This window comes from Nocardia sp. NPDC004573 (assembly GCF_053602135.1).
This window is the reverse complement of record NZ_JBSGDA010000001.1, coordinates 1-114,164: the sequence shown is the minus strand read 5'-3', so window position 1 is coordinate 114,164 and position 114,164 is coordinate 1. Positions and strand designations below refer to the sequence as shown.

Below are 114,164 nucleotides of genomic sequence, written 5' to 3'. Positions count from 1 at the left end.
CGCCCGCTGCGTGGGGCTATCTGTGGCTCGGTCTGATCGGCGGTCTGCTCGCCTACGTCGTCTGGTTCCGCGGCATCGGCGCCTTGCCCGTCACCTCGGTCGCGGTTCTCGTGCTGCTGTCGCCGCTGGTAGCCGCCGTTCTCGGCGCCGTCCTGCTGGGCCAGACCCTCGGCCAGGTGCAGTTGGCGGGCTTCGCGCTCGCGCTCGCCGCCATCGTCGCGGGGCAGCTTCCCGCCCCCACCCGCTCGTGCACCGTCGTATCGACTCCCGAAGGGATACTGAAGTGAAGATCGCCGTCGTCGGAGCCAACGGCATGGTCGGCTCGCGCGTCGTCGACGAAGCCGTGAGCCGCGGCCATGAGATCGTCGCCGTGTTCCGGAGCCGGCCGCCGACCTCCTTGCCGCCCGGGGTCTCCGCTGTCGAGGGCGACGCGAACGACGCCGACCGGATGAGCGCAGTGTTCGACGGCGTCGACGCGATCGTGGTGGCGACCCGCCCGGCCCCCGGGCAAGAACACACCGTCACGGCGACGACGAGGGCCCTGCTGGACGCGGCCCGGACCACTCGCTCACGTGTCCTCGTCGTCGGCGGCGCCGCGCCTCTGCGGGCTTCGGAGCACTCCGATCGACTCGTCCTCGACAGTCCGGAATACGTCCCGGCGGCGATTCGCCCCATCGCCGCCGCAAGCGTCGCGCAGTGGGAGACCTGCCGGACACATCCGGCCGACTCGGTCTATCTCAGCCCGCCCGCCCTGCTCGAGCCCGGCCGGCGGACCGGGAAATATCGGCGCGGCGCCACCACACTGATCGTCAGCGCCGACGGCTCGTCCCGGATCTCGGCCGAGGATCTCGCTGTCGCCGTCCTCGACGAACTCGAAAGCCCGGGCAGGAGCAGGCATTTCACTGTCGGTTATTGAGCGCGGGCATCGGCCGCTTCAGGCTTCCGCGCGCGTCGACAGGCATCGGACAGTTCCGCCGGTGGGGCCGGCGATCGTGACGGCAAAGGAAACGACCCAATGAAGCGAGTCCTCGTGCTCTCGGCCGCGCTCGCCTGTCTCGGCGCTGCGGCCCTGGTGACCATGGAGCGGACCACAGCACACCGTCCGGACCCGCGCACCACGATCGAGCTGCCCGCCGGATTCCAGCCGGAGGGCATCGCGATCGGACCGGGACCGGTGGCCTATTTCGGCTCACGGGCCGACGGCTCCATCTACCGCGCCGACCTGATGACCGGACGAGGCGGCATCCTCGGCCCCGGGCCGGGTACGCCGGCGCTCGGCCTCCGGATCGACCACCGCGCCAGGCTGTTCGTCGCCGGTGGCACCGGAGGCGACGCCCGCGTCGTGGACGCGGACACGGGCACGGTGCTGGTGCGCTACCAGCTCGGTACGCCGCCGGACACTTTCGTCAACGATGTGGTACTCACCCCGACGGGGGCGTGGTTCACCGACTCGCGAGCGCCGGTGCTCTACCACCTGCCCATCGGCGACGACGGGGTGCTGCCGCCACCTCCCGCGGTGGTGCGGCGACCACTGACCGGCGACATCCGCCACGAACCCGGAGCGATCAACGCCAACGGGATCGTGCGCACACCCGACGGCACCGGGTTGATCGTCATGCAGTCGGTGACCGGCCGGTTGTTCCGTGTCGATCCGGCGACGGGCGTGACACGACAGGTCGATCTGGGCGGCGAGACGCTGCCCAACGGCGACGGGCTGCTCTTGCGCGGCCGCACACTGTTCGTCGTCCAGAACCGGTCCAACGCGATCGCCGTGGTCTCGCTCGATCCCGCGGGCACGGCGGGCACCGTCGAACAGCGCGTCACCGACCCGCGCTTCGACGTGCCGACGACCGTCGCGATGTTCGGCGACCGTCTCTATCTCCCGAACGCCCGCTACACCACGCCGCCGGCCCCGGACACGTCCTACGACTCGGTCGCGATCGACCGTCCTCGGTAACGGCTCAGCTGCACGCGGCGAGGACGAGTTCCCGGACACGGGCCGCGTCGGCCTGGCCGCGGGTCGCCTTCATGACGTCACCGACGATCTTGCCCGCCGCCTGCACCTTGCCGGAACGGATCTTGTCGGCGATGTCGGGGTTGGCGGCCAGCGCCTTCTCCACCTCCGCCTGCAGGGCGCTGTCGTCGCTGACCATGCCGAGCCCCTTGGCCTCGACGATCTGCGCCGGATCGCCCGCACCTTCCAGCACGTGATCGACGACCTGCTTGGCCACCTTGTTGTTGATCGTCTTCGCGTCGACCAGCTTGATCACCTCGGCGACCTGGGCCGGGGTGATCGGCAGCTCGTCCAGCGCGACCTCGCGCTCCTTGGCCTTCTCGGTGAGGTAGGCGACCCACCAGGAGCGCGCCTCGTTGGCCGGGGCGCCCGCGTCGACGGTGGCGATGATCAGGTCCAGCGCACCCGCGTTGACCAGGTCGCGCATCACCTCGTCGGACAGGCCCCACTCGGACTGGATGCGCGCGCGGCGCAGCCACGGGTACTCGGGGATGGTGTCGCGCAGTTGCTCCACCCAATCCGCGTCGGGCGCGACGGGCTCGAGGTCCGGCTCGGGGAAGTAGCGGTAGTCCTCGGCGGTCTCCTTGCGGCGGCCGGGCGAGGTGGTGCCGTCGGTCTCGTGGAAGTGCCTGGTCTCCTGCACGATCGTGCCGCCGCCCGCGAGCACCGCGGCCTGCCTGCGCATCTCGAAGCGCACCGCGACCTCGACGCTGCGCAGCGAGTTGACGTTCTTGGTCTCCGTGCGGGTGCCGAACTGCGTTGCGCCGATGGGCATCAGCGAGACGTTCGCGTCACAACGCAGCGAGCCCTGCTCCATCTTCACGTCCGAGACCCCGAGCGACTTCAGCAGATCCCGCAGCGCCGTCACGTACGCCCGCGCCACCTCCGGCGCCCGCTCCCCCGCGCCGGTGATCGGCTTGGTGACGATCTCGATCAGTGGCACACCCGCCCGGTTGTAGTCCAGCAGCGAGTGGCTGGCGCCGTGGATGCGGCCGGTCGCGCCGCCGACGTGCACCGACTTGCCGGTGTCCTCTTCCATGTGCGCGCGCTCGATGTCGACGCGGAAGGTGCTGCCGTCGTCGAGCACCACGTCCAGGTGCCCGTTCGTGGCGATCGGCTCGTCGTACTGGCTGATCTGGTAGTTCTTCGGCTGATCGGGGTAGAAGTAGTTCTTGCGCGCGAACCGGCCCCACGGGGTGATCGAGCAGTTCAGCGCCAAGCCGATCCGGATCGCGGACTCGACGGCCTTCTGATTGACCACCGGGAGCGAACCGGGCAGACCGAGGCACACCGGGCAGACCTGGGTGTTCGGCTCGGCGCCGAACTCGGTCGGGCAACCGCAGAACATCTTGGTCGCGGTGTTCAGCTCGACGTGGACCTCCATGCCGAGCACCGGCTCGAACCGGGCGATGACATCCGAGTAATCCATCAGGTCGACCGTGGGTGCGCTCATGGCCATCAGTTTAGGTAAACGCTCCCGTCGCAGCGCAGCGGCTCTCGCGTCGCGCGGCGCGGCGCTACTTCGCCGGGACCCGCTGCCGCAGCCACCCGGTGACGTAGTCGAGGACCTCGGGCGCGATGGTCGTCTCGATGGTGCTGTACTCGCTGGGACGGCCGGTCTCGGTGGGTTGCATCAGATGGTTGAGACCGGGGAAGACGTGGACGGTCGCGTCGGGGTCGGCGGCGAGCTGGTCGCGCATCGGCTGCTCGCTCTGCGCCGGGGGCACCTGGAGATCTTTGCCGCCGAAGAACGCCAGCACCGGAACGCGCAGCGCCGAGAGGGCGGGCCCTGGATCGTAGGCGACCAGGGCCGCCAGATACGGCGTGATCTGCGCGGCCGCTTGGTCGTCCGGCACGCGCTGGTCGGCGGGCCGGGACTGGTTCTGCCGGACGGCCAGCTGTTTCGCGCCTTGCAGGTCACCCGCCTTGAGCAGGGCGGCCAGTTCGGTGGTGTCGCGTACCTGCGCCTCGATCCGGTCGGGGGGTGCGCCGTTGGCGGCGGCGAGCAGGCGGGTCTGTTCGACGAGCACGTCCGAGCCGGGGACGCCGGGTCCGGCCATCAGGACCGCGAACGCGACGCCGCTGTCCGGGCGCGCGGCGACCAGTGGCGCGAGGTAGCCGCCCTCGCTGTGCCCGAAGAGTCCGACCCGGGCCGGGTCGATGTCGGCGCGGGCGCGCAGGAACCGGACGCCCGCGGCGGCGTCCTCGGCCAGGTCCGTGTAGTTCGCGTCGTCCAGCTTGCCGCCGGTGCCGCCGACGCCACGATCATCGGTGCGCAGCACGGCGTAGCCCGCGCGGGTGAAGGTGTCGGCCAGCAGCAGGAACGGCTTGTGCCCCATGAGGTCCTCGTCGCGGTCCTGGGGTCCGCTTCCGGTGATCATGAGGATGGCGGGGAACGGACCCGAGCCCTGCGGCTCGGTCAGCGTGCCGGCGATGGTGACGTCACCGTTGCGGTAGGTGACGTCCTCGGTCTTGTACGGGAACGGCAGCTCGGGTTCCTGCGGACGGGCGGGGCGTTCGACCTCGCCTCGGCTCAGCGTCAGCCGGAAGTTCTGGCCCGACTGGGTGAAATCGCCGGTGATGCGGTCGCTGCCGGACTCGTATTCACCACGGAACACCGGGTCGCCCGGGATGTCGGGGATCGCGAACGACACGCCGTTGCGGTCGGAGCGGACATCCTTCAGTTGCGTGTCCGTCACGCCCTGCGCGGGGATGTCGATGGTGGCCGTGCCGTCGTCGCGGAACGTCACGCCCACCTGCACCGGTTGACCGGGGACCTCGATGGCGCCGTGCCAATCGCCGATGGTCGGATCGGGCGGATTCGACTCCGAACATCCGGCCACCAACGCCGCGATCACGAACAGAGCCAACGCGATCAGTCGCCCACTGCGCATGCGACTCACAGTACCGACCGCGCGCACCGGCCCCCCGCTATTCCCCGCGCGCGTACCGCACCGCAGCGGCGATGTCCGCCATGTCGAGTTGCAGGCCGGGATTCTGTTCCCGCACCTCTCGGAACTCCAGCAGGGCGTCTTCGACGGTGGTCTGCCGAGCGGTTCGGTTCAGCTCGCGGCGCACATACTGCCCCAGCGGAAGCCCCGCGGAACGAGCGCGGCGGCCGAGGACGCCGAGCGCATCGATGGGCAGGCTGTAGCTCTGCACGAGCGCCACGGCGTCGTCATCGATATCCGGTGCCAGGTCGCGTCCTTCGGATTCCAGGAATTCTACGACCGTGTCGTCCGGTGTACGGCGCCGCGCCAGCGCGATCAGCTCACGCCCGATGTAGTCCGGCAACGACAGCCCCGCCGCGCGCGCCCGTCGGTGCAATACATCGACGGTGGCTTTCGGCAGATCGTTCACGTGGATCTCGGCCATACCGGCCAGGGTAGCCGCCGCGCCGGTACGGACGAACCGAAGCGGTTTCGGTCGCCGGTGCGCCTCCGTTCACGTGTCATCGATCCGGTCTGCGCCGAAGAGCGCGTCGACCTGTGCGCGTTCCTCGGCGGCGGTGCCGATACCTGCCCAGCGAGCGAGCCGTCGCTTCAGCTCGGCAGTCCTCATCGGCTGCTCCGGCGACAACGAGCGCGGTCCGGCCACCGACCGACCCTCGCCAGTGACGGCTGACGGTCTCGACCACGACGCGATGAAGGCATCCGATGCGTCGCGCTCGTCCCGATTCGGGCGCTCCGGCACCGAACTCACCCGAAGAACGCCTCCGCCTCGCGGTAGCGCTCCGTCGGCACGCGCTTGAGCTGTTTGGTGGCCTCCGACAGCGGAACCAGGTCGATGGATGTGCCGTGCAGGGCGACCATCTGGCCGAACTTGCCCGCGTGCACCGCCTCGGCCGCGTGCAGGCCGAAGCGAGTGGCCAGCACCCGGTCGTAGGGGGTGGGGCTGCCGCCGCGCTGCACGTGGCCGAGCACCGTGGTGCGGACCTCTTTGCCGATGCGCCGCTCGATCTCCACGCCGAGCTGCTGCGCGACGCCGGTGAACCGCTCGTGGCCGAACTCGTCGATACCGCCTTCGCGCAAGGTGAACCCGGAGTCCGGCGCCGGGTGCGAGCCCTCGGCGACGACGCAGATGAAGTGCTTGTCACCGCGCTGGAAGCGCCGCTTGATCATGGCGCACACCTCGTCCACCTCGAACGGGACCTCCGGCACCAGGGTCAGGTGCGCGCCCGCCGCCATGCCGGCGCTGATCGCGATCCAGCCCGCATGGCGGCCCATCACCTCGATCAGCATGACGCGCTGGTGCGACTCGGCGGTGGTGTGCAGCCGGTCGATCGCCTCGGTGGCGATGCTCAGCGCCGTGTCGTGGCCGAAAGTGACGTCGGTGCAATCGATGTCGTTGTCGATGGTCTTCGGAACGCCGACTACCGGCACGCCCTCGTCGGAGAGCCAGCTCGCGGCGGTGAGGGTGCCCTCGCCCCCGATCGGGATCAGCGCTTCGATGCCGTTGTCGTCCAGGGTCTGCTTGATCCGGCCCAGCCCTGCGCGCAGCACGTCCGGGTTGGTACGGGCGGTGCCGAGGATGGTGCCGCCCTTGGTGAGGATGCGGTCGGTGCGGTCGTCGTTGCGGATCTGGATCTTTCGGTCCTCCAATAGGCCGCGCCAGCCGTCCTCGAAGCCGACGATCGCGTCTCCATAACGGCCGTTCGCGGTGCGAACGACGGCGCGGATGACCGCGTTCAGTCCTGGGCAGTCTCCGCCTCCGGTCAGAACTCCGATGCGCATGGCCGCTATCTTGCCCTTCATGTCCGATCTCGGCAGCCCCGCCCCCGTGAACGGCGTGTAACACCGACCTGGACAAATGACCTCATGCGGCCGGGCAGCGCCCCCCGGACAGTTCGTCGAGATGCTCGGAGACGACCGTGGCGAGTTTGTCCAGGACACCCATGCCGTCGCTGAACGATCCCGACTCCGGCTGCACGGCGATCGCGATCGCGATCTGTCCCGAGGGGACGTTGATGACCCCGAACTGCCGGACCAGGTAGTTGCCCGAGACGTCGGGCCCCCAGCCGCCCTTGAATTCGGCGCCGCCGAACTCGCCGAGACCCCAGCGCTGGCTGGCGATGACCTGTTCCATCAACGAGGTCACGCGATCGGTCTGCGGCAGGCAGGGCAACCGCGAGGCGAACCGCACCTGATCGACCAGCGACCACTCCGCCTGCCCGAACGCCGAGTGCTCGGAACGGGTGCGGGCGGCGGGCACGACGGTCTTGGTGTCCCCGCCTTCGCGCAGGACCGCCTGGACGGCCTGCGCTGCCTCCTGCGGCGTGCCCAGCGACTGCCAGAGCACGTCGGCGGCGGCGTTGTCGGACTGGGTGATCGCCGCCGACGCGGCGTAGCTCGAGCTGCCCGGACTGCGCCGCAGCGCGGCGATGGTGAGCGGCACCTTCATCGTCGACCAGGCCGGGCCGCTGGTCCATTCACCGAAGGTGACCGCCTGCTCGCCGCCGATCGGCATGATGGCCATGCCGAGCTTCCCCCGCACGCCCGCTGCGAGCTCGGCGTAGCTCGCGGCCAGGGTGCCCGGCACGATGAGGGACAGGCCCTTCTGGTCGGTGCGCGCCGCGGCCTCGGTGATGCTCGGTTCGCTCGATGCCGAGTCCTCGCTGCGGTCGGTTGCGCACCCGGCCACCAGCGATACGGCGAGCGCCGCACAGCCCAGGACGTTTCGAATTCTGCGGAATCGCCGACCGCCCGCCGCGGCGACTGGGGCGCGGCCTCGGGTCGGCTGACTCTTGTCTCCCCGCCAAGTGACGACGGCGCGGTCAACAAGCATGGACACCTCCACCTACCCGCCCGATGTCGCCGAGCGGCCGGGATCGGAACCGGCGCTGGTGGCCGGCCTCACCCGAGAACTGCTTCTCGTTATCCCGGAGAACGTACTAGATGTTTCGATTACGCCCCAGTTCACCGAAAACACCTGACCGCCACAGCCGGTGCCGGACAGCGCGCCGGACATCGGTAACGCTCAATAGCATTGAAGTATCACAGCAGGACTGGTCCGGTTCTCCGAAGCCCGCCGGCACGGTCCGGCCTCCGGTGCACACGTCTGGCGGGCTTCACGGCGCTTTCCCTCCGCTTCGACCGCGACCGCTTCGGGACGCACGGAATAAGTCGCTTCGACCGGAGGACGGGGACGACCGGCGCCAGACGGCCCCGGCCGGATCGAGTCCGCCGCGGCATCCACCCCCACGGCCGGACGCCGACTCGGCGTGACAGCTGCGCCGCGCAGTGGCCCCCGGCGCGGCGTTCTCAGACCGGGATCGGCCGGACCACGGGGCGCTCCCGCACCGATCCGATCACCGCGCGCCGGTTTCGCAATCCCTCGGCAATCCCCGAGCCCGCTCGACCTGGCCGCGAGTTTCTTACCTATCGGTACATATCCGGTTGCGTCCCGTCGCGAGCGGAGCTTTAGTTTACTACCAAACGGTACAGAACTAGGAGTCTTCCATGACCGCTCGCAGCACCACCCCGCTCGGCGTCGGCATCGTCGGCGCGAATCCCGCAGGCAGCTGGGCCGCCGCGACCCATCTGCCCGCACTGGCCGAACTGCCGGAGTTCCGCGTGACAGCGGTGGCGACGACCAACCGCGCATCGGCCGCCGCCGCGGCCGAAGCCACCGGCGCCCGGCACGCGTTCACCGACGCGGCGGAACTGGCGGCGCATCCGGAGGTGGACCTGGTCGCGGTCGCGGTCAAGTCATCGGGGCACGCGGCGGTGGTGCGCGCGGCACTCGCGGCGGGCAAGCACGTCGTCTGCGAGTGGCCGATGGGCGCGAGCGTGGCCGAGAGCGCCGAACTCACCGCCGCGGCGGTGGCCGCAGACGTGGTGCACGCGGTGGTCCTGCAGGGCCACCACTCGCCGTCGGTGAACTTCGTCAAGGACCTGCTCGCGGCGGGCCGGGTCGGCGCGGTATCCGCGATCACCCTGGTCGCGGCCGGAGATCCGTTCGGCGGCAGCATGATTCGCCCCGAACTCGCCTGGAGCGTCGATCCCGGCAAAGGCACCGGCTTGCTGACCATCATGGCCGGGCACGCGCTCGCGACGCTCGAGCACTTGGCAGGCGAACTCACCGAAGTGTCCGCCGTCTTCGCCACACTGCACCATGAGCTGACCGTACTCGGGACCGGTCGCACGGTCCCGAATTCACAGCCCGGGCAACTGGCCGTGGCAGGCCGCCTGGCAGACGGCGGCATCGTCGCCGTGACCGTGCACGGAGGACATGCGGACGCGCCGCACGGATTCACGCTCTACATTCGCGGCGCGGAAGGAATGCTGACCATCACTCCGGTCCAGTCCGGGATGTATCCACACTGGGCCGATTGGCGCATCGAACTGCGCGACAACAAGGGAGCCGTCAGCGAACTCCGGGTTCCAGACCACTATCGCCTGCTCCCGTCCGCACTGCCCGCAGGCCCCGTCGCCCACGTCGCGGGCGTCTACCGCGAGACCGCCACCGCTATCGCCGAGGGCCGGACGGCCCACCCCGACTTCACCGTCGGCCTGCGCCAGCGCCGCTTGCTCGACGCGGTCGCCGCGGCGGCGGAAACCGGCGTGCGCCGCGAGGTCACCGCGCTGTGAGGCCGGAGCGCGCAGCCGGTTCGAGCCGCCCGGCGGACGCGACACCCGCGACGACCGCATTACGTACCGACCGGTAGCAAACTTCCGACCAGATACCCCGCGGCCGGTAAAGTACCGACAGGTCAGAGACGCGGGAGGTGCGCATGCCGGGAGGCAGACCCCGAAGCTTCGACATCGACAGCGCTCTGGATCGAGCGCTGGAGGTGTTCTGGCGCTACGGCTACGAAGGCGCAGCGCTGTCCGATCTCACCGCGGCGATGGGCATCAACCGTCCCAGCTTGTACGCCGCCTTCGGCAGTAAAGCCGAATTGTTCCATCGCGCGTTGGAACGCTATGCCGACGGACCCGGCCACTATGTCACCGAGGCCATGGCACTCCCCACCGCCCGAGCGGTAGCCGTCGCCTTCCTCAACGGCGCGATCGAGCTCACCACCGGGCACGACAGCCCCGGCTGCCTGTCGGTGCGCAGCGTGCAGGCCTGCGGACCCGAGGCCGAACACAGCCGCGAGAGCGCGCTCGCGCTCCGCCTCGCGGCCGAGACCGCGCTGCGACGACGCTTGGAGCTGGCCCGCGCGGACGGCGACCTGCCACCGGACAGCAAACCGGCGGACCTCGCCCGCTACCTCCTGACGATCTCCGACGGGATCGCGGTCCAGGCGGCCGCGGGGGCGAAACCGTCGCACCTGCGCCGCACCGTGGACCTCGCACTGCGATCGTGGCCCTGAGTGCTTTTATATTCCATGTGAGCTATATTGCCGATATGGCATCTACGTTCGAGGCGCTGGCCGAGCCACGCCGCCGGGAGATCCTGGACCTGCTGCGCGAGCGGGAGCGGCTGGTCGGCGACCTGGTCGCGCAGCTGCGGCTGGCCCAGCCGACGGTGTCCAAGCACCTGAAAGTCCTGCGCGGCGCGGGTCTGGTCGACGTGCGCCAGGACGCGCAGCGGCGCTGGTACCGGTTGCGACCGGAACCACTGGCCGAGATCGAGGCCTGGCTCGCGCCGTACCGGCGGATGTGGGACACGAGCCTCGACGCCCTGGAACGTCACCTCGATGCCATGCCCGACGAGAAAGGACAACCATGAGCGAGCCCCGAGCACAACTGCGCACCATCGACGGCGCCCCAACCCTGCGGTTCGAACGCAGGCTGGCGCATTCCCCGGAGAAGGTGTGGCGCGCGATCAGCGACCCGGCAGAGATGGCCGCCTGGTTCCCGGCCGCGGTGACGACCGAACCGCGGCCCGGCGCGGCGATGCGCTTCACCTTCGCCGACGCACCCGAGACGACCGAAAGCATCTCTTGCGGCGAGGTACTCGAATTCGACCCGCCCAAGGTCTACATGTTCCGGTGGAACGAGGACGTGCTGCGATTCGAGCTCGTGCCCGACGGGGACGGGACGTTGTTGGTCTTCACCCACGTCCTCGGCGGCGGACCGCTCGGACGGCTCGGCGCCGCTAGGTCGGCGGTCGGGTGGGACCGCTGCCTGACGGCGCTCACGGACCTGCTCGGCGACAGCCACACCGAGCCCGACACGACATGGCTCGCCGATATCGAGCGCTATATCGAGGAGTTCGGGCTCGATACGGGCGACTGCGAGCAGGTCGGCGGTGGCTACGTGGTGCGGTTCGCGCGAGACCTGGTGTGGCAGCCCGTTGATTCGGTGTGGTCTCTGCTCGTCGAGGACGAGACTCCGTCCGTGGGCGCCCGGCCACCTGTCCGGTCGACCAATCAGCATGTCGAGGCGGGTGAACTCGTCGAGGTCGAGCCGCCCCGAACGTTGGCGTACGAGTGGCGGCACGACGGCGCCGTCGCGGGCACGGTCCGCTGGACCTTCGAGGCGGATCCCGACCTCGGCGTCCGAGTGGAACTCACCCAGACCCTGCCGGAGGAACTGGCTCGGCTACGTCCGGAGCTGCTGGCCGCCTGGCACGTCCAGCTGGAACTCTTCTTCGCCGCTACCCGCGGCGACATCCGCTGCCCCTGGCCCGCCGATCGCGTGGCCGCGCTGGCCGAACGGTACGGGGCGGCACTCGGGTGAATCGCTCTGTGCCACTGCGGCTCAAACGCACCCGCCACCGGGTTCCGACTGCTTACGATCCCGTAGCACATCGCGAAACATGCACCTGACCGGCGCGTACCCGATCCACTTGCCCGCACGCGTCGGCGAAGAGCCTTCCTTCTGGAGTCATGCCCTTTGTCCACGCCACAGTCCTCGCAAACCACTTCCGAAAGCCAGAAAGGCTGCCCGGTCCACCATGGTTCACCGCTCGACGCCGACGGACCGCGGGTGGCGTTGTACACCGAGGAATTCGCCGCCGACCCGCATCGCGCCTACCGGGAGATGCGCCGCCGGTACGGTTCGCTCGTCCCGATCGACCTGGCGCCGAATGTCCCCGCCACCTTGGTGATCGGCTATTACACGGCGTTGCGCATCCTCAACGATCCCGTGCATTTCCCCGCCGACCCGCGGACCTGGCAGCAGGGCATCCCCGCCGGCTGCCCGATCCTGCCGATGATGGAGTGGCGGCCGAACGCCCTGCGCAGCACCGGTTTCGAGCACGAGCGCTATCGCAAGGTGAACGTCGCGAGCATCGGCGAGGTCGACCTGCACGCGTTGCACACGACGACCGAGCAGGTGGCGGGCCCGCTGATCAACGCCTTCTGCCAGGACGGCGCGGCGGATCTGATCAGCCAGTACGCGTTCCCGCTCACGTTCGCGGTGCTCAACGAGATGCTCGGCTGCCCGCCGGAGATCGGGCAGCAGGTGGCGATGGGCATGGCCGCCATCTTCGAGGGCGTCAACGCCGACAAGGGCAACGCGATGCTCGCCGACGCGTTGTTCGACCTGGTGCAGCGGAAGCGACGGAATCCGGGTGACGACATCACGTCGCGACTGCTGCGGCACCCCGCCGCCCTCGACGACCAAGAGATGATCCACCAGCTGGTCACCCTGTACGGGGCGGGAATCGAACCGCAGCAGAACCTGATCGCCAACACCTTGCGCTTGATGCTCACCGACCGCCGGTACGCGGGCGGGATCTTCGGCGGCAGCCTGTCCACCCGCGACGCGCTCGACGAGGTGCTGTTCGACGACCCGCCCGGAGCCAACTACTGCTTCAGTTACCCCAAGCAACCCATCCTGATCGACGACGTGTGGCTGCCCGCGCACCAGCCGGTCGTCATCAGCATGGCCGGGTGCAATCACGACCCGGCGATCAACACCGGCGAGCACACCGACAACCGCGCGCACCTCGCGTGGGGAGCCGGACCGCACGCCTGCCCCGCCAGATCGATGGCTTACCTGATCGCGCAGGACGCCATCGACCAGCTGCTCGACGCGCTACCCGAGATACAGCTCGCGGTTGCGGTGGAAGAGCTGCTGTGGCGACCGGGTCCGTTCCACCGCGCCCTGGTGTCGTTGCCCGTCGTCTTCCCGGAGACGCCACCCTTGCCCGCGTTCGGGTAGGGCGAGTCCGCTGGACGGCGAACGATCGAATTTTGTTCGCGCTGATCGAGATCAGTGGCAATCGGCTCCCGATGGAGGAGGATCCACGCGGCGCAGCCGCGAGCGCTCATCCGACCGACCGTCAGGAGCACATGTGACCACTTCCCTTCCGGTGAACCTCAAGCACGCGAGCGATATCCATCCCGACATCGATGTGCCGCTGGTTCGAGACGCCATCCATCCGGAGCGGGCGCTGTGGTCGGCTTCGCAACTACACCGGCTGACCAGCCTGGTGGCCGCCGAGTTGGCGACGCCGCTGCTGGACATCGTGCGCTTCGACGCCGAGCAGCGCTGGTGGAAGCGCTTGGCTCTGACCATGGGCGTCGAGCTGTGGCTGCTGTCCTGGGCGCCGGGGCAGGGCACCGAACCGCACGACCACGGCGGCGCGTCCGGCGCGTTCACGATGACCGTGGGCGAACTCAGCGAGGAATACCTGCACCCCGGAGGGACGGTGCGGAAGGCGGAACGACGGGCAGGCGACACGGTCGGATTCGGCCCGGATCGCGCGCACCAGCTGCGCAACGACAAGCCGTGGCCCGCCGCGTCCGTGCACGCCTACTCCCCCCCGCTGCGGCCGGTCCGGGAATACCGTACGCTGACGGACTTCGCAGGGACATCGGCGAGCGGAGTGAGTGCACGATGAGTACAGGCGCCGAGGACATGGTCGCGCAGGCGAGGGCGCAGCTGGATCGGGTGGCGCCGGAACAGGCGGCCGCGATGCAGTCCGAGGGAGGACTGATCGTAGACATCCGGCCGCACGCGAACCGGAGCGCCGAAGGCGAGATACCGGGTGCGATCGTGGTCGAACGGATCGTCCTGGAGTGGCGACTGGATCCGAACGGCGAACACCGGCTGCCGGGCATCACGCCCGACACGCCCGTGGTGATCGTCTGCAACGAGGGCTACGCCTCCAGTCTCGCGGCCGCCGACGGGCTGCGGCTCGGGCTGCGCCGGGTGACCGATCTCGCCGGCGGGTTCCGGGCGTGGAAGGCGGCGGGCTTGCCGGTGGCGCCGGGCGGAACCCCGGCCGTGCCCTGACCGGCGCCCCGGCGACGAAGCCGCGTCGCCGAACCCGTCAGTAGACGTACACGACCGCGTTCTCGCCGCCGATGCAGGTGACGAGCGGCCCTTCGGGCCGGCAATTCATGGTGTAGGTGCGGCCGGTGACCGGGCTCGTCGCGACGACCGTGCGCGGTGCGTCGCGGGTGGCGTTCTGCGCCGAACCGAGTGCGGCATAGGCCTGGCGCACCTCTTCGGCGAACGCGCAGCTCGTCACGGCGGTGCCGGTCGCCGACTGGGTGAACGTCCCGGAGGAGGCCTGGCCTTGGCCGCACGGCTTCGCGCCGGGGGGCAAGGTGACGGGAGTCTGCTTCGCCGAGGTGGACGTGGTCGGCGAAGCAGTGGTGCGGCTCGGCGATTGGCTGCTGGGCCGCGCGGCGGGCGCCTCGCCGTGGTCGGCGGAGGAGGATGTCGACTCGACGCCGCCGGAGCCGAACGATTGCCACGCGATCGCGCCACCGACGGTCAGCGCGACGATCGCGAAAACGGCCACCATGATGGGCAGCGCGATCGAGCGACCCGGACGCGACGCGTCGTACCCGCCCTCGTCGTATCCGCCGTAATCGTCGTAGCCGTACTCCGGCTCCTCGCGGCCCAGTGGATGACCGGTGCGCGCGGGGTAGTCGCCGTGCGGCGGATAGTCCGTGCGTGCGGCGTGATCGCCCGGACCGGCCGGCGTCAGGAACTGCGTGGGAGCCGAGTCCGGCGCGGGGAGGTAATCGGACGTGCCTTGCGGTGGAACCGAGCCGGATAGCCGTCCATCCGGAGAGTGCGGAACCTCCGTGTGGTTCTCGACTCCCGGATGCGGCTCGGCATAGCCCGGCGCTTCCGAGTAAGCCTGCGGCATATCGGAATACGCCTGGACCGTGGTCGGTTCCGCGTACTTCTGCGTGGCGGCGGGATCCGTCTGCCCGAAGGCAGCTGGTTGTCCCGCGTACCCCTGTGCGGAATCGAAGGGGTCGGGTGCGGCGTAACCCTGCGGGTACGCCTGCGTCGGCGGGGCCGGGTACTGCGGTGCCTGCGAGTATCCCGCGGTCTCCAGGTACGCCTGGGTTTCCGGGTACAAGTGCGCGTCCGGGAAGGGGCGCATCGGAGGTAGATCCACCTCCGGCGAGTGCGGCGCACGCGGCCCCGCGTCCGCCGACGGGAGCGGCGTGAACTGGAACTCCGTCGGCCGGACCACCGTCGGCGCGCTCGGATGGATCACTGCGGGCAACTCCCCCGTCGACTCCGGCGCGACCGCCGCACCGGCGGGTTCACCGGAGCGCGGGGACCGGTCGGGCGCGCGCACCACGAGCGTCGGCCCGGTGGCCGGCGCCGCGGCGAGGGCGGCACGAGCGGCCCTGGCCAGCGCGGTCGCGGTCGGGAAGCGGTCGGCCGGATCCTTGGCCATACCGCGGTTCACCACTTCGTCCAACGCGGCCGGGATGCCGGCGGCCTGCGTGCTCGGCCGCGGCGGCGGATCGGACATGTGCGACTTGATCAGCACGTTCATGCTGGCCGAGGGAAACGGCGTGGCCCCGGTCAGGCATTCGTGCAGCACGCAGGCCAGCGAATAGACATCGGCACGGCCGGTCACCGGCCCGACGTCGAACCGCTCCGGCGCCATGTAGATATAGGAACCGACGGCCATGCCGACCAAGGTCACCGCGCTGTCGCCCTCGGTGTGCGCGATGCCGAAATCGACGAGATACGCGAAATCCGCGTCGGTGACGAGGATGTTCGCCGGCTTCACGTCGCGGTGCACCAGATTGCTCGCGTGCGCGGCGTCCAACGCCGAGGCGATCTGCTCGATGACGCCGACGGCGCGGGCGGGACTCAGCGGTCCCTGAGCGCGCAACAGAGTGCGCAGGTCGGCGCCCCGTACCAGTCGCATGTCGATGAACAGCACCCCGTCGATCACGCCCCAGTCGTGGATCGGGATCACGTGCGGTTCGGCCAGCCGCGCCGCGGCCTGCGATTCGCGCCGGAATCGCAGCTGGTACATCGGGTCTTTGGCGAGTTCTTCGGAGAGCAGCTTGACCGCGACCACCCGGTCCTTGACCGTGTCGTAGGCCTCGTAGACCTCCCCCATTCCCCCCTTGCCCAGCAACGATCGCAGTTCGTACGGCCCGAACCGCGTGCCGGTTCTCGGCCCAGGTTCCTGCACCCGTCATCCCTCCGCATCCCAGGCAGGGATCGCACACCGAGATCACGCGGTCCGCGACCGGAGCCTGCCCGTCACAGAGTGGATTCTCCGGGTGTCACCACCCCGTGGTCAAACGCGAACACAATGGCCGCGGCCCGATCCCGCAGCTCGAGCTTTCCGAAGATATGTCCCACATGACTTTTCACGGTCACCTCCGAGATGCCGAGTTCGCGTGCGATCTCCGCGTTCACCCGGCCGCGACCGATCAGTACGAGCACCTCGTACTCGCGCGCGGTCAATTCGGACAGGCGTGCGTCGGTGGGGGTGCGCACCGCACGCACCGTGCGGTAGGCCGACAACACGCGGCCGGTCACCGCCGGGTCGAGCCAGGCTCCGCCGCCCGCGACGGTCCGCACCGCGCGGATGAGATCCTCGGCGGGCGAGTCCTTGAGGATGAATCCGGCCGCGCCCGCGCGCAGCGCCCCGGACAGCAACTGGTCGTCGTCGAAGGTGGTGAGCACGAGGACCGGTGGAGCGCCGTCGCGCCCCCGCAACGTCCTGGTCGCATCGATACCGCCGACCCGTTTCATCCGCAGGTCCATCAGCACCACGTCGGGGCGCGCCTGCGCGACGGCGGCGGGGACTTCGTCGCCGTCGGCGCACTCGGTCACCACGAATCCGTCTCGGCGGCGCAGGATGCGCCGCAGACCGCCGCGCACGAGTTCCTGATCGTCCACCACCAACACGGACACGGCGTCTGCGCCGCTCGCGGCCGAGGTCACGCTCACTCAGGAACCCTCCCGTCCGGTGGTGGCGCCCGGCAGTACCGAGCAGGAGAATCCGCCCCGCCCCGGTGCGAGCGGAATGCCCGCCCGCACCGACCAGCCGTGGCCGGACGGCCCAGCGGTCATCCGTCCACCGAGCAGTTCGGCGCGCTGGCGCATGCCGGACAACCCCATGCCCGCGCCGCGCCGGCTCGGCAGCCCGGAGGGCACGGTGTTATCCACCGTCAGCGTGACCACCGTCGCGTCCACCGCGAGCCGAACCCTGGCCGACGCGCCGTGCGCGTGCTTGACGACGTTCGCCAGCGACTCCTGGCCGATCCGGTAGAGCGCGAGCCCGACCGCAGGTGACACCGCGCCGAGATCGCCCTCGCGGTCGTAGCGCACATCCAGACCGGCTCGCACGAAATCGCCGACCAAGTCCTCGATGTCCTCCACGCCCGGTTCCGGGACCTGCTTCCAAGGTCGCGCGTCCAGCAGGCCGACCGTCCGGCGGATATCGGCCATCGCCTGCCTGCCCAGCCGCTCGGCGTCGGTCAGCGCTTCCACGGCCTCGTCCACGTCGCGGTCGGTCTCCAGCGCATGCCGGGCGGCGGTGAGATGCAACAGCGTGACACTCAGCGAATGCGCGATCACGTCGTGCACTTCCCTCGCGATCCGGTGGCGCTCCTCGTCGGCGGCCTGCGCCGCGCGAATGTCCTGGTATCCGCGTTCCTGGTAGAGGAAGCGGCGCTGATATTGCAGCATCAGCCCGGCCATCCAGCCGAACGCGATGCCGACCAGATAGGTGGGCAGCCCCTCGGGCACATGGCCGATCGCGTCGAAGGCGACCAGCTGCAGCATCATCGCGACCGTCACCGGGATGCTCACCCGTTTCGGCGCGATCGCCGCGATCTCCCCCGCGGCGGCCACCAGTACGAACGGCGCGAAATCGGCGGCGACCGGCTGGGCGAGGAACAGCGCCTCGGCCGCCATGGCGAGCACGCCGAGCAGCAGCGGGCGCGGCAGTACGCCGAGCAGGGCGTGCAGCGGCCCGAAGGCGCAGGTCAGCAGGACCGCGATCACCGGAAGCAGGGTCGGGAAGTAGCTGTGCCGCTGCACCGCGGCCGCGACCGCCACGGCGAAGACCGCGACATCGACGCTGATGATGACCGACGGCGGATAGTCGTAGGGCAGCTCCTCGACGCTGCGCCGGAAGGCCGCGACCGGATCGCGCGCGAACTCGGCGCACCGCTCGCGGACGCGCCGCATCGAGGCCCGCACGCGGCCGTCGCGCGGCGTACCGGGCGGTGCTTCGGATACGCCGGTCGAACCCATTCTGTAAGGCTAGCCGCCGTATCCGGGCCGGTACATCGTCCCGGGAGCGGGCCGCCGCTCCTACCGTGGGCGGAGACGCATTCGGGTCCCTGGCACGACGACAACAAGACGGTCACGTCCGTAGCGTTGGCGGTAGTTCACAGAGGAAGGCGAGGGCCATGTCCTGGACCGATCAGCACGCTCGAACCGACATCGTGCACGCCGTGCTCACCCGCGCGGCGCTCGACCCGGCCGATCCCGACCTGTTCGAGGGATTCCCCGAGCTGGATCGGCTGTTCGGCGGCGCGGACGGACTCCTGCTCACGCTGCGCTACCGGTGGGACCTGCATTTCGCGGCGAAACTCGACCAGGGGCTGACCGCGATGGAGGCCTATCTCGAGCTGGCGGCCGAGCAGCCGGCGCTGCGCGCGGTGCTCGACGCACAGTATCGTCGCCGCAAACTCGCGTCGGAGGCCATGGCGCGGTAACGCGCGACGAGGAACGAAGAGATTTGATCGACCGTACGGAGCGGGGGACGACGATGCCGGAACCGGCGATGCTGGAACTATCGGGCGTGACGAAGGAATATCGGGTCGGCGGACAGGCGGTCCGCGCGCTCGACGACGTCGGATTGCGTATCGAGACGGGGGAATTCACCTCGATCATCGGGCCGTCCGGGTCCGGCAAGAGCACCCTGCTGCATCTGCTCGGCGCGCTCGACAGTCCCGACGCGGGCTCGATCCGGTTCCGGGGCGAGGAGATCGGCGCGCTGGAGGAGGAACAGCAGTCGGAGTTCCGGCGGCACCAGGTGGGTTTCGTGTTCCAGTTCTTCAACCTGCTGCCCACGCTGTCGGCGTGGGAGAACGTGGCGATACCGAAACTGCTGGACGGCACCGGTTTACGCAGGGCCAGACCGCGCGCCCTGGAGTTGCTCGACCGGGTGGGCCTGGCCGAGCGGGCCGAACACCGTCCGGCCGAATTGTCCGGCGGGCAGATGCAGCGGGTGGCGGTGGCGCGGGCGCTGATCATGAACCCGCCGCTGATCCTGGCCGACGAGCCCACCGGCAACCTCGACTCCAAGACCGGCGCGGCGATCCTCGAGCTACTCGGTGAGATCGCCGGATCGGGCAGTTCGGTGGTGATGGTGACCCACGACATGGGCGCGGTGACCTACTGCGACCGCGTGATCACGCTGCGCGACGGGCGGATCGGATCCAACGACAAAGTCGAGCGGACGGTCAACGCGTGAGCAGCGTGAGCGGTCAGGCCTGGAGGCGGCAGCGAAGCGTGACCACGCAAGGCCCCGCTCACGCGAAAGAAGAACACAGCGTGAGCGGTCAGGCCTGGAGGCGGCAGCGAAGCGTGGGCCGGATCGGCGCCGCGTGGGATCGCCTGCGACTGTTCAATATCGGCGAGTTGCTCGCCCATCGCGGACGCACCGCGATGTCGCTGGTCGTGATGGGGGTCTCGGCGTCGCTGCTGGTCGCGGTGCTGAGCATCTCCGGCTCGGTCACCGGCTCGGTGGACAAGCTGACCCGCGGCCTCGGCGGCAAGGCGCAGCTGGAGGTCAGCGGGATCACCGATGCCGGTTTCGACCAGCAATTGCTGCGCCGGATCGCGGCCACACCCGGGGTCGAAGTGGCGGTCCCGATGCTGCGGGTGCAGGTCGGCACCGGCGCCGACCGCGCGCTGCTGATCGGAGCCGATTCGACCATCAGCGCGCTGGGCAGCGAATTGACCAAGCCGATGAGCGCTTTCACCGGGAAGCTGCTCTCGGTGCCCAACGGGGTGGTGGTCGGCACGGGGCTCGGCCGCGGCGAGGGGGAACAGTTCCAGCTGGGCGGCACGACGGTGACGGTCGCCGGCGTGCTCGACGAGGAGACATCCCGCAAGCTCAACGGCGGCCACCTCATCGCCGCTCCGCTCGGGCTCGCGCAGAAGGTCACCGATCGCACGGGACGACTGGACTCGGTGCAGATCGTTCCCGCCGAGGGCGCCGATCTCGCGCAGGTGCGTGCCGCGCTCACCGAAGCGGTGGACGGGCGCGCGGTGGTGGCCGAGCCGAGTCTGCGCACCGCGCAGGCGGGCGGGGCGATCCAGATGGTCCGCTACTCCACCACCATGGCGTCGGCGGCGGCGCTGATCGTGTCGGCGTTCCTCATCTATAACGCGATGAGCATGGCGATCGCCCAGCGCAGGCCGATGCTCTCGCTGTTGCGCGCGATCGGCGGCAAACGCGGCCCGATGGTGCGCGACCTGCTGGCCGAAGCGGCGTTGCTCGGCGTGCTCGGCGGCGCGGTCGGCGCGGCGCTGGGGGTGTTCATGGGTAGTGTCGCGATCGGCACGCTGCCCACCGCGATCGTGCAGTCGGTGGAGGCGCGCACCGAATACGCGGTGCCCTGGTATGTGATTCCGTTCGCGGTCGTGGCGTGCGTGTTCACCAGCGTGCTCGCGGCGGCGCTCGCCGCGCGCCAGGTGTACAAGGTCCAGCCCATCGAGGCACTCGCTCCGGTCGGGGCCGCCCGGACCGACACGGCGAGCCCCGCGCTGCGCTGGTCGGCCGTGGCGGCGGGCGCCGGGCTGACCGTGACCGCGGTGTACATCGCGAGCAGCGATCTCGGCCGCTACTCGCTCACCGCCATCTCGATGTCGTTCATCGCCGCGATCCTGCTCTGTTTCGCCGCCACCGGCCCGATCGTGCGGGTCGCGGCAGGGGTCGCGCGCTGGTTCCGCGCTCCCGGCGCACTGGGCGCGACCACCCTGGAACGTTCGCCGCGGCGAGTGTGGGCGACGGCGATGACGGTCATGATCGGCGTCGGGGCCACCGTGGGCATGAGCGGCGCGTCGAGCAACATGATCGACTCGGCCACGGTCACTTTCACCGACTTGGCCCGCAACGACGTCTACGTCAGCCCCGCGTCGATGGCGCAGTTCCCCACCGGGCCGCTGCTGCCCGCGGATCTGGCCGGCAAGCTCGCGGCGGTCCCGGGCGTCACGCATCTGAGCCCGGCGCAGATGGCCTTCGCCACGCTCGGCGACAGTCGCGTGATGCTGCAAGGGTTTCCGCCGGATGCCAGACAGACGCGGATGCGCATGCTCACCGACGAGTCGGTCGCCCGGTTGTCGGCCGGGGAAGGCGTGGCGATCTCCCGTGACGTGGCGCGCTCATTGGGCGTCGGCGCGGGCGCGGACCTGACCCTGCCCACGCCGACCGGCCCCCGCACGGTGCGGGTGCTGCAGGTGATTCCGTACTTCTCCGCCATCGCCGGCGTGGTGATGATGGACCTGGATCTGATGCGCAGCTGGTACGAGCGTCCCGGCGAGACGGTCATCGCCGTCGACATCGCCCCGGACGCCGATCACGCGGCGGTGTTCGCGGCAATCCGGCAGGTGGTGCCGCCGGAGCTGAACGTGGACACCGGCGCGGACACGGTGACGGCCGCGTCGTCCAGCATTCAGCAGGGCATGGCGATGAGCAACGCCATTCTGTGGATCGTGGTGCTGGTCGCCACGGTGGCGTTGCTCAACACGTTGATGCTGTCGGTGCTGGAGCGCCGCAGGGAACTCGGCGTGCTGCGCGCCATGGGCACCGGGCGCAAATTCTTGATGCGGTCGGTGCTGGCCGAAGCCGCCGGGATCGGAGTCGTCGGCGCGTTGCTGGGCCTGGCGCTCGGCGCGGCGGTGCAGTTCCTGGGCACCGTCGCCATCGGGCACGCCCTGACCATCGACGTCGACTACCGGCCGAGCCCGATGCTGCTGGTCTACGCAACCGTCGCGCTGGCGCTGGCGCTGCTCGGGTCGATCCCGCCCGCGTTGCGCGCGGCCCGGCTGCCGATCGTGGAGGCGCTGGCGGTCGACTGAGCCTTCACAGCGGCAGCTCGGCGAACCAGGTCTTGAATTTCGCCGAGGTGATGCCGAATCCGGAGCTCGGATTGCTGTCGGTGAGCGTCACCGTGGCGAACAGCAGGTAGCTCGACCGGGCCGGGTCGTCGGCGAAATCCACCACGAGGTAGCCGTCCGGCGACCCACTGCCCTTCTCCTGCCAGCGGTAGGTGGAATACGTCTTGCCACCGTTGCGTTCGGTGGCCGGCGTGTTGGAGGGGAGGTCCCGCACCGCGGCCTGGGCGTCCTGTGGCGAGGTGAAGCCGATGAGGACGTAGTCGGGGTCGGCGATCGGCGTGCCCCAGCAATTCCAGGCCTTCGACCAGTTCGGGAAGTCGGGGACGCCGTTGGAGCTGGACACCTTGCCGCCCGGCTTGGCGGTGCCGAGGAAGCAGGTCTTACCGCGATACCCCGGGCCGGAGCCGATGTCGTATTTCGTGTCGACGCCTTGCGGTAGCAGCTCGGGGAAAGCTTTGGCGAGCTTGTCCGCATCCGACGGCCCCGCGGGCGTCCTGGGGCCGGTGTCCAAGGGCGACGCGGAATCGGAGAAACCGATCTTCGCGACGACGATGCCTGCTCCGACCAGCAGTGCCACGACCACCAGCACGATCGTCACGATGAGGCCGGTGTTGGAGCGGGCTTGCGCCGGATAGCCGGGCGGCTGGTGGGACGGATACCCGATCGGCGGCGGAGTGGGAGCGGACAGCGGCGGCGCGGGATAACTCGGCTGGGGCGTCACCGCCGCATAACCGTTGGACGCCGGGAACTGCTGCGCACCGGTCGGATTCGGGCTGTACTGCGGCGCGGAGTAGCCGGGCGCGGACGCCGCGGGCACGTAGGTCGGCGGACTCGCCTCCGGCGCCGGGTACGCCGGTTGCGCGAGGACGGTGGGCGCGGGCTGCGGCTGGTATTGCGCGGCCAACACCGTCGGAGCGGGCTCGGTGAGCGCTCGCCGTGCGGCAGTGGCGAATTCGACGCAGGAGGAGAATCGGTCTTCGGGCCGCTTGGCCATGGCCTTCGCGATCACCGCGTCCATTGCGGGCGACAGGCCCGGGCGCCGGGCGGCGACGGAGGGCGGCGGCAACTGGAGATGCCCGCGGATGATGTCGGCGGGGGCGGGGGCGTCGAACGGGGCGACGCCGGTCAGCAGCCAGTACAGCGCGCAGGCCAGCGAGTACTGATCGGAGCGGTGGTCCAGGTGCGCGCCGGTCATCTGTTCGGGCGAGGCGTAGGCGAGCGTCGCGGTGAACATGCCGGTCTGGGTGAGGTGCGTGGAGTCCTCGCGCAGCCGCGCGATGCCGAAATCGGTGAGGAACACCCGTTCGCCGTGGCCGCCCCCCGCACGCGCCAGCATGATGTTCGCGGGCTTGACGTCGCGGTGCAGCACGCCCATGCCGTGCGCGTAATCCAGTGCGGACGCAACGCCCTCGATGATCTGCACGGCCCGTTCCGGCGGCAGGGTCTGCGGGTTCACCGTCGCCGCGTCGACGCCGTCGACGTACTGCATGGAGATCCACAGCTGCTCGTCCTCGGTGCCGCGGTCGTACACCGCGACGATGTTGGGATGGTCCAGCTGCGCCGCCAGGTCGGCTTCCCGCTCGAATCGGGCCCGGACCTCCGCGTCGGTGAACAGATCCCGGTTGAGCAATTTGAGCGCCGTCTGCCGGGGCAATCTGGGGTGACGGGCGAGATACACCGATCCCATGCCGCCCTGGCCGAGCAGCTTCTCTATGGTGAACCCGGCGAACACCGCACCACTGTTGAGCAACACGCCCCCTTCAGGCGACCGCGGCGGCCGGACGTGACGTCCGGGCGCCATACCGATCCTGGAGCCTACCGGGTGACCCCGTGGCCACCGGGTTTCGAATTCTCCGGGAAGATCGGCAAAACTATGTTCGAGACATCGTTCCGTCGACGCCGCCGCGCGCCGCGGCGATGTCTCTCGTCCGGTCACCGGCCGGACGAGCCCGATGAGCTATTTTGCACCGCCGAGAAGTAGTGACCGCGTCACCGGTGGTGGGGAGGACTCGGTGGTGAGGTCGACGGGATCCGCTGCGACGTGTCGGTCGGCGCTACGCGCCGGTGCGATGGTGGTGCTGCTCACGCTGACCTCGTGCACGCTGTTTCCCGCCGACAAGCCCGCCGCCGACACCCCGGCCGTGGTCGTCGACACCGCGGGAGCCTGGCGGCCCAACCTCGCGGTGACCATGCCGGACTCGCTGGCGGCCGACTTCACCCAGTTGCAGCCGCAGCTGGCCGGCCAGGTCGGCATGGCGATCATGCCCGTGGGCGGCGGCCGGATGACCGTCTTCGGCGACTGGGTCAGCGGCATCGCCTGGTCCACCATCAAGGTGCCGCTGGCGATCGCGGCTCTGCGGCACGACTCCCAAGAAGAGATCCTGCACGAGGTGGAGGCGGCCATCACGTGGTCGGACAACGGCGCCGCCGAGGCGCTGTGGCAGTCGCTCGGCGACGGGCTGGAAGCGGCCAAGGCGGTCCAGGACGTGATCGACGAGGCGGGCGATGCCACGACCGGTGTGGCGGGCCCGCGCACCACTTTGGACTACACCTCCTTCGGCGGGACCGAATGGACGCTGGCCAATCAGGCGCGCTTCGCCTCCCGGTTGCCTTGTCTGCCCGAGTCGTTCCACGTCACCGAGCTGATGACGGAGATCACGCCCGAGCAGGCCTGGGGTCTCGGCGTGTTGGAGGGCACGGCGTTCAAGGGCGGCTGGGGGCCCGACGACGTGACCGGCGTCTACACCGTCCGCCAGTTCGGCCTGGTCCCGGTGCGGTCCGGCATGATCGCCGTGGCCATGGCGGCGACGGCCGATTCCGGCAGCTTCGAGGACTCCACCACCATCCTCAGCCGGATGGCGCGGATGCTGGGCCGTCATCTCGGCGAACTGCGCGGCGGCTCCTGCCCGCCGCTGTGACTCCGGCTCAGCCCGGGGTGACCAGGCCGCTCTCGTAGGCCAGCACCACCGCTTGCGCCCGATCGCGCAGGTTGAGCTTGGCGAAGACCTTGGAGACATGGGTCTTCACGGTCTGTTCGGCTACGTACAGGGTTTCGGCGATCTCGGCGTTCGACATGCCTTTCGCGATGAGTTCGAGCACTTCCCGCTCGCGGGGAGTCAGCGCGTTCAGCTGCGGCCCCGGCTTGGCGCGGGCCGCGCTGCGGCGGCGGGTGACGTCGGCGATGAGCCTGCGGGTGACCGTCGGCGCGAGCAACGCTTGGCCGTCGGCGACCACGCGCACCGCGCGCACCAGTTCCTCGGCGGGCGCGTCCTTGAGCAGGAACCCGCTGGCGCCGAGGCTGAGCGCCTCGTAGACGTAGTCGTCGATGTCGAAGGTGGTGAGCATCAGCACGCGCACCGGCGGGTCGAACCCGGCCGCCAGGATGGCGCGGGCCGCGTCCAGTCCGTTCATCTCCGGCATGCGCACATCCATCAGCACGACATCCGGGCGCAGCCGCTTCGCCTCGGCCACCGCGGCTTTCCCGTCCGCCGCGTCACCCACCACGCTGATATCCGGCTGCGCCGCGAGCAGCGCGCCGAACCCCTGCCGGACCATTGCCTGGTCGTCGGCGATCAACACCGTAATTGCCACCCGCTCACCCTAATTGCCCCCGCCGACTGCGCGGCGGGCCGATGCTCAGCGACCCGGCTCGGCGTGCCCGGCACCGACGACGGCAGCAGCGGCTTCGGGCGCGACGAGCGGGAAGCGCGCGTGGACTCGGAAACCGCCGTCCGCCCGCGGTTCCGCCGTCACTTCGCCGCCGACGGCCAACGCTCGCGCCTGCATGCCCGCGATGCCGTGGCCGCCGTTGCCGACCGGCCGGGCGGGCGTCGCGCCCGGACCGTTGCCGACGTCGAGCAGCAGCTCCGCGCCACACGCGATGCGCACCTCGACCGGGGCGCCGGGTGCGTGCCGGGAAGCGTTGGACAGCGATTCCTGGGCGACGCGATAGAGCGCGAGACCGGTCGTCTCCGGGATCGTGTCCAGTGCTCCGTCGACGGTCCACTCGATGCGGACACCCGCGCGTCGCGCACCCTCGAACAGGGCGATCACATCCGCGGCCTTCGGCTGAGGCGCGTGTTCGGGCAGCTGGCCGTCGCTGCGCAGCACGCCGAGCATGCCGCGGATCTCGTTCAGCGCTTCGCGCGCTGTGGCGCCGATGGACTCGAATTCGGCGCGAGCGGCCGGGGTGACGCCCTGGACCCGGTACGGCGCGGTCTGCGCCTGCACCACCACCAGGGACATGTGGTGGGCCACGACATCGTGCAGGTCGCGGGCGATGCGCGCCTTCTCCTCCAGGATGGCGCGGCGGGCGCGCTCGAGTTCGTTCTCCTCCTCCTGGCGCACCAGCTGCCGCCGCGACAGCACCAGCCAGCGGATCAGCAGGCCGAACAGCACCAGCGCGGCCAGCGCGATCGGCCAGCCCCACGCGGCGTTGGCGAACGCCTCCCCTTCGCCGGGCATGGTGGTCGCCAACAGCAGCGCCGTCGCCGCCCAGGCCACCGCCACGATCTGCCCCGGGGCGCGCACCGCCACCGCGAACAGCGACACCAGCAGGCACAGCAGGTGGACGACCTGGAACGGCAGCTCGTTGTGCGGTTGATGCGGGATCGCCAGCGCGATCACCAGCGCGGAGCCCGCCGAGATGGCCCAGCCCAACGCCGGGTTGACCCGCACCAGCAGCACCGGGAACGCGGCCAGCGCCGCGATGAACGGCTGCGCCGCGGCGGGCACCGCGTGGGTCAGGTGCAGGGTCGGCCAGGCGACCGTGTACCAGATCAGAGCGACCAGCACCGTGCCGAGGTCGAACCAGGTCCGCGCGTCCAGCCGTCGCGTCCAGGCGCGAATTTCTCGGTTCATGCCTACGACCCTAGGAACTCGCGGTTCACCGCGGCTCATACCCACGGGTGATTTCCCGCCCGATACCCCGGTGGGAGACGGGCACGGCGGCTCACCCGGCGGCGCGGCACGGGAAACGTCCCCGGGCGTGAGGCGGCCGCCGGAAGCGACTCCCTAACGTCGTCGCCATGAGCACACCGACCAGCGCCGGGCGCGAGACCCGGTACGCCTCGGCCGCAGGAGCCCGAACCCGTTCCGCAGCAACCACTTCCGCCACCGCGCCGACGCGGCGCTATGCGGCGCTCACCGCGGCCGCGCTGACCACCATGGCGGCGACGGCGTTCCTGGCCCCCGCCCAGCAGGCCGCCGCGGCGGCCGCGCCGGTCGAGAGCGCGCAGGCGAGCGCCGCGATCGCCGAACTGGCCGCGGGCGCGCCCGACGCGCTCACCGCGATCCCGGCGGACTTCGTCGCGTCGTTCGGCTACCGGCCGAGCACGGTGGACGGGGTGCTGGTCAATCCGCGCGGGGATTGCTCGTCCCCCGTGACGCTGCCCGTCGAGTTCGATACCGCCTGTAAGGCCCACGACCTCGGCTACGACCTGCTGCGCTACGCCGACCAGCGCGGCGAGCCGCTGGGCCCGTGGGCGCGGCAGGCCCTCGACGCGACGCTGGACCGGCAGATGCACCAAGCCTGTGCCGCCCGCGTGGACTCCTTCTCCCGCGCGCGCTGCGACGCGATGGCCTCGATCGCGAACACCGCCGTCGACTTGAACTCGCGGCGGCAGGACTACGGCGCGCCGGTGGTGGAGCCCTTGCTCGACCCGGCGGACACCGGTCCCGCGACGAGCGGTGTGCTGCTCGGCGTGCTCGGCTCCGGAATCGCCGGGCTGATCGCGGCCCTCGTCGTGCGCAACCGCCGCCGTGACCCCGCGCCGGTGGCCGACCTGTCGTACCACGACGCGGCGGTACGACCATGACCTCGCTCGTCACGAAGTTCTTGGTTCGGCGCTTGCGGGTCGTCGCGATACGCCGGGTCGCGCCGCCGCGGATCGGCACGACGCTCGGCATCGGCATCGGGGTGCTGGCCTCCCTCGCGCCCGGACTGCTCCCTCGCACGCCGAGCGCGCAAGCCGTGCTGACCGGGCTCCTCGCGGCGCTCACCCTCGGGATGGCCGGGGTGCTGGGAGTCGTCCTGCGGCGCTGGGGTTTCGACGTCAACCAGCGGCAGGGGTGGTTGCGGCTGCCATTGCTCATCGCGACGTCGGTCCTGGTGGTGGGTGCGGCGGCGAACGCGGGACACTGGCAGAACCGGCTGCGCGCCGCGATGGGCACGCCGCACATCGACACCGGCTACTGGCTGCGGTGCGGGCTCGGCGCGGCGTTGCTCATCGGACTGTTCGTCGGTGCCACCCGCTCGATCACCTGGGCGTTGCGGAGGCTGGGCTGGGCGCGGGGTGTCTCGCTGGCCGCGGTCGTGGCGGTTCTGCTGTATCTCGTGGGGCTGCCGGCGATGGTCGGATGGCGAGAGTCGGTGTACGCGAGCGCGAACGCGGAGGTGGATCCCGCGGTGGTCCAGCCGGTGTCGCACCGCGGGTCGGGCAGCGCCGAGTCCGCGGTGAGCTGGGCCTCGCTCGGCTCCGAGGGACGCAAGTTCGTCGGCGGCGCACCGGGGCGGGCGGTGCGGGTCTACATCGGGGTGGCCTCGGCGCCGGACCTGGACAGCCGCGTCGCGCTGGCGATCCGCGAGCTGGAACGGTCGGGCGGCTTCACGCGCTCGCACCTGGTCGTCACGGTGCCCACCGGATCGGGCTGGATCGACGCGAACGCCGTGGCGGGTTTCGATCGGCGGTTCGATGGTGACGTGGCACTGGTCGGGTTGCAGTACTCCTACCTCCCGAGCTGGGCGACGTTCGTCTTCGGCCGGGACGCGGCGGTGACGGCCGCGCGCAGTCTGTTCACCGCCGTCGAGCGCCACATCGCGGGGCTGGCGCACAAGCCGAAGCTGTACCTCTACGGGCAGAGTCTGGGCGCCCTGGGCGGCAACGCCGTCTTCGCCGACGACGCCGAGCAGGACAGCCGGACCTGCGCGGTCCTCTGGGCGGGACCTCCGGCCGACCACGTGCATCGCGGCGGTGCGACGGTGCTGGCCAACAGCTCCGATCCGGTGGTCCACTGGTCGCTGTCCCAGCTGTGGCGCGCGCCCGACCTGGCAGGCGCCCGCGTCGACGCTCCGGTTCCGCAGTGGCTTCCGGTGATCAGCTTCGCGCAGACCACCGCCGACCTGCTCGCCGCGTTGCACGCCCCACCGGGCCACGGCCACCGTTACGGCACCGATCAGGGCACGGCCATGGGGTCCTGCTGAGCCGTTCGGCGCGGCGCCCGCACCCCATGGGCGTAGAACATGTTCTAATTCCTGCATGGCCTTCGTCATCGACCTCGCCGCCGACATCGACGCCCCCGCCGAGCTGGTGTGGCAGGTGATCACCGACTTCCCGCGCTACGGCGAGTGGAATCCCTTCGTCACGGAGTGCCGCAGTTCGCTGGTTCCCGGCGAGCCGATCGACATGCTCGTCCGAGTCTCCGGGTCGAGCCCTCGCAAGCAGCGGGAATGGATTCGCTCGCACACTCCGGGCCGTGAGCTCAGCTACTCGATGAAACCGGTGCCCCTGGGCGCGCTGCACAGTCTGCGGTCGCACACGGTGACGCCGCTCTCGGACGACCGCACCCGCTACGAGTCGCACTTCGAGCTCGGCGGATGGCTGCATCCCGTGGTCGTCGCACTGCTCGGCAAGAATCTGCGGCGCGGCTTCGAAGGCATGACCGATGGCATCAAGGGACAGGCCGAGAAGCTGGGAGCTTCCTGAGCCGAGCGGGGCGGCGTCGGTCGGCTCATGCCCGCAGATAGGCCAGCGCGGCATCGAGCGCGGCGTCGGCGTACGCCTCCGTGAGCCCGCCGAGCCCCAGTGACCACCGCATCTGCATCGGGCCGAGCAGCAGATCGATGGCGAGTTCGAGGTCCAGTCCGGCGCGCAGTTCACCGGCGGCGACAGCGGCCGCCAGCCGGTCGGCGACTGCCGCACGCTGGGGCAGCAGCAGCCGCTCGCGATACGCGACGGCCAGTTCCGCGTCTTGCTGGATCTCGATGTACATCGCCCGCAGGAAGGACTCGAAGCCAGGGTCGGTGAGCGCTCCCACCGAACCGCGCAGCAGTAGGCGCAGGTCGGCCGCGATGTCGCCGGTGTCGGGCAGTGCGGGGCCCGCCGGACCGGAATCGGATTCGAGCATGGCGTCGAAGACGACCGCGCCCTTCGACGGCCACCAGCGGTAGATCGTCTGCTTGCCCACACCCGCACGGGCCGCGATGGCCTCGACGCTCAATTTCGCGTAGGACACCTCGCGGATCAGCTCGGCTGTCGCGGCGAGGATCGCCGCACGGGCACGCTCGCTGCGGCGCGCGGCGGTCGGAGTATCGGCCATGGCCACACCTTAGCATAAAACGAGACGAAACGTCTCGTCTTGACAGGACGATCGCCGCTTGGCATGGTTTCGAACGAGACAGAGCGTCTCGCGACGAAAGGATCTCTTCTTGACCAGAACATGGTTCATCACCGGCGCCGGTCGCGGACTCGGCCGGGCGTTCACGACGGCCGCGCTCGCGCAGGGCGACCGTGTCGTCGCGACCGCCCGCGACCCGAAGTCCCTGACCGACCTCACCGACGACCGCCTCACCGTGCTTCCCTTGGACGTACGCGACCGCGAGAACGTGATCGCCACCGTGGACAAGGCGTTCGCCGCGGTGGGAGCCATCGACGTGATCGTGAACAACGCCGGCTACGGCCTGGTGGGCGCCGTCGAAGAACTGACCGAAGCGCAGATCCGCGACCAGATGGACACGAATTTCTATGGGGCGCTCTGGGTTTCGCAAGCGGCCACGCCGCATCTGCGGGCCCAGGGCTCCGGGCACATCGTGCAGATCTCCACGGTCGGCGCCGTGGGAAGCCTTCCGCTGTTCGGCCTCTACAACGCGAGCAAATGGGCCCTGGAAGGATTCAGCGCCTCGCTCGCCGACGAGTTGCGCCCCTTCGGCATCCGGGTCACGCTCGCGCAACTGGGCGGCTTCGATACCGACTGGGCCAAGTCGAGCATGCGGTTCGCCACCGGCATCCCCGCCTACGCCGAGTTGCGCAGCGGCATCCTCGGCATGCCGGACTATCCGGCCGCGGACCGGGACGCCGCGAACGCTTCCGCCGACTCGACCGACGCCCAGTCGCCGAGCGAAGCCGCCGGGCCCGCAGCCGAATCCGCGCCGGACGCTACGTCCGGCACCGACACCGAATGGGTCGAAGCGTCACCGGAAGTCGGCGCCGCAGGTCTGATCGCACTGGTGAACATGCCGAACCCGCCGCTGCGCAAGATCATCGGGCCCGGCGCGCACCAGATGGTCGCGCTCGCCTTGGACCAGCGCCGTCGCGACTACGCCGACGACCCGGAATTCACCTGGCCCGCGTGACCATCTCGCGGAGCCGCCCGTTTCGCGAACGAGCGGCTCCGCCGAATGTCAGGCGATGGGGCCGCGAGCGGCTTCGTAGGCCGCGCCCACCTTGTAGAGGCGGTCGTCGGCGAGAGCGGGGGCCATGATCTGGAGGCCGACGGGCATGCCGTCGTCCTTGCTCAGACCCGAGGGCACCGACATGGCCGGGTGACCCGCCAGGTTGGTCGGCAGGGTGCACAGGTCCGAGAGGTACATGGCCAGCGGATCGTCGACCTTCTCGCCCAGCTTCCACGGCGTGAACGGGCTTGTCGGCGAGACGAGCACGTCGACCTGCTCATAGGCCTTGTCGAAGTCGCGGGCGATGAGCGTGCGCACCTTCAGCGCCTGGCCGTAGTAGGCGTCGTAGTAGCCCGCCGACAGCGCGTAGGTGCCGATCATGATGCGACGCTTGACCTCCGGGCCGAACCCGGCCGCACGCGTGGCCGCCATGACCTGTTCGGCGCTGTGCCGCCCGTCGTCGGCGACGCGCAGGCCGTAACGCATGGCATCGAACCGCGCGAGGTTCGACGACACCTCCGACGGCATCACCAAGTAGTAGGACGAGAGCGCGTATTCGAAGTGCGGGCAGGACACTTCGACCACCTCGGCGCCGAGGTCCTTCAGCACCGCCACGGCGGCGTCGAAGGAGGCGAGCACGCCGGGCTGGTAGCTGTCGGAGTGCAACTCCTTCACCACGCCGATCTTGACGCCGCGCAGGTCACCCTGCGCCCCGGTGCGCGCGGCGGCCACCACCGGCGGCACCGGTACGTCGCGCGAGGTGGAGTCGCGCGGGTCGTACCCCGCGATCACCTCGTGCAGCAGTGCGGTGTCCAGCACCGTCCGTCCACACGGACCGCCCTGGTCCAGCGATGACGCGCAGGCGACCAGGCCGAAGCGCGACACCGTGCCGTAGGTCGGTTTGGTGCCGACGGTCGCGGTGACGGCCGCGGGCTGGCGGATCGACCCGCCGGTGTCGGTGCCGATGGCCAGCGGCGCCTGATTCGAGGCCAGCGCCGCCGCGGAACCGCCGCCCGACCCGCCCGGGACGCGGGTGGTGTCCCACGGGTTGCGCGTGGGGCCGTAGGCGGAGTTCTCGGTGGAGGAGCCCATGGCGAACTCGTCCATATTGGTCTTGCCGAGGATCGGGATGCCCGCCGCGCGCAGCCGCGCGGTGACCGTCGCGTCGTACGGCGACACCCAGCCCTCGAGGATCTTCGACGCGCAGGTGGTCGGCATGTCCGTGGTGGTGAACACATCCTTGAGCGCCAAGGGAACTCCCGCCAGCGGCGAGGCGGGCGCGGCGCCCGAGCCGAGCGCCGCGTCCACCGCGGCCGCGGCCTGAAGCGCCTGTTCCCCCGCGACGTGCAGGAAGGCGTGGTACTCGCCGTCGACCTCGGCGATCCGGTCCAGGTGCGCCTGGGTGACCTCCACCGACGACAGCTCGCGGCCGTGGATCTTGTCGGCCAGCTCGGCCGCCGACAGCCCGGTCAGATCGCGCCCGCCCGTCGCCCGGCCATCACCCCCCGTCGAATCGCGATGCGATGCTGCGTTCATTCGCCCTCTCCCAGGATCTGCGGCACCATGAACCGCTGTTCTTCCACCGCGGGCGCGCCGGACAGCGCCTCGCGCGGGGTCAGGCCCGGCACCACCTCATCGGGCCGGGTCACATTGGTCGCCGGGTTCGGCGACGCGGTGGCCGGGACGTCGGCGGCGGCGACCTCGGAGATGGTCCGCACGTGGCTCAAGATCGAATCGAGTTGTCCGGCGAACTGATCCAGTTCCGCATCGGACAGCGCGAGCCGGGACAGCCGGGCGAGGTGTGCGACCTCGTCGCGGGAGATGGCGGGCACCGCGGGACCCCTTTCGGCTTCGTTATCAACAGTGCTCAACCCACACAGCCTAGCCACCGGCGACCAGGTCGCCGTGCGGCACCCGCGCTTCTCCGGCGCGGCGGCGCGAGCGTCGGCCGACAAGCCCCCCGGCAACCCCCTCCGGCCCGCGACACGTCCGCTCGCACCAGCCCGACACGCCGCCTTCGCGCGAATTCACCGAGTGGCATGCGTCACTGGACTGCCTTCGACTCGATAACCGGCCGTAAGGGGTGTAAGTATTGCGTCACCCGGGTATTCGTTCTCCAGCCTCGGCCGCCCTAAGAAAGGAAACGCACGTGTCGTATCTGCTCCGCGTGCAACTTCCGGATCGACCGGGAAGCCTCGGCGCTCTCGCTCTCGCACTCGGCTCCGTCGGCGCCGACATCCTCTCCCTGGATGTGGTCGAGCGCGGCGCAGGTTACGCCGTCGACGATCTGGTCGTCGAGGTGCCCTCCGGCGCGCTCCCCGACACCCTCATCACCGCGGCGGAATCTATCGGCGACGTGCACGTGGACTCGATCCGCCCGTATTCCGGCGTGCTCGACACCCATCGCGAGCTCGAGCTCATCGACTAGGTGGCCGGCGCCCGCGACGACCGGATGCAGGTGCTGGTGGACGGCGTGCCGCGGGTGCTTCGGGTGGGCTGGAGCACGATCATCGACATCGGTCCGCACGGGGCCTACCGCGTGGTCGGCAGCCCGAGCGCGCCGCAGACGCAGGCGGGCTCGGCGCCGTGGATGCCGCTGGAGAAGCCCAGCGTGCTCGATCCCGAAGGGGATTGGGTGCCGGAGATCTGGCGGGACATGGACACCAAGCTGGCCGCCGCTCCGCTGGGCAACACCGGCAAGGTGCTGCTGCTCGGCAGGCCCGGCGGACCCGACTTCCGGCCCTCCGAGGTGGCCCGGCTGGGTTACCTCGCGGGGATCGTCGCTACCGTCCTCGGCTGATCCGCAGGCGGCCTGGTTCTTTCGCGCCGTCGGTGCATTCGTCTCTGCGCTTTCCCGTGTTGTATCCCCCGCACGGTGACGCCACCCCGATCGACGCCGGGAGGATGTCCAGCTCGCAAGGTCGCAGGCTCGACTCATGCGCTCGTTGCCCGGCACATCCGAGCGGTTCCGGGCAGGCGGCGCGTCTGCGAAGGAAACCTAGACCGGCTCGGCCGCAGGGTCGAGCGGTAGCCGGAGCACATGCAGCAATTCCCCGGCGCTGGTCCGCCAGTTGCGGCTCGGCACAGGGCGGAAGCCGAAGCGGTCGTAGATCCGGCGGGCGTCGACCATCGCGGGCATGGTGGTAAGTGCGACCGCAGCGCATCCTTCCGCGCGGGCGCGCTCGATCACGGTACGCACCAACGCCGTTCCCGCGCCGAGACCGCGTGCGGTCTTCGCGACGGCGAGCATGCGGAACTCCAGTTCACCCGGCAGCGCGATCTCCGCGTACGGATTGCCCGCCGGCGCGACCGTGAGTGAGCCGACGATCCGGTCCGCGTGCGTGGCGACCAGGATCCCGGCCGCGGCGGCGCGGCGGGCGGTGTCGGCCAGCTCGCCCGCGTACCAACTGCCCGCCTCCACGTAGCCCTCGCCGACGTAGACCTCCACGGTCAGCTCACCGACCGCGGCGTACTCGTCCGGCCGCGCCGCCCGAACGACGACACCCGCGTCCCGCACATCCATACCCGGCATGATGCCATCGGGCATAACGTGGGCTACGGCACGTCCGTGCTCCTGCGGAGTAGCACACCGCGGCCGCCGCACAGCTCTCCGGCTAGAGATTCCCAGCACGGATGGCGGCGACCTCGTTCCCGCGCTCCCGGACGAAGGGCGCCCAGCCTGCCGCACCTCTCCATACCTGGCACCATCGGCCTCGCCTGCGCCGCGGCACATCCCACTTTGCGCGGGCTCGCTGCTCGAGGACCATGCGGCGGCGTTGCGCGGCCCGGGACCGACGTCCTCGACGGCGAGAACAGTCCACCGTCCGAAGGCGACCGGGAGCTCCGGGCTCAGTGCGATCGCCCTGCGTTCGGGCACACGCCCTTCGAGGTGGCCTCCCCCGAGCGGCGGACGCCCGCTCAGCCGGGACGGGAGATCTGCCAGCGGTCCGGCTTGCCCGCCGGATAGACGACGGTGAGCAGATCACCGGTCTGTGGCCAGGAACTGGTGTCCCAGACGAAGCGGCCGTACACCACCTTGCCCGAGACCGAGGGACCGCTCAGATTTCCGGTGATGGTCACGTACTGCTCTCCAGGAGCGTCGGGGCGCGGGCTCACGCCGGTGACGTACAGCGTCCCCTCCTCCGGACTCGCCGGCGCATAGCCCCGCCTGCCACGGATGGCGAACACGATCAGCGACACCAGCACCGCGGTCAGGGTTACCAGCGCGACGAACTCCAGCATGCTCCCATGCTAGGTGCGCGTCACAACGGCGCGAGCTCGCTGGTGCCCTGCGCGGTGCGCCGGATGTGCCAGACCGACGTACGGGTGCGTTGCGAACGCCCGTTGCCCCGATCGATCAGCAGCCGGTTGTTCGTCGTGAAGATCAATTGGGCGCCCCGGACATTGGTCTCCGGATTCTGGAACAGCTGGATCAGCCGATCGGTCTCCTCGGCGGGCAGGCACGCGCCGATGTCGTCGACGGCGAGTACCCGGCCCGCGTCCAGCGCGTCGAGCATGGCGGGCAGCACCCGCAGCAACGACAGCGTGGCGGAGGCTTCGTCGCCGATCTCGAACGGAGCGTCGATGCCGTCGTGCACCAAGTTCAGGCCGACGCCGCGCCGGGCCACCATCCGCGCGTACAGGGCGTCGCGTGCGGCCCGCAGGTTGGTCAGCTCGCGCTCGAGCAGCACGGGGGTGAGGCCGGTCTCCCGCAGAACGTCGTCGGCATAGCCGGGCGAGGTGGCGCACAGGTCGATCCGCTTGCCGAGGCCGGCGATGTCGGCGTCCAGTTCACGCAGGTAATCGGCGTACATCGGGTCGTGCTCGGCGACGAGCAGGTCGGTGATGCCCAGCTCGGCCGTGCGCAGCAGCAGCAACAGCCGCGCCGCGTTGTCCGCCGAGCGGGAGATGTGGCTGCCCAGCCGGTGGGCGATGGCGTCGGGTTCGGCAGGTCCGCGCTGCACTTCGAGCATGGACTCGAACCAGCGGTAGGCGGGCACGAGCGCCTCGGAGTACATCTGCCCGGCGAGGCTGAGCAACAGGGCGTTCGGGCGCACCAGCGGAGCCAGCGCGGTGATCCCGTAACGCGCAGCCTCGAACATCGGGCCGATCTTGATCTGTTCCCCGGTGCGCTCGAACACGATTCGTTTGCGCGAGCGCGGGTGGGTGTGCAGCCACTCCGCCGTCACGTCGGCGTTGTCCAGGCGGAAGCCGTAGGTGTAGGGCACGCCCTCGGCGACGAACGCCGCCACGAATTGCGAAGGCCGCTCCGGGAATCCGAGGTGCGGCGCACGCACCGGACCCGCGTACGGGTCCCACCCGGTCACCGAATGCAATACCGCGTCGCGCATCTGCCCGAGCGCATCGATCAGATTCGTCTTGCCCGCCGCGGCGCCGCCGTGCACGGCGGTCACCGGCACGGCCACCGGCCCGCTCCCCTTGGTGAGCCGCAACTCCTGCTCGTCGGCCAGCGATCTGTGGTTGGTCACCTGAAAACTGCGCAGCATGCCGCCATACTTCCGTCCGCGCCGTGCTGCGGCGACATCAGCCCGGTGGCGTCCGCGATCCGCGCCGGGTGCTCGCCTCGATCCGGGTCCACGCGCACCGAGCTCGCACACCGGATCGCCGCGCCATCGGATATCTCCGCCTCCGGGCCCTGATCACGACCGCTACCTGGTCGAACAGGTCTGTGACCGATAGATAGACAGTCGGCGACACGGTACCCTGAGCGCATGACCGAGGCTTCGATCGCCTACCGCTGGACGCGCAGCGAGTTCCTGCGCGCGTGGGAGGCGGGCGCGTTCGACCATCGCGTCGAACTCGTCGAGGGGGAGGTATGGCCGGTGGTAATCGGGTCGTGGCACGGCCGAGCGGTGTTCCGTATCGCACGGCAACTTCCGACCAAGGGCGTCGAGGTGACCAGCGAGACGCTACCCACTGCCCAATCTCTGCCCGACCCTGATTGCTGGGTACTGCGTGCAGACGCGGATCAGGTCGATTCGCTCGGCCCGAAGATCGCGGTCTGGGACCCCTCCGATGTGCTCCTGGTCATCGAAATCTCCGACGAGACGGTTATGCAAGACCTCGGCATCAAGGCGAAACTGTATGGCCGTGCGGGATATTCGACGTACTGGGTCGTCACGAGAACGGTCGTCTACGAACACACTGAACCGACGTCTACCGGGTACCGGACCCGCAAGGAGTACCGGCCCGGCGACGAGATTCCCGTCCACTATGCGGGCGTCACCATCCCTGTCGACGACCTGTTGTACCCCGAGTAGCCCGGTAGACGTCACCGGGACAGCAGGCGCGATAGCGGGTTAGCATGCCTGCACGCTGCGGTTTCGCCGTGGCGTACTGCCGAAGTTGTTCGATGGGATGAGGGTTGATGATGGGATCGACGGTTCGTCGTCTGGTGGTTCGAAGCTCCGTCGTCGCCGCGCTCGCGCTGGGCTCGCTGGTCGTGGCGCCGGAAGCGGTGGCGGACGCGCCGTGCCCGGAGGGCTCCGCGCGCGTGTTCCTGGCCGACAGCACGAATACCTGCCAGGGTGGGGGGACGGCCAGCTACGACCCGCCCGGCGTGGTGTCGAAGGTGTGCTCCACGTCTACCGCCGACGTGACCGCCGAAGCGACGTTCAAGAATCGCCGCGGCAAGATCATCACCCAGAAGCTCGACCTGAGCGACGGCCGCTGCGGCCGATTCGACATCGCCGGGCAGCTGGGCGCCACGGTCACGGTGAGCTGAGCCGGCTACCGCCGAACAGCAGGGCGCTGTCGCCGAACTCGTGCCACAGATAGCCGGTGTCCACGGCAGCGGCATAGGCGGCGGCGACGGTGTCCTCCCCCGCCACCGCGACCAAAAGATCCAGGTGGGACGCGCCAGGAGCGTGCCAACCTGTGATAAGGCCGTCCACCACACGAGCCGGTCGTTCCGCTCCGAGCACCAGGGCGGTCCACCCGTGCGCGGCGTGGACCAGGCCCGACGGATCGGCGGCGGTCTCCAGCGCCCGCGTCACCGTCGTGCCGACCGCGACGACGCGTCCGCCCGCGGCTTTCGTGGCGTTCACCAGCCGCGCCGTCGAGGCGGGGACGACGAATCGCTCCGGGCTCGGCGGCTCCCCCGCCTCGGGTGAGGAGACGCCGGTGTGCAGCGTGATCGGCGCGAGAGCGACGCCCGCGGCGATCAGATCCAGCACCAGCCGCTCGGTGAAGGGCCGTGCCGCACTGGGCATCTCCGCACTGCCCGGTATCCGGCCGAAGACGGTCGTGTAGTACGAGGACGACCATCGCTGCGGCACATAGGAGTACGTGATCGGACGGCCGTGCGCGGACAGGAGTCGCGGTACGTCGGTCGCGACGTCGGCGCTCCACAGGCGCCGACCGCCGGGGAGCCAGGGCGCGTGCAGAGTCGCCGCGGCATCCGGCAATCCCAGCACGGTTCCGGACGCGAGCCGCTCGGCCGGATAGGGCGTGCGCTGCGCCGTCCGGACTTCCACCACCCAGCGACCGTCGTCCAGCCGAGTCGAGAAGTGCAGCACGACCGGCTCACCGTGCAGCGCGGCGTCGACCGCGGACGACATGGTCGCCGAGTTGTTCACCACCAGGAGGTCACCGGGGCGCAGCCGGTCCGGCAGCTCGCGGAACAGCGAGTGGGTGAGGTCCGGATCGGCGACCAGCAGGCGGACGTCGTCGCGCGCGATACCCCGCACCTCGGGTGGGGCGGCGGCATCTCGTTCCGGGGACAGATAGAACAACGGCAGGGTGGTGCGCACCGTCACGACGCCCGCCCGGCGACGAAATCCGCTGCGGCGTAACGCCCGCTCCTGGGTTTCTCGGCGAGCAGCCGCAGCAGCGCGGGCACCACCGTCTCCGGCGCGGGCCGATCGGAGATGTCGGCGCCGGGAAACGCCGCCTGATGCATCTCGGTGCGCATGTCCCCGGGATCGAAGGCGTAGATCGACAGGTTCGGATGCTCCGCGGCGAGGATCGCCGTGAGCTGGTCGAGCGCCGCTTTCGACGATCCGTATCCGCCCCATTCGGCATACGGCTCCGACGCGGCGTCGGAACTGATGTTCACCACGACGCCGCCGGAGCGCAGCAGCGGCAGCGTGAACTGCAGAACCGCCAAGGGCGCTACGACATTGGTGCGCAGTACGCGCTCCAATTCGTCCAGCGGATAATCGGCGAGGCGAGGCAGCGGACTCGGCCCGAGGCGGCTGGCGTTGTTCACCACGAGATCGAGTTCGCCCGCCCCTCGTGCGACCTCCGCAAGCCGCGCACGATCCGCCGGATCGGTGACGTCACCCGGGACCGGGACGAACGCGGAGCCCGATGCGGCGGCCACGCGCGTCAACCGGTCGGCGCGACGCGCGGTCCCCAGTACCCGCCACCCCTGTTCGATCAGCGCCCGCGCGAGCGCCGCGCCTAATCCGGCCGACGCTCCGGTGATCAGTGCGGTAGGACGAGACATGATGACCTCCTGGTAGTCGCCTACCAGACGATCCTCATACCTCAACGTATCTTCAGGTCAAGCCGCTCACTCCTCGGCGTCGGCGTCCTCCGCGGCCGTCTCCGGCGCGACCGCATCGGGGCCGCCCGCCAGCAGTCGCTGGAAACCCTCCTCGTCCAGGATCGGCACGCCTAGTTCCTCCGCCTTCGCGGCCTTGGAGCCGGGCGCGTCACCGATTACCACGAACGCGGTCTTCTTCGAGACCGAGCTCGCGGCCTTCCCACCGCGCCTCAGGATCGCCTCCTTGGCGCCGTCGCGGGTGAAGCCCTGCAGCGAACCGGTCACCACGATGGACAAGCCTTCCAAGTTGCGCTCGATGGACTCGTCGCGTTCGTCCTCCATCCGCACGCCCGCGGCCCGCCACTTCGCCACCACGGCGCGATGCCAGTCCACGGTGAACCACTCCGCCACGGCGGCCGCGATGGTCGGGCCGACGCCGTCGGCGGCGGCCAATTCCTCTCCCGACGCCGCCTCGATGCGGTCCAAGCTGCCGAATTCGGCGGCGAGCGCGCGCGCCGCGGTCGGGCCGACGTGCCGGATGGACAGGCCGACCAGCACACGCCACAGCGGCCGGTCCTTGGCCACGGCCAGGTTCTCCAGCAGCCGCTTGCCGTTGGCGGAAAGGCTGCCGTTCTTGTTGGCGTAGAGCGAGGTGGTGAGCAGCGTCGCCTCGTCCAGGTCGAACAGGTCGCCCTCGTCGGTGATAGCGCCGGACTTCAGCAGATCGATCGCGCCTTCATAACCGAGGGCCTCGATGTCGAAGGCGCCGCGCCCGGCCACGTGGTAGACGCGCTCGCGCAACTGAGCGGGGCAGAACTGCTGGTTGGGGCAGCGGATATCGGCGTCGCCCTCCTTCTCCGGGCGCAGTTCGGTGCCGCACTCCGGGCAGTGCGTCGGCATGACGAATTCCCGCGCGTCTTCGGGACGCGCATCCACCACGGGCCCCAGCACCTCGGGAATCACGTCGCCCGCCTTGCGGATGGTGACCGTGTCACCGATCAGCACGCCCTTGCGCTTGACCTCGGCGGCGTTGTGCAGGGTGGCCATCGCGACCGTGGAACCCGCGACGGACACCGGCTCCATCACCGCGAACGGCGTCACCCGGCCGGTGCGGCCGACGTTCACCTGGATGTTCAGCAGCTTGGTCGTCGCCTCCTCGGGGGGGTACTTGTAGGCGATCGCCCAGCGCGGCGCACGCGAGGTGGAGCCGAGGCGGCGTTGCAGCGCGGTCTCGTCGACCTTGATGACCTGGCCGTCGATCTCGTGCTCGATATCGTGCCGGTGCTCGCCCCAGTAGGCGACCCGCTCGATCACCGCGTCGATGCCCTGCACCCGCCTGCTGTGCTCGGACACCGGCAGACCCCACGCGGCAAGCGCGCGGTACGCCTCGTACTGCGAGGTCGGCGTGTAGCCCTCGATGCGGCCGAAGCCGTGGCAGATCATGCGCAACCTGCGCCGCGCGGTGACCGACGGATCCTTCTGACGCAGCGAACCGGCCGCCGTGTTGCGCGGATTGGCATAGGGGGGCTTGCCCTGGGCCACGATGGCGGCGTTGAGCGTCTCGAAGTCCTCCAGCCGGAAGTACACCTCGCCGCGGACCTCCAGCAGCTGCGGGATGGGAAACTCGTCGCTGGGGGTCAGCTCGCCGGGGATGTCGTCGATGGTGCGCGCGTTGAGCGTCACGTCCTCGCCGGTGCGTCCGTCGCCTCGGGTCGCCCCGCGCACCAGCCGCCCGTTCTGGTAGACGAGGTTCAACGCGACGCCGTCGATCTTCGCCTCACACAGGTAGTGCAGGTCCGGCCCGGTCTCCGCCTCCACCCGGGCGGCCCAGGCGCGTAACTCGTCGATGTCGAACACGTTGTCCAGCGACAACATTCGCTCGAGGTGGTCGACAGCGGTGAAATCGGTCGCGAAACCGCCACCGACGAGCTGGGTCGGCGAATCCGGCGTACGCAGGTCCGGATGTTCGTCCTCCATGGCCTGCAATCGCCGCAACAGCGCGTCGAACTCGCCGTCGGAGATGATCGGCGCGTCCCGGACGTAGTAGCGGAACTGGTGCTCGCGCACCTCGTCCGCGAGTCGCTGCCACTCCACCCGCTGCTCTGCCGTCGCCGGGGCCGCCGCGCTGTCGCTGTCACTCACCCATCGCACATTAGCGGAGGCCACCGACAGCGCCTCCCCATGTTCGCGCACGTCGCCGCACCCGCGGGCATGGATTCCGGCCGGTCCGTTTTCTGGTCGGAGCGGGCACTCGCGGGCGTCATCCCGGCGAGCAGACCTGACCCGACGGTCCGGACACAAAAATGACGAAACAGAACCCACTCATGATGGCCAGGATTCCGACGCCGCTCGACGTGAGTCGAAACCGGCTGATCCGATGGCGATGAGCCCACAGATCGGCGAGCACAGCGAATCCGACGACCAGCATGGTGCCGGCGCCCGCGATCTGAAAGCCCTGCGCCGCCCTGAACGCCGCATCGCGTGCAGCGCTGTCGCAGTAGTCCATGAGCCCTTGGGTGAACAAGACATATCCACCCAGGTAGATGGCCGGGCCGAGCAGGACCGAGCCGACGGTATAGATCATCGCGAGTACGACCGGACGTTCCAGAGGTTGCACCATGCGCACCGTAGTTCACTCCCAACGCCGGTGATCCCACGAGCTGGAGTTCCCCGACTCCCCACGACCGAGTTGATTCCCGTCATGAAGGTGGTCGGGCGGGGGATTCGCGTTCCCGGTCGCGACCGAAAACGTCAGGAGAACGAAAGCTCCTCCGGCTCTTCGGCATACGCGCGCGCGACGTCCACGGCCAGCCGCAACGCACGCCTGCTCCACTCCAGCGGCACGCCCGCCAGACCACATGCCGGGCTGACCGCCACCCGTTGCGCCAGCGTCCGGCGGCCGAAGCCGAGCCGGTCGATCAGCCGGACGCCGGGCTCGGCGATGTCGCGCCAGGTCACAGGCGTCGCGGGCGGCTCGGTCGGGACGACACCGAGCACCAGCTGCTTGCCCGCTTCCAGGGTCTCGCCGACCTCGTCGAGCTGCCTGGTGCCGATCGTGCTCAGATCGAATCCGATCACATCGGCGGCGCTGCGGCGCAGCAGGCCGAGCGCGGGCGGCTCGGCGCAGCTGTGCACCAGCACCGGCGCGGACTGGGTGGCGAGCACCGTGTCCAGCACGGCCAGCGCTTCCGGCTCGGGGAGGGCGCGCACGGTGTTCAGCACGCTCACCCCGCGCAGCGAGCCGTCCAGCACCGCGGACAGCGACGGTTCGTCCACCTGCAGGACGACCCGCGCGCCGAGCCGCTTACGCACCTCCGCCACGTGCTGCGCCAGCCCCTCGGCCAGGGATTCCGCGAGGTCGCGCACCGCGCCGGGATCGGTGAGCACCCGATGCCCCCCGGGCAACTCGACCTGCGCGGCCAACGTCAGCGGGCCCGCCGACTGCACCTTCACCGGATGGTTGCGACCGGACAGACCGGCGTTCTCCCACGCTTCCTCGAGCGCGTCCAGATCGGTTCGCAGCAGGTCGTGCGCCCGGCGCGAGACCGCGCCCGGACGGGGCGCGAGCCGGTAGCCCCTGGGTGTGGTGTCGAAGCGCAGGTCGACGAGCAGCGCGGAAGCCCGGCCGATCAGGTCCGCGCCCGCACCGCGAGCGGGCAGTTCCACCAGGTGCGGCAGCTCGCCGAGTTCACCGACGATGGTCGCGGCGGCCTCGCGCGGGTCGGTGCCCGGCCAGGAGCCGACGCCGGTGGCGATCCCGCCCGGCACGCGCACCGCCTCGGTCACCGTGTCCGTCCCACCCTCTCGAGCCGCGTCGTCCGCGCCGGTCTCGTACACCGCTGCCGTACCTCCGTCCGTTCGATTCCGCCATTACGGATCCGTCGTCCTCGACGGCTACACAAGGTCTTCGGGCCGCACGCCGCACCGGCGTGCGAGGAGCAGGACGGCACCTGGATGGCCGCGCCGCGCGCCGGATCAGCGCGCCGACTCGGCCCCCGCCTCACTCGCGACGGGCTCGCGCAGGGTCCCGGAGATGGTCCCGCTGCCGATCACCTCGTCGCCTTCGGGATCCGGCCGGTAGAGCACCACGGCCTGGCCGCGCGCCACGCCGGTCAGCGGCTCACGCAGCCGCACGACCAGTCCGTCGCCCGCCGTCTCGGCCACCGCGGGCGCGGTGCCGCCGTGCGCGCGCACCTGCGCCACGCACTCGATCGGTCCGCTCGGCGCGGACCCCGACGTCCAGATCGCGCGCTCCGCCTCGATCGTCCAGACCCGCAGGTCATCGGCCGAACCGACGTGGACCGTGCCGGAATCGGGGTCGATGCCGGTGACGTATCGCGGCTTGCCGTCGGCGGCGGGACCCGGCAACCCCAGTCCCTTGCGCTGGCCGATGGTGAACCCGTGCACGCCCTCGTGCCGCGCGAGCACCTGACCGTCGGCGTCGACGACCGCGCCGGGCCGGATACCGATCTTCGCGCCGAGGAAGGCGCGAGTGTCGCCGGAGGGGATGAAGCAGATGTCGTGGCTGTCCGGTTTGTTCGCGACGGCGAGGCCGCGCTCGGCCGCCTCGGCGCGGATCTGCGGCTTGGGGGTGTCGCCCACCGGGAACATCGCGCGCGAAAGCTGCTGCGCGGTCAGCACCGCCAGCACGTAGGACTGGTCCTTGTCGGCGTCGACGGCGCGGCGCAGCACGCCGTCCTCGAGCCGCGCGTAGTGCCCGGTGACCACGGCGTCGAAGCCGAGCGCCACCGCGCGGTCGGCCAGCGCGGAGAACTTGATCTTCTCGTTGCAGCGCAGGCACGGATTCGGCGTCTCGCCCGCCGCGTAGGCGGCGACGAAGTCGTCGATGACGTCTTCGGTGAAGCGGTCGGCGAAATCCCAGACATAGAAAGGAATACCCAGCACGTCGGCGGCGCGCCGGGCGTCACCGGCGTCCTCCTTCGAGCAGCAGCCGCGCGACCCGGTGCGCAGCGTGCCCGGTGTCGCCGACAGCGCCAGATGCACGCCGACCACCTCGTGACCGGCGTCGACGGCACGCGCCGCCGCCACGGCCGAATCCACACCACCGCTCATCGCGGCGAGTACCCGCATCAGACACCTCCTCTCGCACCGGCCAGGCCCGCGGCCTTGGCCCGCTCCACCACTTGGGGCAATACTTCCAGCAGCGCGTCCACGTCGGCCCGCGTCGAGGTGTGGCCCAACGAGAAGCGCAGCGATCCGCGCGCCTGCCGCGGCTCCACTCCCATGGCGATCAAGACGTGACTCGGTGTGGCGACGCCCGCGGTGCACGCCGAACCGGTCGAGCATTCGATCCCCGCCGCGTCCAGCAGCATCAGCAGCGAATCCCCCTCGCACCCGGGGAAGGTGACGTGCACGTTGCCCGGCAGACGCCGCTCGCCGGGCGGGCCGTTGAGCACCGCGTCGGGCGCCACCGCGCGGATCCCGGCGATCAACGCCTCGCGCAACGCGACCAGGTCGACGGTCCGGTCGGGAAGTTCGCTCGCCGTCTGGCGCAGCGCCGCGGCCAGGCCGAGGGCGGCCGCCGTGTCGGAGGTGCCGGACCGCAGGTCCCGCTCGTGGCCGCCGCCGTGCAGCAGCGGCACGCATGGCACCTGCCTGCCGAGCAGCAGCACTCCGACACCGTGCGGGCCGCCGACCTTGTGCCCGGCGAAACTGGCCGCGGACAACCCGCTCGCGCCGAAGTGGATGGGAAGCTGCGCCGCCGCCTGGACCGCGTCGCTATGCATCGGAACGCCGAATTCGGCTGCCACGGCCGCCAATTCGGCGATCGGCTGGATGGCGCCCACCTCGTTGTTCGCCCACATGACGGTGACCAGCGCGACATCGTCGGGCTGGTCGGCCAGCGCGGCGCGCAGCACGCCGGCGGAGACCACGCCCTCTGCATCCACCGGCAGCCAGGTGACCTGCGCGCCCTCGTGCCGCTCCAGCCACTCCACCGCGTCGATCACGGCGTGATGCTCGATCGAACTGGCGATGATCCGGTTCCGGCGCGGATCGGCGTCGCGGCGCGCCCAGAAGATGCCCTTGACCGCCAGGTTGTCGCTCTCGGTGCCGCCGGAGGTGAAGACGACCTCCGAGGGCCGGGCGCCGAGGTCGGCGGCGATCGACTCGCGCGCTTCCTCCAGTCGGCGCCGGGCGGCGCGCCCCGATCCGTGCAGGGACGACGCGTTGCCCGTGGTGCGCAGGGCAGCCGTCATCGCCTCGATGGCTGCGGGCAGCATCGGTGTGGTGGCCGCGTGATCGAGGTAGACCGTCTGGGGCGCAGCACCGTTGACCGGACCCGAAAAAGCCGACTTCATGACCAGTTAAGGATAGCTGTCACCGTCTGGCGGTTATTCCCCCCTGCTCACGCGCCCGCGGGGGGTGCGCTTCCGGGCCGAACGCACCAGCAGGCGACCGAATCTCAGGGTAATCACCTATTGAATGTGCCGCTGAATAGCGGTACGTTGTTCAGCGTATTGATCGCTGTCCCGCTCGCTCCCGAACGGGTTCCCGGCGGAGCGCCGAGCGATCGACTACGGACGAATCGATCAGTGAGGAAGTTCCGATGGACCCACGCACCCATGGACGTACGCGACGTGTCCTGGCACGCGCCGCCGCGGCGTCCGTACTCGCCCTGATGCCGGTCGCCGCCGTCGCGGTGCCCGCGCTCGCCGACCCGATCGTGCTCGAGACCCCCGACCAGGTCGACGCGGCGCACGGCCGCCACGGTCACGGCCACGGTCACGGCCACGGCCACGGCGGTCACCGTCACGACGGCTGGAACAACGGGCGGCACCGCGACTGGGACCGGGGTCGCCACGACGACTGGTTCCGCGGTCGCGACCGCCACGACGACTGGGACCACGGCAGGCCGGGTTGGCACCACGGTTTCCGGCCGCCCACGGGCAGCGGTTTCTGAGTTTCCCCTTACCGGGGCGGGCCGACATCGGCTCGCCCCGGAATCGTGCGCGGCCCCTTTCCGCCCGATGCCGGTGCTCACGATGTGATTTGGACACGGCGCTCCGGACTGCGTGTGCGGTGCGGGTTGGCGGTTCCGGCGATGGGATGGGCGGACTTCGCGGCCACAGGAGGGGATGCGGTTCCGTTCCTGGTTCCCGTCGACTGTCCGGGGCAGATTTCAGGGTTTTCACCTATGGGATGCACCGCTATGTAGCGGTACGTTTCGCACGAGTCGATCGCAGTCCCTGCACCGCGCGGGCCGAGGCCGGTGTGCCGAGCGATCGACCAGCGGACGAATTCTAGGAGAGGAAGTTCCCGATGGACCCACGCCCGCAGGGACGTACGCGACGTGCGCTGGCACGCGCCGCGGCCGCGTCCGTACTCGCTGTGATGCCGGTCGCCGCCGTCGCCGTGCCCGCGCTCGCCGACCCGATCGTGCTCGAGCCCGCCGATCTCCATGACCACGCCCGTTTCCATGACCACGCCCGTTTCCATGACCACGCCCGTTTCCATGACCACACCTGGGATCCCGACTGCGACGACGACTGGTTCCGCGGTCGTGACCGCCACGACGACTGGGACCGAGGCAGGCCCGGCTTGCACCACGGTTTCCGGCCGCCCACCGGCAGCGGCTTCTGAGTTTCCTTTCGGGTCTGGTTCAGCGGTGACTGAGATAGGCAGTCGGTAAGCGCGGCGCGCTCCACGGTTGCCGACACCGGTCCAGCCCGGGCGAACTCTGACGAAGCCGGGATCGGTTATCACGCATCATGCCGCGCCATGAACTCCGGCTGCGCGTTCAGCGCCTACTGCGCGGCTGCGGTGCGGCGACCGCGCAGCACCGGGCGGCGGCGTGGCCTGCGCACTTCCGGGGCGTCGGCGGCGACCGACGGGTCTTGGACGCGGGTGTGCCCCGCCTCGATCCACTCCGTCGCTTGCGCCGCACCACGGTGCGACGACGCGGTACCGCGGATGGCCGCCTCGCAGCGGCGGGCCAGCTCGCGCCGGTCGTCGCCGGGCCGCTGCACCGGCTCCAGCACCACTTCGGCGACCATGCCGCGCGACCGCAAGACCCGGCGCGCGGAGGAGGCGAAGGTATCGACGCCGACGAAGCCGGGCACCGTGCACGGCACACCGTGCCGGTCCAGGTACCGCAACCGCACCGGCTGGACCGGAGTGCCGGTGTCCACCGCAGCTTGGAACAACGCGGGCCGCATGGTGCCGTAAGCCCGGCCACACCAGGTCGTGCCTTCGGGGAAGACGCCGATCCGGTCGCCCGCGGCCAGCCGCGCTCCGACCGCGGCCACCACGCCGGGCAGCTGCCGCAGACTCTCCCGCTCGATCGGAATCACCCGCATCAGCTCGGCGAGTTTGCCGATCAGTGGCCAGTCCACCATGTCCGCACGCGCCACGAAGCCGAGCGGCTGCACCGAGGCCAGCGCGACGATGTCGGTCCAGCCGATGTGCCCGGTCACGACCAGCGCGCCGCCGACCCCGGTTCCGAAACCGGCGGGTACGAACCCGGCGTCGCCCTCATCGACGACGCCGCGCTCGTCCACGGCCCCCCGGTTGTCGACGATGCGCAGCCGCATGCCCAGACAGCCGAGCAGCAAGCGCGCGTAGCCGCGCTGCAACGAAACCCGCCGGCCGCGCGGTGCCACCGCGTTCGCGAGCGGGAAGCTGAGCAGCAGTCCGGCGACCCCGGCCAGGCGGGCGAGCACCCGCGCCGACCCGACCTCATCGATCGAATCCAGGCAACCGGTACCGCAGGGGCTCGACGGCATCCATGCGTGCGCGGCGGACGTGGCGGGTGGCGCGTCGAAGACCACGGTCCTCACCGTCCCCCGTCGAACGACGCGGCGGCGTCTTGTAGCCGGTTCAGGTAGCGGGTGTTGATCGTGTTCAGTCCGAGCAACACGACGAAGTCGGCCACCGCGAATGCGGGATCGTGGGCGGGCTCGCCGCAGATCTCCGCGCCCAGCCGCAGGTAACCGCGCACCAGCGGGGGCAGCTTCGGCCGCGACGGCGGCGCCAGCTCGTCCAGGGACTTCCCGTCGACGATCACGGGGTTGTACGGGTGGACCCGGCGCTCCGGGTCGGAGGCGTGCCGGCCGAGCAGCATGTCGCGCACGCCGCGCACGTTCACCCCGGGCGCGTCGGCCGGGGTGTCCTGCATCGGCACCGACACGCAGCCCATGACCCACTCGTAACCGGTGAGCTGGATGTAATGCAGGATCCCCGCCCACATGAGGGTGAGAACCGAGCCGTTGCGGTGATCGGGGACCACGCAGGCCCGGCCCATCTCCACGATCCGCATGCCCTCCGGATCCAGCTGGGCCAGATCGAATTCCGTCGCCGTGTAGTACCCGCCCGCCGCGGCGACCTTGTCCGGCGGCAGCATTCGATAGCAGCCGACGAACTCGCCGGTGGCGTCGTCGCGCACGAGCATGTGGTCGCAGTGCTCATCGAAACGGTCGGCGTCCAAACCCGTGCCGTCGTCCGGGATCCGGAAGCCGGGCTCGTTGGCGAACACGTTGTAACGCAGGCGCTGCGCGGCGACGCGATGGTCGAGATCGGAGGAAACCACCAGCGAGTAGCGCGACCGTCGCTCCCCCGAGTCCGTCGGTCGAGCCGGGGCTGTCAGCACGGACGAAATAGTCATAGCCATGATGAAGCCAGCTCGACAATGCGCCGCAGCGACCTCGAAGTGTCGCGACGATGCCGGTTGGGTGAACGAGACGGCTGTCACACCGAGCGTTCACCGAACGGTTCCACCGCGTTCGCCCCTCGGCATCGTGCCCGCTTCCCCCGAGCGTTTTCGGCCGCCGCTGCTCGACGGATCGCGCCACTCCCGTCTCGGAGCAGCGCGATTCCTCAGGTACGGGAAGCAATCAAGCGGCGCGCTGCTCCTCGGCGCGTACCTTCTTCGGGGTCGTGTCCTCTTCGGCGAAACCGGGGCGTCCGGTGAAGATGAAGGCGACCAGCCAGGACGCGACCGCGGCGAAGCGGTTGCGGAAACCGACCAGGTAGAACAGGTGCACCGCGAGCCACATGACCCAGGCGACGAAGCCGCGGAAGGTGATGCGGTCGTTCAGCTTCGTCACGGCGCTGAACCGGCTGATCACCGCCATGCTGCCCTTGTCCCAGTAGGTGAAGGCGGTGCCGGGCTGCTTCTTGCGGCGGATGATGTCGGCGGCGTGCCTGCCCTCCTGCATGGCCACCGGCGACTGGCCGGGGTAGCCGTTGAGCGAAGTCATGTCGCCGATGGCGTAGATGTCGGCATAGCCCCCGACGGTGAGATCCGGGTTGATCAGCAGTCGGCCTGCCCGGTCGGTCGCCACGCCCGTGGCCTCGGCCAGGATCTTCGCGAACCCGCCGGCCTGCACGCCCGCCGACCAGACGACGGTTTCCGCCGCGATGGCGTGCTCGACGCCGTCGGCGCTCTTGACGGTGACCTTGCCGTGCTCGATGTCGGTGACGAAGGTGCCGAGCAGCACGTCCACGCCGCTGCGAGTCAGCGACTTCTTCGCGTATTCCGACAGCCCGCCGCCGAACGGCGGGAGCACCTCGCCGGCACCCTCGACGAGCGTGACCGATACCTCTTGGTGGAAATGCCGTTTCGCCAGCTCCTTCAGCTGACCGGCCACCTCGACGCCGGTCGCGCCCGCGCCGACCACGACGAAGCTGAGCAGCCTGCGCCTGGTCTGCTCGTCGGCCTGCGCGGCTTCGGCGAAGACGCGAGCGATCTGCGCGCGCAGGCGCCGCGCGTCGTCGATGGTCTTGAGCGAATAGGTCTTCTCGGCGAAGTCGTCGCGGCCGAAGTAGGACTGGCTCGCGCCGGTGGCCGCGATCAGCGAGCCGTAACGGATCCGGTGGGGCACGCCGTCGTGCTCGTAGGTGACGATGGCGCGGTCGGGATCGATGTCGACCACGGTGCCCAGGCGCACATCGGCTTCGCGATGACGGCGCAGGATCCCCGCGATCGGCGGCGCGATCTCCTCCGATGTGAGCACACCCGTCGCTACCTGGTACAACAGCGGTTGGAAGAGATGTTCGGGCGTGCTGGAGATCAGCACATAGTCCACCCCCGACTTGGCCAGCTGCTTGGCGGCGGCGAGCCCGCCGAACCCCGATCCGACAATGACGACACCTGCGGTTTCGATTCCCGCTTCCACGTACTGCATGACAGCCTCCTTCTCTCATTACGAACCGCGATCCGGAGGGCGGATATTTCAGGTGTGTGGGCGCATAATTCAGATGACTCTTATCTCGATTCGTAATTAATCAGGAGGCCGCTGTGGAACTTCGGCAGCTCACCTACTTCGTCGCGGTGTGCGAGGAGCTCAGCTTCAGCGGCGCCGCGGCGCGCTGCTTCATCTCGCAGTCGGCGATCAGCCACCAGATCTCCCGGCTCGAGCGCGACCTCGGTGTGCAACTGTTCGAGCGCTCGACCCGCTCGGTCGTGCCCACCGACGCCACCGCCCGGCTACTTCCCCTCGCGAAACAAATGCTGAGCCTGGAATCGGCGATCCGCGCCGCCGTGCGCACGGTGGGTCCGCGCATCCGGCTGGCCGCGAACATGTCCTTCGCCACCCGCTCGCTGTCGGCGATCGCGGGGGCGCGCGCCGCGCATCCGGAGGCGGAGATCGAGTTCGTGATCAAACCCTTCCGCCAGCGCATCACCGCGGTGACCGACGGCGACTGCGATCTCGCCCTCATCCGCGGCAGGGTGGACCAGCCCGGCCTCGTCGTGGAGCAACTCTGGGTCGAGGACCTCGTGATCGCCACGTCCAGCGCACACCCGCTGGCGACCAAGGACACGGTGACCCTGGCGGATCTGAGTTCCTACCCCTTGCTGTTGCCGCCGGAGCAGGAACAGGTGTTGTTGCACACCGTGATCCGCAACGCGTTCGCCGAATTGCCCACCGGCCCCACGTTCGGGCCGCCGATCCCGCCCGATCACACGGCGACGATGGAGCTGATCAACCGGCCCGACGCGTGGACGGTGCTGTATGCCGAAAGCACCACCGAGGGACTGGTGGTGCTGCGGCTGGCCGAGTCCAAGTTGCGTATCCCGGTGTCAGCGGTCCTGCGCGCCGACGCCCGGCGCTCACCGATCCTGGACACCCTGCTCGTGGCTCTGCACCGCTGCTGAGCGCAGTCAGTCGTCAGCGGGCCGTTCATCGCCACGAGACGTCGGCTCCGGACGGTCACGGAACTCGCGACATCGTCCACAGCGACGATCGCTGCCGAGTCGATCGAGCGGGGCGGCGTGCTCGACACCATCGATCAGGGAAGCGGAGTGAATCCTATTCCGATCGTGTTCGGTCCTTGCGCTGCGATGTCGGCGAGAATCCCGTGAATGCCGGTGAACCGGAACGGCGCCCAAGGCTCGAGCGGATTGATCGCGGAGGTGATTCCGACCAGACCGCTGTGTGTGGTCACCGGTCCACCGCTGTCACCCGGAATGATCGCGGCCCACGAACTGATGACGTTGTTCTCGTACCCGATCACGAGACCGCATGTCGTTCCGGACACCTGGCCGTACTTGCACATGATGTCCGAGAACGGAACCGGATGCGCGCCGATCCGGCTGACCACGGTCCCGTTCGGCGTCGTGTTGACCGGCTCGATCTTCGTTTCGTCCAGTTTGATAACCGCGTAGTCCTTGGACGAGTCGGCCGGAAACCGCATCGACGGAAAGCCAGGCCAATTCGTGGCCCATGTGGCGTAGTACCCGATCGGGCCCAGTCCGCGATGCCCCGTGAGGAACACCTCCTGAGCTCTGGTGTTCCGAGTCATCATGTGCCCTGCCGTGAGCGCCACCAGATTGCCGAGTTCGTCATATCCGACAGCTCCTACGGTGCCCCAGCTTCCGCGGGGCGGTCCGCCGGCGGACGTGATCGACGATCCCGGACCGAACTTCATCCCGGCCGGTGCAGGCGTGCCGACATATGTGAACGAGACGCCGTTACTCAACCCACTCGGCGTGGTGACGATGATGTGCACAGCTCCCCTTGCCGCAGGAGAGACCGCCGTGATCTGCGTTGCGGAGTCGATCGTGAACGAGGTTGCCGGAATGGTCCCGAATTCGACCGCCGTAGCTCCGCTCAGATTCGTCCCGGCGAGAACAACCTTGGTTCCACCGATGCTCGGCCCCGAACTCGGGCTCGCCGAGATCAGAGTCGGGGCCGAGGACCGGGAAGTAGTGGTGGACATAGCGCGCCTCCTCGACTCGGCGGAAGTAGTTCCGCTACGCCAGGGCGGCGAACTCGCTTGATCCTGGCCCTATTCAGTAAGGCCCCTATACCGGTGAGCGGGCAATGGACTCCAGATCCGTTTTCTTCCGTTTTCAGATCGATTCGGTGGTCGGGGAAGGCCGATGGCGCGGGAGCAGCCGTGACCAGAAGTCGTGGCGTACCGCATCCCACAGCGCGGTCATTTTCGGCAGCAGTTCCCGCACTTGCGCGAGGTCGGGGAAGGAATCCGGGCCGTAAGCGGCGATGGGCGTCACGTCGGACGCGCCGCGCACGACCATGATCGCGATCCGGTGGCCTTCCAGCCGCTAGATCGCCTGAAAGCCTCCGGCTTCGGTGTGATGGATCTCGTGCATTCCACATCAGTCCCGCTCGCTTCGCGTGACGTCGGACTGACGGGAGGCCGGGCCGCGCGAGTCCACGAGGGAGGCGCTGAGCGCGTCGAGCACATTCAGGAGTGTTTCCATATCGAGGCCAGGCGATATGGGCAGCGGACGGGCGGGCGGATCGAACACCAGGCCACGGGCGGCGGCGCGTTCGCGCGGGCTGGAGACCGGTGGAACGAGCTTGCCCGCCCGCACCAGACAACTGAGCGCCGACGCCTTTCGTGGACAAGTGGCGGCGCGACATCCTCTGTGCTGCTGCATTATTCGATGCGCCTCGGTGATGGTGAGCGGATGGTCAGGATGGGCGTGGCCGGGACCGATCGCACCGGGCTGCGCGCGTGCCCACGTCACGGCGGGGCTCACCGTCTCGAGGTCGCAGGTCTCGCAGACTCGGGCAGGGGTGTTGTCCACGGTGGTCAGGTCGTGGACGACGAGCGCGGCGGCGTGCACGCCGACCGCGATTGCCAGCGCGTATCCGACCGGGTCGACTTCTCTTTCCGGGGGCCGGACGGTGTACAGGTAGTGGTAGCCCAACTGTTCGGCGTGGCGGCGTATCTCGGTGGCGTGCCGAGGTGCGTGCGGTCCGGACGTATCGGTCCGCACCAGCCCTACGGCATTCGGCCCCTGTCTCTTCTGCGTGGTGAGCCGGCCGGTCGTGCCGATCTTCTGGGTGTGCATCGTTGCTCCCGGGTCATGTCGACGGCGTGCGAGTGTGGGATTCGTTCGACGCGGCGCTACCCCTTGGCGGGTTCTCGCCTCGAACGCCGGAGATCAGAACACCACCAGTGACCAGCGGATACGCTCGAAAACGAGCACCCATTACCGATCGGCTCGATTGCCCAGGACGGTGCTCGGTTCTCGGGAAGAACCAGATTCGATTTGCACTCCCGCACGACTCACTTCAAGGAGACCTGCGTGACCACCCCTGATGAAGAAGGCCCCTCATCGACGCTGCCGCGCCGCCAACTCGGACGTTTCCTGCGTGACCGCCGCGAAGCGGCGGGCTTCACCATCGCAGAGGCCGCAAAACTGGTCGATCTGTCCCGGGCGGTACTCCAGCGTCTGGAGACCGGCCAGATCCAGAAAGTCCGCAAACAGGACGCACAGGCGCTATGCGAGCTGTACGGCGTAGATGCCACGGACACGAAGGCGGCGGTCGACCTGGCGGTGCAAGCGAAGACCAAGAGCTGGTATCACGCGTACGGCGGTCTGTACAGCGGCGCTTTCAACATGTACGTGGGGCTGGAAGCAGCCGCACGGCGACTGACCATGTACCACGAGCACGTCCCTGGCCTTTTGCAGACCGCAGATTACGCACGAGCGGTGATCGGTGCCTATCCCGAATTCAGCAGCGAGGACATCGAGCGGCGGGTGGAGCACCGACTGCGGCGGCAGGCCATCGTCACTCGTAAGACCAAGCCGATCACTTTGGAAGTCCTGCTGCACGAATCGGCACTCCACCGCATGGTCGGCGGACCGAAGATCATGTCGGCTCAGCACCGGCACATGGCGGAAATCTCGAAGCTGCTCACTGTCACGCTGCGGATACACCCCTTCAGCGCGGGACTGGCCTGGGGTATGCCGCACGGCAAGTTCATCATCATGGGGTTCGACTCGAACGCCAAAGGCGTGCCGGTCGAACCTCCGATCGTTTACTTGGAGGGGGGACCGGCACAGGATGTATACCTGGAAAAAGCCGGGGAAATTCGGCTCTATAGTGAGCTCGCCTCGGCCATCCGGGACACGTGCCTGGGTGAAGTGGAATCGCGAGACCTGCTCCGGCGGGTGGCAAGGAGTTACGAGCGGTGAACGATGACCTATCCGGGGCGAAGTGGTTCAAGAGCAGCCGCAGTGAAAGCGGTTCGCAGTGCGTCGAAGTGGCATGGCTGGGCGGCGGCATGATCGGCGTCCGGGACAGCAAGAACCCGACCGGCCCGGCATTGGTGTTCGCACCAGGCGAGTGGGACGCCTTCACCACAGGCGTGCAGGCCGGAGAATTGAACCGCCCCGCCTGACCGCACCTCACACACGTAACCGAATCGACCGGCCCCGCCCCGCCCACCACACGGCCGGGAGCGGGGCCGTTCCGCCTACGTCCAACGATTTCGCTACAGCGCAACGCCTTTGCTCAGCGTCGCCGTCCCGTTCGGGCCTGCCCACCGGCGCAGCCCCGGCTCACCGCCACCGGGGGACGATCCACTGGTGATCCGGCAGTTATCGGCGACCGAGATCAGGCGGTGTTCAGTCGCGCGTAGATGCCGGGCAGCAGTTCTCCGAGCAGCTTCTGCGACAAGTCTTTGTTGTTGAGGATCTGTGTGGAGAGATCGGCCGAGGAGTCCATGGCCGCGATGACGGCGTCGGCGAAGGCGATGTCGAGGTCGGGGCTGGCGGAGAATTGGGCAAGGGTGTTGGTTCTCGCCTGGGCGCGCAGGGTCATAGATTCTTCGAACCGGTCCTTGATGTGGGTGATCACGCTGCGGATGCTCGAGTCCGGGTGATTGCCGGAGAACAGATCGTTGATCCGGGCGATAACCTCCTCCAGCGCCACCATCTCGGGGTCCTTGACGGTGCCGGTGCCAGCCCCTGTCGCCGGTTCGAGCTGCACCCCAGCGGTGAGTACGCCGTTCTGCTCGGCCTGCTGATGATGGCCGAGGTAGTCGATGGCGACCGCGGACAGGTCGATCGGGGTCTGCTTCGCTCCGCCCGTGAGCTGCGGCGCGAGCAGTTTGAGGTAGATCGCCAGCTTCTCCAGCCAGGGATTCTCATAGTCGAACAGCTGAGAGAGGAACTCATACTGCCGCACGTAGGTGCTGACGTCCTTGCGGAACATCTCCAACGCATCGACGGCCGCCGCGTCGGAGGCATCGAGGGCCTCCTTCATCCGGACTGCGTACCGCTCGGCGGCAGGCGCGATCCACTTCTCCAGCGCGCTGTTGCCCTTCTTCGCAAGATAGTCGGCGACTAGCCCGTCGACCTCGGAGCCCTCGTAGATTCCCGCGACGGCGAGTTTGCGTTCGGTGTCGTGAACGATATTCGGGTCCGTGACGTCGGCGAGTGTGGTGACCTCGTAGTACGGGGAAAACGCGTCGACGATATCGGCGACCTCGTTGGCGAAGTCCAGCACGAACGTCTGATCCTTCAGCGGTGCGAACGTCCGGTTCAGCCGGGAAAGGGTCTGCACGGCTTGCACTCCGCCGAGCTTCTTGTCCACATACATCGCGACCAGCTTGGGCTGGTCGAATCCCGTCTGAAACTTATTGGCCACCAACATGATCTGGAAATCGTCGGTGGCGAAAGCGTCGCGCAGATCGCGGCCGTTCAGGCGGGGGTTCATGCTCGTTTCGGTGAATGGTTCGTCGCTGCCGGATTCGGCGTCCTGCACCTCACCGGAGAACGCGACCAAGGCCGCGACGTCGGTGTAGCCGCGCTGAGCGACGTAACTATCGAACGCGAGCTTGTAGCGGACGGCGGCCTTGCGGGAACTGGTGACCACCATAGCCTTGGCTTTCCCGTCAAGGCGCCAGGCCACGTTGTGCCGGAAGTGCTCGACGATGATCTGCACCTTCTGAGAGATGTTCGTCGGATGCAACTTCACCCAGTTCATCACCGACTTCACGGCCGCGCTCCGGTCCACCAGATCGGCGTCGGTGCCGTCCTGGGTGACGGCGACGGTGCCCTCGGTGGTGTCGTCGGTCGAGTAGGTCTTCCCATTGTGCGACAGACGAAATGCCGTCTTATAGGGCGTGTAGTTGCGCAGCACGTCCAGGATGAAGCCTTCATCGATGGCCTGCTGCATCGAATACAGGTGGAACGGGCGCGGGGTGCCGTCCGGGCCCGGCCTGCCGAACAGTTGCAGGGTGGTCGCCTTGGGGGTCGCGGTGAAAGCGAAGAACGACACGTTACGCGCCTCGGCACGGGCCTTTGTCTCGGCGGCCAGGATGTCTTCCGCCGACACCACACCGCCCTGCGCGACCTCGTCGAGTTCGGACCGCGAGAGGACCTGTTTGAGTTTGTTCGACGCGCCGCCGGTCTGGGACGAGTGCGCCTCGTCGGCGATGATCGCGAAACTTCGTCCGCGCAGCGCTTCCTTGTTCGCGATCGCCTCGAGCGCGAACGGGAAGGTCTGAATGGTCACAATGATGATGTGCGTGCCGGATTCCAGCGCGGCTGCCAGTTCGGACGACTTGGAGCCGCTCAGGCCGTCGATGTGTGCGACGACGCCTGAGGTGCGATTGATCTGATGGATGGCCTCCTGCAACTGCGTGTCCAGCACAGTGCGGTCGGTGACCACGATGACCGAGGAGAACACCTTGTCGTCGGCGTCGTCGTAGAGTCCGGCGAGCCGCTGCGCCAGCCATGAGATGGAGTTCGTCTTCCCGGACCCGGCCGAGTGCTGGATCAGGTACTTGTGCCCGGGACCCTCGATACGGGCGGCGGCGACCAACTGGGTGACCACCTCCCACTGGTGGAACCTCGGGAAGAGCAACGTCTCCTTCCGGCTCTTACGTCCGGTGTCGGGGTCACGGCGTTCGGTGATCTCGAGGTGCATGAATCGGTCGATGATCTCGAGCCAGGTGTCTCGCCGCAGGATCGTCTCCCACAGGTATGACGACGCCGAGCCGTCCGGGTTGGCCGGGTTGCCGGCGTGGTGGTTGTTGCCACGGTTGAACGGCAGGAACACAGTGCCCGTCCCGGCGAGCCGGGTGGTCATGTGCACTTCCTTGTTCGACACCGCGAAGTGCACCAGTGCACGCGTCGCGAAGGTGAGCAACAGCTCGCCCTTGGGCGGGCGATCCTTCTTGTACTGCTCGATCGCGTGCCGTACCGACTGGGTGAAGTCGGTCTTGAGTTCGGCCGTGGCGACGGGGATTCCGTTGACGAAGAACACCAAGTCGATGGCCTTCTTCGGATCGGCCTTCGAGTAGTGCACCTGCCGCATCACCCGCAGCCGCACCGCGTCGTACTTCGCCGCGACGGTGGCGTTGAGCCCGGAGTTCGGCTTGAACTGACACATCGCGAAATTCGCGTTGAAGTCGCTGAACCCACGCCGCAGCACCGCGAGGGTGCCGCCGTCGGCCTTCGGATCGTTCGACAGCGTCTTCGCCAGCCGCTGCAACAGCGCGGATCTCGCCTTGGACTGCGCGTCTGTGGTCGCGTCGGGCTTGATTCGCTTCGCCAGCTCGATCGGCTGGGTATCGGACAGCCACGCGAACACGTCCTCCGGGAACAGCGCGAGGTCGCGGTCGTAGCCGGAGTCGTTCGCAGAGTACAGCCAGCCGTGCGCTGCCAGGTGCTCGCAGATCTCGCCCTCGAGGACGGATTCGTGGTGCTGGGGCATGTCGATTTCTCCGAGAAGTGAATCGGACGACGGCGGACGGATGCTCGACATCAGATGGGGAACAAGTCGAGGGTTCGCCGCGCGAGGAGTTCGGTCCGTCGCGTGATCTCCGCCTCGGTCCACTTCTCGGCGGCGGCCACGTCGGCGTTCAGGCTCAGCCCGTTACGAAAGCCGATGTAGTTGCCGTGGCTGTCCTTGCGGTCCTTCTTGTAGTCGAAAGACCGGTTTCCCAGGCTGCTGTTGAACCCGGTGATCGTCAGGTTCCCGAGCGTGTGCACCAGCCGCTGCTGCACATCAGCGGCCTGCTCACGGTTGCCGCCGAGCATCGCCACCCAGTCGCCGGGCAGATTGCCACCCTGCGGCAGGATGTGCTCGATCGTCCACTTGTAGTGCGTGCGTTCGCGTGCCCACAGGTCGGTCCAGGTCTCCTTGGTGAAGCCCTGTTCGGTGAGGGATACGAGGATGAACCGCGCCACGTCGGCGTTCTCGTCGTAGATCTGTCCGGACAGCTTCTCCAGGAATTGTTCATCCGAGGCCGAGACCCGGCGCAAACCCTCCCGCACAGCGCTCTCGACGGCCTCGCCTCGCAGAGGGGCGACCCGTTCGATCAGGTCCATGAACAGTGCCTGGAGGGTGTAGGTCTGCGGGACGCCGGTCAGGTTGCGTCGGACGAAGAAACTGGCCAGCAGCTGGGTGATCGCCTCCAGATGCGTCTCGGTCAGTTCCAGCTCGGCGCGGCGGATCATCAGGAACAGCAGGAGGATGTGCGACGGCGACCCCTGCGCACGGGAGAGACCCAGCAGCGCGTCGTCGAAAGTCGTGCGCGGGTCCTCGTCGTCGAGATTGCCGATGATCCGCTTGTACTCCGAACCAGCGGTGGTGATCCCGTCGAGGAAGGCGGCCAGGTCCGCGCCGATCAGTGTCTCGTAGATGCGGATCAGATTCGACCGGGTCGCCACCGGCGCTTTGATCACCGGAGGCAGCGTGGCCTTGAAGGCGTTGTAGTACTGACGGAAGAAACGCTCCTGGTTGGTGTAGTCGTCACCGAGGTCGGCGAGCAGATCGTTCCAGCGCACGAACACCTTGTCGGTGTCGAAACCATCCTGCTTGTCCGAGGACGCGAGCAAGTTGTTCTTGATCAGGTCTATCGGCGTGAGCGGCAGGCCACGGTTGTTCAGCGACTCGAACAGCACGAACGCATCGGAATGACTCACCACCTCCAGCTTGACCAGCGTCGCGTTCTTGACACGGCTGAGCATGTCGAGAGCTACACCGACGACGTCTCGGCCCGGCTCCTCGGCACGTACCGAAATCCGGTTCACGAAGTGGTTGTAGGCCCGCATGATTCGGCGATTGCCCAAGTTCTTGACCTTGGGGCTGTCGATCTGGATGCCCGCCCGGGACAGCACATTGAGGTAGTCCTCGAAGTTCGAGTTCTGCTTCTGCGGGCGCAACCGGGCGCGTACCGGCTTGCGCAAGACGAGCTGACGCCGCAGGTTCGTCAGATCGGTGATGTCGTCTTCATCAAGCTCGTCACGGCGTGTCTCCAAGCAGTGGTGGATGGCGATGAGCAACAACGACAAGGTCGTCATCCGCTGCTGACCATCGATCAGCTCGAGCACCACCTCCTGCGTGGCGTTGTCGGTCTGGTTCACGCAGATGATCGTGCCCAGGAAGTGGCCCTGATCGCCGTCGGAATCGAGGAGGTCGTCGAACAGGTCGTCCCACTGCTGCTTGCTCCACGAGTACTCCCGCTGATACGGCGGAATCCGGTACACAATCGTGTTCTCCGGACTCAACAGCGTGTACACCGGAACGTTGTCGACGGACTTGATCACTTGGCCTCCCCTTGCGCGGCAACGACACCCGCGTCTTCCGCTAGAAGGAACGTACATCGATCTTGCCGGTCACCGCATCCGCGATCAGAGCGGAGCGGTACTCCCGCAGGGTCTCGATCATCTCGGTGGACTTGGCGATGAGGGCGTCGATTCCTTCGATTCGAGTCGACAAGAAATCGACGATTGATTTCTGTTCGGCGACCGATGGAAGCGCGATTGCGATGTTCCGGAAGTCCACCATCGAGAGGTTTTGCATACTTGAGCTTGCACCGACACAGCTCGCCGCAATCTGTGATCGATAGCAGTCAGTCAGGGTCCAGTAGTAGATGAATTCCGGCAGTGTCCGATCGAAAGTTACCTGCCACAGCTTGTCCGACAGGTACAGATTGGGCCGCGACTGCTCCACGTATCCCGACGACCCCACCAGGATGGGGGTGTTGGCCCGGTTGACAATCAGTGTGCCCTTGACGACCTGGCAAGAAACTCGAGGAATCTCATCTTCGATCACCGTCTTGTTGGCTTCTGGGTTGAACCAACCAGCCGACACACAACTCGTCTTGAGCACACCGATCTCGTCCGAATTCACCGGCACGTCAGCACCATTTACGCTGGTGCCGGACTCGATTGAGGCGATGACATGCTTGAGTCGGCACGGCATCCAATGCGGCGGAACGTGCCCGAGCCATATCACACCCGAATCCGTCGTTTCGATGTCCGGATCGAGCCCTTTGGTCACGGCTTGCGTGATCGTGGCGACACGGTCCTCGCGCAGCGTCTCGATGAGCTGCTCCTGCTTGGCGATCAGCGCGTCGATCTTGTCGGTCTCGCGATCCAGGAAGTCCGCTATGACGACTTGCTCGACCGTTGGGGGAAAGCAAACACGCTCGTCGAAGTAGTTCTGCTGATCAAGATTTTGAATCCCAGAGGTCTGCTTTATTGAGGGTTGCGTGAGGCGTGAGCCATACAAGCAATGATGCAGGTAGGTCCAAAATCGAGGTTCCATTCCCTGGCGGAGTGTAACCCTAGCAACAAAATTGGACGTAACAGCAGGCTCATTCCGGTCATACAGAACAACGAATCCTACGGGATTCTTCTCACCACCACCAGATTTCTCAAGGATGAGATCACCATTACGAAGAATTCGGCCGCTTCTTTCAGACTCGCTCACTTTCCGGTAGGTGACGTCACGATCATGGATCGCCAATTTGGGTCGATCGAAATCAGCAACGCGAACACACCGGATGTCATCAGAACCCCCATCCGGCTCGGCACCCCAGATCCCATTTTGGCTGCTTTCAACGGATAACTTGATCCGGTCCACCCACCAATGGGAAGGAATACCTCCAAGCCACTCGATCCCAGAATCCTTGTACTCCTCGTATGCTGGCCAGTTCACGCCCCAACCTCCGCGAGCATCGCCTGAATCTCAGTGACCAGACCCCGCAGATCCTTCTGGATTTCCTCCAACGGCCGCGGCGGGATGTACCGGTAGAAGTGCCGGGTGAAGGGGATCTCGTAGCCGATCTTGGTTTTGTCATGGTCGATCCACGCGTCCGGGACATGCGGGAGAACCTCGCGGGCGAAGTACTCTTCGATGTCCTCTGCAAGCGGGACGTTCTCGGTGTCCCGCAGCGACGAATCCGCCTCCGGCTCGCCCTTCGTCGTAATGACATTGGCCTCGGGGTCATGCTGTCCAACAGCGGTCCAGATCGCCTTCACCAGCGGAGCGCCGGGCTTCGACATGCCCGCGTCGATGAGCGCCAACTTGAGGTCGATGACGAACTTGTCGCGGTTCGACCACGACCGGCCGACCAGAGAGGTCAGTGCCGTACGCACCGAATCTTGCTCGTACGCAGACAGTTTGGCCACTGCCTTGCCGGTGAGTACCTGCTCGACGGTGTGCTCATGCACATGGAAACTCAGTTGCAGGGGACGTTCAACGGTGATGGTGCGATAGCCGAAGTCCTCGTTGGCGAACACCTTCGACAGCGCGGGCTCGTCGGTGCCATCGTCGTGACGGAACTCCTCGTACAGCTCGCAGATCAGCTTGATGTCCTGGTCGCGGAGTTCCTTGCGCTTGGAGCCCAGCGACTTCCGCATCTTGCCGAACATGTCGACCGCATTGATGAGCTGGACCTTGCCCTTGCGTTGTTCGGTCTTCTTGTTGTCGAGAATCCAGATGTAGGTGGCGATGCCGGTGTTGTAGAACATGTCCGTCGGCAGCGCGATGATCGCGTCCAGCAGGTCGTTCTCGATGATCCACTGACGAATGTTCGATTCGCCCGACCCAGCACCGCCGGTGAACAGTGGGGAGCCGTTCAGGACGATAGCCAGCCGTGAGCCCTTGTCCTGCGGTCCGCGAACCGGGCGCATCTTCGAGATCAGATGCAGCAGGAACAGCAGCGAGCCGTCGGAAACGCGGGGCAGCCCCGGGCCGAAGCGGCCGGCGTGGCCGCGCTGCTCGTGCTCATCGGTCACCTTTTTCTGCTGGCTCTTCCACTCCACGCCGAATGGCGGATTGGACAGCAGGAAGTCGAAGTGGTGGCCGGAGAAGCCGTCGTCGGCCAAGGTGTCGCCGAGGTAGATGTTGTCGACGCTCTGACCCTTGATGATCATGTCCGACTTGCACATCGCGTACGAGCGGCCGTTGACCTCCTGCCCATACAGGACTGGCTTGGCGTCGGGATTCATCGCGGTGAGGTGGTCGTAGGCGACCGACAACATGCCACCGGTTCCGGCGGCGGGGTCGTAGACAGTGCGGACGATCCCTGGGGCGGTGAGCTCGAGATCCTTATCGGCGTAGAGCAGGTCGACCATGAGCGCGATGACCTCGCGCGGGGTGAAGTGGTCACCGGCCTGAGCGTTGTTGGACTCGGCGAACTTCCGGATCAACTCCTCGAAGATGTAGCCCATGTCGTGCCCGCTCACCCGATCCGGGTGCAGGTCGACGTTCGCGAACTCCTTGACGATCAGGAACAGCCGATCCTTCTTGTCCAGTTCGGCGATCAGAGCGGGCAGACCGTAGCCGTCGAACACGTCCCTGATGTTCACGGAGAAGCCCTCGAGGTATTCGACCAGGTTGTCGGCCAGCCCGGACGCGTCGGCGGCCAGCTTGCCGAAGTCCCATACCGAGGTGTTGAAGAACGGCAATCCGAACTTCGACCTGAGCACGATGAACGGATCGATCCCGAGACCTCGCATCTTCTTGTACTCGGCTAGCACCTCGGCCTTCTGGGGCGCGAGGATCGCGTCGAGTCGACGCAGGATCGTGAACGGCAGGATCACATCGCCGTACTGGTTCGGCTGATAGGGGCCGCGAAGCAGGTTCGCGATGCTCCAGATGAGTCCGGCATTGGTGGTGGCCATAAAGGAATCGTCCTTCATCCTCGATGCGGTGTTACACGTGGCCTGGGAGCAGACGGAGTGGTCGGTGCGGCTCCTCGCCGAACGAGAGCGGCCCCGGGGATTGCGGGGCCGTAGATCGAGTCTCGTTGAGCGAATCAGACGCGCAATTCCGTCGACGCCAGCGCCGTGCCCTCGATGCGCGCGCGGATCTTGGCGAACGCGGTCTCCCGCGAGGTGGAGGTGTCGTCGGCGAACGGCGAGAAGCCGCAGTCATCGCAGGTGCCCAACCGTTCGACGGGCAGGTAGCGAGCGGCGAGCAGCACCCGGTCGCGCACCTGTTCGGGTGTTTCGACCTGCGGGTCGATCGGGTCGGTGACGCCGATGAACACCCGCGCCTCGGCGGGCAGGTGCTCGGCGACCACGGCGAGCACCTTCTCCGGGTCCGGCTCGCTGGCGAACTGGAGGTAGAACGCGCCGACCCGCAGTTGCAGCAGTTTCGGGAGCAATTGGACATAGTCCACGTCCAGGCTGTGCGTGGAGTCCTGGTCACCGCCGGGACAGGTGTGTACGCCGATCCTCGCCCGCTCCTCGTCCGAGAACCGTTCGAGCACCGTGTTGTTCAGCTCGATGAACTGGTCGAGCACCCCGCCGCTTGGATCCAGCTTGAGCGACAGCCGCCCTTCGGTGAAGTCGAGCTGCACCAGGTGCGCGCCCGCCTCCAGGCAGCCGCGAATGTCGGCCTCGGCTGCGTCGGCGAGGTCGGCGAGGAACTGCTCGCGGGGATAACCCTCGATCCCGTCGGCCGGGTACAGCAGGCTCAGCGCCGACGGCGCGATGACGGCCTGCTTCACCGGAACGGTCGCGTGCTGCTGCGCGTCGCGCATGTAGTCCGCCGCGTGCGCGGCGTATCGGAACGGGCCCGAGGTCAGCCGGGGCAGCTGTCTCTGGTGCCCGTCGGCGAACGGGATGACCGCCCCGTCCGGGGCCAGATTGTCCAGACCCGCGATGGGATAGGTGGCGAAACTCGGCTTGGACTGCTCACCGTCGGTGACAACAGGAGAGCCGAGTTCCTCCAGCTTCCGGATGGTCTCGGCGACCGCGCGCCGCTGGAGTTCGGCGAGCGCGGCGGCGTCGCCGGATTCGTCGGCCATGGCGGCCAACAGGTCGTGAGGTCGAGGGATGCTACCGATCGGTTCCGTGGGGATGCTCACCGGCCGAGTGTACGGCCGCGACCTGCGCTTTCGATGCGAAATAGCATGCGCCGTAATTTCTTTCGCCTCGGTCACGAATTTCCGTGCGAGTGACCTCGAGAGTTCGCACGAAATTCGCGCCGAAAGTCTCCGACCAGTCACAACAAACCAAGCGCTTGAAGATCAGCGCCGCTACGTCCCAATCGACCGAAACGGTTCGAACCGACCAGGACCCCGGCGGAGTCGCTCGCACCCGCGTCAGTTCGTCAGTTTCCTGGCCGAGACGCACGAGCACCGCGTCGGCCGCGCGGCGGCTATTCGTTCCACCAGTTGGATGAGGTCACAACCGTAGATGGTGGCCAGCGCTTGCAGCGTCTCACGAAAGCGGCGAGGGAAATCGACATAGTCGGTGGCCAAAGGCAGCATGATTCGGCCTAGCAGGCCGTCCTCCCCTGGAAGTCGCCAGATCTCTTTGATGTCCTGATGGCGGGACTCCAGTTGCCAGTCGTGGGAGGCAAGGTACTGGGACACCACCGGTGGCGACAACACCGACGCGGCTTCTCGGAGAGTGTCCCGCCGCGCGGTGATCGGCAGACCGCCGTCCACGCCGGTCGCCGACTGAAGGTTGCCGCTGTCTACGACGTCGCTCATCGCCCCCCTTGCCCCCATTCCGCAGTGCAGCAACGCTCGCCAACAGTAGCTCAAAACCGTTGTGAGATCACGTGTCGACGGTGAAACGAAAAATGGCCCCGACCGTTCGGTCGGGGCCACTTCTCGATCGCTCCGAGGGTGTCAGCCCTTGTGCGCCTTGACCGCTTCGGTCAGCTGGGGCGCGACGTTGAACAGGTCGCCCACGATGCCGTAGTCGGCGATCTCGAAGATCGGCGCCTCTTCGTCCTTGTTGACCGCGACGATGGTCTTCGAGGTCTGCATGCCCGCGCGGTGCTGGATGGCGCCGGAGATGCCGAGGGCGATGTACAGCTGCGGCGAGACCGTCTTACCGGTCTGGCCCACCTGGAACTGGCCCGGGTAGTAGCCCGAGTCGACCGCGGCGCGCGACGCGCCGACGGCCGCGCCGAGCGAGTCGGCCAGCGCCTCGACCACCGAGAAGTTGTCGGCGGAACCGACACCGCGGCCACCGGAGACCACGATGCTCGCCTCGGTGAGTTCCGGACGGTCACCGGCCACGACCGGCTCCCGCGAGGTCACCTTGACCACGCCTTCTTCCTGCGCGGGCACCTCGACGGTCACCTTCTCGCCCGCACCCGCCTGCGCGGAGGCCTCGACGGCGCCCGGGCGGACCGAGATCACCGGGACATCGCCGGTGACCTTGGCGTCGACGGTGAACGCGCCACCGAAGATGGAGTGCACGGCGGTGCCGTCGGACTTCACGTCGATGACGTCGACCAGCAGGCCGGAGCCGATGCGGGCGGCCAGGCGACCCGACACCTCCTTGCCTTCGGCGCTGGCGGCGACGATGACGGCGGCGGGCGAGACCGACTCGGTCAGCGCGGCCAGCACGTCGACCTTCGGGGTGACCAGGTAGTTCTCCACATCGTCGGACTCGGCGATGTAGATCTTCTCGGCACCCGCGGCGGCCAGCGCGTCGGCCAGCTTCTCGCCGGTGCCCGCCGTGCCGAGCACGACGGCGGCGGGCTCGCCCAGGGCGCGGGCGGCGGTGAGCAGTTCGGTGCTGACCTTCTTGATCGCACCCTCGGCGTGCTCGACGAGCACGAGTACTTCAGCCATGTGTGTTCTCTCCTAGGAAGTCTGCAGCGCTACCGAGATCAGATGATCTTCTGGCCGATCAGGTACTGGGCGATCTTGCTGCCGCCGTCGCCTTCGTCCGCGATCTTCTCGCCCGCGGTGCGCGGAGGCTTCGGCGTGGCCGCGGTGACCGTGGAGCCCGCGTTCGCGACGCCCACGGTCGAGGGGTCGACGCCCAGGTCGGCCAGCGTGAAGGTCTGCACTTCCTTCTTCTTCGCGGCCATGATGCCCTTGAAGGACGGGAAGCGCGGCTCGTTGATCTTCTCGGTGACGCTGACGATGGCGGGCAGGCTGGCCTCCAGCTTGAACACGCCTTCATCGGTCTCGCGCTCGCCGGTGACCTTGTCACCGTCGACGGTCAGCTTGCGCAGGTGCGTCAGCTGCGGCAGGCCCAGGTACTCGGCGATGATCGCGGGCACCGCACCCGCGCGACCGTCGGTGGCCTCGTTGCCCGCGATGACCAGCTCGACACCCTCGACCTGGCCGAGCGCGCTCGCCAGCACCCACGCCGTCTGCACGGCGTCGGAGCCGTGGATGGCCGGGTCGTTGATGTGGATGGCCTTGTCGGCGCCCATGGACAGCGCCTTGCGGATGGCCTCGGTGGCGCGGTCCGGACCGGCGGCCAGCACGGTGACCTCGCCACCCTGCGCCTCCTTGATCAACAGCGCCTCTTCGACGGCGCGCTCGTTGATCTCGTCGAGGACGGCGTCGGCGGCCTCCCGGTCGAGGGTGAAGTCACCGTCGGTGAGCTTGCGCTCCGACCAGGTGTCGGGAACCTGCTTGATGAGTACGACGATGTTCGGCATCGGTCTTCGTCGACCTCCTGTTCTGGTTACACGTATGTGGTGGTCGCACGAACTGCGCCGTACGCCCGGGTGGGTGGCTCAGGCCGTGACATTACCTTACGTTAAGTTACCCGTGGGTAACTTAGTGGCTTCTCTCTCACAAGTGGGTACCACGCGTTACAGTGCGCCCGTTCGCCGACCCCGCTTCCGGGCGGTCGAAGCCGCACTTCCGGGCCGACCGGGTGGGTGTCCCGCCTGGAAACGGTGGCAGTAACGTCGGAGTGATGAGCGAGGCTGTGATCCCTGCCGCAGTGGACGACCCGTCCGGCATCCCCGCGGACCCCGAGACGAGCGTCGGCGCCGTCGAACCGCTGCCGCTGACCGGCGAGCGCACCGTGCCCGGCATCGCCGAGGAGAACTACTGGTTCCGCAGGCACGAGATCGCCTACGCCCGCCTGCTGGACCGCTGCGCCGGAAAAACCGTGCTGGAGGCGGGTTCCGGCGAGGGCTACGGTGCGGACATGATCGCCGACGTGGCCACCAAGGTGATCGGCGTGGACTACGACACCGGCGCCGTCGAGCACGTGCGCGCACGCTACCCCCGCGTCGAGATGATCCAGGGCAACCTCGCCGAGCTGCCACTGGAGGACTCCTCGGTCGACGTCGTGGTGAATTTCCAGGTGATCGAACACCTGTGGGACCAGTCCCAGTTCCTGCGGGAGTGCCTGCGCGTACTGCGTCCCGGCGGGGAGCTGCTGATCAGCACGCCCAACCGGATCACCTTCTCCCCTGGTCGCGACACTCCGCTCAACCCGTTCCACACCAGGGAGCTGAACGCGGCCGAGCTGACCGAGCTGCTCGTCGAGGCCGGTTTCGAGGTCGCGCGGATGATCGGCGTGCACCACGGCCCGGCCCTGAAAGCGCTGGACGCCAAGCACGGCGGGTCGTTCATCGACGCGCAGATCGAACGCGCGCTGGCCGGTGAACCCTGGCCCGCGGAACTGACCGCGGACGTCGCGAGCGTCACGGCGGACGATTTCGTGCTGGAAGCGGCCGACATCGACGCGAGTCTGGATCTGGTCGCCATCGCGGTGAAGCCTTGACCGATCGCAGTACCGTGCCCGGCGGGCACGCCGCAAGCCCCGTGCCGGGCCAGTTCACCTTGGTCCTGCACTCCCATCTGCCCTGGCTGGCCCATCACGGCCGCTGGCCGGTCGGCGAGGAATGGCTCTACCAGTCCTGGGCCGCGTCCTACCTGCCGGTCGTCGAGGTGTTGCGAACCCTTGCGGCGGAAGGACGTTCGCACCTGCTGAGCCTCGGCATCACGCCGGTGCTCGCGGCTCAACTGGACGACCCGCACTGCCTGGCGGGAATGCACCATTGGCTGGGCAACTGGCAGTTGCGCGCCGACGAAGCCGCCATGGCGGGCAACGTGGCGCTGGGCAGGCACGAACACCGCCTGGCCGCCGCCGCACTGGCCGAGTTCGAGCGGTACTGGCGGCACGGCGCGGCGCCGGTCTGGCGCGCGCTCATCGACGCGGAGACCATCGAACTGCTCGGCGGCCCGCTGGCCCATCCGTTCCAGCCGCTGCTGGATCCGCGATTGCGCCAGTTCCAGCTCACCGAGGGCTTGGCCGACGCGCGGCACCGCTGGGGTCACACACCGACGGGCATCTGGGCGCCGGAGTGCGGATACACCCCTGGCATGGAGGTCGGCTACGCCGCCGCCGGTGTGACGCATTTCATGGTCGACGGGCCGGCCCTGCGCGGCGACACGACGCTCGGCCGTCCGGTGCGGGATTCCGATGTGGTCGCGTTCGGACGTGATCTGCAGGTGAGCTACCGGGTCTGGTCGCCGAAATCCGGCTACCCCGGACACGCCGCCTATCGTGACTTTCATCACTACGACCACGCCACGGGTCTCAAACCCGCGCGGGTCACCGGCAAGACCGTCGCGGGCCCGGACAAGGCTCCCTACGACCCGGAACTGGCCGCCGCGGCCGTCGCTCGGGACGTGGACGACTTCGTGCGGACGGTGCGGGAGCGGTTGATCTCCGAGTCCGAGCGGATCGGGCGGCCCGCCTTGGTCGTGGCGGCGTTCGACACCGAACTGTTCGGCCACTGGTGGCACGAGGGCCCGCAGTGGCTGGCGCAGGTGCTGCGCGCGCTGCCGGAGGCAGGCGTCACCGTGGGCACCCTCGCCGACGCGCGAACCCGCGGTTACCTGGGCGAACCGGTACCGCTGGCCGACTCGTCCTGGGGTTCGGGCAAGGACTGGCGGGTGTGGGCGGGCGAGCAGGTGCGCGACCTGGTGGAGCTCAACGACGATATCGTGCGGCTGAGCCTGGACACCGTCGACAAGATGCGGGCCGCCCAGGGCGGCGCGCCCGGGCTGCGCGACCACGTCGCCGATCAACTGCTCCGCGAAGCGATCCTGACCGTCTCCAGCGACTGGGCGTTCATGGTCAGCAAGGACTCCGCCGCGGGTTACGCGCGCGACCGCGCACACCGCCACGCCCACGCGGTCCGCGAAATCGCCGCGGCCGTCGGGGCGGGCCAACTCGCGAAAGCACGGCAGTTGGCGGCAGGATGGGGGGCAGCTGACGGACTCTTCCCCGGCGTGGACGCGCGACGACTGACTTCCGCGGGGTCCGTACCCAGCGCCACCGGGGCAGTATCCGCCGCCGCGCCGGGACCGGGCTCCGCCACCGCGAGTCACGGACCGGGCCCGGCGGACCCGGGCTCGGCCGCAGAAGGACTTGCATGAAGATTTTGATGGTGTCGTGGGAGTACCCGCCGGTCGTGGTCGGCGGGCTCGGCAGGCACGTGCATCACCTCGCCGTCGAACTGGCCGCGGCGGGCCACGAGGTGGTCGTACTGTCCCGGCGCCCCTCCGGCACCGACGCCTCGACCCATCCCACGCACTCCTACATCGCCGACGGCGTGCTCGTGGTGGCCGTCGCGGAGGACCCGCCGGTGTTCGACTTCGGCGAGGACATGCTCGCCTGGACGCTGGCCATGGGACACGCCATGGTGCGTGCCGGCGTCGCGCTCGGCAAGCCTGGCATCGGCGACGGCTGGACGCCCGACGTGGTGCACGCGCACGACTGGCTGGTCGCCCACCCCGGCATCGCCCTGGCCGAGTACTACGACGTGCCGCTGGTCTCGACCATCCACGCCACCGAGGCCGGTCGGCACAGCGGCTGGGTCGCGGGCAAGGTCAACAAGCAGGTGCACTCGGTGGAGTGGTGGCTGGCCAACGAATCCGACGCGTTGATCACCTGCTCGGCGTCCATGCAGGACGAAGTCGAGCGTCTCTACGGACCCGAGCGGATCCCGATGACGGTGATCCGCAACGGCATCGACGTCGGCGCGTGGACCTTCCGTCCCCGCTCGCCGCGCACCGGCCCGCCGCGACTGCTGTACGTGGGCAGGCTCGAGTACGAGAAGGGCGTGCAGGACGCGATCGCCGCGCTGCCGCGCATCCGCCGCGCCCACCCCGGCACCACCCTCACCGTCGCGGGCGTCGGCACCCAGTTCGAGTGGTTGCGCGAACGCGCCCGGGTGCACCGGGTGGCCCGCGCGGTGAACTTCACCGGTCAGCTCGACCACGCGGAGCTGCTCGGTTGGCTGCACGGCGCCGACGCGATCGTGCTGCCGAGCCGGTACGAACCGTTCGGCATCGTCGCGCTGGAGGCGGCCGCGGCGGGTACCCCGCTGATCACCTCGACGGCGGGCGGCCTGGGCGAAGCCGTGATCGACGGCGTCACCGGCGCGTCGTTCGCGCCCGCGGACGTCGACGGCTTGGTCGAAGCGGTCCGCGCCACCCTCGACGACCCCGCCGCCACCCAGCAGCGTGCCTACGCCGCCCGCGAACGGCTCACGGCCGATTTCGCGTGGGACGTGGTGGCGGCGGAAACCGCCCAGGTGTATCAGTCGGCCAAGCGGCGGGTGCGCAACCCGCTGGGCCGCCCGTCCATCGTGGAACGTCCCCTGCCGGAACGCGATCCGAAGTAACCACCCCCTCGGCTAGCCGCCCAGCTTCTTGACGATGCGCTCGACGGTGAGCCAGGTGCGGGTGGTGATGTCCTTGCCGTATGTCTTCTCCAGCCAGGCCATGAAATCGGGCGTCTTGCCCGGCTCGCTGTTGTCGATGACCGCGAGGAACGCGCGCGCGTCCGCGTCATAGCCGACGACCCGGGTGAGCGGGTCGGGCCGCTCGGGCAGGTCGGATGGAGCTTCGGCCGTGTCCTTGAGGAACGTCGCGATCAGATATGTGCCGCGCCCGTGAGTCAGGCCGTGGAACGGGTCGGTGTCGAGCAGTGCCCGCAGTTCGTCGTGACTGCGGATGATCGTCCCACCGCCGATGCCCAGTTCCCGGATCAGCGCCTGCTGGATGCGATCTTCCAGCTCGGACACATCGGACTCCGCGCTGTGGAACACGATATTGCCGCTGGCCAGCACCGACCCCACGCCCTCGAAGCCGAGCGACTCGAACACCGCGCGCAATTTCGCGTTGCTCATGTTCGGATTGCTCGGCATGATCCCGCGCAACAGCGCGGCGTAGGCAGTCATAGCGCCGAACCTACTCGCCCGCACCGACGAATCCAGGGCCCCACCGGGCGGCCGCCGGTCTCGGCTCGGCGCGGACTCCGGTAAGCGAGGCTGGTCCCGGCGACAGCCGCGACGCAGCGCGGCCGCTGCGATCAGAGCGCGCCAACGTAGCCCCTCGACGACCGCGACCGCACCGGCCATCCTTGTCAGGCGGTCTGCGTCGCCCCGTTCTTCTTACGCGCGATGTCCTCCAGCGCAGCCAAGTATTCGGCTCGTGCCTCCGCCCCGGCCTCCCAGGTGGCCTTGCGGTTCTTGACCACCTTGGCCGGAGCGCCGACGGCGATGCTGTAATCCGGGATCTCGCCTTTGACCACGGCGTGCGCGCCGAGCACGCAGCCACGGCCGACGCGCGTCTCGCGCAGCACGGTCACCTTGGCCGCGATCCAGGTGTCGGGACCGATGCGCACCGGGCTCTTCACGATGCCCTGGTCCTTGATCGGCACGGTGATGTCGTCCATCTTGTGGTCGAAGTCGCAGATGTAGCACCAGTCGGCCACCAGGGTCGACTCCCCGATCTCGATATCGAGGTAGGTGTTGACGACGTTGTCCTTGCCGAACACCACCTTGTCGCCGATGCGCAGCGAACCCTCGTGGCAGCGGATCGCGTTGCCGTCGCCGATGTGCACCCAGCGGCCGATCTCCATGCGGCTCAGTTCCGGCGTGGCGTGGATCTCCACCCGGCGGCCGAGGAAGACCATGCCGCGCAGCACGATGTGCGGGTTGGCCAGGCGGAACTTGAACAGCCGGTAGTACCGCACCAGATACCAGGGTGTGTACGCCCGGTTCGCGAGCACCCAGCGCAGCGACGCCGGCGTCAGAAAACGCGCCTGCTGCGGATCCCGGCGGCGCGATCCCCGCCAGCGCGAGCGCAACGGTGCGCCCCACATGCTCGTCACGAACGGTTCTCCTGTCGTGGTCCTACCGGCCGTCGCTCGCCTCGGCGGCGACGGATAGAGCCTATCGCTCGCGGCGGGCACCGCGACGACCACCCGCGACCACAACGCCGGGACTGGTTCACCCGCGCAAAGGGCTCCCGTACAGTGACTCCTGCGCCGGAGAGGGCGCGGTGCGAGCCAACGACGACAGGAGTACGGCAGGTGCGAAGCGGCGGCGTACTGGCTACTTCCATGTGGCGACCGTCCCGGAAACGCGCCGCGGCCGTGCTGGCCGCGGTCGGCGCGCTGACCCTGGCCGGTTGCGGCACCGATTACGACGACATCACCGTCGGCACCGGCAAGGGCTGGACCGCCGCCTACCACGACGGCCGCAACAGTGGCACCACTCCGATCACCGGATCGCGGAAGATGGGGCTGAGCTGGCAACGGCCGATCGGCGGTCCGATCGCCCAGCCCGTCACGCTGGGGCCCGACGGCCAGCTGTTCCTCACCACGCGGCTGCAGAACTGCTCGATCTTCTCCTTCCAGATGGCCACCGGCCGCAAGCGGTTCTGCAACGCGCTGGGCCCGAGCGCGATCTCCGCGCCGTCGGCGGTCGACGGGATGACCAACGTCTACGTCGGCGACGACAGCAGGGTCATCTCGTTCAACTACCTGGGTCAACCGCGGTGGGCCACGCCGGTGGCAGGCACACCGGTCTCGGTGCAGTTCACCGGCGACGGAAAACTACTGACGATCAGTCAGTCCGGTCAGGTCGACGTGTTGTCCCGGCAAACGGGCGAGCGGTCGGTCCCGACGCTGCAACTGCTCGGCGAACCCAACTTCCTCGTCAACGCCGGGCTCGGCTGGCCCGACGCGGGCCAGGGACTCGACGACTGCGCGACCGGAGGGCCGCAGTGCCCCGTCGCGAACATCTCCCCCATCGATGCGGGCAGCGGCAGCTTCTACGTGACGTTGTGGCAGCCGGGGCGGCCCGCGGCGGCCGTGATCGCGCTGCGCTACACCGGGGACAAGGTCGTGCGGGAGTGGAGCGCCGAACTGCTGCTGGGCGGCAGTTCCACCAGCCCGGCTCTGTCCGCCGACGGCGGCACCCTCTACGTCGGCGACAACAACAACCGCCTGATCGCCCTGGACACCGCGGACGGGCGCACCAAGTGGGTGCATCGGCTGGACTGGACGCCGCGCGGCGGCATCTCGGTGTCCGATGACGGCCTCATCGTCCCGTCCGGCGAGGACGGCTACCTGCTCGCGCTCCGGGACAAGGGCGACACGGCCGAAACGGCGTGGGAGCGCAAGGATCTCGCCCTGCGTGGCTCCGCGGCGCAGACGATGGGCGACACCGGTTACGTCACCGCGGCCATCGGGGACGGGCTCAACCTCGTCACCTTCGATACGCGAACCGGAAGCACCATCGATTCCGACGTCCTGCCGGGCGCGAAGGGAACCACCACCGGCACATCGATCGGCGCGAAGGGTGAGGTCGTGGTCGCCACCCGGATCGGCGAGATCTTCGCCTTCGAGCCGGAGTAGCAGCCGGCGGCCTCCGCCGAAGCGAGTACCGCTGCCGTACGGCGCGTCACCGCCGCACTTCCGGGAGAGGGCGGCGGCGACGCACCCGCGTGGTCACGGAGTGGCACAGAGGAAAACCGTCGCGGCGCGGCCGATGCGAGTGATCACCAGGGTGTGCGGGCGGGTGCCCCGCGGTTTCAGGCGCGCACGAAGGGCGTCCGGATCGATGTCGACGCCCCGGGCGAGGATTTCGAGGGGGCCGCAATCGCGGCGATGCAGTTCGGCGCGCAGGGCTTTCTCACGGAAGTCCATGCGGTCGAAGATGCGGAAACCACGCACGCCCTCGGGCACGGTTTCACCGGTGAGATAGGCGATGCGCGGATCCAATTGCCACAGGCCGTGTTTCGCGGCGTAATGACGGACCAGACCGGCGCGCACGACGGCTCCGTCCGGGTCGATGATCCATTGCCCCGGCGCGCGCTCTGCGATGTCGTCGGATTCGGCATCGGTGATGCTCCACCCGCCGCCCTCGGACGAAAGTACCGTCGCGCGACGACGGACACCCCGATCGGCGAGTCCGGACGACCATAGGCACGCCTCCCGCACCGAGCCGTCGAGTGAGACGACCTCCACCTCACCGGACCAATCGAGCCGGTCGAAATCGAGGCCGGGAGCGCATTTCACGGCGAGATCGCGGCCCGCGTAGGCCGCGAGCAGATCCGGCAGCGGCGGTTGGAGTTTGGCCGGGTCGTGCGTGCGGCGGCCATCGGCGCGCCGGGCGGGGTCGGCGATGATCACGGTGTCGCGACTGCTCGGGCGCAGGGCATCTGCCCTGGCCAGCATCACATTCCGGGTTTCTTCCGCGGGACCGGTGGCGGTTGCGAGCGAACTGCGCTCCCCCGCCGCGAGCCGGCGCGGCACCAGATTGTGCGCGGCGATCGCCAGCCGCACCTCGTCCAGATCGCTGCCGAGCACCGCCGGGCACACCCGGGCCAGCTCGGCGAGTTCGGCTCCGATCGAGCAGGTGACGTCGTGCACCGTCCGTCCGGCCAGCCGCGCGGCGCGCTGCCGTGCCACCAGCGTCGGGGTGGCTTGCTGCAGCGCGTCGTCGGTGAACAGCCACTGCCCGGCGTCGAGGAGTTTGGCGGCTGCTCTGCGCCGCAATCGCACTGTCTCGATCAGGGCCGCCGCCCGATCGCCGTGCGCGCGACGGACTCGCTCCAGATCGCGCAGGTGCGTCGCCGTGGTCAGCTCCAGCTGTCCCACCTCGGCCAGCGCGTCCCCGCCGATCGCGCTACCGAGGTATCCCACATCATCACGGGTGAAGCGATAGCCCACTACCGGGCTCCAGTAATCGTTCGCACCGTGCCGACCCACCGGAGTCCGGTGGCCGGGACCGTCCCCCGCGCTGCCGCGACGGCCCGGTTCGGGTTGCCGGTGCGGGTGATCTCGACGGCGGCCTGTTTCCGGGCGCCTGTGGCGATCCCGCGAGCCTCGACCCGGTCACCGTTTCGGTGACGCTCCATCTCCGGGTTCCGGCGCAGTGACGCGGGCCGGTTCACCTGGGCAGCAAGTTCGCTGCCCAGGTCGGCGATGGGGTCGCGACCGGTAGCGCGGGTCAACTACTTTCCGGCGGAGGTGGGCTTCACGCCGGTGATCATGGCGTTGTAGAAGAACTGGCGCGGAACGACGCGGCGCATGACGTTCTCGTCCACCCAGCTCAGCCCCAGCCAAGCGCGGTACATGGCCATCCGGTAGCGCCAGGTGAGTTTCTCGGCGGGCACCGCCGCCTCGAACGTGCGCACGGGCCAGCCCCACAGCGCCGCGGCGAACTCCTCGGTCTTGGCCGCCACCTCGACGGCGCCGGCCGATCGGGCCATCGCCTCCAGGGCGCGCGGATCGAAGGTGTGCAGGTCGACGACCGCTTCCAGGGCCGCCGCGCGGGAGGACTCGTCCAGCTCCTCCTGCGGACGCCGCCAGCCGCTGAGCATCGGCAGCTTGGTCACCGTGGTGGTGGCCTTCCAGGTGATCCGGCCCAGCCAGCGCGCGTAGAAGTTGCCGACCGTGGTGGGCTCACCGGCGAACACGAAGCGGCCGCCCGGCTTGAGCACGCGCAGGCACTCCTTGAGCGCGAGTTCGACATCGGGGATGTGGTGCAGCACCGCGTGGCCGACCACCAGATCGAAGGTGTCGTCCTCGTAGGGGATGGTCTCCGCGTCGGCGACCCGGCCGTCCACGTCCAGGCCCAGATTCTGCGCGTTGCGCAACGCGACCTTCACCATGCCCGGCGACAGGTCGGTGACCGAGCCGGACTTCGCCACGCCCGCCTGCATCAGGTTCAGCAGGAAGAAACCGGTACCGCAACCGAGTTCGAGCGCCTTGCCGTAGGGCAGCGGCGCGGGGCCAACGGCCAAGTCGAACCGGCCGCGCGCGTACTCGATACAGCGCTCGTCATAGGAAATGGACCATTTGTCGTCGTAGGTCTCGGCCTCCCAGTCGTGGTAGAGCACCTGGGCCAGCTTCGTATCCTTGAGCGCTGCTTCGACCTCTGCCTCGGTGGCGTGCGGGTTCGGCGCGGGGTCGTCGGGACGTACCGTCATGGTCGGCAAGCCTACCCAAATCCGCAGTTGACGCCTGCTATCGGCCCACGAATTCCGCCGACCCTGGACCGTTGGCCAGATAAGAACCTGTTCCTATCAGGCGATCTTCCGTCGTGAACAGGCCGGACCACTCCGCGCGGGCCCGATCGAGGCCGTGCGGACCGGCTTCGAAGACCGCTTTCGCGGCGGCCAGCGCGCGGGCGGGACCCCCGACGAACTGGCGTGCCCAGCGCATCGCGGCGTTGTACACGTCGTCCGGCGCGACGACTTCGTCGACGAGACCGAGCGTCTTCGCCTCCTCCGGCTCGACGAATCGACCGGTGTAGACGAGATCTTTGGCGGGGCCGGGCCCGATCAGCAGCGCGAGCCGGCGGATGCCGGCGAGTGGGATCAGCCCGGCCTCGATCTGCGGCAGACCCAGCTTGACGTTGTCGCCGATGACGCGGCGGTCCGCGCCCAGCGCCAGCTCCAGTCCGCCACCGAGGCAGTAACCGCTGATCGCCGCGACGGTGGGCTGCGGAATCCGGGCCAGGCAGCCCAGGGCCCGCTGCAGGTCGGCCGCCATGGCGGCGGCCTGCTCGCTGCCGAGACCGAACAGTTCGGCCACGTCGTCACCCGCCGAGAACACCCGTTCGTCGCCGTACACGACCACCGCGGCGACCCCGGGGTCCGCCGCGACGGCGTCGGCCGCCTCGGCCAGTTCGCGCACCAGCTGCACGTTCAGCAGATTCATCGGCGGGCGGGCGAACCGCAGGACGCCCACGCCCCGCGCATCACCCTCCGGCAGCTCCAGGGTCACGAATTCGGCCATGAGAGGCCACGCTACCGGGTCCGGGCCGTCACCGACGGTGCGGATCGAAGACCGACCGCAGCCGCACCGACGACAGCCCGCCCGGCAGCTGAGCCGCCCCGCTCATGGGCGCACGGATCCCCGGAGTCGCCCCGCGTCGGGTAGGTCGGCGAAGTAGCGGTGGTTGTCGGGGAAGGACAGCTGCTGTGTGCCGTCCAGATCGGACAGCACGGGCAGGATCGGGTCGATCGCGCGCTCGGCCGCCAGGATGTCCGCGGTGGAGCGGAATTCGCCGAGCGCGACCAGTTGCGACCAAGTCGGCGGCAGCAGCACGTCGACGCCCGAGCGCCAGCGTGCCAGCGCCCCGGCCGGGGTGCTCCACCGCACCTCGGCGGCCTCGGACGTCGCGCCGTCGGCGCGCTGGCCCTTCGGCAGCACCGCGACGAAGAACCGGGTGTCGTAGCGGCGCGGCTCGATGACGGGGGTGATCCAGTTCGCCCACGGACGCAGCAGGTCGGCGCGGAGCACCAACTCCTCCTGGGCGAGGAAGGACGCCAGCGACAGCTCCCTGCGCTCGAGCCGGGCGCGAGCCGCGCGGTAGCCGGCCGTGTCGGAAACGACGCTGTCGGCGGTCGGCCCGGCCAGCAACACACCGCACTCCTCGAACGTCTCCCGGACGGCCGCGCAGACCAGCGCCTTGGCCCTGGTTTCGCTGGTCGCGAATTGCCCGGCCCACCACGCCGGTCCCGGACCGGCCCAGGCGATGTCGGCGGTTCCGTCGGACGGGTCGACGCCGCCGCCGGGGAACACGGTCATGCCCGCGGCGAACGCCATCGCGCCGACCCTGCGCTGCAGGAAGATCTCGGGTCCGTCGGCCCCGTCGCGCACCAGCATCACCGTGGACGCGTCCTTGAGCGGCGATGTCGGTTGCTGAGAGTCTGCCTGCGCTTCTGTCTCACTCACCCTTGCACCATAACGGGCGCAATCGGACGCACTCCGTCCACAGCCCGCGCACGGCCGGAGTCGAGGCCGGGGTAGGCCTGACTTCGCGGTCGGACGCACTTCGTCTACCGCCCGCACACGACCCCGAGCGAAGGCCAAGGTACGCCCGATGCGCGCTTGGTGGGCAACCGCACGCCGTGCTGGTCAGCGGCTGCGGTGGCTGCCCGCCCGGCGCGCGCGCCGGGCGAAGTAGCGGCCGTCGACGCGATCGAGCGCAATCGATTGCCTGAAGGCGTCGCTGAGGTTCTCCGCGGTGAGCACGTCGGAGAGCAGGCCCTGCGCCACCACTTCGCCCTCGTTGAGCAGCAGGCCGTGCGTGAACCCCGGCGGAATCTCCTCCACGTGATGGGTGACCAGCACGATCGCGGGCGCGTCCGGGTCTGCCGCGAGATCGCCGAGCCGCTCGACCAGTTCCTCACGGCCGCCCAGGTCCAAGCCCGCGGCCGGCTCGTCGAGCAGCAGCAACTCGGGGTCGGTCATCAGCGCGCGGGCGATGAGCACCCGCTTGCGCTCGCCCTCCGACAGGGTGCCGTAGGTGCGGTCCGAGAGGTGCTCGGCTCCCAGGCTTTCCAGCATGTCGATGGCGCGGTCGGTGTCCACGTCGTCGTAGCGCTCCCGCCAGCGGCCGAGCACCGCGTAGCCCGCGGAGATCACCAGATCGCTGACCTTCTCGTCGATCGGCACCCGGCTGGCCACCGCGGCCGACGACAAGCCGATCCGCGGGCGCAACTCGCTGATGTCCACCTTCCCGACCCGCTCCCCCAGCAGATGGGCGATGCCCGCGGTCGGATGCAGCTCGGCGGCGGCCATCCGCAGCAGCGAGGTCTTGCCCGCGCCGTTGGGCCCGAGGACCACCCAGCGTTCGTCGAGCTCGACCTGCCAGGTAACCGGGCCGACCAAGGTATGCCCGGAGCGGCGGACGGTCACGTCGGTGAAATCGATGAGCAGATCGGGATCCGGTTGCGGCACGCGCTCCATCTTGGCCCACGCGTGGGGGCACTTGCCAACGCGGGGAGGGTAAACCGAGCCGTTCGGTCGGGTCCTCGCGGGACGGCTGCCCGCACGGCCGTATCGAGCGCCCTCCGACACGCCCGCGCGACGGTTCACCAGGACCGGGCGGGCACCGCGATCACCGTCATCGAGCCCGGCGCCACTTCGGTGTATCCCGCGTCGCGCACGGCGACGGCCGCACCTCCGGCGACCTGCTCGACCAGCGCAGCCCAGCGCTGCGCATCGGCCTCGCGCACCGCGCAACGGAAGCCGAGTTCCGCCCAGCGCCACGCGTGCTCCACCGGCAGCGCACCGGCCAGCAGCATGCTCGCGTGACCCACCTGCGCGGCCGACTTGCCCAGCGTCATCCCGAGCGCGGCGTTCACCCAGAGCACCGGCAGGTCCGGATCGGGCGGCCCTGGATCGTCGTGCTCGAGATCGGTGCCGCCGATCTGCAACCGCTTGATCAGCGGATCGACCTGCCCCACCGGGCCCGGCACCAGCGCCCGCGCCTGCGCGCCCTCGATCTCGACGGTGACGCCCGGCACGCCGCACGTCGCGCGCCATTGGGCCCCGCGCGCCCGGCGAGCCACCTTGCGGATTCGCGACCGCTTCCACCCCAGATAGCGTTCCTGCCACTCGCCACCCGGCCCGACGCGCTCGTCCAGGCACAGCGCCACCGCCGCGGACGCGGCAGCGGCCAGCAGCGCGCTGCGGGGCGGCGGATCGGTCTTGGGCAGATGCAGAACCATCTGCATCGCCTGCACCATGGCGGGATCGTCCGGATCGCCCGCCCCGTAGCCCGCGGACAGCTCCGTGTGCCGGGCCCGGAATCCTGCGATGTCCGAAATCCTTGCACCCGTAGGGCTCTCGCCGTCATCCCGGACCTCGGCACCACATTCCGGAATGCTCGTCACGGCTCCACCTCGATCGTCAACGAAAACGTCCTGGCCGGTTCCAGCCCCTGCTCCCACGGGCGCCGGTACTCCATCGTCAACGGCGTCCGCCCCGCGGCCACGCCGACGAAACTCCACACCGATGTACCACCCGCGCCGGGTGCGACAGGCACGGCCGGATCGGGTTCGAAATCCGCCTCGCCGTCCTGCTTCGCCACGGCGGCGTCCACCGCCGCGACGCTCCAGGAGTATCCCGTGGACGGATTCGACGGGAGCGCGACCATCAGCCGCTGCCCGACCCGCAGTCGCCGCTGGTGTCCGTCGTCCGGCTCGCCCACGCGCACAACGGGATCCGCGGACTCGGTCGTAGCCCCGTCCGGCGAGCCGCCACACCCCGCCACCGCCAACCCGGCCAGCAGCACAAGCAGGGCCTTCCGCACCCGTCCTCCGATCGCCGAAAGATCAACTGCAGCGAGCCTACCGAGGCGGACGCCGGGCGGGCCGGACGATCAGCCCAGCGGTACGCGGCGCAGCAGCCCGTCCCTGGCGTCGGCGGCCTCCACCTCGTGCCGGGTGACCCCCAGGATGAACAGGACGGCGTCCAGATAGGGATGCGAGAGGGCCGCGTCGGCGACCTCGCGCAGCGCGGGCTTGGCGTTGAAGGCGACACCGAGCCCGGCGGCGTTGAGCATGTCGATGTCGTTGGCGCCGTCACCCACCGCGACGGTCTGTTCCATCGGCACCCCGGCTTCGGCCGCGAACTTGCGCAGCGCGGTCGCCTTGGCCGCCCGGTCGACGATCTCGCCGACGACCCGGCCGGTCAGCTTGCCGTCCACGACCTCGAGCGTGTTCGCCTGCACGAAGTCCAGTTCCAGCTCGTGCGCCAGCGGTTCGATCACCTGCCGGAAGCCGCCCGACACCACGCCGCAGCGGAAGCCGATCCGGCGCAGCGTGCGGATGGTGGTGCGCGCCCCAGGGGTCAGCTCGATCCGGTCGGCCACTTCCTCGATCACCGACTCGTCCAGGCCGGCCAGCGTGGCGACCCGCTGTCGCAGCGATTCGGCGAAGTCGATCTCGCCGCGCATCGCGGCCTCGGTCACCTTGCGGACCTCGTCCTCCACGCCCGCGTGCGCCGCGAGCATCTCGATGACCTCGCCCTGGATCAGCGTCGAGTCGACGTCGAAGACGATCAGCCGCTTGCCGCGGCGGGCCAGCCCCGCGCGCTCCACCGCCACGTCGACCTGCTCGGCCACCGCGACCTCGGCCAGCGCCGTGCGCAGCCGGGAATCGGTGTCCGGGCCGGAGTCGATCGCGGTGACCAGCAATTCCATACCGGTCACCGGGTAGTCGGCGATACCGCGGATGGTGTCGATGTTCGCCCCCAAGGCGGCCAGTTGCCGCGACACCGCGCTGAACGCGCGTGCGGTGACCGGGCTGCCGAGGATGACCACCGCGTGCGTGGACATCGGCTGCCTGCCGATCGCCGCGTCCACCTCCACGTCGACGTGCATGCCGACGGTGTTCATGGCCTCTTCGAGCTCGTCCTGCAACGCCTCGGCGTCGGTCGGGCAGGTGACCAGGACGCCCAGCGTCAGCCTGCCCCGGATCACGACCTGCTCCACGTCCAGCAGACTCACCTGGTGCCGGGACATGGCCGTGAGCAGCACGGACGTCACACCGGGACGGTCGGGTCCGGTGACGGTGACGAGGACGGTGGTGTCGGCCAACTGATGCGCTCCATGTTCGAGGTTCGCCGTCGCTGTGCTGGACGTCGTTGTCGCAACGCACGGTGCGTACCGATCTCTGCAAACGATCTCCACAAACGAGTGTGCACCCGCTGATGACCAGCGGGTGCACACTCGTCGCGATGAATCCTACGGCGCGGCCGGACGTCGTCCGCCCGGCCCCGGCGCGAAGGCGCCCTACTTCGCCAGGGCGTTCGGCTCGTGCAGCTCGGTGGCGTGCTTGCCCGAGCCCCAGCCCACGTGCGCCTCGGCGCGCATGCGCTCGACCATGTGCGGGTAGTGCAGCTCGAACGCGGGACGCTCGGAGCGGATGCGCGGCAGCTCGTAGAAGTTGTGCCGCGGCGGCGGGCAGGTGGTGGCCCACTCCAGCGAGTTGCCGTAGCCCCACGGGTCGTCCACGGTGACCACCTCGCCGTAGCGGTAGCTCTTGAAGACGTTCCACAGGAACGGCAGCATCGACGCGCCGAGCACGAAGGCGCCGATCGTGGAGATGGTGTTCAGCGTGGTGAAGCCGTCGCTGGGCAGGTAGTCGGCGTAGCGGCGCGGCATGCCCTCGGCGCCCAGCCAGTGCTGGACCAGGAAGGTGGTGTGGAAGCCGATGAAGGTCGTCCAGAAGTGCCACTTCGCCAGGCGCTCGTCCAGCATCCGGCCGGTCATCTTCGGGAACCAGAAGTAGATGCCCGCGTAGGTCGCGAACACGATGGTGCCGAAGAGCACGTAGTGGAAGTGCGCCACGACGAAGTACGAGTCGGTCACGTGGAAGTCCAGCGGCGGGCTGGCCAGGATGACGCCGGACAGACCACCGAAGAGGAAGGTGACGATGAAGCCGATGGAGAACAGCATCGGCGATTCGAAGGTCAGCTGACCGCGCCACATGGTGCCGATCCAGTTGAAGAACTTCACACCGGTCGGGACCGCGATCAGGAAGGTCATGAACGAGAAGTACGGCAGCAGCACCGCGCCTGTGGCGTACATGTGGTGCGCCCACACCGCGATGGACAGCGCGGCGATACCCAAGGTGGCGTAGACCAGCGTGGTGTAACCGAAGATCGGCTTACGCGAGAAGACCGGGAAGATCTCCGAGACGATGCCGAAGAACGGCAGCGCGATGATGTACACCTCGGGGTGGCCGAAGAACCAGAACAGGTGCTGGTAGAGCAGGATGCCGCCGGTGGCAGGGTCGTAGATGTGGCCGCCCAGGTGGCGGTCGTAGGCCAGGCCGAACAGCGCGGCGGTCAGCAGCGGGAAGGCCAGCAGCACCAGGACGCTGGTGACGGCGATGTTCCAGGTGAAGATCGGCATCCGGAACATGGTCATACCCGGAGCGCGCAGGCAGACCACGGTGGTCAGCATGTTCACGCCACCGAGGATGGTGCCCAGACCGGACACCGCCAGGCCCAGGATCCACAGGTCGGTGCCGACACCGGGCGAATGCAGGATGTCGGTCAGCGGCACGTACGCCGTCCAGCCGAAGTCCGCGGCGCCGCCCGGGGTGATGAAACCGGCGGTCGCCATGCTGGCGCCGAACGCGTACAGCCAGTAGCTGAAGGCGTTCAGGCGGGGGAAGGCGACGTCGGGAGCGCCGATCTGCAGCGGAAGGATGATGTTGGCGAAGCCGAACACGATCGCGGTCGCGTAGAACAGCAGCATGATCGTGCCGTGCATGGTGAACAGCTGGTTGAACTGCTCGGTCGAGAGGAACTGCAGACCGGGACGCGCCAGCTCACCGCGCATCAGCAGGGCCATCAGGCCACCGATGAGGAAGAAGCCCATCGACGTGGTCAAGTACATGACACCCAGGACCTTCGGGTCCGTGGTGGTGACCATCTTGTAGATGAACGAGCCCTTCGGCCCGGTCCGAGCCGGATAAGGCCGAGTCGCTTCCAACTGAGGGACTGGCTGGGGCTCTACGGCAGTCACTGATCCTCCTGAAAGGTGCCTTTAGGTCGCTCCGCAGGCTCCGCTGATCGCATCCATCCCGATGTCGGGACAGACGACAGTTCGCTTGCGCTCTTGGCATCGTAAACCGGGGGCGCCCGCGTCGACCGAACGGGTCCTACTCTCTGTCGTATTTGTTGGCCGCGTCGTATTTGTTGGCCGCGACTTCGTCGCGGCGTGTTCGCGGCCCCTTTATGGCTCGCGTCCGAGCGACCGCCGCTGGCGACTGCGTCGCGGACGCGGCGGCCGCTCGGACGCGAGCCGGGCCGCGAACGGCGGATGCTCGGTCTCGCTTCGCTCGAAACCAGTGGCCGGGGTGGGCTGGGTACGTCGGTCTTCGAGTTCGGGGACCGGGGCGCGGCTGGTAGTGGGTGATCTCGGGTTGGCCGGTGCTGGTGGTTTGTCGTGGGACATGCGGCCGCTCGGATTGGACGGCGCTCAGCGGTGCCAACGACGGATTCTCGGTGCGTGATTCGCGCACCGAGAGTGAGGTGCGCGGGGTGAGTCGGCTCGGTACGGGAGTTGGCGACATGAGGCACAGCGGCTGTTCGCCAGGCTGAGTGGGTAGTGTTCGTCGCCGACGTGCCCCGCTGGTCGGAAGCGGGCGGCTATGAACGCCCCATGAACGAGGAGGATGGGCACGTTTCCTGGAGAGCGGTGGTGCGGGTGCGTCGGTGTTCGCGCTCGCGATACCGGGGCATGGGCGCATAGCGGCAGGTGGCGCGTCGATCGCTTACACGAGGTCCGCCCGGCAGCCGGCGTGTTCCAGGGCTGGGAGCGATGTTCCTGGACTCGCTCCGGCCGGAGGTCGCGGTTGTGGCGGCTGCGTAGTCGGCAGGAGTGGGATGGTGCGCGCTGTGCGGACGCCGCCGGCTGGGCTCATGTCGGTGCCCTTATATATCTGGGCTGCTGTGGGGCCTGGGCGGCGATACTCGTTGGCGTGGCTCGGTAAGCTGCTCATTCGTGGTTTCGCCGAAGTCTCAGGACGCTGCGCTGAATAGACGTACCCGACTGCTGGCCGCCGCGGCGGTGACGCTCGGGGGGCTGGCGGATGTGCTGACGCCGCTCGGCGAGATGTTCGCCGCACGGGGGCACGAGCTGTACCTGGTGGGCGGGAGCGTGCGGGACGCGGTGCTCGGCCGGTTGGGGACGGATCTGGACTTCACCACCGACGCGCGGCCGGAGGCGGTGCAGGACATCCTGCGCGGGTGGGCCGACCATCTCTGGGACACCGGCGGTCTGGCGTTCGGCACGGTCAGCGCGGCCAAGGACGGGCAGCAACTGGAGATCACCACGTTCCGCGCGGACAGCTACGACCGGATGTCCCGAAACCCGCAGGTGACCTTCGGCGACTCGCTCGACGAAGATTTGGTGCGCCGCGATTTCACCGTGAACGCGATGGCCGTGAAGATCGGCGCGGACGGCGCGCTGGAGTTCATCGATCCGCTCGACGGCATGACCGCCCTGCTCGACGGCGTGCTGGACACGCCTGCGGCGCCGGAGGATTCGTTCAACGACGATCCGCTGCGCATGCTGCGCGCCGCACGGTTCGTCTCCCAGCTGGGGTTCGAACCGCATCCGCGGGTGCGGGCCGCGATCACCGCGATGGCCGACCAGATCGAGCGCATCACCGCCGAGCGGGTACGGGTGGAGCTGGACAAGCTCATTGGTGGCGCGCACCCGATCGACGGCATCAACGTCATGTGCGAGACCGGGCTGGCGCAGCGGGTGCTGCCCGAGGTGCCCGCGATGAAGCTGGAGATCGACGAGCATCATCAGCACAAGGACGTCTACTGGCATTCGCTCACCGTGCTCGAGCAGGCCATCGACCAGGAGGACGGCGACCCCGACCTGGTGCTGCGCTGGGCCGCGCTGCTGCACGACATCGGCAAGCCCGACACCAAGCGCAACGAGCCGGGCGGCGGCGTCAGCTTCCACCACCACGAGGTGGTCGGCGCGAAGATGGTGCGCAAACGGATGCGGGCGCTGAAGTACCCGAAGCAGTTCACCGAGGACGTCGCCCGGCTGGTGTTCCTGCACCTTCGCTTCCACGGTTACGGCAAAGGCCAGTGGACCGACTCCGCGGTCCGCCGTTACGTCACCGACGCCGCCGACCTGCTCCCCCGCCTGCACAAACTCGTCCGCGCCGACTGCACCACCCGCAACAAGCGCAGGGCCGCCGCGCTGCGGGCCACCTACGACGAGCTCGAGGCGCGGATCGAACGGCTGCGTGAGCAGGAAGATCTGGCCAAGGTCCGCCCGGACCTGGACGGCAACGCGATCATGGAGCTGCTCGGTCTGTCTCCGGGACCCGACGTCGGGCGGGCGTGGCGCCACCTGAAGGAGCTGCGCCTGGACCACGGCCCGCTCAGCCGGGACGAGGCCGAGGCCGCGCTGCTCGAATGGTGGAAGACGCAGAGCTGATCGGGTCAGAAGACGATCAAGGTGGTGCCGGCCAGGATCGCCGAGCGCATCTGGGCCAGGTCGAACGATCCGGCGATCTCCGGCAGTTCGACGCGGAATCGAATGAGGTCGCCTTCCCGCACGGCGCGCACGATCCGCGCGTCCTTGGGCAGGTGCTCGAGCGGCACGGCGGGCACGTCGATCATTCGGCGCGGAATGCGGACGCCGAACCAGGTCACCCGGCGGATCGCGATATCCAGCCGGTTGTCCGCGACGGACGCCTCCACCAGGGCGGTGACCAGCCGGCGGCGGTGCCTGGCACGGATCAGCCCGCTCGGGTGCACGTCCAGGTCCCAGTCCAGCGGCTGGGTGTTGAGCCACCCGACCAGCGCCGCCGTGGTAACGGTGCCGATGAGATCGAGCCGGGCGGTGCGCACCTTCGTCGGCACGCCCGGTACCAGGCGGACACCGTGGGCGATCACCGTCACGGACTCGATCGGGTGATCGTCCCAGCGCAGCCGCGACAGGACCGTCTTGGTCTGGAAGTGTGCGCCGCGGCGGCGCACCTTCAGCACCTGCAAGGTGGCGTGCAGGTCGTGACCGAGCAGCGTCGCGCTGACCTCCTGCCCACCGAACCGGCTCAGGATGCCTTCGCTGAGCATGGTCATCAGCACATCCGGCAGCAGCGCCGTGACGGTGCCCGCGCCGAGGTCGGCGACCGGATCCATCCAGGCCGTGCTGAGCGCGACCCACTGCTCCAGCCAGGATTGATCGAACAGGCGCTTTCCGAGATCGACGGCCCGCAACGGCGACCAGGACTTCGGATCGAAATACGTGGCCATGATTGGATCGAGCGTACTTGGCGCGGGCGTCCGAGCCCCCGCGCTGTGACCCAGGTCGCGCGGACCGGACGTCTTGCCTGCGGTAACGCTCGAGCACGAGAATCGAAGAGCCGTCTATCACGCACTGCTGGAGGACGCACATGGCGCTGGATTTGAACAGTGACCTCGGTGAGGGTTTCGGGCCGTGGACGATGGGCGACGACGCCGCGATGCTCGACATCGTTACCAGCGCGAACATCGCCTGCGGATTTCACGCGGGCGACCCCTCGATCATGCGCAGGACCTGCATGCTCGCGGTGGAGAAGGGGGTGCGGATCGGTGCCCACGTCGGGTATCGCGACTTGGCCGGTTTCGGCCGGAGAGAGATCGCCGTCGCGCCTGACGAACTGCGCGACGAGGTGCTGCACCAGATCGGTGGTCTCGACGCCTTCGCGAGGGCCGCGGGCGATCGAGTGCGGTACGTGAAACCGCATGGAGCGCTTTACCATTCCGCCGCGCGCGATCGTGAGCTGGCGGACGCGGTGCTGGCCGCGATGGTGGAGTACGACCCGCGCCTCGTACTCCTCGGTCCGGCGGACACCGGACTGGAGTCGGCCGCCGAGGCCGTCGGTGTGCGATTCGTCGGCGAGGGCTTCGCTGACCGCGCCTACACGCCGGAGGGGTCGCTGGCCGCGCGGGGCACGCCGGGAGCGGTGCTGGAGCCGGAGCAGGCGGTCGTCCAAGCGGTCTCGATCGCGAAGTCCGGCCTTGCCCGGACAGTGGGCGGGTCCGGCGAGGTGGTGGTGCGTGCAGCGAGCATCTGCGTGCACGGTGATTCTCCCGCCGCGGTGGAGATGGCTCGCTTCATCCGGGCCGCGCTGGACGAAGTCGGCGTGCCGGTAGAACCCTTCGGCTGAGGGCAGAGGCATGGCGACGAGGGGCGGGCCGACGCACGCGGCGTGGCAGGCGGCAGAAGCGGCGATCCGCGCTGCGGGCGATCGAGCGCTGCTGATCAATCCGCAGCGCCGCGACTCGGTCGCGGAACTCGCGACGGCGCTGCGGGATCGTCCGATACCCGGGGTGCAGGATGTGCTCCCAGCGGCGGAGACCCTCCTGCTCACGCTGCATTCGCCACGCGACGCGGACCCTGTCCGTCGGGTACTGACGAGCCTGCTGGTCTCCCTGCACGCCGAGCAATCGCCCATTGTTTCCCGTGGAACGTTGTCCGACAACGCGTTCCGTGTCGAGCCGGTGTCGATCCCCGTGCGTTTCGACGGCCCCGACCTCGATGACGTGGCTCGGATGCTCGACCTCACCACGGCCGAGGTGATCGCCGCGCACACGGGCACGGTGTGGCGGTGCGCTTTCGTCGGATTCGCGCCCGGCTTCGGCTACCTGGAATCGCCCGACGGCAGGCTGTCCGTCCCTCGCAGAGCGCAGGCGCGCACATCGATTCCGGCGGGCGCAGTCGCGCTCGCCGGTGGATACAGCGCCGTGTACCCACGCAGCACACCGGGCGGATGGCAGGTGATAGGAACCACCGAACTCAGGATGTGGGATGTCGAGCGTGAGCCGCCCGCGCTGATCCGCGCGGGCGCCACGGTTCGTTTCGTCGACGCGAGGGACGGATGATGATCGTCGTCGAGACTGTCGGTCCATTGGCAACGATTCAGGATCTGGGGCGACCGGGTTGGTTCGATTCCGGTGTCGGTCACGCGGGGGCGGCGGACCGCTGGTCGCTGCGGCTGGCCAACCGGCTGGTCGGCAACCCGGAGGGGCACGCGGCTGTCGAAGTGCTGCTCGGAGGTCTCGCGCTGCACGCCGAAGAGCACGTCATGCTGGCGGTGACCGGCGCACCGGCGCCCGCCAGCGTCGACGGCTTGCCCGTGGGGCACGCGAGTGTGCTGGAACTGGAACCTGGGCAGGTACTGCGGCTGGGCTACGCGTCCGTCGGGCTGCGCAGCTACGTCGCGGTGCGCGGCGGTATCGACGTGCCGGAGACGCTTGGTTCTCGTAGCCACGACACCATGTCGGGCCTGGGGCCGGAACCTCTGGCACGAGGTGATCGCCTACCGGTCGGAGCTTCTCCGCACACGATCCCGGTCGTGGACCTCGCTCCTGTCGCTGAGTTGCCCGCGGACGTCGTCACCGTGCGTGCTGTGCCCGGCCCGCGCGACGACTGGTTCACCGACGCCGCGGCCCTGTTCGAGGGCGAGTGGGAGGTCTCCGCCGACACCGACCGGGTCGGCGCACGATTGGCCCGCCGCACCGGCCCGCCACTGGAACGCAAGGTCACTCGCGAGTTGCCGACCGAGGGCATGGCGCTCGGCTCGATCCAGGTGCCCCCGAGCGGACAGCCGGTCGTGTTCCTCGCCGACCATCCGGTCACAGGGGGCTATCCGGTGATCGCGGTGGTGGTCGACGCCGACGTCGACGCGATCGCGCAGACCCGGCCCGGTCAGCCGGTGCGGTTCGTGCGCGCGGGTTGACCCCGGGTCGCGCTCGGCGTCAGCCGGGCGTGCATGAGATACACGTTGTAGGTGTCCCATGCCGAGAGCATGAAGTACAGGTCTTCGCCGGTCGACCACGGATGGATGAACCCGCCGTAGGACTTCGGGTAGTCGGCGGTGGACACCAGTGGGATCGCTTCGGTCCACGCGCCCTGCGGGCTCGCCGCGGTACGCAACACGATCGCGCCCCGCGCCGAATCCAGGTAGACCATCTGCCACTGTCCGGTCGACCGGTCGTAGCGCACCGACAGCTCACTGGCCATGCCGAGCACCAACGGGGTGGCCTGGTTCTCGGCGGCGGGCGCCCAGGTGCCGCCCACCCAGTATTGGTAGGCGGACTTGTTGAGGATCTGCTGCTGGGGCACACGGGCCAGCGCGATCGTGCCGATGCGTCCGTTGGGTGTGCCGAACATGTAGACGTACCCGCCCTGCGGCACCATCGCCGCGACCTGGAACTTGCCGAGACCGAACAGGTTCTCCCATTTGGCGTGCTGGTCTTTGCGCCAGGTACGCCCGAGGTCGTCGGAGTAGGCGATGCCGCCGTAGTTGGTCCACCACAGGCCCGGGATGCGGCTCCACCTGTTCACCGACATGTAGCTGAGGTACTGCCGGTTGCCGACGGCGAACCCGGAGGTCGGGATGGTGGTGGTCTCCCAGTTCTTGATCTTGCGGCTGCCCAGGATCTCCGCGGCGTGGCAGCGGCTGTCCTGGGCGAAGGTGTCCAGGGTCAGGCCGTCGGACAGTTCGTGGTCGGTGCTGAAACCGATGACGTTGCTGCGCCAATCCTGGTCGTCGTTGCCGGCGCCGCCGACGCCCCAGCCTTTGCCGAAAGTGTCGCCGAAGACGACGGCGACCTCACCGGGCGCCGTCTCCCACATCAACCCGAGATCGGTGCCGTCGACCTGCCAGCGCATGTCGGTCCGGTTCTCCGAGCCGTGCCCGGTCACCTGCCCGACCAGCCGCACCGACTCCACCGCGGGCGCGGTCGGCGAGGCCGTGAGCGATCCCGGTTCGGCCGGATGCACCACCTGCGGTGGGGCGGGCTGCGGCTCCTCGCCGGGACCGCCGGGCACGGGAACCGGAATCGGCTCGATCTCCGGCTTGAACTCCACGCGCGGAAGTTTCACGGGCGCACCGGAACCCGAGCCACTGCCGGAACCGGACCCGTAAGCACTGCCCGTACCGGAGCCCGCGGCGGAGCCGGAGGAGCCGGTTCCCTCGTCGGTGCCCGTCTCGGGCGTCGGGCTGGGAGCCGGATCGGTCCCGGGGTGCTCGGGATAGTCCCTGATATCAGGGCATGGGTTGTCACACGGATTCTCCGGCAGGGGATCGGGAACGATCCGTGTGTTGTCCTGCGGCGGGTCGGGCACCGGAACGGGAGTCAGTTCCGGGATCGGCACCGGGATGTCGATCTGCGGGGGCAGCGGGGGCGGAGGCGGCTGCGCCGGATCGGGCTCGCGATTGAGCGGGTCGAACCCGACTTCACCGCAGCTGTTCACCGGCGGCGGCGCCCACGGGAAGGGTGCGGCTTGCACGGTCGGCACCGGCACGGTGAGTGCGCCGACGAGCAGCGCGCCGAACAGCGCCGGCGCACGAGGGGAGGTGATCACGGAGGTGCGCATCAGCTGGGCCCCGCCGCGGTCGTCAAGCGATCGGGTGCGCGGCGGCGGACCGAGTTTTCCATGCGCCCAGCAGTTCTCGTACCGCATCGGGGTGGTGCACCGGAAAACCCATGTCGTATCGACTCCTGTCGGTCGGCCGCTGACAGGTCAACATACCGGAACAACCGCCGTGAACGGGGGACGGCGAATCGGAAAGCCTCGGTAATGGAACCAGCGCCGGGCCGAGTGCGTCCAAGGGAATATGGACGAGATCGAGTACGTGTTCGGTACCGGTGACGGCTGCGTGCACGTCTGGACCAGCGAGGCCGACCTGGAACTCGGCGGCACGGGCACGGCCGATGCGGTGCGGCTGGACTTCGACGGGGACGGCATCGCCGACGACGCGCTGTGGGATCCGGCCGGCGCGGGCCGAGCCGAGGTCGCGGCGCTGGATCTCGACGACGACGGCGTGCCCGACCATTTCTTCACCGATCCCACCGCCCTCGGGACCTGGAACCACGAGATCACCGGTCTACCCGCGGACGCGGCGAGCGAGCCGCTGGACTGGATCGTGCGCACGGACGCGGACGCGCCGGATCGTCTGGTGGACGACCAGCGATTATCGGAGCCACAGGCGAATTCCGAGGATGCCGGTGCGCTGCCCGAGCACCTCGCGCACTGGCTCAACCGCGCCCGGCGCGACCCAGGCGATGATTTGTTCCTCAGCTGACCGCGCGGCGGCGCTTGTTCACCGTGATGGCCGCGATTCCCGCGGCGTAGATGGCGGCTCCCGACAGCACGACGACCGCGGATCTGCCGTCGTCCGGAACGATCACGGCCGCGGCCGCGATGGCAAGCACGAACGTGATGTTGAAAACGGTGTCCTGCAAGGCGAAGACCTGGCCTCGGCGAGCGTCATCGATATCGATCTGCATGGTCGCGTCACCGGTCAGTTTGATCGTCTGCCCGGCCAGCCCAAGCAGAAAGGCGCCTGCCAAGAGCAGTTCGTGCGCACGCTGCGCCGCGGCGCCCGCGTCGGCGAACGCGATCGGCGTGACCAGGGTCAGTTGCACCAGCATCGCGGTGATCAGTCCGGCGACCACGGTGCGGGCCCGCCCCAGCCGGGGAACAAGTAGCGGCGCGACTACGGCGGCCACCAGCATGCCCCCCGCGGTGGCGCCGATCGCGACGCCGAAACCGACCAGGCCGCCACTGAGTCCGGTGCCGTCCACCGGGGTCTGGCGCAGCACCAGCACCATGATCAACGTATTCACGCCGAAGACGATTCGATGGGTTCCGATACCCAGCATCGCCGTCGTGACCGCTCGCGACTCCCACACCGCTGTGGCGCCGGTACGCAGACCGGTGGCGATCGCGTGCACCGTGTTCTCGCCCTTCGCCGCGTCGGGAGCCGGGCCGAGCACGTGGCGCGGGAACCCCGCCGCCAACGCCGCGCCGAGCAGCGACCCGGCGCCGCTGATCGCGACCGCGACCGCCGAGGCGAAGTCTCCCGCTCCGATCAGACCGATCATGCCCACCGCGATCGCCGCGCCCGCGCCCGCGCATCCGGAGGCGACCGTGGCCAGCACCGAGTTCATCGGCACCAGCCACGCCTGCGCCAGCACCCGCGGCAGCGCGGCCGAGACGCCTGCCAGGACGAATCTGCTCACACCCACCACCGCCAGAGCCAGCAACAGCAGTGGCGTCTCGCCGACTCCCGCGAGCAGCCCTACGCTGACCAGCGCGATCAGCCCGGCACGTAGCACGTTGGCCACCAGCAGCACAGCGCGCCGATCCCAGCGATCCAGCAGTGCGCCCGCGTACGGCCCGATCAGCGAATACGGCAGCAGCAGTACCGCGAATCCCGCGGCGATGGCCAGCGGATCGGTCTGCCGCTCGGGGTTGAACAGGATCGCGCCCGACAACGCCGCCTGGAACATCCCGTCGCCGAACTGCCCGGCGAAACGCACCAGGGCCAGCCGCGCCACGCCTGGGCTCTGCCGAAGTGTGGCGAGCAATCCCTCCGGCCGTTGCTCCGCGGGAGTGCGGCCTTCGGCGTGACCAGTCGACACGTCCGCGAGAGTACTGCGTATACCGACGATGTCGCATGTTCGCGCATCGGCCCAGCGCTGCGCCTCAGACCCGGTCGACCAGCGCGCTCACCGTCGCCCGCATATCCGGCGCCATCGGCAGTTCGTCGAGCGCGTCCGCGTCGATCCAGGCGAACGCGTCGTGCTCGCCCGGGGCGAGGGCGACGTCGCCCGATCCGGCCTCCGCGACGAAGCTGTATTTCCGCACTTTCGCCTTGGTCCGCGTGGCGTAATCGAATCCACCGAGGAAGTCGACGACGGCGCGCAGTCGCAGCCCCGTTTCCTCCAGCAATTCCCGTTCGACGCACTCGGCGAATGTCTCGCCCGATTCGACGCCTCCGCCGGGCAGTTCGTACATGCCGCCGTGATAGTCGTCGGCGACCCGGCGCACCATCAGAAGCCGGCCCGCGCGGAACACGGCGACGCCGATCACGAAATGAGCGATGCCGTCGCGGCGCGCTTCGCTGCGGAGTTGCTGCTCGAGCCGGGCGAGGTCATCGGGGTCCAGCACGTCGTTCCCTCCGGTTGGCGTTGTGGCGCTGGTCAATCGGCGCCGGGCCGCGATATCCGACGAGGTGGCCCGACGTTTCGACGTACCGGTTGGTTCTGCTCGCCTCCCGTTCACCTTCCGGTCGCTCGCGTAAAATGCCGAGTGCGGCACAATTTACTAGGAATGCGGAGTACCACGGCGGAAGTGCTCCTACCCTGAATGGCGATCGGTGCACGGTCCCGAGAGGAGGACCATGATGTCCACACTCACGACACCACACATCGATGTCCACCGTGGCGGCGACCGCATGAAGACGCGGGTCTCCTGGCTGGATTCGAAGCATTCGTTCTCCTTCGGGGAACATTACGATCCCGACAACACCCACCACGGCCTGCTGCTGGTCAACAACGAAGACATCGTCTCCCCCGGCCAGGGCTTCGACACCCATCCGCATCGCGACATGGAGATCGTCACCTGGGTGCTCGGCGGCAGTCTGGTGCATCAGGATTCGCTGGGCCACAGCGGTGTCATCTATCCCGGCCTGGCCCAGCGCATGAGCGCGGGCACCGGCATCCTGCATTCGGAGAAGAACGATTCGTGGCGCCTGGACGGCCATATCGCCGAACACGAGGATCCCGTGCACTTCGTGCAGATGTGGGTGGTGCCCGACGAACCGGGGCTGACCCCGGGCTACGAGCAACTGGAGATCGACGACGAACTCGCGGGAGGAGGTCTGGTCGCGGTCGCCTCAGGGCTGCCCCGCTACCGCGACCGGACCGCCATCGCCATCAACAGCAGCCATTCGGCGCTGCATGTGGCGCGCATGGCGAGCGCGGAGCCGGGCGCCGAGCAGGTTGTCGACCTGCCCGACGCGCCGTACCTGCACTTGTTCGTGGCGCGCGGTGAGGTGGACATGGAGGGAGTAGGGCCGCTCTACGAGGGCGACGCGGTGCGTTTGACCAGGTCGGGCGGCCAACGTGTGGTGGCGCGGCAACCTTCGGAAATCTTGGTGTGGGAGATGCACGCGCGGCTGGGCGCCCAGTAGCCGGTTCGCATTAACATCCGTCCGTTGGGCGTGCGATCAGTAGGCGACCGCCGCGCACCCTCGGACCGCCTCGTCCGGACCGAGCATCGCGAGGCACCGACGGAGAGGAAGTCCATGTCGCAATATCCGCCCCCGCCGCCCGGCCAGTACCCGCCGCCGGGTCAGTATCCCCCGCCGCCCGGCGGCCAGTACCCGGGCCAGCCCGCCTATTGGCAGGAATCGCCGAAGGGCCGGGGCCTGGCGATCACCGCGCTGGTGCTGGGCATCCTCGCGTTGCTGTTCTTCTGGACGATCATCGGCGGCTACGTCTGCGGCATTTTCGCCGTCATCCTCGGCATAGTCGCGGTGTTCAAGGCCAGGGCGGGCACCGCCGGGGGCATGGGCATGGCGGTCACCGGTGTCGTCCTCGGCGTGCTCGGCATCGTGGGAGCCATCCTGCTCACCATCGTGGGCTACAACTTCTTCATCGACTCCGGCGGCAAGGACTTCGTGGACTGCGTGAACAAAGCGGGCAACGACCAGGCCAAGATCGATCAGTGCGAGCGCGACTGGAACGAGAAACTGCAGGACAAATACAGCATCACGCTCACCCCGGCGCCCGCGCCGACGCCCCGTTGACGGCTGCGCACAGCCGGGTCGTGGCGATCACCTCGGCGAACTCGCGGCGGAAGTCGCCGTCGGGCGCCACGACCCAGGTGCGGTAGCCGCCGTGCTCGTCGGTGGGTGACGGCAGCACGATATGGCTGCCCGGCAGGGCGATCGAGGCGCAGACCCGGAACAGGTCGGCGAACAGCCCGGTGTCCAGGTACGAATTGTCGGTGGGGCCGGTCAGGAAGGTCCAGCGATCCGCGCGTGGATGCGCGATGATCGGCCCGGGGCGAGGCTCGGGTCCGGCGTTCAGTCGCTCGCGTACGCGCCTGCCGACTTCCGCGGGCATCACGACCGCGCCGACCGAGCCGACCTCCAGCATGATGCGACCCAGGATCGGGTCCACGAGAGCGTACAGACCGTTGCTCTCGCGATAGCGACGGCAGCGAGCGAACGCGTCCTGAATCGTGGGGAAATCCGTGGACGCGAGATGCCTGGCCGATTCGATGCGCGATGTACTCATGTCGAACAACCTCGCCTCGCTGTGGTGGACGCGTGCTCGGAAGAAACGATCGCTGTCTCGACCCTAGTCCTGGCCAAGTCGCTTGACAATAGTCACCCACAGCGCGCGTCGTGGTGCGCGTAGCATCCGTGCACATGGCACCCGTTTCCCCCACCGTTGCCCGCTGGGAACTGGTGCTTCGGCTGCGTGAACTGCGCGAACAGCGCGGGTTCGACTCCGCGGGCTTCGCCAGGCGAGTGGGCTTCACACCGGCCAACTGGTCGCATGTGGAGAAGGGCCGCCGGGTGCTCACCACCAAGACCATCGGCCCCGTGCTGGAACTGCTCGACGTGGAACCCGAGGAGCGCGCGGAGCTGCTGGCCCTACTGGAGGCCAGTAAGCAGCGTGGCTGGTGGGCGAAGTCCTCGGCCTTGATCGGCCCGGAACTGCAGCGGCTCTACGGCATGGAATACGGCGCGCAGAGCATCCGCAGTTACGACAGCCTCGTGGTACCGGGCCTGTTGCAGACCGAAGACTACGCGCGCGCGTTGATCAGCGCCGACGTGATGATCCGGCCGGTCCAGGTCGAGCAGCTGGTGGCGATCCGGATGCGGCGCCAGGAGCGGTTGCGCGGCGCGGACCCGGTGGAACTCACCGCGGTCTTCGGTGAGGGCACGCTGCTGCAGCAGACCGGTGGCCCGGACGTGCTGCGCGGGCAGTTGACCTACCTGGCCGAGTTGATCGAGGAATCGGACACCGTCGAGGTGCGCGTCATCCCGTTCGCGGCCACCGCGGGCGCGGTGCTCGGCGGCTCCAGTTTCCACCTCATCGACTTCGCCGGCGAACAGCTGCCCACCTTCGGCTGGGTGGAGAGCGCGGTCTTCGGCGGGGCCGTCGAGGACCCGGATCTGGTCCGCGATCTGCGCTTCGCGTACCTGCGCGCGGTGGAGCAATCGCTGTCACGAGCGGAGTCATTGGCCCTGATCAGGCGCTATTCCCGCGTGTAAAATCCTGCCCATGGCCACCACCGCACGGCCGGAACACACCGGCTGGTTCACATCGACCAGATCGAACAACGGCAACCAATGCGTCGAGGTCCGGTTCGCAGGTGACGCGGTGCTCATCCGTGACAGCAAATATCGCCGCAACCCGGCAAATAGCCCCGCCGAAGAGCCCGTCATCACCGTCACCGTAGCCGAATGGACCGCCTTCCTCGAGGCACTGCGCACCCGCGGGCGATCGAATGGCGAACTGGGCGCACATCCCGCAGCCGACGGTCACATCGCATTGCGCCACCGCGGAACCACCCTCACCTATACCCCGGAGGAGTGGGACGCCTTCCTGCTCGGCGCGCACGACGGCGAATTCGATCGCGTCGTCTTCCCTGCCTGATTTCCCTGCTCGCCACCCCCGGGCCGACCGCGCCCGGGGGCCGACCCGCACGCTTGTCGGCATACTGGATTCCGTGACTTCCGAACTGACCCGTCCCTCCGGTATCGATCTGTCCTACCTCGACGAGGACGTGCGGGTGCAGGACGACTTGTTCGCGCACGTCAACGGCAAATGGCTGGCCGAACACCAGATCCCCGCCGACCGGGCGGTCGACGGCGCCTTCCGCGCGCTCTACGACCAGGCGGAGCTGGACGTGCAGGCAATCATCCAGAATGCCGCGGCCGCCGACGCCGAGCCGGGCAGCGAGGCACGCAAGATCGGCGACCTGTACTCCAGCTTCATGAACACCGACGCGGTGGCCGCCGCCGGGCTCGCCCCCATCGCGGCCGAACTCGCGGCGATCGCCGAGGTTGCCGACAAGGGGGCTTTCGCGGCGCTGCTCGGCCGGTTGCAACGCACCGGCGTCGGGGGCGCCGTCGCCGTTTTCGTCGACACCGACGACAAGGACTCCAACCGCTATCTGGCGCACGTCACCCAGTCCGGCATCGGACTGCCCGACGAGTCGTACTACCGGCAGGAGGAGTTCGCCGAGATCCGCGCGAAGTACATAGCGCACATCGGCCGCATGTTCGCCCTCGCCGCCGCCGATCCGCAGGTCGCCGGGCTGCTGCCGGCCGAACTCGACACCGTCGGCGAACGCGTCTTCGCGCTGGAGCGGAAACTCGCCGCCGGGCACTGGGACGTGGTGCGCCGCCGGGACGCCGAACTCAGGTACAACCTGACCACCTTCGCCGCGCTGGCCGCGGACAACCCCGAATTCGACTGGGCCGCCTGGACTTCCGCGCTGGCCGAGGGCGTCGAGGGCGCCGGGGCCGAGCTGTTCGCCGAGTCGGTGGTGCGCCAGCCGGACTATCTGCGCACGTTCGCGCGGCTCTGGGCCGATGAACCGCTCGCGGATTGGCAGGCGTGGGCGGCTTGGCGGGTGCTCCGCTCGCGTGCGCCTTATCTGACCGAGGCCGTGGTCGAGGAGAACTTCGACTTCTACGGCCGCACGCTCACCGGCGCCGAGGAGAACCGGGAGCGCTGGAAGCGCGGCGTCACGCTGGTGCAGGACCTGCTGGGCGAGGCGGTGGGCAAACTGTATGTGGCCGATCACTTCCCGCCGGAGGCCAAAGCCCGCATGGTCGAGTTGGTGGCCAACCTGCAGGAGGCCTACCGCCGCAATATCGCCGAGCTGGAGTGGATGGGGCAGGACACCAGGGTCGCCGCGCTGGCGAAGCTGGAGAAGTTCACCCCGAAGATCGGCTACCCGGACAAGTGGCGGGACTACTCGGGCGTGACGATCGACCCGGACGATCTGGTCGGCAACTACCGCAGGGGTTACGCGGCCGAACACGATCGAGATCTGCGCAAGCTCGGCGGTCCGGTCGATCGCGACGAGTGGTTCATGACCCCGCAGACGGTGAATGCCTACTACAACCCGGGCATGAACGAGATCGTCTTCCCGGCCGCCATTCTGCGTCCGCCGTTCTTCGACATGAACGCCGACGACGCGGCCAACTACGGCGGAATCGGCGCGGTGATCGGCCACGAGATCGGGCACGGCTTCGACGATCAGGGTGCGAAGTACGACGGCGACGGCAACATGGTGGACTGGTGGACCGACGAGGACCGCGCCGAATTCGGCAAGCGCACCAAGGCGCTGATCGACCAGTACGACGTGCTCTCCCCCAAGGACCTGCCGGACGAGCACACCGTGAACGGCCAGTTCACCATCGGCGAGAACATCGGCGACCTCGGCGGTCTGTCCATCGCGCTGGCGGCGTACCGGATCTCGCTCGGCGGCGCGGAGGCGCCGGTGATCGACGGTCTCACCGGCCTGCAACGGGTGTTCTACGGCTGGGCACAGGTGTGGCGCACCAAGGCCCGCGCGGAGGAGGCCATCCGCCGGCTCGCCACCGATCCGCATTCGCCGCCGGAATTCCGCTGCAACGCGGTCGTGCGCAATATCGACAGTTTCCACGAGGCGTTCGGCGTCGAACCCGGCGATGCGCTGTACCTCGAACCCGCAGAGCGCGTGAAGATCTGGTAGCTCCGCGAACTTTCGCGCGCACCTACCGAGTAGAGCAAAAGCCGAACATTACGGTCGGGCTACTTCGAGCAATTGATCGTAATGTTCGGCTTCGCGCCGAGCCGGGGTTACCGGCTGTCAGTTCCAGTCGCCGAGGCCGTCGCTCGCGCTGAGCGTCCCGCCCTGGGTGTTCTGCACGATCACCGGGTCGCCACGGCGTGCGTTCTCGAAGAACCACTTGGCGTCCTCGGTGCTGACGTTCAGGCAGCCGTGGCTGGCGTTGGAGACGCCCTGCTGGGCGACCGACCACGGCGCCGCGTGCACGAAGATGCCGCTGTTGGAGATGCGGGTGGCGTACTCGACCTCCAGCTTGTAGCCCTCGGGGTCGGTGATCGGGACGCCGTAGGTCGACGAGTCCATGGTCATCTTGCGCAGCTGTTCGCCGACGATGTAGGTGCCGTTCGGCGTCTCGTGCTTGGGCTTGCCCATCGAGGTGGGCATCTCCTTCACCACCTCGCCGTTACGGGTGATGGTGATGGTGTGGGTGGTGTCGTCGGCGGTGGCCACGAAGGCGTCGCCGATGCGGAACGAGCTGGTGGTGCCGCCCGCCTGCACCTGCACGTCGGTGTTGTCCGGCCAGAACTCGTCCGGCCGCCAGCGCACCTGCTTGTCGCCGCGCCAGTAGAAGTGGCCGGGCGCGGCCTTCGACGAGGTGATCTTGATGGCCTTCTCGGCGGTGGCGTGGTCGGTCACCGGCTCCTTGAAGGTGATGATGATCGGCTGCGCGACGCCGACGACCTCGCCGTCGGCGATGTTGATCGAGGGCGGGGCGAAGTTCGCCTGCGGCTCGGGCTCGGTGGCCGCGGCGGCCGAACCGGTGCCGATCCCCGGAATCGGTTCGGCATGTGCTGGCGCGACGAGCAGAACACCGGCTGCCGCGATCGCGGCCGACAGCAGGACGCCCTCGCGCATCCGGCGGGTCAGCCGCGCTCCCTTGCGGCGAGCAGGCAACGACCCGGTGTGCAAAGCGGCATGCATAGGTTTCTCGTCCATTCCATCTCTCGCGCGCACGCGTACGCGCGCGTAGCGAGATATTTCATTTCAGCGCGGAGCCAGAAGAGCGCCCCACGGGTATCGACGGCCCGACCCGTCGTCCATTCCTACCGTCCCCGCACGGCCGGAAGCTACCGGCGTTTCAGAGTCATTCACATACCGCATGACGAGTGACGTAGGACACAAACGATGCTGTTAGGTATAGATGCGGGCAAACCTCCCGGTCACGCCGGATCGGTCGCCACTCGGGCGATGCGAGTGAAGGCGCGAAAGATGGTTCACCGCAAACTAGTTAGTGACCAAGCTCACTGATCACGTCGAATGAAATCGGGCGGTGCGGACCGGTCGCGATGTTGTGCGGCACCGAGCGCGGGATGCTTCCGCGGGCGTATCGCGGGGCAGGCCGCAGGCGCACTCGCCCGAGGATCGTGGCCAGCGCGATCCGCAATTCGTAGTCCGCGAGTGCCGCGCCGACGCAGCGCCGGTGGCCCCCGCCGAACGGCGCGAACTCGAACGGCCGGTAGCGACGGTCGACGAAGCGGCCCGGATCGAAGCGCAGCGGGTCGGACCACACCTCCGGATCGGAGTGCAGCAACGGCACCGCGATTCCCATGGTGTCGCCCGGGGCGAGCGCCACGCCGCGCAGCGCGAAGGGCTCGGTGAGGCGGCGCAGCACGATCGGCACCGGCGGATGCAGCCGCAGCGTCTCCTGGCAGACCGCGTCCAGATACGGCAGCGCGGCCAGCTCGGCGGGACTCGCGTGCTGGCCCGCGTCGTGCAGTTCCCGCCGCAGACGGGCCAGCGCCTCCGGCGCGCGGTGCAGCCGGAACAGCGCCCAGACCAGCGTGGTCGCGGTGGTCTCGTGCCCGGCGACCAGCAGCGTGCGGATCTGCTCGCACAACTCGTCATCGGCGTCGTCCCGGTACGCGGACAGCAACACGTCGAGCACGTCGGCGGGTTCGGCGAGGACGTGCTCGCGCTTGCGCGCGATATCGGCTCGGATCAACCGATCCAGCCGGTCCCGCGCGGCGCGGAACCGGTCCCATGGGCCGTGCCCGCGCAGTCCGTGGCGCAGCGCGGGCACCAAGAGCAACGGCCCGGAGAACGCGGTGATGAAGTCCGTCACCGCGGCGGTGTACTCCGCTTGCCGCCCCTGATCGCGCACGCCGAACACCGCCGTCGCGATCACCCGCAGCGTGAGCGCCCGTGCCGCCGCCCGCGCATCGACGCGCGCCCCCGCCACCCACGCCTGCCCGCTTTCCCCGGCCATCTCCCGCAGCGTCGCCTCCCGGATGAGCGCGCCGTACTCCCGTATCCGGGCGCTGTGGAAGGCGGGAGCGAGCAGCGCGCGATCGCGGCGGTGGCGCTCGCCCGAGGCCAGGATCAGGGACGCGGCGCCGACCATCGGCTCGATCGGGTTCGGACGCGGCGGTTCGGAGAACTCCACCGGCGACCGGAACATCTCGCGGGCGCCGATGGCCGTCCCGGTGAACAGTGCGGCGCCGAAACCGGGAAAGCGCACGTAGAACGGGTCGCCTTCGCGCGCCCTTCGCCATCGGAAGTACCGGTCGAAATCGATGCCCGCGGCAACGGCGTGCAGCGCCGTCGAGCGCGGCACCCGAGGTCCGGCGCCCGTCTCGGCTTCCAGCATCCGCACAGTCATACCGAGAAACACGTAGTCACTCCCGGAGCGGTTCGACGCTAGCTCGCGGCCTGTTTGTGCTTGCGGACCGTGGCCTGCGCGGTCGCCGCCAGCCGCGCCAGCCTGGCGTCGCCGAGTGCGGTCACCATGCTGCCGAGCCCGTTGGTCACGAACGCGATCGACATGCCGAGATCCGGGTCGGCGTACGCACCGGAGCCGCCGACGCCGTAATGGCCGAAGGCGTTGCGCGGCTGCTGCTTGGACATCAGCACCGGGCGGTGATAACCGAGCGTGAAGTGGATCGGCAGACCGAGCACGTAGTCGCGGCTGTGGGTGGGCTGGACCTGGGCGATGGTCGCGATCGTCGCGGGTTCCAGCAGCCGCGCGACGGGCTCGGATCCGGACGCGTCGACCCCGTGCACGCTGCGTCCCGAGCGGCCGACGTGCACAACGCCGCCGTTGGCCAGCGCGCCGTACATCCGCGCCAGGGCGCGCGCCGAGAACACGCCGTTCCAGCCCGGCATCACCGAGTCGTGCACCCTCGGATCGCGAACCAGCTCGTCGAAACTCTCGGGCATGCCCGCCTCGGCCAGCCCGCGTACCGGCCGCACCCAGGACAGCACGGAGGAGGCAGTGTTCCAGCGGATGCCCGGCGGACCGAGGGGCCGGAAGATCTTGGCGATCCGATGTCGTTCGGATTCCGGGACGCGGAACCAGTACTCGTCCAGGCCGAGCGGCTCGGCGATCTCCGCGCGCAGCACCTCGGTGAACGGCCCGCCGGTCACTCGCTGCACGAGTTCGGCGACGAGCCAGCCGAAGGTGATGGCGTGATAGCCGGAGGTGCGGATGCGCCGGGGGTCCGGCGGGCTGTCGGCCAGCGCCCGGACCACGGCGTCGTAGTCCAGGATGCCTTCCCGGCCGGGGACCAGGCCGCGCACCCGGTGCAAGCCGGCGCGGTGGCACAGCACGTCCCGGACCGTGATGTCGTCCTTACCGTGCGCGGCGAACTCCGGCCAGTATTCGGCCATCGGCGTGTCGTAGGCGATCAGACCCCGTTCGGCCAACCGGTGCACGACGGTCGAGGCCACGCCCTTGCCGGTGGAGAAGGTCAGCGCGACGGTATCGCCGTTCCAGCGCCGCTCCTTGTCCGCCCAGCCGGCCCAGATGTCGACCACGGGCTTGCCGTCGAGGTAAACCGCGAGCGCGCCGCCACCGCGCGCCGGTTGCGCGAACAAGCCGAAGAACTGATCGGCGAGCCGGATGAAACGCGGGTCGACCAGCATCTCGTGCGGTGCCACCAGTTTCTCGCGCGCCGAATCGGCGGGCTCGAAGTCGTCCGCCGCCATTGCCGAAACCATGGGGTCACCTCCTGACCGCCGTTATCCGGGCTGGTCAACCAGGGTAACCCGTTCAGCGGGTCTGCCAGAGCCCAAAAGGGGTGGCCAAGCACGCGTCGCCGCTGTCGGCGTTCCACGCGAAGGCCGCCACGCCGAGGCAGACCACCGCCTGCTCGCCGGTTTCCACGCCGGCCCGGGACCCTTCCAACGCGATGGAGATGGCGAACGTCCGCGCCCCCGGCTCCTCGACGGTCGAGGTGAGGGCGACGGCGTCCGGGCCGAAGCCGACCGCTACCGGAACCCCGCCCGCGCCCTGGCTCGCGCCGACGCCGCCGGCCGCGCCGATGCCGATGGCCGTCGCGCCCGAGGTCGCGTTGGCGTAGCCGACCCCATCGATCCCGCTGGCTCTGGCCAGGCCGTTGCCTCGGGTCGCCGCCCGGCACGCCGTCTCGCCATCGATGACCGTGACGTCGGTGCCGTGTTCCGATCGGCAGTGCACGTCGGTGGCCGAGGCCACCCCCGGAACGACGAGAGAGCCTCCGATCGCGGCGGTCGAACACACGATTGCGCTGATCAGCTTCATCGGGGGGCTCCTCTCGCACCTGGCAACCCACCATACCCAGACCCGTTGGCAGCGGTTGTTTTCCGTCTCCGGCTCGACGCGCGCTCGCTCGATGGTGTATTCATGGCGTGATATTTCAAGCGCAGCCATGGCAACTTCGGATTACGGGGGCGTGAGTTCGCCGGCGTTACAGCTCGGGAGGACTGTACGTGTCTCGTCAACTGGCCTGGGGTCGTCTCGCCTTCGCCGGATTCGCCGTCGCGGCCGGATTGGCATTGGTCGGCTGTAGTTCCACGGTCAGCGGTACCGCCCAGCCCGCCGTGGACGGGACGATCGATGCGGTGTCGGTGACCAGCACCCCGAAGCCCTCCTCGGGCAAGCCGACGCCGAGCACCAGCAAGCCGACGACGAGCAAGCCCAGTGGCAGCACCGACTTCGACGCGAACGTCAACGATTGCGTGAAGCTCGGCGGCACCACCACCAACGCCACCATCGAGAAGGCGTCGTGCGGCAGCCGCGAATCGAACTACAAGGTGATCGCGAAGGCGGCGAAGAGCTCGCAGTGCAGCAGCGACGCCGACAACTACTACGCCGAGACGATCAACGGCATCGAACAGGGCGCGCTGTGCCTGGACATCGACTGGGTGGTCGGCGGCTGCATGGACGTCGGCGGTGACGACCCCAAGCGGATCGATTGCACCGGTTCGTCGCCCTCGAAGGGCGTGAAGGTGGTCAAGATCCAGCAGGGCGCCGATGACGTCAGCGTCTGCGGCAGCGGCACCGGTTACGTCTACGACAAGCGCCGCTTCGTGGTCTGCGTGCAGGAACTCTGACCCGGACTTCCCACAGCATGCAGCCCGCTAGGTTGGGTTGGTGAGTACCACCGAGCTACCGCGGCTGCGCTCCGGGACCGGGGGCTGGATCCTGCTGGCCACCATCCTCGGCTCGTCGGTCGCCTCGCTCGACGCGACGGTCGTGAACATCGCGCTGCCGCGGATCGGGGAATCGCTGGAGACGGATGTCGCCGGGCTGCAGTGGACGCTGAACGGCTACACACTGACCCTCGCCTCGTTCATCCTGCTCGGCGGCTCGCTCGGCGACAAACTCGGCCGGCGCCGGGTCTTCGTGTGGGGAACCGTGGCTTTCGCGCTCGCCTCGGTGCTGTGCGGCGTCGCGACCTCCATCGAAATGCTGGTCGTCGCCCGGATCCTGCAGGGCGTGGCTGGTGCGATGCTCACGCCGGGCAGCCTGGCCTTGATCTCCTCGTCCATCGATCGGCGTGATCAAGGTGCGGCGATCGGCCTGTGGTCCGGTTTCGGTGGTGTGGCGGGCGCGCTCGGGCCGTTTCTGGGCGGCTGGCTGATCGAGATCGCGGGCTGGCGGTCGATCTTCTTCCTCAACGTTCCGCTGACCCTCGTCGTCGTGCTGGTCGCCTTACGGCATGTGCCGGAGAGTCGCGACCCCGACGCCGCCGCCCAACTCGACGTGCCCGGCGCACTGGTGGTGGCGCTGGCGCTCGGTGCGCTGACCCTCGGGCTGATCGACAGCATGCCTTCGCTCGTCGTGGCCGGTGTCGTGCTGCTCGGGGCGTTCGTCGTGATCGAGCTGCGCAGCGACCACCCGCTGGTGCCACCCGCGCTGTTCGCTTCGCGGGTGTTCACCGCCGCGAATCTCGTGACGCTCGCGGTCTATGCCGCGCTCGGTGGCGTCTTCTTCCTGCTGGTGCTCGAACTGCAATTGGTGGCGGGGTACTCGCCGCTGATGTCCGGCGTCGCGACCGTGCCGGTCACCCTCATCATGCTGGTGCTCTCGGCGCCCGCCGGACGCTGGGCGCAGAAGCACGGGCCGCGCACCCCGATGACCGCCGGACCGCTGCTGGCGGCGGCGGGTCTGGTGCTGTTGCTGCGCATCGGACCCGACACCGCGTATCTCACCGACGTCCTACCGGGTGTCGTCGTCTTCGGGCTGGGGCTCGCGGCGCTGGTCGCGCCGCTCACCGGTGCGGTGCTGGGCGCGGTGCCCGCGAGCGAGGCGGGCATCGCCTCGGGAGTGAACAACGCCGTAGCGCGCACCGCGCAATTGCTCGCGGTGGCGACGCTGCCCGGACTCGTGGGCATATCGGGTGCGCTGGGCGACCCGGTGGCGTTCGACGAGGGCTTCGCCACCGCGATGTGGTTGTGCGCCGGATTGCTGGTGACCGGCGCGGTGCTCGCCGCTGTGCTGCTGCGCCCGGTGCGGCGGGCTCCCAAGTTGGACAGCGTCGACTGCATGCCGCAGTGCGGCGTCGCGGGACCGGCGGTCGCGCCGGCCGGGAGCGAAGCATGAGCGGCCCGAACGGATCGCTCCCTTCGGGCCGCTCGTGGCGGGCGTCGTCCGATCAGATCGGCAGGTAGCCCGCGCCGACGCCGCCGCGCGCGTTGATGTCGGCCACGATCGCGCTCATGTTGGTACCGACCTCAGGGCCGAAGCAGGCGATGGCCAAGTAGGCGTTCACCATGCCGACCAGCGTCGTCCCGACGACCACCGGCGCGCCGGAGTCGCCTTCCACCACGCACATCTGGCTCCAGGTCTCCACGTTCGTCCTGAAGATGTCACCCCAGGCGATACCGCAGGTGTTGCCGGTGGTGCGCCCTTCCTTGCAGACGATCTGCGGGAAGTTGGCCGGTCCGCCGAGACCGGTGATGGTGACGTTGCCGACCCGGTTCACCGGCGTGATCTTGCCCGGGTCGAACTGGATGACGGCGTAGTCGAGGTCGTGGTTGGAGTAGACGAACCGGCCGATGACGCCGGCGCCGCGATCGGCTTCGGCGTAGACCTGTGCGCCCGGGTCGCCGCAGTGGCCTGCGGTCAGGCCGACCAGACGTCCCCCGTTGTCATGGCCGACAGTCGTGACGGTGCACTCGAATTGGTTGTCGATGATGATGCCGGATCCACCGCCCAAGACCGGCGGGCCCGGGTCGGCATTAGCGGCCCCTGCGCCCGTGCCGAGCAGCGCCGCGCCCAGGGCGACGGCGAAGGCGGCGTTGGCCACCTTGGCGAGTTTGCTGAACATGTCCCTCCAGACGTCGGAAGCCCGCACGATATCAATCTGTCGCACCCATCGTGTCAGTAATCGACCTCGGGCGCGTCACCACTACGGGGTTGTCCCCACTGTTCCGCGCTTCAACCCCATTTCATACAACTGAGATGGAATGTATCTTACGGTCTCAATAGCATTCAGCTATCACAATTGTGAAAATGTCGTCGCCGTTAGTGTCACAGTGATAGTAAGGAGCCGCGGTGTTGGTCTCCGGAAACAAATCAGATTTTCGATGATAAATATCCGAAGTAATTCGCCGTTCCGGCGCTGCGGATCGCGGATTCGCCCAGCTGGGCTGTAGCTTGTGCCAGAGGTAAGGCCCCTGCGTTTGGGCTCTTTCCCAATGTTCTACGGCTTACGCATTGCTTTCCGGCAACGGTGAGTGGCATCTATGACTGCGATCACAAGTGGATGGTGTGTTCTGCACTACTCCGTAGTAAGGTGCGTCAAGCAAACGAGTCGCCGGGGCAGCCAACCGGCGTCGAGGAGGATTAGCCAGTGCAGTCGACCGAGAGTCCACCATCAGGGTCACGGTTCAGTGGTGCGGTCGATTGGACGAGGTCTTACTGGCAGGATCATCCCAAGCGTTCGCTGGAGACCTTCGGCAGGCAGATCACGATGGGCTTCGCGGCCGTCGCCGAACTGTTCGTCTCGATTTTCCGCAGGCGCTTCCCGTTCGCCGAGTTCGTCCGGCAGTGCGCGTTCATGGCCAGCGTCTCCGCCGCGCCGACGCTGCTGGTCGCCATCCCGATCGGCGTCATCGTCTCCATCCAGGTCGGATCGGTCGCCGGCCAGGTCGGCGCCACCTCGTTCATCGGCGCGGCCAACGGCCTCGGCATCATCCAGCAGGGCGCCCCGCTGGTCACCTCGCTGATGATCGCGGGCGCCGTCGGCTCCGCGGTCTGCGCCGACCTCGGCTCGCGCACCATCCGCGAGGAGATCGACGCCATGAAAGTCATGGGCGTCGATCCGATGCGCAGGCTGGTCGCCCCGCGGCTCGGCGCCGCCATGCTGGTGAGTGTGCTGCTGTGCGGCTTCGTCGTCTTCGTCGGCTTCTTGACCGGCTACATCTTCAATATCTTCGCGCAGAACGGTACGCCGGGTTCCTACGTCGGCACCTTCTCGTCGTTCGCCGTGACCACCGATCTTCTTGTCGCGCTGGGGAAATCGCTGATATTCGGTCTGCTGGCGGCAATCATCGCCTGCGATACCGGATTGAACACCCGTGGTGGCCCCGGCGGCGTCGCGAACTCGGTGAATTCAGCGGTGGTGAGCTCCGCCATCATGCTGTTCGGGGTGAACCTCATCATCACCCAGGTTTACAACGCACTATTCCCGTCACAGGTGGTCTGAGCCGGTGTCATCAACCTATGTACCGCCGCTGCTGCGGCCTCTCCAGACCTTCCGGAAATCCGTTCAGGCGCCGGTCGATCTGCTCGCCAGGCTCGGCCATCAGGTGTTCTTCCTGTTGCGCTCGATCGGCTCGATTCCGCTGGCGCTCAAGCACTACCCCAAGGAAGTGTGGCGCCTGCTCTCGGACGTCACCTGGGGCAACGGCAATCTCGTCGTCGGCGGCGGCACCATCGGCGTCGTCGTCATCCTGAGCGCGTTCGGCGGTATGACCGTCGGTATCCAGGGTTACAACTCGCTCAACCTGCTCGGCCTGAGCCCGATCACCGGTGCGATCTCGGCGTTCGCGACCACTCGTGAACTCGGTCCGCTGCTGGCGACGCTGGCCTTCGCCGCGCAGGCGGGCTGCCGGTTCACCGCGCAGCTCGGCGCCATGCGCATCTCCGAGGAGATCGACGCGCTCGAGTCCATCGCGATCCGGCCGCTGCCCTACCTGATCAGCACCAGGATGTTCGCGGCGATGATCGCCATCATCCCGCTCTACTGTCTCGGTCTGACGATGGCCTACATCTCCTGCTCGCTGACCGTGCAGCTGATCGGCGGCACCGCCACCGGCACCTACCAGCACTACTTCTATCAGTTCCTCGTCCCGACCGACGTCATCTACTCGCTGATCAAGGCGATCCTGTTCGTCGCGATCACCACGTTCATCCAGTGCTACTACGGCTTCTTCGCCTCCGGTGGCCCCGAAGGCGTCGGTGTGGCCGCGGGCCGCGCGATCAAGATGTGCATCATCGCGGTCGTTTTCGCGAACCTGTTCATGACATTGGCGATCTGGGGCGTCAACCCCGGCATCCGGATCTCGGGGTAGACACCAGATGATCATCGATCCCAGTGGGCGCGGGCCCACGATGCGACAGCTGCTGATCGCAGGCGTGTGCGGCTTGGTCGTGTTCGCGCTGGTGCTCAGCTTCCTGATGCTGCGCTACAAGGGGTACTTCCAGGAGAAGGTCAACGTCACCGCCAACTTGACCACCACAGGTGACGGTCTGCCCGAGCAGGCCGACGTCAAGTTCCGCGGGGTGCTCGTCGGCGCGGTGAAGACCGTCGACGTCGCGGCCAAGGGCGAGCTGCAGAAGGTTCGCATCGAGATGAAGCCGGAGTTCGCCGACGACATCCCGGCCAACGTGACCGCACGCGTGGTGCCGAGCAACCTGTTCGCCGTCACCTCCGTCGAGCTGGTCTTCAACGGCCCCGCCGACCAGTACCTGCACGAAGGCTCGGTCATCGAGGAGGACCGCAGCAAGGGCACCATCGCGCTGCAGGACACCCTCACCACGGTCCGCAACATCCTCGACAAGATCGACCCGGTGCAGTTCGGCCGGGTGCTGGGCACCCTGTCGCAGGCGCTGGACGGCAGCGGCCGCATGCCCGGCTCCACGGTCGAGCGGCTGGACCGCTGGCTGCTGGCCGTCGACGAGTCGATTCCCGATCTCGGGGTGCTGCTCGGCGACTTCTCCGCGTCGTTCAACGCGCTCAACCAGTCCGCGCCCGAGCTGGTGGACGTGCTCGGCAGCTCGGTGCAGACCGCGCGCACCATCGCCGATCGCCGCAGCCAGCTGGTCTCGCTGATCACCGGTACCTCGGGCACCATCGACACGGTCAACGACCTGTTCGCCCGCAATCCGAACGTGGGCATCGAGGTCACCGCCGGGACCAACGACATGTTCGGCGCTCTCGCCGCGGATCCGGACGCGATCACCAGGAGCCTGCTGAACCTCAGCGAGACGATGCGCCGGATGGACACCACGTTCAAGTGGGGTCCGCAACAGCAACAGGTCTGGGACGCGGGCATCACGCTCACCCCGTACCGGCCCTACACCGTGGCCGACTGCCCGCGCTACGGCGACATGGTCGGACCGAGCTGCTACACCGCTCCCGCCGTCGCCGATGTCGGCGAACTGCCGGAACAGCTGAAGCCGCGCGCCCTCGCCTCGGCCGCCGGGCTTCCGCCGGTGGTGCCGATGCCGGGCCTGCCGCTGATCCCCGGCGTCACCACCCCGGATCCGAACCGCGCCACCGCGGCCGCTCCCACCGGAGGTGCACCCGCTCCGTTCGCGGGCACCCCGCTCGAGGGACTGTTCCCGATGCTGCCGCCGGGTCTGCTCCCGCCCGCCGCGCCCGCCGCGCCCGTGGCTCCGGCCGCCGCGCCCGAGGGCACTCCTTCGGCGGCGCCGATCTCCTACCGGGGCGAGTCCGCGATCACCCCGTTGCTCGGCCGCAAGCCGACCACAGCCGAATATCTGCTGCTGAGCTCGATTTTGAAGGGCGGAACCATGCAGGTGTCCGACAACGGTGCCGGACGATGAGCATTCGCAAACCGCTGATCGGATTCAGCATCTTCGCCATCGTGTCGATCCTGGTCACGGTGGTCGTGTGGAACACACTCGCGCGCATCGTCAGCGGCGACACCTACACCTACTCCGCGACATTCTCCGATGTGCTCGGCCTGCACGAGGGCGACGACGTCCGCATGGCGGGCGTGCGCGTGGGCAAGGTCGAGAAGATCGAGCTGGGCCGCGACGCGAACCTGAAGAAATCGGTCGCCAAGGTGACCTTCGTCGTACAGCGCGACCAGACGATCTACAACGACACCAAAGCGCTGGTCCGCTACCAGAACCTGATCGGTCAGCGATACGTGGCGCTGGCTCCGGGCAAGTCGTCGAGCCCGGCGCCGCTGAAGAACAACGGTTCCATCCCGATCGACCGGACCGAGCCGTCGTTCGATGTGTCGGGTCTGCTCAACGGATTCCAGCCGCTGTTCCAGGTGTTGCAGCCCGAACAGGTCAACCGGCTCTCGGAGACCTTCATCCAGGCCTTGCAGGGTGACGGCGTCTCGCTGAGCGCGTTCATCGTGCAGGCCGCCCAGCTGGCCACCGACTTCCAGCGCAGGGACGCGATCCTGTCCGATGTGATCACCAACCTGTCGGGCGTGATGTCGGGGTTGGCGAAACGAGGTGATGAATTGGAGACCCTGGTGACCCAGACCCGGGCCTTGATCGGCGGGCTATATGAACAGGGACAGTCGTTGCTCGGCTCGACCGAACAGATCGCCAGCGCGACCACGTCGCTGGTCGGCATGATGGACCGGATCCAGCCGAGCCTGCGTGACGCGCAGAACTCCACCAGCGCCGCGCTGACGCTGCTGCTGGACAACGGCGCCAAGCTCGACCAAGCGGCGATCGACCTGCCGAACGTCCTGTCCGCGGCGGGCAGGCACACCTCCGAGGGCGGTTACGCCAACGCCTACCTGTGCGGGCTGGACGTCTCGCTCTACGGCGTCCTGTTCCCGCGCGGTCTGTTCTCCCAGATCGGTGGCACTTCGCACTCGGCGGTGTGCCGCCCATGATGACGAAACTCAGGTCCAGGTTCGAGAGCAACCGGTACTTCTGGTTGGGCATCATCGGCGGCGCACTCATCGTGGTGCTGCTGCTGGTGTCCAGCGTCTACAAGCTCATCGGCGTCGGCGAGCAGTCGATCAAGGCCGAGTTCGTGCAGGCCGCGGGCATCAGGGTCGGCGACAAGGTGAACGTCGCCGGGGTCTCCTCCGGGCGGGTGGTCGGCGCCGAGCTCGAGGGCAGCCACGTGCTGCTCACGCTCAGCGTCAGCAACGACGTGAAACTGGGCCCGGACGCGCGCGCCTCGATCAAGATGGCCACACTGCTCGGCGCCAGGTACGTCGACCTCGAGCCGGGTGACGGCTCGGGTCTGAAGGGCAAGCGGATCCCGCTGTCCAACACCACGGTTCCGTACAACCTGGCCGACGTGGTGCAGGTCGGCACCCCGAAGTTCGAGGCGCTCGACACCAAGAAGCTGGCCGATTCGCTGAACTTGATCAACGAGCAGATGAACGGCTCCCCCCAGCTCACCGCCCAGGCGCTGGACAGCGTCGGCGCGCTGGCCAAGGTGATCGACAGCCGCAAGGCCGAGGTCGACACGCTGCTGAAGGACTTGGACCGGGTCACCCGGATCCTCGGCGACAACCGCAACAGCATCCTGCTGGTGATCACCCAGGGCGAGGCCATCGCCAACCGGGTGATGGAGCGCCAGGCGCTGCTGCGGCAGCTGCTGGACAACGTCGCGGCGCTGACCAAGCAGTTGGAGGCGATCGGCGCGGAGAACAACGATCAGCTCGGACCGACCATCCAGCAGCTGAACACCATGGCCGAAGGCCTGCAGAAGAACAAGGACAACCTGGATCGGATGCTGTCGATCATGCCGCCGACCCTGCGCTATCTGGCGAACTCCTGGGGCGGCAGCGGTCCGTACGGCGATGTCGGTCTGCCGTGGCTGTTCCCGGACAATTGGTTGTGCTTCGCCCAAGTCATCGAGGGGTGCCAGGGATGAGATTCCGCACGGGCTTTCCGTTGAGGGCCGCCGCGAAGGCGCTGATGATCAGCGCCGCCGCACTGTCGGTCGGCAGTTGCTCGCTGCTGCCGAGTTCGGTGAACGACGCGCTGGGCAACACTCTGCAGATCACCGCCGATTTCGACAACATCGCGGGCATCTACGAGGGCAACCCGATCACGGTGCTCGGGCTCGATGTCGGCAAG

General features: G+C 68.7%; 105 protein-coding genes and 3 pseudogenes (1 of these 108 running past the window's edge). 49 read left to right on the top strand and 59 right to left on the bottom strand.

The window, feature by feature from the left end; all coding sequences use genetic code 11:
- From ACWEKR_RS00540 to ACWEKR_RS00530, 3 genes are all read left to right on the top strand, one after another.
- Positions 1-287, top strand: partial view of an EamA family transporter gene (locus ACWEKR_RS00540; RefSeq protein WP_452352651.1) — the final stretch only. 655 nt of this gene lie to the left of the window's left edge; the window shows 287 of its 942 coding nt (coding positions 656-942); its start codon lies off the left edge, out of view; it ends in the stop codon at positions 285-287.
- On the top strand, positions 284-916 hold the full coding sequence (locus ACWEKR_RS00535) for an NAD(P)-dependent oxidoreductase (RefSeq protein WP_452352650.1): 633 nt from the start codon (positions 284-286) through the stop codon (positions 914-916). Before ACWEKR_RS00540 ends, ACWEKR_RS00535 begins: the two co-directional genes overlap by 4 nt.
- Before the next feature lie 99 nt (positions 917-1,015).
- Positions 1,016-1,957: an SMP-30/gluconolactonase/LRE family protein gene (locus tag ACWEKR_RS00530; RefSeq protein ID WP_452352649.1), complete on the top strand. Its 942-nt coding sequence runs from the start codon at positions 1,016-1,018 to the stop codon at positions 1,955-1,957.
- Positions 1,958-1,961: 4 nt separating this feature from the next.
- Here the strand turns inward: ACWEKR_RS00530 and gatB are convergent, their stop codons facing one another.
- From gatB to ACWEKR_RS00505, 5 genes are all read right to left on the bottom strand, one after another.
- Entirely contained in the window at positions 1,962-3,467 is a 1,506-nt protein-coding gene (gene gatB / locus ACWEKR_RS00525) for an Asp-tRNA(Asn)/Glu-tRNA(Gln) amidotransferase subunit GatB (RefSeq protein ID WP_452352648.1), read from the bottom strand.
- Positions 3,468-3,531: 64 nt separating this feature from the next.
- Entirely contained in the window at positions 3,532-4,908 is a 1,377-nt protein-coding gene (locus ACWEKR_RS00520; protein ID WP_452352647.1) for an alpha/beta hydrolase family protein, read from the bottom strand.
- A gap of 37 nt (positions 4,909-4,945) precedes the next feature.
- Entirely contained in the window at positions 4,946-5,389 is a 444-nt protein-coding gene (locus ACWEKR_RS00515; RefSeq protein WP_452352646.1) for a hypothetical protein, read from the bottom strand.
- A gap of 323 nt (positions 5,390-5,712) precedes the next feature.
- The gene (locus ACWEKR_RS00510; protein WP_159838561.1) at positions 5,713-6,747 is read right to left on the bottom strand and encodes an ATP-dependent 6-phosphofructokinase; all 1,035 of its coding nucleotides are present in this window, start codon (positions 6,745-6,747) and stop codon (positions 5,713-5,715) included.
- Between the two features lie 82 nt (positions 6,748-6,829).
- Positions 6,830-7,798: a hypothetical protein gene (locus tag ACWEKR_RS00505; protein WP_452352645.1), complete on the bottom strand. Its 969-nt coding sequence runs from the start codon at positions 7,796-7,798 to the stop codon at positions 6,830-6,832.
- Here ACWEKR_RS00505 and ACWEKR_RS00500 point away from each other — a divergent pair.
- The 8 genes from ACWEKR_RS00500 to ACWEKR_RS00465 all read left to right on the top strand — a co-directional run bounded on the left by ACWEKR_RS00500 (position 7,797) and on the right by ACWEKR_RS00465 (position 14,145).
- Entirely contained in the window at positions 7,797-7,946 is a 150-nt protein-coding gene (locus ACWEKR_RS00500; RefSeq protein ID WP_159838559.1) for a hypothetical protein, read from the top strand. The genes ACWEKR_RS00505 and ACWEKR_RS00500 overlap by 2 nt on opposite strands.
- A gap of 526 nt (positions 7,947-8,472) precedes the next feature.
- On the top strand, positions 8,473-9,603 hold the full coding sequence (locus ACWEKR_RS00495; RefSeq protein ID WP_452352644.1) for a Gfo/Idh/MocA family protein: 1,131 nt from the start codon (positions 8,473-8,475) through the stop codon (positions 9,601-9,603).
- 143 nt (positions 9,604-9,746) lie between these two features.
- A complete protein-coding gene (locus tag ACWEKR_RS00490; protein WP_195086169.1) occupies positions 9,747-10,328 on the top strand; it encodes a TetR/AcrR family transcriptional regulator in 582 nt (193 codons plus the stop codon).
- A 35-nt stretch (positions 10,329-10,363) separates the two neighbouring features.
- Positions 10,364-10,687: an ArsR/SmtB family transcription factor gene (locus ACWEKR_RS00485; RefSeq protein ID WP_195086171.1), complete on the top strand. Its 324-nt coding sequence runs from the start codon at positions 10,364-10,366 to the stop codon at positions 10,685-10,687.
- A complete protein-coding gene (locus ACWEKR_RS00480) occupies positions 10,684-11,640 on the top strand; it encodes an SRPBCC family protein (protein ID WP_452352643.1) in 957 nt (318 codons plus the stop codon). The genes ACWEKR_RS00485 and ACWEKR_RS00480 overlap by 4 nt, the downstream gene beginning before the upstream one ends.
- 249 nt (positions 11,641-11,889) lie before the next feature.
- A complete protein-coding gene (locus tag ACWEKR_RS00475) occupies positions 11,890-13,068 on the top strand; it encodes a cytochrome P450 (RefSeq protein ID WP_452352642.1) in 1,179 nt (392 codons plus the stop codon).
- 133 nt (positions 13,069-13,201) lie between these two features.
- Entirely contained in the window at positions 13,202-13,750 is a 549-nt protein-coding gene (locus ACWEKR_RS00470) for a cysteine dioxygenase (RefSeq protein ID WP_195086183.1), read from the top strand.
- Positions 13,747-14,145 carry a rhodanese-like domain-containing protein gene (locus ACWEKR_RS00465; protein WP_452352641.1) on the top strand — a complete coding sequence of 133 codons (399 nt, stop codon included), beginning with the start codon at positions 13,747-13,749 and terminating at the stop codon, positions 14,143-14,145. The genes ACWEKR_RS00470 and ACWEKR_RS00465 overlap by 4 nt, the downstream gene beginning before the upstream one ends.
- A 1,108-nt stretch (positions 14,146-15,253) precedes the next feature.
- Here ACWEKR_RS00465 and ACWEKR_RS00460 read toward each other — a convergent pair.
- From ACWEKR_RS00460 to ACWEKR_RS00450, 3 genes and pseudogenes are all read right to left on the bottom strand, one after another.
- Positions 15,254-16,315, bottom strand: a pseudogene (locus ACWEKR_RS00460) (serine/threonine-protein kinase); the annotation flags it as partial.
- 71 nt (positions 16,316-16,386) lie between these two features.
- The gene (locus ACWEKR_RS00455) at positions 16,387-17,040 is read right to left on the bottom strand and encodes a response regulator (protein ID WP_452353063.1); all 654 of its coding nucleotides are present in this window, start codon (positions 17,038-17,040) and stop codon (positions 16,387-16,389) included.
- A gap of 42 nt (positions 17,041-17,082) precedes the next feature.
- Complete coding sequence (locus tag ACWEKR_RS00450) at positions 17,083-18,393, bottom strand: sensor histidine kinase (RefSeq protein ID WP_452352640.1); 1,311 nt, start codon at positions 18,391-18,393, stop codon at positions 17,083-17,085.
- A gap of 158 nt (positions 18,394-18,551) precedes the next feature.
- Between ACWEKR_RS00450 and ACWEKR_RS00445 the strand changes: the two genes are divergently transcribed.
- The 3 genes from ACWEKR_RS00445 to ACWEKR_RS00435 all read left to right on the top strand — a co-directional run bounded on the left by ACWEKR_RS00445 (position 18,552) and on the right by ACWEKR_RS00435 (position 22,233).
- Positions 18,552-18,860 (top strand): hypothetical protein, encoded by a 309-nt coding sequence (locus ACWEKR_RS00445; protein ID WP_195086189.1) that lies wholly within the window; start codon positions 18,552-18,554, stop codon positions 18,858-18,860.
- 53 nt (positions 18,861-18,913) lie between these two features.
- Complete coding sequence (locus tag ACWEKR_RS00440) at positions 18,914-19,621, top strand: ABC transporter ATP-binding protein (protein WP_452353062.1); 708 nt, start codon at positions 18,914-18,916, stop codon at positions 19,619-19,621.
- Between the two features lie 80 nt (positions 19,622-19,701).
- On the top strand, positions 19,702-22,233 hold the full coding sequence (locus tag ACWEKR_RS00435; RefSeq protein ID WP_452352639.1) for an FtsX-like permease family protein: 2,532 nt from the start codon (positions 19,702-19,704) through the stop codon (positions 22,231-22,233).
- 4 nt (positions 22,234-22,237) lie between these two features.
- Here the strand turns inward: ACWEKR_RS00435 and ACWEKR_RS00430 are convergent, their stop codons facing one another.
- Positions 22,238-24,025, bottom strand: coding sequence for a protein kinase domain-containing protein (locus ACWEKR_RS00430; RefSeq protein ID WP_452352638.1), 1,788 nt, complete (start codon positions 24,023-24,025; stop codon positions 22,238-22,240).
- Between the two features lie 316 nt (positions 24,026-24,341).
- Between ACWEKR_RS00430 and ACWEKR_RS00425 the strand changes: the two genes are divergently transcribed.
- Positions 24,342-25,190 carry a hypothetical protein gene (locus tag ACWEKR_RS00425; protein ID WP_452352637.1) on the top strand — a complete coding sequence of 283 codons (849 nt, stop codon included), beginning with the start codon at positions 24,342-24,344 and terminating at the stop codon, positions 25,188-25,190.
- Positions 25,191-25,197: 7 nt separating this feature from the next.
- Here the strand turns inward: ACWEKR_RS00425 and ACWEKR_RS00420 are convergent, their stop codons facing one another.
- Together ACWEKR_RS00420 and ACWEKR_RS00415 are read right to left on the bottom strand one after the other, a co-directional pair.
- Complete coding sequence (locus tag ACWEKR_RS00420) at positions 25,198-25,863, bottom strand: response regulator (protein ID WP_452352636.1); 666 nt, start codon at positions 25,861-25,863, stop codon at positions 25,198-25,200.
- 45 nt (positions 25,864-25,908) lie between these two features.
- Positions 25,909-27,132 carry a sensor histidine kinase gene (locus ACWEKR_RS00415; protein WP_452352635.1) on the bottom strand — a complete coding sequence of 408 codons (1,224 nt, stop codon included), beginning with the start codon at positions 27,130-27,132 and terminating at the stop codon, positions 25,909-25,911.
- Positions 27,133-27,299: 167 nt separating this feature from the next.
- Here ACWEKR_RS00415 and ACWEKR_RS00410 point away from each other — a divergent pair, with 167 nt between their 5' ends.
- Genes ACWEKR_RS00410 through ACWEKR_RS00400 form a run of 3 tightly spaced genes read left to right on the top strand, consistent with a single transcriptional unit; the run spans position 27,300 to position 29,975 of the window.
- Complete coding sequence (locus ACWEKR_RS00410; protein ID WP_452352634.1) at positions 27,300-28,088, top strand: hypothetical protein; 789 nt, start codon at positions 27,300-27,302, stop codon at positions 28,086-28,088.
- Positions 28,085-29,473, top strand: coding sequence for an alpha/beta-hydrolase family protein (locus ACWEKR_RS00405; protein ID WP_452352633.1), 1,389 nt, complete (start codon positions 28,085-28,087; stop codon positions 29,471-29,473). Before ACWEKR_RS00410 ends, ACWEKR_RS00405 begins: the two co-directional genes overlap by 4 nt.
- 55 nt (positions 29,474-29,528) lie before the next feature.
- Complete coding sequence (locus ACWEKR_RS00400) at positions 29,529-29,975, top strand: SRPBCC family protein (protein WP_452352632.1); 447 nt, start codon at positions 29,529-29,531, stop codon at positions 29,973-29,975.
- Positions 29,976-30,000: 25 nt separating this feature from the next.
- Here ACWEKR_RS00400 and ACWEKR_RS00395 read toward each other — a convergent pair whose 3' ends face one another.
- Positions 30,001-30,588, bottom strand: a complete 588-nt coding sequence (locus tag ACWEKR_RS00395; RefSeq protein ID WP_452352631.1) for a TetR/AcrR family transcriptional regulator — start codon at positions 30,586-30,588, stop codon at positions 30,001-30,003.
- 109 nt (positions 30,589-30,697) lie between these two features.
- Between ACWEKR_RS00395 and ACWEKR_RS00390 the strand changes: the two genes are divergently transcribed.
- On the top strand, positions 30,698-31,621 hold the full coding sequence (locus tag ACWEKR_RS00390) for an SDR family NAD(P)-dependent oxidoreductase (RefSeq protein ID WP_452352630.1): 924 nt from the start codon (positions 30,698-30,700) through the stop codon (positions 31,619-31,621).
- A 48-nt stretch (positions 31,622-31,669) separates the two neighbouring features.
- Here ACWEKR_RS00390 and gatA read toward each other — a convergent pair whose 3' ends face one another.
- Entirely contained in the window at positions 31,670-33,196 is a 1,527-nt protein-coding gene (gene gatA / locus ACWEKR_RS00385) for an Asp-tRNA(Asn)/Glu-tRNA(Gln) amidotransferase subunit GatA (protein ID WP_452352629.1), read from the bottom strand.
- Positions 33,193-33,492: an Asp-tRNA(Asn)/Glu-tRNA(Gln) amidotransferase subunit GatC gene (gene gatC / locus ACWEKR_RS00380; RefSeq protein ID WP_063019684.1), complete on the bottom strand. Its 300-nt coding sequence runs from the start codon at positions 33,490-33,492 to the stop codon at positions 33,193-33,195. The genes gatA and gatC overlap by 4 nt, the downstream gene beginning before the upstream one ends.
- A 317-nt stretch (positions 33,493-33,809) precedes the next feature.
- On the opposite strand from gatC, the pseudogene ACWEKR_RS00375 reads away from it, so the two are divergent.
- A pseudogene (locus ACWEKR_RS00375) lies at positions 33,810-34,460 on the top strand (amino acid-binding protein).
- 198 nt (positions 34,461-34,658) lie between these two features.
- Here ACWEKR_RS00375 and ACWEKR_RS00370 read toward each other — a convergent pair.
- The 3 genes from ACWEKR_RS00370 to ACWEKR_RS00360 all read right to left on the bottom strand — a co-directional run bounded on the left by ACWEKR_RS00370 (position 34,659) and on the right by ACWEKR_RS00360 (position 37,167).
- A complete protein-coding gene (locus ACWEKR_RS00370) occupies positions 34,659-35,192 on the bottom strand; it encodes a GNAT family N-acetyltransferase (protein ID WP_452352628.1) in 534 nt (177 codons plus the stop codon).
- A 386-nt stretch (positions 35,193-35,578) separates the two neighbouring features.
- Positions 35,579-35,902, bottom strand: coding sequence for a hypothetical protein (locus ACWEKR_RS00365; protein ID WP_195086209.1), 324 nt, complete (start codon positions 35,900-35,902; stop codon positions 35,579-35,581).
- Between the two features lie 20 nt (positions 35,903-35,922).
- The gene (locus tag ACWEKR_RS00360) at positions 35,923-37,167 is read right to left on the bottom strand and encodes an AAA family ATPase (RefSeq protein ID WP_452352627.1); all 1,245 of its coding nucleotides are present in this window, start codon (positions 37,165-37,167) and stop codon (positions 35,923-35,925) included.
- Between the two features lie 225 nt (positions 37,168-37,392).
- On the opposite strand from ACWEKR_RS00360, the gene ACWEKR_RS00355 reads away from it, so the two are divergent.
- Together ACWEKR_RS00355 and ACWEKR_RS00350 are read left to right on the top strand one after the other, a co-directional pair.
- A complete protein-coding gene (locus ACWEKR_RS00355) occupies positions 37,393-37,941 on the top strand; it encodes a Uma2 family endonuclease (protein WP_195086213.1) in 549 nt (182 codons plus the stop codon).
- 110 nt (positions 37,942-38,051) lie between these two features.
- Complete coding sequence (locus ACWEKR_RS00350) at positions 38,052-38,405, top strand: hypothetical protein (RefSeq protein ID WP_452352626.1); 354 nt, start codon at positions 38,052-38,054, stop codon at positions 38,403-38,405.
- Here the strand turns inward: ACWEKR_RS00350 and ACWEKR_RS00345 are convergent.
- The 7 genes from ACWEKR_RS00345 to ACWEKR_RS00315 form a co-directional block, all read right to left on the bottom strand.
- Complete coding sequence (locus ACWEKR_RS00345) at positions 38,392-39,438, bottom strand: S-adenosylmethionine:tRNA ribosyltransferase-isomerase (protein ID WP_452352625.1); 1,047 nt, start codon at positions 39,436-39,438, stop codon at positions 38,392-38,394. The genes ACWEKR_RS00350 and ACWEKR_RS00345 overlap by 14 nt on opposite strands.
- A complete protein-coding gene (locus tag ACWEKR_RS00340; protein WP_452352624.1) occupies positions 39,435-40,130 on the bottom strand; it encodes an SDR family NAD(P)-dependent oxidoreductase in 696 nt (231 codons plus the stop codon). The genes ACWEKR_RS00345 and ACWEKR_RS00340 overlap by 4 nt, the downstream gene beginning before the upstream one ends.
- Positions 40,131-40,196: 66 nt before the next feature.
- Positions 40,197-42,311 carry an NAD-dependent DNA ligase LigA gene (gene ligA, locus ACWEKR_RS00335; protein WP_452352623.1) on the bottom strand — a complete coding sequence of 705 codons (2,115 nt, stop codon included), beginning with the start codon at positions 42,309-42,311 and terminating at the stop codon, positions 40,197-40,199.
- A gap of 118 nt (positions 42,312-42,429) precedes the next feature.
- Positions 42,430-42,786, bottom strand: coding sequence for a hypothetical protein (locus tag ACWEKR_RS00330; protein WP_452352622.1), 357 nt, complete (start codon positions 42,784-42,786; stop codon positions 42,430-42,432).
- A 134-nt stretch (positions 42,787-42,920) separates the two neighbouring features.
- Positions 42,921-43,955, bottom strand: a complete 1,035-nt coding sequence (locus ACWEKR_RS00325; protein WP_452353061.1) for a methionine synthase — start codon at positions 43,953-43,955, stop codon at positions 42,921-42,923.
- Positions 43,956-44,144: 189 nt separating this feature from the next.
- Positions 44,145-45,260: a tRNA 2-thiouridine(34) synthase MnmA gene (mnmA, locus tag ACWEKR_RS00320; RefSeq protein WP_452352621.1), complete on the bottom strand. Its 1,116-nt coding sequence runs from the start codon at positions 45,258-45,260 to the stop codon at positions 44,145-44,147.
- Positions 45,260-46,489: a cysteine desulfurase family protein gene (locus ACWEKR_RS00315; protein WP_452352620.1), complete on the bottom strand. Its 1,230-nt coding sequence runs from the start codon at positions 46,487-46,489 to the stop codon at positions 45,260-45,262. Before ACWEKR_RS00315 ends, mnmA begins: the two co-directional genes overlap by 1 nt.
- 248 nt (positions 46,490-46,737) lie before the next feature.
- Between ACWEKR_RS00315 and ACWEKR_RS00310 the strand changes: the two genes are divergently transcribed.
- Both ACWEKR_RS00310 and ACWEKR_RS00305 read left to right on the top strand, forming a co-directional pair.
- Positions 46,738-47,091: a hypothetical protein gene (locus ACWEKR_RS00310; protein WP_452352619.1), complete on the top strand. Its 354-nt coding sequence runs from the start codon at positions 46,738-46,740 to the stop codon at positions 47,089-47,091.
- 359 nt (positions 47,092-47,450) lie between these two features.
- Positions 47,451-47,771, top strand: a complete 321-nt coding sequence (locus ACWEKR_RS00305) for a hypothetical protein (protein ID WP_452352618.1) — start codon at positions 47,451-47,453, stop codon at positions 47,769-47,771.
- A gap of 164 nt (positions 47,772-47,935) precedes the next feature.
- Here ACWEKR_RS00305 and ACWEKR_RS00300 read toward each other — a convergent pair whose 3' ends face one another.
- The 3 genes from ACWEKR_RS00300 to ACWEKR_RS00290 form a co-directional block, all read right to left on the bottom strand.
- The gene (locus tag ACWEKR_RS00300; protein WP_452352617.1) at positions 47,936-48,958 is read right to left on the bottom strand and encodes a lysophospholipid acyltransferase family protein; all 1,023 of its coding nucleotides are present in this window, start codon (positions 48,956-48,958) and stop codon (positions 47,936-47,938) included.
- Between the two features lie 5 nt (positions 48,959-48,963).
- Positions 48,964-49,791 carry a GNAT family N-acetyltransferase gene (locus ACWEKR_RS00295; protein ID WP_452352616.1) on the bottom strand — a complete coding sequence of 276 codons (828 nt, stop codon included), beginning with the start codon at positions 49,789-49,791 and terminating at the stop codon, positions 48,964-48,966.
- Positions 49,792-50,020: 229 nt separating this feature from the next.
- Complete coding sequence (locus ACWEKR_RS00290) at positions 50,021-51,313, bottom strand: NAD(P)/FAD-dependent oxidoreductase (RefSeq protein ID WP_452352615.1); 1,293 nt, start codon at positions 51,311-51,313, stop codon at positions 50,021-50,023.
- A gap of 113 nt (positions 51,314-51,426) precedes the next feature.
- Between ACWEKR_RS00290 and ACWEKR_RS00285 the strand changes: the two genes are divergently transcribed.
- Entirely contained in the window at positions 51,427-52,284 is an 858-nt protein-coding gene (locus tag ACWEKR_RS00285; protein WP_452352614.1) for a LysR family transcriptional regulator, read from the top strand.
- A 134-nt stretch (positions 52,285-52,418) separates the two neighbouring features.
- Here the strand turns inward: ACWEKR_RS00285 and ACWEKR_RS00280 are convergent, their stop codons facing one another.
- The 3 genes from ACWEKR_RS00280 to ACWEKR_RS00270 all read right to left on the bottom strand — a co-directional run bounded on the left by ACWEKR_RS00280 (position 52,419) and on the right by ACWEKR_RS00270 (position 54,450).
- Positions 52,419-53,348 carry an IPT/TIG domain-containing protein gene (locus ACWEKR_RS00280; protein WP_452352613.1) on the bottom strand — a complete coding sequence of 310 codons (930 nt, stop codon included), beginning with the start codon at positions 53,346-53,348 and terminating at the stop codon, positions 52,419-52,421.
- 133 nt (positions 53,349-53,481) lie between these two features.
- Entirely contained in the window at positions 53,482-53,667 is a 186-nt protein-coding gene (locus ACWEKR_RS00275; RefSeq protein ID WP_452352612.1) for a hypothetical protein, read from the bottom strand.
- 81 nt (positions 53,668-53,748) lie between these two features.
- Positions 53,749-54,450: a hypothetical protein gene (locus ACWEKR_RS00270; RefSeq protein WP_452352611.1), complete on the bottom strand. Its 702-nt coding sequence runs from the start codon at positions 54,448-54,450 to the stop codon at positions 53,749-53,751.
- A 237-nt stretch (positions 54,451-54,687) separates the two neighbouring features.
- On the opposite strand from ACWEKR_RS00270, the gene ACWEKR_RS00265 reads away from it, so the two are divergent.
- Positions 54,688-55,581, top strand: coding sequence for a helix-turn-helix domain-containing protein (locus tag ACWEKR_RS00265; protein ID WP_452352610.1), 894 nt, complete (start codon positions 54,688-54,690; stop codon positions 55,579-55,581).
- Positions 55,578-55,787, top strand: a complete 210-nt coding sequence (locus ACWEKR_RS00260) for a DUF397 domain-containing protein (protein WP_452352609.1) — start codon at positions 55,578-55,580, stop codon at positions 55,785-55,787. The genes ACWEKR_RS00265 and ACWEKR_RS00260 overlap by 4 nt, the downstream gene beginning before the upstream one ends.
- A 215-nt stretch (positions 55,788-56,002) precedes the next feature.
- Here the strand turns inward: ACWEKR_RS00260 and ACWEKR_RS00255 are convergent, their stop codons facing one another.
- The 8 genes from ACWEKR_RS00255 to ACWEKR_RS00220 form a co-directional block, all read right to left on the bottom strand.
- Positions 56,003-59,110: a type I restriction endonuclease subunit R gene (locus ACWEKR_RS00255; protein WP_452352608.1), complete on the bottom strand. Its 3,108-nt coding sequence runs from the start codon at positions 59,108-59,110 to the stop codon at positions 56,003-56,005.
- Between the two features lie 50 nt (positions 59,111-59,160).
- Entirely contained in the window at positions 59,161-60,948 is a 1,788-nt protein-coding gene (locus tag ACWEKR_RS00250) for a DUF262 domain-containing protein (protein WP_452352607.1), read from the bottom strand.
- Between the two features lie 40 nt (positions 60,949-60,988).
- A complete protein-coding gene (locus tag ACWEKR_RS00245) occupies positions 60,989-62,344 on the bottom strand; it encodes a restriction endonuclease subunit S (protein WP_452352606.1) in 1,356 nt (451 codons plus the stop codon).
- Positions 62,341-64,314, bottom strand: coding sequence for a type I restriction-modification system subunit M (locus ACWEKR_RS00240; RefSeq protein ID WP_452352605.1), 1,974 nt, complete (start codon positions 64,312-64,314; stop codon positions 62,341-62,343). The genes ACWEKR_RS00245 and ACWEKR_RS00240 overlap by 4 nt, the downstream gene beginning before the upstream one ends.
- Positions 64,315-64,448: 134 nt before the next feature.
- On the bottom strand, positions 64,449-65,504 hold the full coding sequence (locus tag ACWEKR_RS00235; RefSeq protein WP_452352604.1) for a cobalamin-independent methionine synthase II family protein: 1,056 nt from the start codon (positions 65,502-65,504) through the stop codon (positions 64,449-64,451).
- A 237-nt stretch (positions 65,505-65,741) separates the two neighbouring features.
- Positions 65,742-66,134, bottom strand: a complete 393-nt coding sequence (locus tag ACWEKR_RS00230; protein ID WP_452352603.1) for a hypothetical protein — start codon at positions 66,132-66,134, stop codon at positions 65,742-65,744.
- A 141-nt stretch (positions 66,135-66,275) separates the two neighbouring features.
- Positions 66,276-67,232, bottom strand: a complete 957-nt coding sequence (locus ACWEKR_RS00225) for an electron transfer flavoprotein subunit alpha/FixB family protein (protein WP_159838490.1) — start codon at positions 67,230-67,232, stop codon at positions 66,276-66,278.
- Positions 67,233-67,270: 38 nt separating this feature from the next.
- Entirely contained in the window at positions 67,271-68,056 is a 786-nt protein-coding gene (locus ACWEKR_RS00220; RefSeq protein WP_063019653.1) for an electron transfer flavoprotein subunit beta/FixA family protein, read from the bottom strand.
- A gap of 263 nt (positions 68,057-68,319) precedes the next feature.
- On the opposite strand from ACWEKR_RS00220, the gene ACWEKR_RS00215 reads away from it, so the two are divergent.
- The 3 genes from ACWEKR_RS00215 to ACWEKR_RS00205 are packed head-to-tail and all read left to right on the top strand — an operon-like array spanning position 68,320 to position 72,052.
- Complete coding sequence (locus ACWEKR_RS00215; RefSeq protein ID WP_452352602.1) at positions 68,320-69,138, top strand: class I SAM-dependent methyltransferase; 819 nt, start codon at positions 68,320-68,322, stop codon at positions 69,136-69,138.
- Positions 69,135-70,802 carry a 1,4-alpha-glucan branching protein domain-containing protein gene (locus ACWEKR_RS00210; protein WP_452352601.1) on the top strand — a complete coding sequence of 556 codons (1,668 nt, stop codon included), beginning with the start codon at positions 69,135-69,137 and terminating at the stop codon, positions 70,800-70,802. The genes ACWEKR_RS00215 and ACWEKR_RS00210 overlap by 4 nt, the downstream gene beginning before the upstream one ends.
- Positions 70,799-72,052 (top strand): glycosyltransferase family 4 protein, encoded by a 1,254-nt coding sequence (locus tag ACWEKR_RS00205; protein WP_159838484.1) that lies wholly within the window; start codon positions 70,799-70,801, stop codon positions 72,050-72,052. The genes ACWEKR_RS00210 and ACWEKR_RS00205 overlap by 4 nt, the downstream gene beginning before the upstream one ends.
- A gap of 12 nt (positions 72,053-72,064) precedes the next feature.
- Here ACWEKR_RS00205 and ACWEKR_RS00200 read toward each other — a convergent pair whose 3' ends face one another.
- Complete coding sequence (locus ACWEKR_RS00200) at positions 72,065-72,610, bottom strand: DUF1697 domain-containing protein (RefSeq protein WP_159838482.1); 546 nt, start codon at positions 72,608-72,610, stop codon at positions 72,065-72,067.
- 185 nt (positions 72,611-72,795) lie between these two features.
- Complete coding sequence (locus ACWEKR_RS00195) at positions 72,796-73,545, bottom strand: acyltransferase (protein ID WP_195086240.1); 750 nt, start codon at positions 73,543-73,545, stop codon at positions 72,796-72,798.
- Positions 73,546-73,746: 201 nt separating this feature from the next.
- Between ACWEKR_RS00195 and ACWEKR_RS00190 the strand changes: the two genes are divergently transcribed.
- Positions 73,747-75,075 (top strand): outer membrane protein assembly factor BamB family protein, encoded by a 1,329-nt coding sequence (locus tag ACWEKR_RS00190; RefSeq protein ID WP_452352600.1) that lies wholly within the window; start codon positions 73,747-73,749, stop codon positions 75,073-75,075.
- 93 nt (positions 75,076-75,168) lie between these two features.
- Here ACWEKR_RS00190 and ACWEKR_RS00185 read toward each other — a convergent pair whose 3' ends face one another.
- From ACWEKR_RS00185 to ctaD, 9 genes are all read right to left on the bottom strand, one after another.
- Positions 75,169-76,392, bottom strand: a complete 1,224-nt coding sequence (locus tag ACWEKR_RS00185) for a THUMP-like domain-containing protein (RefSeq protein WP_452352599.1) — start codon at positions 76,390-76,392, stop codon at positions 75,169-75,171.
- Between the two features lie 284 nt (positions 76,393-76,676).
- Positions 76,677-77,654, bottom strand: a complete 978-nt coding sequence (locus ACWEKR_RS00180) for a class I SAM-dependent methyltransferase (RefSeq protein ID WP_195086254.1) — start codon at positions 77,652-77,654, stop codon at positions 76,677-76,679.
- A 37-nt stretch (positions 77,655-77,691) separates the two neighbouring features.
- Positions 77,692-78,465 carry an enoyl-CoA hydratase-related protein gene (locus tag ACWEKR_RS00175; protein WP_452352598.1) on the bottom strand — a complete coding sequence of 258 codons (774 nt, stop codon included), beginning with the start codon at positions 78,463-78,465 and terminating at the stop codon, positions 77,692-77,694.
- 102 nt (positions 78,466-78,567) lie between these two features.
- The gene (locus tag ACWEKR_RS00170; RefSeq protein ID WP_452353060.1) at positions 78,568-79,338 is read right to left on the bottom strand and encodes an NUDIX hydrolase; all 771 of its coding nucleotides are present in this window, start codon (positions 79,336-79,338) and stop codon (positions 78,568-78,570) included.
- Positions 79,339-79,590: 252 nt separating this feature from the next.
- On the bottom strand, positions 79,591-80,424 hold the full coding sequence (locus ACWEKR_RS00165) for an ABC transporter ATP-binding protein (RefSeq protein ID WP_195086258.1): 834 nt from the start codon (positions 80,422-80,424) through the stop codon (positions 79,591-79,593).
- A gap of 125 nt (positions 80,425-80,549) precedes the next feature.
- Positions 80,550-81,287, bottom strand: coding sequence for an aminoacyl-tRNA hydrolase (locus ACWEKR_RS00160; RefSeq protein WP_452353059.1), 738 nt, complete (start codon positions 81,285-81,287; stop codon positions 80,550-80,552).
- 62 nt (positions 81,288-81,349) lie between these two features.
- Positions 81,350-81,772 carry a protease inhibitor I42 family protein gene (locus ACWEKR_RS00155; protein ID WP_452352597.1) on the bottom strand — a complete coding sequence of 141 codons (423 nt, stop codon included), beginning with the start codon at positions 81,770-81,772 and terminating at the stop codon, positions 81,350-81,352.
- 69 nt (positions 81,773-81,841) lie between these two features.
- Positions 81,842-83,059, bottom strand: coding sequence for a phosphoserine phosphatase SerB (serB, locus tag ACWEKR_RS00150; protein WP_452352596.1), 1,218 nt, complete (start codon positions 83,057-83,059; stop codon positions 81,842-81,844).
- A 195-nt stretch (positions 83,060-83,254) separates the two neighbouring features.
- Positions 83,255-84,997 carry an aa3-type cytochrome oxidase subunit I gene (ctaD, locus tag ACWEKR_RS00145; protein ID WP_084488664.1) on the bottom strand — a complete coding sequence of 581 codons (1,743 nt, stop codon included), beginning with the start codon at positions 84,995-84,997 and terminating at the stop codon, positions 83,255-83,257.
- Between the two features lie 981 nt (positions 84,998-85,978).
- Between ctaD and ACWEKR_RS00140 the strand changes: the two genes are divergently transcribed.
- Positions 85,979-87,439, top strand: coding sequence for a CCA tRNA nucleotidyltransferase (locus ACWEKR_RS00140; protein ID WP_452352595.1), 1,461 nt, complete (start codon positions 85,979-85,981; stop codon positions 87,437-87,439).
- A 5-nt stretch (positions 87,440-87,444) separates the two neighbouring features.
- On the opposite strand, the gene ACWEKR_RS00135 is transcribed toward ACWEKR_RS00140, so the two are convergent.
- Positions 87,445-88,260, bottom strand: coding sequence for a hypothetical protein (locus ACWEKR_RS00135; protein WP_452352594.1), 816 nt, complete (start codon positions 88,258-88,260; stop codon positions 87,445-87,447).
- A gap of 140 nt (positions 88,261-88,400) precedes the next feature.
- Here ACWEKR_RS00135 and ACWEKR_RS00130 point away from each other — a divergent pair, with 140 nt between their 5' ends.
- From ACWEKR_RS00130 to ACWEKR_RS00120, 3 genes are read left to right on the top strand one after another with little or no spacing between them, the layout of a single operon-like run.
- Complete coding sequence (locus ACWEKR_RS00130) at positions 88,401-89,156, top strand: LamB/YcsF family protein (protein WP_452352593.1); 756 nt, start codon at positions 88,401-88,403, stop codon at positions 89,154-89,156.
- A 10-nt stretch (positions 89,157-89,166) separates the two neighbouring features.
- Positions 89,167-89,871, top strand: coding sequence for a 5-oxoprolinase subunit B family protein (locus ACWEKR_RS00125; protein WP_452352592.1), 705 nt, complete (start codon positions 89,167-89,169; stop codon positions 89,869-89,871).
- A complete protein-coding gene (locus ACWEKR_RS00120) occupies positions 89,868-90,728 on the top strand; it encodes a 5-oxoprolinase subunit C family protein (protein WP_452352591.1) in 861 nt (286 codons plus the stop codon). The genes ACWEKR_RS00125 and ACWEKR_RS00120 overlap by 4 nt, the downstream gene beginning before the upstream one ends.
- On the opposite strand, the gene ACWEKR_RS00115 is transcribed toward ACWEKR_RS00120, so the two are convergent.
- The gene (locus ACWEKR_RS00115) at positions 90,698-92,371 is read right to left on the bottom strand and encodes a DUF4185 domain-containing protein (RefSeq protein WP_452352590.1); all 1,674 of its coding nucleotides are present in this window, start codon (positions 92,369-92,371) and stop codon (positions 90,698-90,700) included. The two genes, ACWEKR_RS00120 and ACWEKR_RS00115, sit on opposite strands and share 31 nt — an antisense overlap.
- Positions 92,372-92,612: 241 nt before the next feature.
- On the opposite strand from ACWEKR_RS00115, the gene ACWEKR_RS00110 reads away from it, so the two are divergent.
- Positions 92,613-93,080, top strand: a complete 468-nt coding sequence (locus ACWEKR_RS00110; RefSeq protein ID WP_452352589.1) for a hypothetical protein — start codon at positions 92,613-92,615, stop codon at positions 93,078-93,080.
- On the opposite strand, the gene ACWEKR_RS00105 is transcribed toward ACWEKR_RS00110, so the two are convergent.
- Together ACWEKR_RS00105 and ACWEKR_RS00100 are read right to left on the bottom strand one after the other, a co-directional pair.
- The gene (locus ACWEKR_RS00105; protein ID WP_452353058.1) at positions 93,073-94,368 is read right to left on the bottom strand and encodes an MFS transporter; all 1,296 of its coding nucleotides are present in this window, start codon (positions 94,366-94,368) and stop codon (positions 93,073-93,075) included. The genes ACWEKR_RS00110 and ACWEKR_RS00105 overlap by 8 nt on opposite strands.
- Positions 94,369-94,486: 118 nt before the next feature.
- Positions 94,487-94,951, bottom strand: coding sequence for an NUDIX hydrolase (locus ACWEKR_RS00100; protein WP_452352588.1), 465 nt, complete (start codon positions 94,949-94,951; stop codon positions 94,487-94,489).
- Between the two features lie 235 nt (positions 94,952-95,186).
- Between ACWEKR_RS00100 and ACWEKR_RS00095 the strand changes: the two genes are divergently transcribed.
- Both ACWEKR_RS00095 and ACWEKR_RS00090 read left to right on the top strand, forming a co-directional pair.
- The gene (locus ACWEKR_RS00095; RefSeq protein WP_159841174.1) at positions 95,187-95,975 is read left to right on the top strand and encodes a pirin family protein; all 789 of its coding nucleotides are present in this window, start codon (positions 95,187-95,189) and stop codon (positions 95,973-95,975) included.
- 114 nt (positions 95,976-96,089) lie between these two features.
- Complete coding sequence (locus ACWEKR_RS00090) at positions 96,090-96,593, top strand: DUF4190 domain-containing protein (RefSeq protein ID WP_452352587.1); 504 nt, start codon at positions 96,090-96,092, stop codon at positions 96,591-96,593.
- On the opposite strand, the gene ACWEKR_RS00085 is transcribed toward ACWEKR_RS00090, so the two are convergent.
- A complete protein-coding gene (locus ACWEKR_RS00085) occupies positions 96,562-97,086 on the bottom strand; it encodes a hypothetical protein (RefSeq protein WP_452352586.1) in 525 nt (174 codons plus the stop codon). The two genes, ACWEKR_RS00090 and ACWEKR_RS00085, sit on opposite strands and share 32 nt — an antisense overlap.
- Positions 97,087-97,220: 134 nt before the next feature.
- Here ACWEKR_RS00085 and ACWEKR_RS00080 point away from each other — a divergent pair, with 134 nt between their 5' ends.
- The 3 genes from ACWEKR_RS00080 (at position 97,221) to ACWEKR_RS00070 (ending at position 100,549) form a co-directional block, all read left to right on the top strand.
- Positions 97,221-98,072, top strand: a complete 852-nt coding sequence (locus ACWEKR_RS00080) for a helix-turn-helix domain-containing protein (RefSeq protein ID WP_452352585.1) — start codon at positions 97,221-97,223, stop codon at positions 98,070-98,072.
- 10 nt (positions 98,073-98,082) lie between these two features.
- Positions 98,083-98,457: a DUF397 domain-containing protein gene (locus ACWEKR_RS00075; RefSeq protein ID WP_452352584.1), complete on the top strand. Its 375-nt coding sequence runs from the start codon at positions 98,083-98,085 to the stop codon at positions 98,455-98,457.
- A 73-nt stretch (positions 98,458-98,530) separates the two neighbouring features.
- A complete protein-coding gene (locus ACWEKR_RS00070) occupies positions 98,531-100,549 on the top strand; it encodes a M13 family metallopeptidase (RefSeq protein WP_452352583.1) in 2,019 nt (672 codons plus the stop codon).
- 117 nt (positions 100,550-100,666) lie between these two features.
- On the opposite strand, the gene ACWEKR_RS00065 is transcribed toward ACWEKR_RS00070, so the two are convergent.
- From ACWEKR_RS00065 to ACWEKR_RS00050, 4 genes are all read right to left on the bottom strand, one after another.
- Positions 100,667-101,566: a L,D-transpeptidase gene (locus ACWEKR_RS00065; RefSeq protein WP_236566796.1), complete on the bottom strand. Its 900-nt coding sequence runs from the start codon at positions 101,564-101,566 to the stop codon at positions 100,667-100,669.
- Between the two features lie 307 nt (positions 101,567-101,873).
- Positions 101,874-103,244 carry a cytochrome P450 gene (locus ACWEKR_RS00060; protein ID WP_452352582.1) on the bottom strand — a complete coding sequence of 457 codons (1,371 nt, stop codon included), beginning with the start codon at positions 103,242-103,244 and terminating at the stop codon, positions 101,874-101,876.
- A gap of 38 nt (positions 103,245-103,282) precedes the next feature.
- Positions 103,283-104,506 carry a serine hydrolase domain-containing protein gene (locus ACWEKR_RS00055; protein WP_452353057.1) on the bottom strand — a complete coding sequence of 408 codons (1,224 nt, stop codon included), beginning with the start codon at positions 104,504-104,506 and terminating at the stop codon, positions 103,283-103,285.
- Between the two features lie 127 nt (positions 104,507-104,633).
- Positions 104,634-105,143 carry a DUF6764 family protein gene (locus tag ACWEKR_RS00050; protein ID WP_452352581.1) on the bottom strand — a complete coding sequence of 170 codons (510 nt, stop codon included), beginning with the start codon at positions 105,141-105,143 and terminating at the stop codon, positions 104,634-104,636.
- A gap of 188 nt (positions 105,144-105,331) precedes the next feature.
- Between ACWEKR_RS00050 and lppU the strand changes: the two genes are divergently transcribed.
- Positions 105,332-105,955, top strand: a complete 624-nt coding sequence (gene lppU / locus ACWEKR_RS00045) for an LppU family putative lipoprotein (protein WP_452352580.1) — start codon at positions 105,332-105,334, stop codon at positions 105,953-105,955.
- A gap of 40 nt (positions 105,956-105,995) precedes the next feature.
- Positions 105,996-107,447: an MFS transporter gene (locus ACWEKR_RS00040; protein ID WP_452352579.1), complete on the top strand. Its 1,452-nt coding sequence runs from the start codon at positions 105,996-105,998 to the stop codon at positions 107,445-107,447.
- Between the two features lie 52 nt (positions 107,448-107,499).
- On the opposite strand, the gene ACWEKR_RS00035 is transcribed toward ACWEKR_RS00040, so the two are convergent.
- Entirely contained in the window at positions 107,500-108,174 is a 675-nt protein-coding gene (locus ACWEKR_RS00035) for a S1 family peptidase (RefSeq protein ID WP_195091417.1), read from the bottom strand.
- A gap of 525 nt (positions 108,175-108,699) precedes the next feature.
- On the opposite strand from ACWEKR_RS00035, the gene ACWEKR_RS00030 reads away from it, so the two are divergent.
- From ACWEKR_RS00030 to ACWEKR_RS00005, 6 genes and pseudogenes are all read left to right on the top strand, one after another.
- On the top strand, positions 108,700-109,554 hold the full coding sequence (locus ACWEKR_RS00030; protein WP_195091419.1) for an MlaE family ABC transporter permease: 855 nt from the start codon (positions 108,700-108,702) through the stop codon (positions 109,552-109,554).
- A 4-nt stretch (positions 109,555-109,558) separates the two neighbouring features.
- On the top strand, positions 109,559-110,422 hold the full coding sequence (locus tag ACWEKR_RS00025; protein ID WP_452352578.1) for an ABC transporter permease: 864 nt from the start codon (positions 109,559-109,561) through the stop codon (positions 110,420-110,422).
- A 7-nt stretch (positions 110,423-110,429) separates the two neighbouring features.
- Positions 110,430-111,920, top strand: a complete 1,491-nt coding sequence (locus tag ACWEKR_RS00020) for an MCE family protein (RefSeq protein ID WP_195091424.1) — start codon at positions 110,430-110,432, stop codon at positions 111,918-111,920.
- Entirely contained in the window at positions 111,917-112,960 is a 1,044-nt protein-coding gene (locus tag ACWEKR_RS00015) for an MCE family protein (RefSeq protein ID WP_195091425.1), read from the top strand. Before ACWEKR_RS00020 ends, ACWEKR_RS00015 begins: the two co-directional genes overlap by 4 nt.
- Complete coding sequence (locus tag ACWEKR_RS00010) at positions 112,960-113,958, top strand: MCE family protein (protein WP_452352577.1); 999 nt, start codon at positions 112,960-112,962, stop codon at positions 113,956-113,958. The genes ACWEKR_RS00015 and ACWEKR_RS00010 overlap by 1 nt, the downstream gene beginning before the upstream one ends.
- Positions 113,955-114,164, top strand: a pseudogene (locus ACWEKR_RS00005) (mammalian cell entry protein); the annotation flags it as partial. The gene ACWEKR_RS00010 and the pseudogene ACWEKR_RS00005, both read left to right, overlap by 4 nt.

Bases quoted from the DNA above. Each gene is read 5' to 3' on its own strand.
- ACWEKR_RS00530 (WP_452352649.1), top strand. From the start codon at position 1,016: ATGAAGCGAGTCCTCGTGCTCTCGGCCGCGCTCGCCTGTCTCGGCGCT.
- gatB (WP_452352648.1), bottom strand. From the start codon at position 3,467: ATGAGCGCACCCACGGTCGACCTGATGGATTACTCGGATGTCATCGCC.
- ACWEKR_RS00520 (WP_452352647.1), bottom strand. From the start codon at position 4,908: ATGCGCAGTGGGCGACTGATCGCGTTGGCTCTGTTCGTGATCGCGGCG.
- ACWEKR_RS00515 (WP_452352646.1), bottom strand. From the start codon at position 5,389: ATGGCCGAGATCCACGTGAACGATCTGCCGAAAGCCACCGTCGATGTA.
- ACWEKR_RS00510 (WP_159838561.1), bottom strand. From the start codon at position 6,747: ATGCGCATCGGAGTTCTGACCGGAGGCGGAGACTGCCCAGGACTGAAC.
- ACWEKR_RS00500 (WP_159838559.1), top strand. From the start codon at position 7,797: ATGGACACCTCCACCTACCCGCCCGATGTCGCCGAGCGGCCGGGATCG.
- ACWEKR_RS00505 (WP_452352645.1), bottom strand. From the start codon at position 7,798: ATGCTTGTTGACCGCGCCGTCGTCACTTGGCGGGGAGACAAGAGTCAG.
- ACWEKR_RS00495 (WP_452352644.1), top strand. From the start codon at position 8,473: ATGACCGCTCGCAGCACCACCCCGCTCGGCGTCGGCATCGTCGGCGCG.
- ACWEKR_RS00490 (WP_195086169.1), top strand. From the start codon at position 9,747: ATGCCGGGAGGCAGACCCCGAAGCTTCGACATCGACAGCGCTCTGGAT.
- ACWEKR_RS00485 (WP_195086171.1), top strand. From the start codon at position 10,364: ATGGCATCTACGTTCGAGGCGCTGGCCGAGCCACGCCGCCGGGAGATC.
- ACWEKR_RS00480 (WP_452352643.1), top strand. From the start codon at position 10,684: ATGAGCGAGCCCCGAGCACAACTGCGCACCATCGACGGCGCCCCAACC.
- ACWEKR_RS00465 (WP_452352641.1), top strand. From the start codon at position 13,747: ATGAGTACAGGCGCCGAGGACATGGTCGCGCAGGCGAGGGCGCAGCTG.
- ACWEKR_RS00450 (WP_452352640.1), bottom strand. From the start codon at position 18,393: ATGGGTTCGACCGGCGTATCCGAAGCACCGCCCGGTACGCCGCGCGAC.
- ACWEKR_RS00445 (WP_195086189.1), top strand. From the start codon at position 18,552: ATGTCCTGGACCGATCAGCACGCTCGAACCGACATCGTGCACGCCGTG.
- ACWEKR_RS00440 (WP_452353062.1), top strand. From the start codon at position 18,914: ATGCCGGAACCGGCGATGCTGGAACTATCGGGCGTGACGAAGGAATAT.
- ACWEKR_RS00425 (WP_452352637.1), top strand. From the start codon at position 24,342: ATGGTGGTGCTGCTCACGCTGACCTCGTGCACGCTGTTTCCCGCCGAC.
- ACWEKR_RS00415 (WP_452352635.1), bottom strand. From the start codon at position 27,132: ATGAACCGAGAAATTCGCGCCTGGACGCGACGGCTGGACGCGCGGACC.
- ACWEKR_RS00410 (WP_452352634.1), top strand. From the start codon at position 27,300: ATGAGCACACCGACCAGCGCCGGGCGCGAGACCCGGTACGCCTCGGCC.
- ACWEKR_RS00405 (WP_452352633.1), top strand. From the start codon at position 28,085: ATGACCTCGCTCGTCACGAAGTTCTTGGTTCGGCGCTTGCGGGTCGTC.
- ACWEKR_RS00400 (WP_452352632.1), top strand. From the start codon at position 29,529: ATGGCCTTCGTCATCGACCTCGCCGCCGACATCGACGCCCCCGCCGAG.
- ACWEKR_RS00395 (WP_452352631.1), bottom strand. From the start codon at position 30,588: ATGGCCGATACTCCGACCGCCGCGCGCCGCAGCGAGCGTGCCCGTGCG.
- gatA (WP_452352629.1), bottom strand. From the start codon at position 33,196: ATGAACGCAGCATCGCATCGCGATTCGACGGGGGGTGATGGCCGGGCG.
- ACWEKR_RS00370 (WP_452352628.1), bottom strand. From the start codon at position 35,192: ATGCCGGGTATGGATGTGCGGGACGCGGGTGTCGTCGTTCGGGCGGCG.
- ACWEKR_RS00365 (WP_195086209.1), bottom strand. From the start codon at position 35,902: ATGCTGGAGTTCGTCGCGCTGGTAACCCTGACCGCGGTGCTGGTGTCG.
- ACWEKR_RS00360 (WP_452352627.1), bottom strand. From the start codon at position 37,167: ATGCTGCGCAGTTTTCAGGTGACCAACCACAGATCGCTGGCCGACGAG.
- ACWEKR_RS00355 (WP_195086213.1), top strand. From the start codon at position 37,393: ATGACCGAGGCTTCGATCGCCTACCGCTGGACGCGCAGCGAGTTCCTG.
- ACWEKR_RS00350 (WP_452352626.1), top strand. From the start codon at position 38,052: ATGGGATCGACGGTTCGTCGTCTGGTGGTTCGAAGCTCCGTCGTCGCC.
- ACWEKR_RS00340 (WP_452352624.1), bottom strand. From the start codon at position 40,130: ATGTCTCGTCCTACCGCACTGATCACCGGAGCGTCGGCCGGATTAGGC.
- mnmA (WP_452352621.1), bottom strand. From the start codon at position 45,260: ATGCGGGTACTCGCCGCGATGAGCGGTGGTGTGGATTCGGCCGTGGCG.
- ACWEKR_RS00315 (WP_452352620.1), bottom strand. From the start codon at position 46,489: ATGAAGTCGGCTTTTTCGGGTCCGGTCAACGGTGCTGCGCCCCAGACG.
- ACWEKR_RS00310 (WP_452352619.1), top strand. From the start codon at position 46,738: ATGGACCCACGCACCCATGGACGTACGCGACGTGTCCTGGCACGCGCC.
- ACWEKR_RS00305 (WP_452352618.1), top strand. From the start codon at position 47,451: ATGGACCCACGCCCGCAGGGACGTACGCGACGTGCGCTGGCACGCGCC.
- ACWEKR_RS00295 (WP_452352616.1), bottom strand. From the start codon at position 49,791: ATGACTATTTCGTCCGTGCTGACAGCCCCGGCTCGACCGACGGACTCG.
- ACWEKR_RS00290 (WP_452352615.1), bottom strand. From the start codon at position 51,313: ATGCAGTACGTGGAAGCGGGAATCGAAACCGCAGGTGTCGTCATTGTC.
- ACWEKR_RS00280 (WP_452352613.1), bottom strand. From the start codon at position 53,348: ATGTCCACCACTACTTCCCGGTCCTCGGCCCCGACTCTGATCTCGGCG.
- ACWEKR_RS00275 (WP_452352612.1), bottom strand. From the start codon at position 53,667: ATGGTCGTGCGCGGCGCGTCCGACGTGACGCCCATCGCCGCTTACGGC.
- ACWEKR_RS00270 (WP_452352611.1), bottom strand. From the start codon at position 54,450: ATGCACACCCAGAAGATCGGCACGACCGGCCGGCTCACCACGCAGAAG.
- ACWEKR_RS00255 (WP_452352608.1), bottom strand. From the start codon at position 59,110: ATGCCCCAGCACCACGAATCCGTCCTCGAGGGCGAGATCTGCGAGCAC.
- ACWEKR_RS00240 (WP_452352605.1), bottom strand. From the start codon at position 64,314: ATGGCCACCACCAATGCCGGACTCATCTGGAGCATCGCGAACCTGCTT.
- ACWEKR_RS00230 (WP_452352603.1), bottom strand. From the start codon at position 66,134: ATGAGCGACGTCGTAGACAGCGGCAACCTTCAGTCGGCGACCGGCGTG.
- ACWEKR_RS00225 (WP_159838490.1), bottom strand. From the start codon at position 67,232: ATGGCTGAAGTACTCGTGCTCGTCGAGCACGCCGAGGGTGCGATCAAG.
- ACWEKR_RS00220 (WP_063019653.1), bottom strand. From the start codon at position 68,056: ATGCCGAACATCGTCGTACTCATCAAGCAGGTTCCCGACACCTGGTCG.
- ACWEKR_RS00215 (WP_452352602.1), top strand. From the start codon at position 68,320: ATGAGCGAGGCTGTGATCCCTGCCGCAGTGGACGACCCGTCCGGCATC.
- ACWEKR_RS00205 (WP_159838484.1), top strand. From the start codon at position 70,799: ATGAAGATTTTGATGGTGTCGTGGGAGTACCCGCCGGTCGTGGTCGGC.
- ACWEKR_RS00200 (WP_159838482.1), bottom strand. From the start codon at position 72,610: ATGACTGCCTACGCCGCGCTGTTGCGCGGGATCATGCCGAGCAATCCG.
- ACWEKR_RS00180 (WP_195086254.1), bottom strand. From the start codon at position 77,654: ATGACGGTACGTCCCGACGACCCCGCGCCGAACCCGCACGCCACCGAG.
- ACWEKR_RS00175 (WP_452352598.1), bottom strand. From the start codon at position 78,465: ATGGCCGAATTCGTGACCCTGGAGCTGCCGGAGGGTGATGCGCGGGGC.
- ACWEKR_RS00170 (WP_452353060.1), bottom strand. From the start codon at position 79,338: ATGCTGGTGCGCGACGGGGCCGACGGACCCGAGATCTTCCTGCAGCGC.
- ACWEKR_RS00165 (WP_195086258.1), bottom strand. From the start codon at position 80,424: ATGGAGCGCGTGCCGCAACCGGATCCCGATCTGCTCATCGATTTCACC.
- ACWEKR_RS00135 (WP_452352594.1), bottom strand. From the start codon at position 88,260: ATGGCCACGTATTTCGATCCGAAGTCCTGGTCGCCGTTGCGGGCCGTC.
- ACWEKR_RS00130 (WP_452352593.1), top strand. From the start codon at position 88,401: ATGGCGCTGGATTTGAACAGTGACCTCGGTGAGGGTTTCGGGCCGTGG.
- ACWEKR_RS00125 (WP_452352592.1), top strand. From the start codon at position 89,167: ATGGCGACGAGGGGCGGGCCGACGCACGCGGCGTGGCAGGCGGCAGAA.
- ACWEKR_RS00120 (WP_452352591.1), top strand. From the start codon at position 89,868: ATGATGATCGTCGTCGAGACTGTCGGTCCATTGGCAACGATTCAGGAT.
- ACWEKR_RS00115 (WP_452352590.1), bottom strand. From the start codon at position 92,371: ATGCGCACCTCCGTGATCACCTCCCCTCGTGCGCCGGCGCTGTTCGGC.
- ACWEKR_RS00110 (WP_452352589.1), top strand. From the start codon at position 92,613: ATGGACGAGATCGAGTACGTGTTCGGTACCGGTGACGGCTGCGTGCAC.
- ACWEKR_RS00095 (WP_159841174.1), top strand. From the start codon at position 95,187: ATGTCCACACTCACGACACCACACATCGATGTCCACCGTGGCGGCGAC.
- ACWEKR_RS00090 (WP_452352587.1), top strand. From the start codon at position 96,090: ATGTCGCAATATCCGCCCCCGCCGCCCGGCCAGTACCCGCCGCCGGGT.
- ACWEKR_RS00085 (WP_452352586.1), bottom strand. From the start codon at position 97,086: ATGAGTACATCGCGCATCGAATCGGCCAGGCATCTCGCGTCCACGGAT.
- ACWEKR_RS00080 (WP_452352585.1), top strand. From the start codon at position 97,221: ATGGCACCCGTTTCCCCCACCGTTGCCCGCTGGGAACTGGTGCTTCGG.
- ACWEKR_RS00075 (WP_452352584.1), top strand. From the start codon at position 98,083: ATGGCCACCACCGCACGGCCGGAACACACCGGCTGGTTCACATCGACC.
- ACWEKR_RS00065 (WP_236566796.1), bottom strand. From the start codon at position 101,566: ATGCATGCCGCTTTGCACACCGGGTCGTTGCCTGCTCGCCGCAAGGGA.
- ACWEKR_RS00060 (WP_452352582.1), bottom strand. From the start codon at position 103,244: ATGACTGTGCGGATGCTGGAAGCCGAGACGGGCGCCGGACCTCGGGTG.
- ACWEKR_RS00055 (WP_452353057.1), bottom strand. From the start codon at position 104,506: ATGCTGGTCGACCCGCGTTTCATCCGGCTCGCCGATCAGTTCTTCGGC.
- ACWEKR_RS00050 (WP_452352581.1), bottom strand. From the start codon at position 105,143: ATGAAGCTGATCAGCGCAATCGTGTGTTCGACCGCCGCGATCGGAGGC.
- ACWEKR_RS00035 (WP_195091417.1), bottom strand. From the start codon at position 108,174: ATGTTCAGCAAACTCGCCAAGGTGGCCAACGCCGCCTTCGCCGTCGCC.
- ACWEKR_RS00020 (WP_195091424.1), top strand. From the start codon at position 110,430: ATGATCATCGATCCCAGTGGGCGCGGGCCCACGATGCGACAGCTGCTG.
- ACWEKR_RS00015 (WP_195091425.1), top strand. From the start codon at position 111,917: ATGAGCATTCGCAAACCGCTGATCGGATTCAGCATCTTCGCCATCGTG.
- ACWEKR_RS00010 (WP_452352577.1), top strand. From the start codon at position 112,960: ATGACGAAACTCAGGTCCAGGTTCGAGAGCAACCGGTACTTCTGGTTG.